Raw genomic sequence first — 115343 nt, 5'->3', positions numbered from 1 at the left:
TAAAACTGAAGATTGCTGTGTTATTAAAAAAGCCAAGAACCATTGCTCTACGCATTTTTCAAAGTGCGGTACCCCGACTTTCTTTCGTGGTGGCTGCCTTTATCATTGCTTCTGCAGCGACTGTCTCAGTAACAGCTGCGCATACCGTCCTCCCCGCGCTACCAGAGCCAGTTTCAAACAATGCCGTAGCTTCTGTAACCATAGACGACACACAATATGTATTTAGTTTTATGGGGCTGGGCAAAGGCAAGACCCATAAAGACGTGCACAATCGTGCTTGGCAGCTTCCTATTGATAGCAAAGATAAACCTTTGCAGTGGCAAGCCCTTCCCCCAGTTCCATCCAGCCTTGCACTAAAAGGTCGTTTGGCTTCCGTAGCAGTGGGCGTTAATGACAGCGTTTATATTTTTGGCGGTTACACGGTTGATGAAGATCACAATGAAATTAGTACGCCAGATGTTTATAAATACGCTCCTGTAACAGGGGAATATACGCTATTAACGCCTATGCCCGTGCCTGTTGATGATGCAACTGCTTTAGTTTACCAAGACCGTTACGTTTACTTAGTTTCAGGCTGGCACAACGATGGCAACGTAAACCTTGTGCAGGTTTACGATACGCAAACCGGCCAATGGCAACAGGCGAGCCCTTTTCTTGGCAATCCAGTATTCGGGCAAGCTGGCGGCATCGTTAATAACACTATGGTAATTTGTGACGGCGTTTCTGTAACACCTCACAGCGATAAACGCCGTAGCTTTGCTGCAGAAACTGCCTGCTTTAAAGGCGTAATTGATAAGCAAAACCCTTTTAAGATTGATTGGCGCACGCTTGACCATCCAACGGGTGCTGCGCGCTATCGCATGGCGGCAGCGGGCAATGAAGCCACCAATAAAATCTATTTTGTTGGCGGCTCAACTAATCCGTACAACTATAATGGCATTGGCTATAACGGCGAGCCTTCAACTGCAGATGACGCCATATGGACCTTTGATATTGCCGAAGGCACTTGGGTTATCTCGAAAACAGAAGCTGAAGCGCCTACGATGGATCATCGCGGATTAATTAACGTTAACGGTTCTTGGGTTACTATTGGCGGTATGCTTGGCGTACAGCTCGTGACCAGTAAAGTAACATCGCACTTTTCAACACCTGCAGAAGTGTACTGTCCATCTAGAAGCCAGGCTAGCTCTGGCGTTTCAAAACAAGCATCGGATGGGCAAGCTGTTGAAGTAGTGAAAACTGCCTCCACTTCAAAGTGCCAACACAACAACGACATAAACGGAGAAAAATAAACAGTGAAATCTAAGCATGCACAGGTTCATTTTAATGAGAGCGGTACGCCTGTCGCCGACCATTTTGACGACGTTTATTTTTCTAACGACAGCGGAATTGATGAAACCCAACACGTTTTTGTTGCAGGCAACGACCTTGCTGAGCGCTGGCAACAGTGGCGCAACCCTACTTTTGTCATCGCCGAAACAGGTTTTGGAACTGGGCTGAACTTTTTGGTCGCCATGCGTGCCTTTAACGAATTTAGAGCAGCGAACCCTGATCATCCGTTAAAGCGCCTGTATTTTATTACCACGGAAAAGTTTCCACTGCCTCAACAGGATATGCAGCGTGCGCTAGAAGCTTTTCCTGCTCTTAAAGACGAAGCGCAAGCACTCGCCTCACTTTACCCCATGGGCCTAGAAGGTTGTCATCGCCTTCATTTTGATAACCATTCAACCACACTCGACTTGTGGATTGGTGATGTTCACGAACTTCTACCTCAGTGGCATTCCCCTGTAAATGGCCTCATCGATGCCTGGTTTTTAGATGGTTTTGCACCAAGCAAAAACCCTGATATGTGGACCGATGCTCTGTTTAGCCAAATGGCTCGCTTGTCAAAAACAGGTACAACCTTTGGAACCTTTACCGCCGCAGGCATCGTAAAACGTGGGCTAGCTGGTGTGGGTTTTACCATTAAAAAACGCAACGGTTTTGGCCGTAAGCGCGACATGCTGACCGGCGTTTTTAACCAAGACAATGAGAATGTGCAGCATAAACTTCGCCTACCTGCAGGCCCCTATTACAGGTACGCGAACGACAGTTTAGATAAAACAAGTAAAGTCGCAGTGGTAGGCTCCGGCCTTGCAGCAGCTACGGCATGCCTGGCTTTAGTAAAACGCGGCATTAACACTACTTTGTATTTTAATGGTGACACCCTTGCAAGCGGCGCTTCTGGCAACCCGCAAGGCGGCTTTTACCCGCAGCTCCATAGCGAAGCAAGTATTGCCAGCCGCATTCAGGCGCATAGTTTTTTGTATGCTAGACAAGCCTACGACCACACTATTGAACATGTAAAAGCCTGTGGCCTAGCCGACGTTGCCCATGATTTCTGTGGTGTTATTCAACTAAACTTTAACGACAAGGTAGCAGAACGCCAAAATAAACTGGCAGCAGCCGACGTTTGGCCTGAAACTTTAATTAAGCCCGTAGACAGCAAAGAAGTGAGCGATATCGCTAACCTGCCCCTTCCCTATTCAGGCTTATACATTGGCCTTGGTGGTTGGCTTTCTCCTCCACAGCTAGTTACTGCCATGATTGAAGAAGCACTTCAAAGTGGCAAACTCACGCTGAAACCCAACCATACCTATGTGTCTCATGAGGCAGTTGAGACAACAAAGCAGCGGGTGCAGATTCGTTTTAACTTAGATAGCGCTGAGAATGAAGAAGTTATTACTGCCGATCACCTTATCCTTGCCCTTGGTGCAGGTGCGGTAAACGCTAGCGATTTTGACAGTCTGTCCCTTCGCCCTGTTCGCGGACAGGTTGAAGCTATTCCCACCCAAATGCCAATTGAACAGCTTAACACTGTGTTGTGTCACAAAGGCTATATGACACCTGTATTCGAAGGCCGGCATGCGTTAGGTTCAACCTACGTTAAAAACGACTTAAATACCGATGTACGAGGCGGTGAAACTGAAATGAACCTCGCCACCCACGAACAGGCGCTGGCAAACACCGACATCGTGCAAGCATTACAACATGACGGTAAAGCCAGAGCGGCTACGCGTTTAGGTTCACCCGACCACCAGCCTGTTGTCGGTGCACTACATAATTTTGACTCATTAAAAGAACACTACACTATGCTAAGCGTGGGCAAACCGTTGACTAGCGCGCCAGTGTTGCCAAGCAGCGTAGTTTCCACCCTTACTTGCTTAGGGTCACGAGGGTTAACCACAGCGCCTTTAATGGCAGAGGTCTTGGTGAGCAGTCTATGTAAGGAGCCGCTACCTTTAAGCAATGAACTGCTTAATGCTGTAAACACAAGCCGCTTTATGACTCGCGAAGCGATTAGAAGCCAGGGTTAATAAACGGAGAGATCTTTGTGAAAATTCTACTGTGCCTAGACACAAAAGATCGGACGTTTAGAGGATTTAAAGCGAACATGAAAGGAATTCGCTTTGAAAAAGCAGAGCGCAATAGAAGTAAATGGCTAGTTTACACTAGCCATTTTATTTAAGTCCATCACGATAAACGCAGGAATGTATACGTTGGCGCTTGCCACCACTTGTTTATTTTCCAGCGACACGATACGGGCGTTTACGCGGACGCCTCTGTCATCTTCAATGATGGTGCCAGTTACAACATGGTCCATCTCAACCTGTTTAGCGAGTGCAGTACCATCTCGAGTAAGTACGAAATCGCCGACTGGCGTTACGGTAATTCCACCTGCAAGCTTAAAGTCGACAACCGCTAACCCAAAGTCTTGTAGCTCGGCTATTAGATACTCTGAAAGCTGATTGCCTAACACGGTGCTGTCGCTCAACGACTGATTAAGCCTCACAAAACTCGCCACACCCACCATATCTTGCTGCGTAAGACGGGTTGCATTGTCCATTAACTCCATCGCAAGTTGCGAGGCGTAATCATTTAAGCGCTTATGCGTTTGTGAAGGTGAATAGCCATGGTGTAGTGGGTCTTTATAGCCGGGTTCGACTTCCACGTGCTGTTGATATTGTCTATCGCGAGAATCTGGTGTGTACTCCAGCCCTGAACGGCTTGGTACAGGCACTGGCTCGGCGTGATGAGTAATTTCACCGTCTTCACCTAACCAAAATGAGCCAATAGACTCTGTGCTAGTGCACCCTGTCATACATACACTCAGCATTACGCCAACGGCTGCCCAACTGCTTGACATAAGCTTCTTTGTAAACACCATGCTGAAACTCCTAGCCGCGACTTAGCTTAACGCCATCGCGCATACCGTTTTGCTGGCTACCGTCACTTGGAATAAGTGCATCTACTACGTAGAACGGCACTAACATTTGCGCAGTTGCCACAACTGCGCGCGACTCCATGCCTAAAATACGGGCGTTAACTAACACGCCACCTTGGTGCTTGGTCATTGTTCCGGTTAACACATATTCAATAGGAAGGCTGCTGCTCAATTCCAAATAGTCTCGGCTTAATACAAAATCGCCATCGTCAGTAATACGAATATACTCGGTGGCTTTGAAGTCGATAACCGGCACGCGGAATTTATGCAGTTCGTGAACAAAAGATTCCGCCATCTGACGACCAAGCAAATCTGTTTTCTGCAAGTCAGTATCTAGTAGTGCGAAATGGGTTACACCAATAGGTGTCTTGTTATTCACATATTCCATATTAGCAATTAAGTCTTGCGCCATGTTCTTCACATAGTCGCCAATATGCTTGGTTAGAGGTCGACCCTTATACGCGCCCTGTACGCTCGAATACAAAGGAGGTTGACCGATAGCGCCGTACGCATCCATACCCTGAGACTGGGTATCACTGGTATTTTCAACTGGCTTTGAGGGAGCGCGGTCGGCGGCAGTAATATCAATCACGTTCATGGCCGGGCGCTGAGGCGCTTGTTCGGCTACCTCTTCTTCCCCCATCATCATAGAGCACCCGCTGACGCTTAGTAGTGAAGCACAAAGCGAAAGCGCCGCGTATTGATTTCGTCTTTTCATGGGGTTACCTCGTACCTTCAGTTCTGTATAACTTGCCGTTTCTGGTGGTTACTTGTTCTTCGCGCCAAAACAGTTCGGCAGGGAAAAAGCGTGTTGCTGCAGCGACAATGTTTTTATTTCTAGCGTTGATAATTCGAGCGTTAACCACCGCGCCAGACTCTTGATACACCATAGTGCCGGTTATATAAAAATCGACGCGCTCAATGTTGGAAAGCTGGCCGATATCGCGGGTTAATACTCTGTCGCTTTCGTCACTAACAATTATATCGTTCGAAAGCTTAAATTCTTGAGTAGAAAAGCCTCTTTTCGTGGCCTCAGTAATCATTCCCTGTTCAAGTTGATGGCCCAACAACATTAGCGGATGTTGATGATCAGCACTGTATTTCATAGTATCGGCAGGTACAAAGCCAACTACCGCATAGCGAGACTGACGTGATGGACCCACATCAGCAAAAAGTTCGTTTGCCAACATATAGGTATGGTATTCCACATTCCCCAATGCAGATACGTCGCTGGCATCGGTTTGCGCAAATTGACTCTTAGGTTCGTCAGATGAAGAGCAACCAGAGAGTAAGCCCAAGATAAGCGCGGTATATGCCAAGGCTTTCGCGACTAAGCGACCATTTTCTGTCAGCAAAGCGTGAGAGACAGGTTTTGTCATACTTTTCATTACACGTGTCCAGTGAAAAACGTCAAATTTCTATCGGAAAGAAGCAAAAACTCATCGAAAAACAGTGATCAGCTACTACGCAAACCGACATTTTCAGTGTCTTTAAACAGGCTGCTGCAAAATTCACACCAAAGAGAGGCTACAAGCAGCATTGACCGTTACATTGGAGGTTACATTGAAAAAAATTGCTGATAACCAAGTGACGTAAAGAGCCTAGTTTCAGGAGATATACCTTTCTCAGTGTTAAAAGAACTTGATGTTTATCGTCAGGCCGTGCATGAAAAGCGGAGGCGACTTGCCGCCTTAGGACAGAAAGCTGCCGATAATTAAATAGGCAATGATCACAATGCCAAGTGATTAAAAAACGTGAGAACTCCCGGGACTCTCATGCCACGTTAATGACCAATTAGCTAAATAAACCTGCACATGCCTAAACCTAAACTTTCACCATCACGAGGTTCAAAACCGAATTTAAGATAAAAACTTTCCTTACCATGCGCAGCCAACAGGCCAATGGTTGCGCCAGGTGCGCAGCAAGACTCCAAATGTGCAATCAACGTGTTCATTATTTTCGATCCCAAGCCTTTATTCTGATGTTCTGGATGAATAATGACGTCTTGAATATAAAAATACATTGCGCCATCGCCAATCACCCGACCACAGCCTACAAGGTTGTTGTCGAGGTAAATTGTTGCCCAAAACAACGAGGCATTAATACTTTTTTGAACAACCGATAAACACGGGTTACTCCATCCAATCAATTTTCTTAAATTGGCAAAGTCTTCAACTGACGGAGGGCTTTCTTTAATGGTGTAATTCGTATGCATCATTCGTCATTCCGCCCTTCGTTCTCGCAAAAGCTAGCTACCTAATTCGGTAATGTGAAGTAGTTCGCCCGACGGGCCCCATAGATAGAAAACACTTCCCCAATGTTGTTGCTCAATTGATGAAATTTTCGTTTTATGTAATGAGCGTGAGCACAGATCAAAAGCGTCCTGAATGTCTGCTACACATATTTGTAGCATAAAGTTATTCGCCAATTCAGGATTATAAAAGCGCTGAAGAAAGAAGAGACAATCACCATTTTCAAACAGTGTTAGGTCTTCATTTACGTATTCTGCATTAAATCCAATCTCAGAATAAAATGCTTTAGAAATGTCGTAGTTTTTGCTTGGAATAAAAGTCTTAATATCTATGACGTCCATATCTTGAGATCCCTCGCATTTCGCTGCTTTAAATTTAAGTCGTGGCTAAATGGCAATAACAGCAAGCATGTCTTCGCCATCTTCATCTAACCCCACCTCTTCGAAACCAAAGCTTGAATAGAAGGCTTTGGCGACAGGATTATTGGGGTTATAGCATATCTCTATCTGTTTGAGCTCAGAAGTTTGCTTTATAAGCGTGATAGCTTGAGATAAAGCAACTCTGCCAATTCCATTATTCTGATGGCTCTCATCAATCATAAAGCGCCAAATGGACACTTTGGTTGGCGTTTCCTGAACCCACATCAAGAACCCTACGGGCTGGTCATTGCAATAAATGGCTTTGCAGGTATGGTTCTCGTTGTAGAAAGACTCAACCAACGACCACATATTGCACGCTACAAACGCTTGTTGATCATCCGCCACATCCAAGTCACAAACCTGCTCATAGTTAGATTTGTTTATTTCTTCCAGTGAAATTTTCATCCTGTCTTCTTTTTCCGGTTAATTATTAAGAACAAATAAATAATTGTGGCTGTTTTGGTATTTTAAACTTTCTTATCAGCAATTGAGGTAAGTAATTTCGTTATTCATTGTGATATGTTGTTCTTGGTTCGTGTTTTAATCTTTATAAAATAGTGACACGCTTTATAGGAACTGTTGGTTAAGAGCATAAGGAATAGCGCTTTTTGACAGAAGTAATCTTCCCCACAACAAGCACAATCTCTTTCAGTTATTGAAATAAGGATATTTATATTGAAAAAACTCTCTTTTGTTTTGACCGTAGTATTGTTCACTACCGTGGGTTACTTTATCGGTTCGTTAACCAGTGAGCCACGTATTCAGAAGAAAGACCAAGCAACTAACCTGAACAATACAGCAGTTCCCCACGCGGATAAGTCAGATTCAACTTCGTCCCAAGAACACACTTCAGCGGAAGAACTTATCGTGACGAAAATTGGTACTGACGCTGAGCTAAAAAATGAAAAGCTAACTAGTAATGAAACCAATGTTCATCCTCTAATTGAACCAGAAGAACCCATTGACGATACAAGTCACATTTTGCAGGTCAATAACGACATTGCCATATTGGATACTAAGCGCTTAGGCTCTTTAACTATTACAGAATTAAGAGGACTCGTAGAGACAATAAAGTTCGCTCCCAAAACTAGTGAGACCCTTTTAATAGAAAGCGATCTGCAAGATTCACTTATCGACAAATTAAATGAGCGAGACGCAGCACTGTATCAAAAGGCCGTTTGCAATAATGACCTTTGTGCAATAGAGGTGGCGTCAGATGACGCTGAAATATTAAATAGTCTAGTAGACGACTTAATGTTTGATGCAGAAATTTCCTCCAGTATGCAAGGAGGCTTTGTTAGGCTATACAGTGAAGATAATCAACACTTTGCTACATTTCTTGGCGTCAGAAAAGGTAAGGCATCAACCGTAAGAATCGCCAACTAAATGCTCTCTAATTGCTTATTCTACGAATCAACGCCTCACTGTTGTCAGGCTCTGTCTAGCATTCTGCAGCTTTCACTTTTATTCATCGCTCGATCAATTCAATAGTTCTAATGACAAGACGAGCTTTAGTATCATAGCTGAAAGGTACAGCCCAACGCCAAATACGACGTGATTAATAATACTGTGTAACCGAGCGGTATTAGGGTTAGGCGTTTTCGATGCGGCAACACCAGCGCCCATACCTGGCTGCAATATAAAGAACGGTGCAACGACCGTAGCGATACCGAGCGCCACTGCTGGACCTAGCGTCGGTTCGAACAACCAGGATTCTCCGCATATGAAAATAAGCATTGCTGCATAGGCAATTCCAATTAGGTAATGGGCTGTCCACCCAATAGTACTTTCCCCGTGAACAGCATGGGCACTTGAAATAGAAGTATGACGAAACTGCCCTTTTCTCATGTGCCCTATCCAGCGCCCCACCATGCCCCAATTAGTAGGGGCAATACCAAACAATTGCTTTCTCAACAAGGCCCATAAATCCATCACTAAAGTAGCTCCAATACCTATCAGCAAGATAAAAACAATACTTTCCATATTCACTCTCAATAACTAGTTTCAATTAACATGAGATGCTAGCCTACAACTTCAAGTTAACTTTAAGTCAAGTGCCTTTATGGGTAACAAGTATGGAAATATCTCGAGTAGCAAAAAAGTCAGGAGTGTCGGCATCAACACTGCGCTTTTATGAAGAAAAAGGCCTTATCAAATCTATTGGTCGACAAGGTATACGTCGCGTATTTAGCTCAAACGTTTTAGAGCGCCTTGAATTAATCGCACTAGGCCGCGCAGCTGGTTTTTCACTGGAAGAAATTGCAGGAATATTAGGAACCGATGCAAAGCCTGATATAGACCGCGCTCTGCTACTTAAAAAAGCGGACGAATTAGATGAAACAATTAAAAAATTAGGAGCAATGCGTGATGGTCTGCAGCATGCAGCTGCTTGCACAGCACCGAGTCATTTGGAATGTCCGAGGTTTCGTCGATTGATGAACCTTGCAGCCGCAGGGGTGATTGAAGGCGTTGCCGCGAATAAGGCAGCAAAATAAATATCCGTATCAATGGAAACCACTCAACGCTTTGCGGGTACTAAAGTCACCATCGCAGAGCTACCTCAAAATGGCAAAAATATGGCTATCGTAAAACCGTCCATTTTTAAAAATGGCGCGTTGCAATATCGCTTCTTGCTTAAACCCTGCATCTAACAGCAGCTTTTGCGAAGCAAGATTGGATGAAAATACGCAGGCAAAAATGCGCTCTATACTTGTGTTTGAGAAAGTAAGGGCGATAATTTGGCGCAGCGCGTCACGCATAATTCCTTTTCGCCAATGTGATGAACAAAGCCAGTATCCGACCTCTCCGGCTCTTTCATATTCAAAGTTTCCTGGGTTAACACCAATACACCCTACTAACTCGCCATCGTACTCTACAGCTCTTATAAAACCCTCTTTGCTCCCCTCTTGAATCCACCATGTGGCATCTTCTTTTGTATAAGGGCTGGGAATTTTTGTCGACAGAAATTGCGTGACCGACGGTTGATTCAAAATATCTACCAGTCTACCTACATCGCTCATTTTAAAATCTCTGAGTGTTATCACGCGCGTTACTTCCCACCCGCTAAATCAATAAACGACCCTGTAACATATGAAGACTGAGGTGATAGAAGCCAGGCTATCGCCTGTGCGACTTCATCTGCTGTACCGCCCCGCTGCATAGGAATTTGTGAGCTTAACCGTTCTACTCTGCCAGGTTCACCACCATCGGCATGAATGTCTGTTTTAATAAAACCAGGCCGGACGCTGTTTACACGAATGTTCTTCGTAGCAAGTTCTAATGAAAGCCCTTTGGTGAATGAATCCATTGCCCCTTTCGACGTCGCATAGTCGACGTATTCAAAAGGAGCACCAGTACGAGAGGCAATGGACGAAACATTAACGATTGCGCCCCCTGCAACGTTTTGTTTTACAAAAGCCTTTGAACACAAGAATGCGCTAAGCACATTGGTATTAAGTACTTTGGTGAAGCGCTCTGCACTGACGTTAATTAACTCAGTTTTGGTAAATAAAACACCCACATTGTTAACCAAATGCGTTACCTCGCCCCACTGTTCCCTTACATATTCGAACATGTCCAGTACTTGCGCTTCATCGGAAACATCGGCTTTATGAGCAAATGCAACGCCACCGTTGTCAGCTATCGACGCGCACACCCTACCCGCAGCATTTTTATCTGATAGGTAATTAACGCAAACCTTATAATCGTTACTTCCCAACAATTTAGCAGTTGCGGCACCAATACCACGACTAGCACCTGTGACAATAACTACCTTGCCCACAATTTGATTCCCTAAACTGGCCATTGAACGTGGCGCTAACTTTATAAGACTAACTTACCAGCTAGTTCTGGCTTCAGAAAGTCTTATTCACCATTGACACGTAATCAGAAAACTTCACAATGGTTCTACTTTATATTCACTCGCGATCATTAATGCTGTACCTTTCTGAATTTCAAATAAAGCTTCCTAATCAATACATTACTCCTGCATTTTCGCTAGCGCTCTGTACTGAAAGTGCGCCGTCGCACTTCCTTATCGCAGGTAGAAACAGTAGCGGAAAGTCACTCTTAATTTCCGCGCTTGCCGGTAATGGGAAGGTAGCAAGCGGTAGTCGTGAATGTAGTTCGGTTGTTGCAGAGGTATCGGTTTTTAAACAGCAAGCGATAATTGAAGAAGAAAAACAAAAAGACAGTGCAGATATTTTAGACGTAATAGCTGAGCCAACACAGGTTCGCGAACTATTCGCACAGACTAGTGAGGATTATCAAAACCACCCTTATTACGACGAACTCGCCTCTGCGCTTAGAATTGAGCATTTGCTAGATAATGGGTTTCTTTCACTTTCAACAGGTGAAACCCGCAAGATTATTATCATGTTGGCATGGTTAAGTAATGCCTCTATTATTTTGCTTGATGAACCCTTCGAAGGTTTAGATGTTGAAGCGATAAGCGCATTTAGTCGCTTTCTTGTCTCTCAGCAGCAAGCTTCTTTAGTACTTACCGCCAACAAACTCGCAGATATTCCCAAGAATATGCAAGCCCAGTTGATTGTCATGGATGACTTGGCCATTACGTGGAAATCTGAAGATAAACTTAACTATGACGGTTTGCGCTCAGAACTAAGCACCTGGTTTGCACTAGAGTCTGATGATATCGATGTTCCCTCAGCCCTTAACGCTAAGGACAAACACGGCGATGACCCCAATCGCAATAACCGAAACCTCAATGATCAAAACAGTGAGTTAGATTCACTACCTCATACCTTAATTCAGCTTAAAGATGGATTCGTGCGCTTCGATGAGCGAACCGTATTTGAAAAGCTTAACTTTACGCTTAACAAAAATGAGCATTGGCAGATCACTGGTCCAAATGGGTCAGGCAAAACCTGTTTGCTTCAAATGTTTACCGGTGATAATTCCCATTGTTATACCAACGATTTAACAATGTTTGGCATAAAACGTGGCACAGGCGAAAGCATATGGGACATTAAAAAGCACATTGGAATTATGTCGAATGCGCTCCACATGCAGTACAAAGTGAATGCAAGTGTTGAGCACGTTATCATTTCAGGCTTTCACGACAGTATTGGTCTGTACACTCGCCCCACGCTAGCGGAACGCATGGTGGCAGAGCAGTGGCTTGAAGTACTGGGTTTGAAACAGAAAAAGAACTCGCCGTTTCAGTCACTGTCTTTTGGTGACCAGCGATTAGTACTTATTGCACGTTCTATGGTTAAGCACCCCGCCGTGCTTATTTTGGATGAACCTTGCAATGGTTTAGACGACTTCAACCGCCAAAAAGCGCTTAAGCTTATTGATATATTGGCTAAAGCAGGCACAAGTACACTGCTGTATGTAAATCACCATGCAGAAGAACGCATTCCTAGCATTCACAATACGTTAAATATGAAAGACTATAATGTTTAAGGGTATATATTGAAAACCTTGGCTTTTCAAGTTTTCGCTAAAAAGGTGTGGCACTTGCCTGTAAGACAACTCGCCTTAACGCTGGAAGCTTAAAAGCGGATATTTAAGAAGATTAGAGAGGCTAGGTACCGAAAGAGAAAAAAGCGCTATCACAAGGGAAAACTCATGGAAAAAGTGATAGCGCCGAAGTAACCGAACGTGAGGTACAATGAGTACTTAAAAACTACATGGGATCCAGGGTAAGCAGCACGCGATGAGTACCAGGGATGACTTTGCAGGACCGATGCACGGCGGCAAATTCTTCATGGCCCTGCCACGACTTACCTTTAAGTAAACCCACATCGAACGCGTTCATTTGCCTAACGCTGCTCTCTCGATAGTGCTGGCCCAACCTATTCTTAGTAAGCCCTTGTGTATTCGCGTCGTTGAGACCAATCATTGGGCGTGTAACCACACTTTCTTTCGGCAGCCACTCTGTACCTTCGCCTAAATAAGTATTCACCAACCGAACAGGAATATTGTCCACATGAAAGCTTGGGCACATTGCTGATGAAAGGGGCACTAACCTTACGCCCACACTGTCACAGTCAAATAACGTGGTGAGCATGTCAGACAGCAAATAAATATCGTCGATGGCAGCCTGCTTCCCGGCACTATTTCTTCCATCAGGTAAAAGCATTGCGATTTCCTCTTTCAGTGATGTTAAAGAGAAAACACCGCGAATCCCCATTCCTAATGATTTAAAAATGTCGTCATAATATTGCGAGATGAGTGGCGTTTCGGGCCTTGTCCAGATGGCAACGCTGACCCCTTTATCAAAGATATCGCCCAACACCATAGCATCGGCGCTTGAACGCCAAGAGACGCTGTGTTCAAAGGAAGTAATGTGGTCTTGTAACGCCTGCATACTAGTGCTCCCACGCAGGAAATGGGTCAGGCATTTCAGCCCAAACATGATGGCCTTGAATAAGCTGATCGTCTGTTAACAAGCAACGATCTAACCGCTCTATAATGTCGTTTTTATTAAGCCCTTGTCCAATGAAGACCAGTTCTTGACGCATGTCACCGAAGGGCTCCATCCATTGTTCTTCAATCGCTTTAAGGTATTCAGGGTCTTCAGGCCACTGCTCTTTGGGTACGGCTTTCCAAAACAGCCCAGCAGCCCCGTATCTCGCCATACCGCCAGCTTGACTCCAGCTGCCAGCTAATTGAGGGCGTGTTGCCAGCCAGAAGAAGCCTTTTGAACGAATTAACTTACCTGCAATGTCTTTACTATGAATAAAATCATAAAACTTCTGCGGATCGAACGGACGTCGCGCTTCGTACGAAAAGCTGCTTATACCAAACTCTTCAGTCTCTGGTACGTGCTCGCCACGCATTTCTTTCAGCCAACCGGGCGACTGCTGAGCACGCTCGAAGCTAAACCGCCCTGTGTTCAGCACTTTGTCGAGGGGCACTTTTCCATGCTCGATAGGAATTTGAATAGCCTCGGTATTAAGGGTTTGCAGAATACTTTTAAGGCGCGCCAACTCTTGTTCAGAGACTAAGTCAGTCTTGCTTATTAGCAATATATCAGCAAATTCCACTTGTTCGACCAACAAGTCTGCCACGCTTCGCTCGTCTTCCTCCCCCAAGCTCTCACCCACTTCGTTGAGAAACTTAGCTTCGTCATAGTCTTTAAGAAAATTCAATGCATCGACAACGGTAACCATCGAATCGAGGCGTGATATTTCCGACAAGCTTTTACCGTCTTCATCGGCAAACGTGAAGGTCTCAGCTACAGGCAAAGGCTCCGAAATACCTGTAGACTCTATTACCAGATAATCGTATTTACCTTCATGCGCTAAACGCTCTATCTCTTCAAGCAAATCTTCTCGCAACGTGCAACAAATACAGCCATTGCTCATTTCAACTAGCTTTTCGTCGGCTCGATTAAAGCTAATTTCATTTTTCACCGTTGCAGCATCGATATTGATTTCACTCATATCGTTAACAATAACGGCTACTCTTAATCCATCACGATTATTCAGAATATGATTTAGAACCGTGGTCTTACCGGCGCCTAGAAAGCCCGAAAGTACGGTAACGGGAAGCTGAGTTTGAATTGACATAACGACTCGCTAAGTTTCATTTTAGATCTCGAATTTAACAAATGTTATAACATAACAATTAAAATGAAAATAACGATATGATTAATTTATTGCAAAACGCTTGCGGTATTCCACCGGACTAAGCCCATACTCTTTACGGAATATCTTCCTAAACGCATTGACGTTTTGATAGCCCACGTTGAATGCAATATCAGCAATGCTACGCGTAGATACTTCAATTTGCTGACAAGCATGATGAAGTCTCAGCTTCTGCAGATAGTCGATGACTGACATACCTAACGCTTGCGTAAATCTTCGCTGTAAGGTTCGCTGACTAACGAAAGTGTGGCTGGCTAAATCGCTAAGAGAAATTGGCTGACTGTAATGATTTGCCAAGTAATTTTGCGCTTTAACAACGAGAGCATCACCATGATCTTTTTTGGGTGAAAACTGGTGATAAAAGCCTTGCTCCCTGTAACCTGTATCCACCACCATCTCTTTAGAAAGACTCAAGGCAATGGTGGGTGAACTCAAGGTCGATATGATTTCAAACACAAGATCAATCCACGCCATTCTTCCACCAGCTGTTATTACACCCTCCCCGTTTACCACGATAGCCTTAGCATCTAGCTTTGCAGTGGGAAAGGTTGCCATGAAGTGATCGGCAATTCGCCAGTGTGTAGTACACACTTTGTTATCTAAAAAGCCCCCTTTGCCAAGAATAAATGCACCTACGCAAGCAGATGCGAGCAATGCACCTTGGGACTGCATGACTTCCATATAGTTGATAAGTGATGTGAAGTCATGCTCAAAAAATGTTTCACTCATGCTTGGCGGCAAGATGACGACATCAACCAGTGCATTTGAATTCAACTGTTCCGCTTTGTAAATACTCGCGCTAAATGCCACATCAGCGTTGATTTGCTCACACACCGTATTTGCTAACTCTAACATCTCAACTATGCCGTAAAGCGCAGATTGGCTTGCGGTTGGATAGTTTATTACTGCTATTTTTATTTCTTTCATCGTTTCATTGTCGTTCTGTGAACGCTGTCGCATTTGGCGCGCTTTTTGTCATTATCGTCACTCTCTATTACACGTGAAAACCCGCAAAATAGTCAATATCGAGTAAGCACAACTTAAACCGTGCTAGAGACTATTTCTTGGAAAAAGAGGGTAAGACCGTGGTTAAACAAGCACTTATTGTTATAGATATTCAAAACGATTACTTTCCTGAAGGGAAGTATCCTTTACACAAACCAGAGCTTGCGATGCAAGAAACACTTAAAGCGATGGCTATTGCAAAGGAAAAGAGCATTCCGATTATTCACATACAGCACCTTGTGCCTGTTGAGGCCGGAGAAGGGTTGTTTTTCTATGAAGGATCTCATGGCGCTGAAATTCATAAAGAAGTGATAGCCGCTGCCCCGGATGCGCCCATCATCACAAAGCAACACGCCGATTGTTTTGAAAACACCAATTTAGACGAAACCTTACAGTCATTGGGCGTGGATGAAATTCTTCTTGCAGGTATGATGACCCACAACTGCGTAACTCACACAGCATTATCACCAGCTGCTGCCAAGTATTCCCCCAAAGTCATTGAACCTTGCACCTGCACGCGTGACGCCATTGGTCATCTATTGGCGCTGGATTCTATGCAAGTGCGCGGTATTGACATTGTATCGATTGAAACCGCATTCGCTTAGCTTCGACTTGTTTCGCTCATCACGTTGTTCGACTACTTGATGAGCGCTAACACTTCTCGGAACTTTGGATGTTGGCATGATTTTAAAAGGCCAAAAAGTGTCATCTCAAAACTGCTGATCCGTGCGCCCTGCTCACGCATATTTTGGATGGCGAGCACAGCATTTGAAGACTCTCTTGAAGAAATGCAGTCCTGTATTACTTCCACAGTGTGATTATTTTCCAATAAACCCGTTACCGTTTGATAAACGCATACGTGCGCTTCAATTCCCACAACCAGCCATCGACTTAATTCCATTTCACCAATGTACGCCAGTATTTCGGACGAGCACTGGTCAGTACCCGCTACTGCGTTAAAAGTAAATTTCTTAAAGTGAGGATCGCTTGCGACATGACTTTCAATTTCAGGGACCGTTTTCCCCAAGCCATCAGGATTTTGCTCAAGTACAACTACGGGAATATTGAGCAATTTACAACACTGTATTAGCTTTACTGTTTTGCAGATCATTGTCTGGCTATCATTGACTTTTCGAGCCAGCGCGCCCTGAACATCTACGATCAACAATCCTACCTTTTCTTCATCTAAATGCATCATTCACACCGCTTGTATTTAAGTTGTGGCTTCACATTCGGCTCTTTTCGCTTTGTTTTACGGCATTAAATTGCTCTCGAAATCCTCACACAAACCGCAATACCAAGGAAATAATGACACCGGTTACGATAAGCTGAACTAAGCAAAAGCCCATAATGTCTTTGGCTTTCAGGCCAGCTATGGCAAGTACGGGTAGCGCCCAAAATGGCTGAATCAAATTGGTCCACGCATCACCCCACGCTACCGCCATGGCAACTCTATTTATTTCGGCTCCAAGTTCAGCGGCAGCAGGCAAGATTACTGGGGCTTGCACTGCCCACTGCCCTCCACCCGACGGCACAAAGATATTAACAATGCCTGCGCTAATAAAACTCCATACTGGCAGCGATTCTGCAGATGCAAAGCTAATCAGCCATTCTGACATGGTTTGGGCCAACCCTGATTGAACCATTACCGCCATGATCCCCGCATAAAATGGGAACTGTATAACAATACCACTACCGCCCTGAACGGCTTGCTGCAGGCTGTGCAGTACATTGCGTGGTGTACCGTGAAGGACAATAGCGAGAAAGAGAAATAGCGTATTAACGATATTGAGATTAAGCCCGCCCCCTGAAACAAAGTAGTTGGTGAGATAAGCAAGCCCTGCAAAGCCTACGAGTAATCCAAGCACCTTGCTGTTTTCAAGTTTGTCGGCGGGCCGCTCGTTCGTTGCCGACGGCAAAGCGTCGTCGTCTTGTAGCTTGGCGCTATCGACAATAATGCTTTCAGATTCAGGCGGTAACATTAAACGATTAACAAGAGGAATAATCACGAACATGATTGCCAATAACAGCAAATTAAACCCACTGAAAATAGTCTCTCCAGTGCCAACTACGCCAATTTGTGCTTCTGAAAAATGACCCGGCGTTGCAATAGTTAAGGGCACAGAGCCCGCTAAACCGCCATGCCATACAATAAAGCCTGAGTACGCGCTTGCCACCAATAACCGATAATCAACCGACACTTTTCTTGCTAAGGCTTTAGCAAACAACGCGCCTACAACAAGACCAAAGCCCCAGTTTATCCAGCTTGCGATAAGCGACACCAACGTGACCAGCACAATGGCGCTCCCAGGGCTTTTTGCTAAGCTCGCAAGCCTTTCAAGTAAGGCTTTTACTAATGGCGTGCATGCCAACATAAACCCAGTGACTAGCACCAAGAGCATTTGCATTGAAAATGTGAGCAGCCCCCAAAATCCGTCACCCCACTGTCGAATAGTTGTAAGTGGAGACTGATTTTGAATGACCACTGCAAACGCAAACGTAATTAGGGTGAGTAATAAAACGAAAATGTAGGGGTCAGGAAGATATCGTTCGACGAGTTTGACGAAGGGTTTTGATGCTCGGTTTAGCATTAACGCTCTCACAACATGTTAAAAACTTGTTGCATATTAACGCGTTTATTTCCCCGTTGGCGAGGGTCTAATTAACTTTGTTGAGCCAGTGCTGTAATGTTGAAGTTACTTTATTGTGCTCTATGGGTTTGGTGAGGAAATCATCCATACCGGCTTTCATACACATATCTTTGTCGCCCTGCATAGCATTCGCCGTCATCGCTATGATGGGTACACGTTTGTAAACTTCGCCGGCTGCACCATAGCGAATAAGCTTGGTTGCTTCGAACCCGTCCATTTCCGGCATTTGGCAATCCATGACAATTGCGCTGTAATGCGCCTTAAGCTTGCTGCTTTTTAACAGTTCTAACGCTTCTACACCGTTGTTTGCAACGTCAACCACATACCCTTCGCTTTCTAGAACATTGGTGGCCACTATTTGATTAATGGCATTGTCTTCTACTAACAAGATTCGATAAGCATTATCATCAGAGGTGGACTTTGCGTTTTCTTCAGGTGATTGAACGTGCTGAGTGTTGCCTTCGATAATATGAACCGGATCATCCTCCCGTTTTTTAAAGCGTGGTTTAGCTTCATAGTCAGATGTATTTACTGATTCCTCTACAATTCGAATTAAATCTGAAGAGGTCAGTGGCTTAGGAAGACTCTCATCAACGTCTACTCCGCCATAGACAACAGAGCTCTCCATGTCGCTTAGCTGTGTCATTAATACCAAACGCGTATGTTTTGTTCTGGGGTTATTTAAAAGTATCTGGCCGAAGTGTTGTGAAAACTCCTCCTCTTCTGCTTTCTCCAGAAATACAACATCAATGGGTATTGCCGGTATCTCTTGCTCGCTGTCTTTCAAATATAAGCTAATCGCTTCCTCAATCGAAGATGCGGTCAGCGTAAGCAGTCCCCAAAGTTTCAGCTGGCTTTGCATGGCACGTCTTGTTGAAGCATTGTCGTCAATAATCAGGCAACACATGTCTTGTTTAGCAAGCTGAGGGCGCACAGCGTTGCGTTGCTCGGCGTAGCGAATTTCGCATGTCACATCAAAACGGCTGCCTTTGCCAAGCTCGGTGGTAACACTTATGTCTCCTCCTAACAATTGGCATAGCTTTTTGGTAATGCTCAACCCAAGCCCTGTTCCGCCATAGCGTCTAGTTGTAGAAGCGTCGACCTGTGTAAACGCATCGAACAAGTGAGGTAGTTTTGACGCGGGAATACCAATGCCCGTATCTGCCACCGCAATGTGCATAAGCGCAGTATTCTGATTGTTAGTAGGAAGCAATTCTGCCGTGACAGAGAGCTCTCCCTGCTCGGTAAATTTAACGGCGTTACTTAAAAGGTTTGTGAGGATTTGTTGAATTCGGCTGGGATCTGAGTTTATTTTCGACTCACTGACCTTTGACAAATCTACAACAACATCCAGCCCTTTTTCTTGCGCTAAATGCGCGACCGATTGAGCAATGCTCTCAATCAATTCCCTTACATCAAATTCAACGGACTCAATCTCGAGCTTATCCGCTTCTATTTTAGAGAAATCCAAAATATCATTAATCAGGGCCAGTAGAGAATTAGCGCTTGAGCTTGCGATGTTGACGCGCTGTGATTGCTCAGTAGTTAGGTTGCTTTTCTTAAGCAGACCCAGCATCCCTATCACGCCGTTCATTGGCGTTCTAATTTCATGGCTCATATTTGCAAGGAATTCAGACTTCAACTTTGTTGCTTCTTCGGCTTGTTCCAGCGCTTTTTTCAAATCGTTGGCCTGAGCTTTCAACGAGGCTGTTTTTTCTGAAACTTGTTGCTCTAACGCCTGAACAAAGCGCTTCTGCTTGGTAATTTCTGTTTGCTGTAAGTGGGTTCTTAAGTAAATGATCAACAGAACAATGCCGAGTAAAAACGCAATGTAAATGCTGTATGCCCACCATGTTTTCCAAGGAGCTGCTGCTACATGCAAATTAACCGACATGACTTCGCTGCCCCATTCACCATTGGGCTTCATTGCTTTGACCAGCAATGTATAGGTGCCGCCATTTAGGTTAGTAAATGAAACGTTGTTGTGATTTCCGATATCAATCCACTGTTCATCGTACCCTTCTAATTTGTAGGAAAAATGAGAACGCTTGGGATCAGAGAAGTCTAGAAGAGCAAAGTCTAATGAGAAGAAATAGTCTTCGTAGGAAAGATTAATATCCGTAACGTAGGATAGTGGCTTATCAAGGCTTACTGCTTCGCCCATTTTGTTGAAGCCAGTTAGCACAATTTTAGAATCGACCAACTCAGACTGTCCTGGCACATACTCAAAGTATTCAATACCTCGCTGGCTACTGGTAAAGAACGTGTTGTTAGTGGCTCTAAGTAAACTGTTTGAATAGAAATTCTGACTTACAGCCCCGGCAGTGCTAGTGTAATTAATGGCACTTTCAGTAGCCGGATTAAAAAGAAAGATCCCTTTATTCGTGGTAAGCCAGAGCTGGCCCTCGTCGCCGTCTGCAATCGCTCTTACTAAGGTAGCGGGCAACCCTTTCTGCTCCCCAAACCACTCGAAGGATTTCGATTCGGGCTTATAAAGGTTCAACCCCCGTTGGGTTGCAATCCAAATTTGGCCGTTTTTGGTCTCATGAATATCTTCGACAATGCTGCCCAACAGACCTGCATTGTGATCTTTATTGTATTCAATCTGAGTGAAAGTATTGTCCTGAATGGACCATAAATTTACGCCGCTTCCAGTGCCAATCCACATATTTCCTTGAGAGTCATTAACAATGGCGTGAATCTCTGGGTGAGCTAAGCCGTCAGTCGTTGAAAGATGCTCAAAGGCGCCAGATTGCACGTTGTATATATAAACACCATGCTTGTAGGTACCTATCCATACATTGCCTTCGTTATCTAGCGCTAACGCTCTGAATTCTCTGAACTGGCGATATTTGCTGTTTTCTCTGGGATATTCTAAGCGACTTACATTTCCATTCTTTCTGTTAACACGTGCAATAAAGTTGTCTTGTGCCACCCAAATATTGCCGTGTTTATCGGGAACAATAATAGGTCGTTCTATAACTCCCCTATTTGAATATTCACTTTCTTCTTTAAATACCGAGTCGAATTCCTTTTGGAGTATTTGCTCTTTCACTTTCCATGTATAAATTTCAGCATTTGCTGTAGCAATCAATACATCGCCACTATTTTTGAAGGTATCTAGCTCAATGCCACTGGGTGAAACCAATGAGTCACTATTGATCTGCTTGATTTTACGGCGAGGAGATAGTTTAAATATGCCGTGAACTTCACTGGTTACCCATTTTGTTTTAGTGTGGTCTTCATATATTATGCGAAGTCCGTTGTCATAGCCGAAGTCCATCTTCTCTACGTAATTTCCCTCACCTGTATGTCTATAAAGACCCGTGGTGGTCACAAACCAAATGCACCCTTCGTGATCTTCAATCATTGAGTTCACTTGGCCTAATGCTTTGCCGTCTCGCGTAGTTTGTGCAAGGAACACGCCTGAACTTGGAAAGAAAAGAAAAGGGCCTTCCTGAGTCGCCACATAGAATTGGCTTGACGACGTACGCAGCAAGCTACGTATTTCATTGGCTCCTGTTGCAGTACGATTATCAGGGTCGGGAAAGAAGTGTTTGGTGGCGAGAGTTCTTTTGTCTAGCAAGTTCAAGCCAAAACTGGTGGCTACCCACAGACTGTTGTCATTATTATCCATAATGTCCCAAATGCGATTATGAGACAGACTGTGGTCCTCATTGCTTTTCTTCTGAACCCTTTCGAATTCCCCATTTCCTAGAAAACGATTTAAACCTTGATCATACGAACCTAGCCAAATTTGGCCCGTTTTATCGTGGAAGAGTGATTGGATTCGGTTTGAAGATATGGAGCGAGGGTCGTCTGGATCATTCAAGTAACGAGAATAGCGACCTGTTGTTGGGTCGTACTTGTTAACTCCACCTCCCCACGTTCCAATCCATATATTGCCCTCTGCATCCAACATCAAATTGCCAGCGTCGTTGTGTGATAGCCCTTGGCTAGGATCGCTGTCAGACTCAAACAACGTAACTCTACGACCGTCGTAACGCATTACACCGTTTTCGGCAGTACCAAACCACAAAAAGCCTTGGCGATCTTGGATAATGGAATAAATCTCTGATGAGACGAAGCCATCTTCGGCAGTTAAAAGCTCAACCGAATACTCATTCATCAGCTTGTCTGCATTAGATGGATAAACACAGGGAATATAAAACAGGCAGAGAAGAGCTATTGCAAACAAGCGCACTGGTGCAAGTATAGGATTTGTTATGCTCGCAAAGAAGGCATTCTTCAAAGTGGAATCAAGACATTAAATTAAACTTTCTTAACCATAAATCATCTATTGAACGCAATCTATTCTACAAAAGACGCATTTGTCACATAAAAAAGGGCCGAAAATGATATCGGCCCTTTTTCTCTTGGTTAATTATTTACCAACTACAGTGAATTCATGCTTTGCACGCTAACGGGCCCGAGCTGAGCCGCTTCAACTTCTGCTTTAATCTTCTCGGCATCTCCGATGATTATCCAGGTTAATTTCTCTGGGTGCAGCACTTCTTTCGCCGCGTTACTCAAATCGTCTAAAGACAAGCTGTTGTATTTCTCGACCAAAGACTCTGGGTAGCTATATTGTCTGTTAAATCTTTCACTCGACAGTAAGCTATACAATACCGCGTTAGCCGTCTCAAATTGACCTGGCAAAGAGCGAACTTCGTCTAACCGCGCCCTTTCAAGTTCATTCGCCATTGGCGGCTTTTCACCTAAGTAAGCGTTAAGCTCTTTCTTAAGCTCAAGCAGTGATGGACCTGTTTTATCGGTTTGCACCGGCGCATAAACCATAAACGGGCGCTGTCCCCTAGCATCTTGCAGGAAGGTGTACGCGCCATAAGACCAGCTTTTATCTTCACGCAGGTTCATATTAACGCGAGCAGTAAAAGCACCACCTAAGGTTAAATTCATGGCATTAATTGCAATATTGTTGTCAGCCCCTGTTGGTGGCGCTAAATGTGCAGCCAGAATAAGTGACTGTTGTGCACCAGGGCGGTCGATAATAATCGCTTGGCCTTGCTCAGGCATTGACGCTTCAGCAATTTGCTTCGCACCTTTGCTACCTTCTACCTTCCATTTGCCAAACTCTTTCTCAAGCATGGGTTTAATGGCACCTAACGTGGTGTCGCCAACAACAAAAATTGTCGCATTGTCTGGGCGTAGCCACGTATTTTTAAAGTTAACAAGGTCATCTCGCGTAATCGCTTGTACGTCTTGTTCAGTTCCGGTACCGGTAAACGGAATACCGTACGCATGGCCTTCACCATAAATAAGAGGCGGAAGTAACGTAAGCGCAATACTTACAGGGCGCGTTTTTTGCTGTGCAATATTACTTAATATAAGCGCTCGTTGACGTTCAATCTCTTCCTCTTTGAACGTTGGTGATTTCAAGATATCCCCCATCAGCGCCAAAGAAGGCTCCATGTTTTCTGTTAACATTGACATGGTAACTGTGGTGGTATCTAGGTTTGAGCCGGCGTTTAAATCAGTACCCAACTGCTCAAGCTCTGCCGCAAGCTCCAGCGCGTCATATTTTCCCGCGCCTTCGTCAAGCATCTGTGTGGTGAAGCTCGCAAGTCCTAACTTGCCACCCGCATCAGCAGCGTAACCTGCGTCGAATTGCACCGCAACATTCACCAATGGAACCGTAGAGCGTTTTGCAAATACTACCTTTACACCGTTAGAAAGCGTAGTTTCTGTCACCTCAGGAAAGCTCAGTTGAGTCTCTGCATCGATTGAAGGCAAGCCAGAGCTGCGGTCAACGCCTTCGGTAGATGCTGTGTGCTCAATAAATGGAACAACCGTGATTTGATGCCACCCTTCTTTTAGCCATTTATTCGCAGCCGCTTTAACCCCTTTAGGAGTAGCCTGTCCTAGCTCACTCAATTCAGTTTTGAAGTAGTTAGGGTCGCCAGCAATGAACTCACCACTAGCAAGCGTATCGGCTTTACCGCCAAAGCCCCCAACCTCTTCAAGCCCGCGAATAATTGAAGCACGTCGCTTAGTCGACACCAATTTAACTTCATCTTTGCTTGGACCTTTACGCAAAAACTCGCTAATGACTTTATCTATTTCTTTTTCCACTCTCGCAACGTCAACGCCGTCTTTTACGTCAACCGTCACACCAAAAATGGACGCCATTTGTAGCTCGTAGTTAAACACCGATGCATTGGTAGCAATTTGTTGGTCGTACACCAATTCTTTGTAAAGGCGTGAGTTTTTACCATCGCCCATGACACTCGCGGCAATGAACAAGTCTGTTGCGGTTGAAGAGGTATTTTCAGGTGAAACCCAAAGGCGGTAAATGCGCGATTGAGGTACTTTGTCTTGAATCACTTCGCGGGTGTTTGCGCTACGCTTTGGTACCCACGCTTCCCACTTAGACAGTGCTGGGCCCGGCTCAATGTCAGCGAAATATTTGTTAACCAGAGGTTTGGCTTCTTCTGCGTTAATATCGCCGCTTAGCACCAGTATTGCGTTATTCGGTCCGTAATATTGGTTAAACCAGCCCTTAACGTCATCTAACGAGGCGGAGTTAAGATCTTCCATCGAGCCAATCACCGTATGATGGTAAGGATGCCCTATGGGAAATAAGCCTTCAAAAATATGCGTGAATACGCTTCCGTAAGGCTGGTCTTCGCCCTGACGTTTTTCATTTTGTACAACGCCACGCTGTTCGTCTAATTTCTCTTGTGTCACCGCACCTAACAAGTGCCCCATGCGATCAGATTCCATCCAGAGAATACGATCTAGTGCAGGTGTCGGAACGGTTTGGAAATAGTTAGTACGGTCAAAGTTTGTGGTACCGTTTAATCCTGTTGCCCCAGCTTCTTGTAACGGCCCAAACCATTCATCGTCATAGTTCTCCGTGCCGTTAAACATTAAGTGTTCAAATAGGTGCGCAAACCCTGATTTGCCGTTTGGTTCGTCTTTTGAACCCACCTTATACCAAACCGCAACGGCAACCACTGGGGCCTTGCGGTCTTCATGAACAATTACGGTTAACCCATTATCGGTAGTGAACTTTTCGTAGTCGATATTGATATCGTTTTTAGCAAACGCTGAGCCAACCAGCGTACTACTTACTGCCAGCACACCTACACTTACTTTTAAGCGCTTGGTGAGATGCTTAAGTACAGTCATTTCGTCATCCTTAATCTTATTATCTGTGCTGAACACCAAAATGTGCCAGGCACCACAAAACGGCTTTACGCCAGTACTAAACATAAATCAATTTGGTAGTTTATAAAGAGTTACGATGCAGAAAACTGTAACGGATTGTAAAAGAGAGGATAAACGACGAACGAAGAAATATTGCTAGGGGAAAAGTAGAGAAGAAAGTCGCAATTATATTGCGACTAGCCGTGCCCAAAGCGCTTTAACTTGTTTAGCGTCTTCACTTTCTAATTCGTTGTTGGCGAATGCGCTATTAAGGCTCTCGAGCATTTTATCATTAAGCATCGCAACCGTAGCATCTTCTTGCATTTCTAACTGGCGAGCCTCTACTGCAAAGTGACCTTGCAAGTAGCTGGCTATAAACAATTCGTCATCACTACCGTGATTTACCACGTCATCAAGCGATGCCTCAATATCTGCGATGGCGTTAACGACACTTTCTGGTGCTGCAGCAGGTGGTAACACGTCTTACTCCTTCCTGTTTTTCAATATCAAATCTTAGTTCGAGATAAATTCTTTTTTATGGCTATACATGTGCCGTGTTATATCAAACTACGTCTTTAAATAGCTTGGCAAAGCACTTTATCTTTATACCCAGTGATAACCGTGAACGCGCCTGCGAGTTCAGCGTCTAGCGTTGCATCGCTTGAGTCTAAGCGAAGCGGCTTACCGTTTAATGCCTGTAGTTTTTGTTTAGTGGCAACAACGAGCATATTCTGCTTGCCAATTTGACGGATAAAAGCAGGGCTAAGCTGCTGATTTCCGCGACCTAATATGTGTCCCTGACCACCGATCACCGTCAAAATGACTTTGGTGGGCTTGTCATGAGTCAGCGCAATCAATTCGCTCGCAGTAACGTCACTTGCGATTAGCTCACCTTGTTTAACCACATCCACACCTAACAAGGTATTTTCTAGGCCAAGAAAGTCCATGACCGCACCTACGGTGGAGCCGGATCCCATGACAAAATAGGTATCAGGCTCATCGTCAATAATTTCACCAACGCAAGCGGCAATGTCGTCAAGCACTAAGGCCTCGTCTTCTTTCCCGCCCATTTTTACTGCTTGAACGTAAGTGAGCTCTGCGGGTACGCGCATTTCACCATAGTGTTTGGCAATAACTTTGCCCTCGCGAAACGCGTTTTCGTCAATATCACGTACTTCGGCGTCCATTTCACTCACAAGCTCGCCTGCGATCATCTGACTTACTACCTGCCCTGCCGCTGACGGCGACACGCAGTAAACGCCAGAGTGAATTTTGCAACCTGCAGGCACACCTAGCACGGGCACCTGTGTGCCAACTACGCTACAGATATTACGGGCTGTGCCGTCGCCACCGGCAAAAAGCAGTAAGTCGACGTTGGCGTCCACCATTGCTTTAGCTGCACGCTCTGAATCTTCGCCCTCGGTTTGCACGGCATCAGCCGTGTAGATTACCTCATAAGGAATACCCAGAGATTCACAGATTGTTTCACCCATATCGCCCGATGCTGTCACGACGGTAAATTGCCCAGATAAGGCTTCTAGAATACTGAGCGCTTTCGCCATTTTTTCGTTGGCTTTTTTCTCTGCTCCCATAGCCAGTGCTTTTTCGCGAATTTCTGCACCGTCGCTGCCTTTAAGCGCGAGTGCTCCGCCTATGCCGGCAAAGGGGTTTACCACAACACCCAGTTTGAATTTGGGTTTGTTATCAAACGTCGATTGGTTAAGATCAGTTTGATTCATTCGGCATCTACTCCTATCCCGTCACCTAATTTGCTGTTAGCGTATTTTTTGACGTGTCTGTAACCGTGCTATTTATTATGCTGCTACATGAACCAGACGACTTACCTTTACCAAACGCAGATGACAGCGCATTAACAAATTGTTCAGCCCGAGGCGGAAAGCCCTCAGATTTATAGCGTTCAAGCTGAGCGGCTACGTTTCGCGTAAAACCTTCTCTGTCGGGCTCAGCGCCGTTTAAGTTATCCGTGCTTACCTGAAACTTTCTTCCTGCTGCTTCTGTAAACGCCCACTCGATGGCCTGGGGCTTAATTTCTACTTTTTCGAAGTCAGCTTGCTGTGATGCATCGCGGCCATCTGGGCAATACCAGTAACCGTAATCTTCTAATAGTCGACGCTTTTCACCCGCAATACACCAGTGCGCAATTTCATGCAAAGCGCTTGAAAAAAATCCATGAGCAAACACGACTTGATGATAAGGTGTTGCGCTGTCTGCTGGGATGTAAATGGGTTCGTCATCACCTAAAACCAAGCGCGTATTAAAATCTTCAAATGTCGAATTAAACAACGCGATTAACACAGGTACATCAACGTCTGCTTCTGAGTGATCCGACCCCGTAGTCGTTTCTCGGTGCATGCCCAGATATTCACTTTTTAGGCTTTCAACGTTTGAGCCTTTAGTATCGGTATTTTTAGTTCCAGTCTTGGCAAACAATGCGTGATGACTTGCGATGTTCATGGCGGCTAATAAATTCTACACAACAGAGCTATTTCAATGGCGGTGGAGTATACCAGTAAAACTTTGTCTTCTCACTTGAAAGGCTCGCTTGCTTAGGTCAATCTAGGTTTACAACAACGAATTAGCCACACTATCTCAACAGGGAGTTTGTCATTTGGCGCAAGAGATAATTAAACATATTCATCGGGTCAATGCCCTTCGTGACTTAGCCAATCAGTTGGGTGTAATGCCTATCATTCATCAATTGCAACACTGGCAATGCGAACGCTTACTGGTCACCCACGACGATTTAGCACAGCAAAAACGTTACCAAAAAGCCATGGCTTTTTTTGTAGATGAATTGTACGGGCCAAAAGATTTTAGCCAACGGGACGCTGATTTAGTGCGAGTCATTCCAAAACTCGCAAAAGTACTGCCCGATAAAGCCATGAACGCCATGGATGATGCATTATCGTTAAACGCATTGTCGTTTGATTTAGATATGGCGATGGCACAGTATCTCCAAACCCACTTTCCTGGAGAACCTATCAATCGGGACAACTACGCCGTTGCTTATCGAAGTGTGGGCAGAATTGAGGATAGAAAGCATCAAATCGACATAATTTCCCATTTGGGCGATCAACTCGCCGACGTTATAAAAATTCGTGGTATAGGTATGTTAATTTCACTGTCCCGTCGTCCAGCTAAATTAGCAGGATTACTCGCATTGCATGAATTTTTGGAACGAGGGTTTGATGCGTTTAAAGCGATAGGTGACGTGCAGAGCTTTATTGACCCCGTATTGGTGAGAGAAAAAGCGATAATGCAATTATTGTTAAGCGATGATTTAACGTTACCTGAAGATAATCCCCTGCCTGTGGTATGAGGCACAATGCCTGAACGTGAAGAAGCAGAGTAGATCAAAGCAAAAATATGAGTAAGGAAAAGATTTGAGCACCCCAACGCTTAATTGGATGTTAGACGCCCCCTATGTGCAGCAGTGGCATATTGATGAAACGCACATCGACCACTATCAGCACGTTAATAATGTGGCATACCTGTCGCAGTTAGAAAGCCTAGCATGGGCCCATTCAAACGCGCTTGGCTTGCAGTTTGCCGATTATCAATCGCTTAACCGTGGCATGGTCATTAAGCGCCACGAGCTAAACTACCACCTGCCAACACATCTTGGAGATACGTTAGAATGCGCTACCTGGATAGTGCATTGCGACAGCAAACTTACTTTGAAACGCCAGTTTCAATTTATCTGCCCAAAGCGAGGCAAAACCGTATTTGATGCTATGACCACATTCGTGTGTGTTAGCCTTGATACTGGTGCCCCAAAGCGAATGCCTAAACAATTTGTGGACATATACGGCAAGGCGTGTGTGGCACAATGAAAACGTGGCTAGCGATAGTGCTTTCGCTCTTCCTTATTGTGTCGCTAGGCATAAACGTTTACCTATGGCTTAGTTTAAAGCAGCACAATGATAAAGCTTATGCACTAGAGGCCAGTTATGAACACCGTTTAGATAGTGACAAGCAGCTAGAAACCCAAGCACAGTTGGTGGATGAAACTCAGGTAAACGAAAAAGCTGAGCCCTTCAACAATGAACGCTCTCCCGCCAACTTTTCACCTATGACAGGCACTAACACGGCACCCAACGCACTTGACGATCTACGCACCTCTTCACCACTCGTTAATCAAGAGCAATTAGAGTCACTGACTACCCTACTCAATAACGAACAATACGCGTTGCTCGCCACTGAATTAACAAACCTTTTAAAATATGACCCGCTCAACGAATCTCTGTTGTTGCTAGAGGGTGAACTGATTGAGTTAACCAAGCCTCTCTCAACGGCCATAGTGCACTACTACGACTTGGCCGAACTGCCTCTTCCAACTGAAACTCTCTCATTTATTGACGCAAAAATTGCTACTTTGTATCAACAGGCGCAGACGCAGTTAAGTCAAGACGAACAATGGGAATTGGTTGCCAGATTAAATGAGCCACTGTATCAACGCATACCTGACGCTAGGCACTACACCCTTAATTTAGCTGAAGCTTACGCTTATCAGCAAAAGCTTACGTTAATGGAAGACGTGCTTGCTGCCCTTCCATTAAACGACAGAGACGCTAATATCATTCGCAATAAAGCCTATGAAATGCGCGGTATTGCCAACGCAGACGCTACGCCGAACAAGAGTGAAATAGAGCCAACAGGCGCTGAAGCCGCACGTTATCAAACCCGTGTAGCCTTAGAGCGCATTGGCGATCAATATCGCCTTGATGTAAAGGCGCTTAACCAAAAAGCCACCATGATTTTAGATACGGGTGCCAGTACCACCGCAATATCATCGCGACTCTTTGCGCGTTTAGGCCGTATGCGAAACCTCACGTTCATTGGTAACTTCAACATTAGAACCGCGTCAGGAACCATTGAAGCCCCTCTGGTACAAATACCCCGATTTTACTTTGCTGGCTACGAGTTCAACGATGTTTCTGCCATCGTGCTGCCCGAAGACGCTCTACCCGATGCCGACGGATTGTTGGGAATGAACGTTCTAGGTCAGTTTGACTTTGCAATAATGCCCCAGTCTAGTGAGTTGATTTTGACAGAGCGTGATGAGTAACACTCTAATCAATGAAAGCGTGCAATATAAAAACTAATATTGTGATAAAATATTAGCTGTAATCGAAAGTCATGGATGTAGTAGTGTCGCGGTTGTTCTCACTCTTCGTTTTATTAACGCTAACAACAAATATCTTTGTTGTTGCACAAGCACAAGAAGCAGCAAATTGCGTAAACTGCCACAAAGAGCAAGTTGTACAGTGGAAAATATCTGACCATGCCAAAGCGATGGACCATGCTACCGACTCGTCAGTACTTGGTAACTTTGAAAAAGCGACCATCACACACTTCACACAAACCTCGTACTTCTTCAAAAACGGTGGCGATTTCTTCGCAAAATTAACTGAAGCCGGTGTTACAACAACCTACCCCATCACCTATGTCTTTGGGCACTATCCGCTGCAGCAATATCTAGTAGAAACACAGAACGGGCAATTTCAGGTTTTTCCTTTCGCATGGGATGCACGTGACGAGAAAGAAGGCGGTCAACGCTGGTATCCCAATTATTCATCAGAAGATATAGCGCCCAACGACAGGTTGCATTGGAAACAACCATTGCAAAACTGGAACGGTATGTGTGCTGACTGCCATTCTAGCGGCTTAACGCGTAATTTTGATACAGACTCCCTCTCATTTAATAGCCAGTTTGATGAAATCAACGTCTCATGTAAATCTTGCCACGGCGAGATGTTGTCACACGTTGACGTTAAAAACAGTGAATTTGAGAAAAACAAGGGGAACCACTACCGCTTAAGTGAACCTGCTGATGAATTTCACAAAAGTTCAGGTACCACGCTTGCCAATACTTCTCCCACGTTATCCCGAAATGAGCAAAAGTCGCTAGGAAAATGGCTGTTAAAAGAAGGAAGTCGTATTGCGACATGGCATGAAGAAAAAGATGGCGAATTTGTTCCAGCTTCCCGGGACAATTCGTTTATGGATACCTGTTTCGCCTGTCATTCACTTCGCAGTGCACTTACTGATGGTATCGAGCCACAGCAGCCTTTCTTAGACCAGTTTTCCCCTTCGCTGCTGCTTTCCCCTCTTTACTTTGCTGACGGCCAGATTCGAGAAGAGGTGTATGTTTATGGCTCGTTTTTGCAAAGTCGGATGTATGAGGCAGGCGTTAACTGCAATGACTGCCACAATCCCCATTCTATGAAGCTTAAAATAGAAGGTAACGGCTTATGCTTGCAATGCCACTCAGTCGCCACGTATCAAGGTAAAATCCACAGTAGACATGCTGAAAGTGAAGGTGCTAATCAGTGCATAAACTGCCATATGCCTAGCCGCACTTATATGGGGGTTGATGCTAGACGAGATCATAGCTTCAGTATTCCAACTCCGCAGGTTTCTGCTATAACAGGTTCACCCAATGCATGTTTGAATTGCCATAACAAAGACAACGCGTGGGTATCGAAGCAGCTAACAAAATGGTACGGAAGAGATTCTACGCTAAGTAGTATTGAAGAAGATTACGTGTCACTTATGCACGGCGATAGTTTTAGCAATCAAGCTATATTACGTATTGCACATTCAGCATCGTTGCCTGTAATAAAGCGAGCAACGGCGATAACCATGCTCCCTTTAACAAATCAGCCGCTCAGTAACAAAGATTTACGACATTTCATTCAAAGTAATGAACCGCTAATTAGATTAGCAGCAGCGCAAGCCGGCCGAGCTCTTCCACTTCATGAACGGATGAAATCGTATGTCAAACTGCTTGATGACCAATATAGAGCCATTCGCATTGCGGCGGCAAACAACCTAATTGGCTCCGATAAAAAAAGTAAAAGCTTTAAGAGCGCACTGTCGGAACTTACGCTGTCAAATAAGGTAAATCAATGGCGTGGTGAAGGTAGCCTGAATCAAAGTTTAGTTGAATACCAACTAGGAAATGTTGGTCAGACAGAAGTATTATTAAAACAAGGTGTCAGAGTAGACCCATACTTTGAAGCCAACTATATAAATCTTGCAGAGCTTTACCGTACTCAACACAAAACACAGTTGGAAAAGCAGATCTTACTAAATGGGACAGAAAATATGCCCGAAAGCGATCTATTTAATTACGCTCTCGGGATGTTTTATATTCGAAATCAAGAAAAGCCAACTGCGATTACTTACTTTAAGAAAGCCACAGAACTTGCACCGGATAATCCACAAAACTGGTATATCTATGCACTTGCACTTGATAGTATCGGAGAAACTGAAACTGGGATTAGTATTTTGAAAAATGTCATTATCACAACCCCAGACAGCTCTCTTGTTAAACTAGGCTTGTCGTTGTCACGGAAACTCGGCGATGATGCCTCAACCCTCTTTTTTCAATCAAAAATGAGACAATAGCCTGCTCCCTCAGTTTGACTGTGAGGGAAACTAGCGGCCGAGCTATACTAGATTCAACCACTACATAGCAGGAGTTGGTACCAAAGGAAACGTCTCAAACACCACCCCTTCATGCCCCGTTTTCATAAAATTGCGGATATTAGCGTGATCGCTACCGTTCGGATTATTGAGCACGTCTTCTCGATAAAAACGCCCAAATAAGGCTAGGGTTTGCGCTTTGTTTAGGTTTAAATGCTGACCGAGTGCGAGCAGTTTGCAAGAGCCATTGTTCTGATTGGCTTCGTTTTTCACGTCACCATTAGTGAAAGCGGTGGGCGTGAAAACAAACGCGCTATCAACGAGCGTGATAACGTCGTTAAATTCGATAGTATCTGGGGAATTAGTGACTGCTTGAACTAAGTCTTGGGTGCTGCTGTATGCCATGTTTATCTCAAAAAAAGAAAACGATAATAACAGGTCTATGTCTTTACAAAAGGCCACAACAGGTTCACTTTTGATATAAACAGAAAAAAGCGCCTCTTCATGAGGCGCTTATAATGCTAACAAGGTTGGGTTTACTAGCTCGTTAAACCTCAGCGCACACGCGCGTTCCCTGATCGATGGCCCGTTTAGCATCTAGTTCTAGTGCTTCGTCTGCACCACCAATCAAGTGGTAAGGCATGTTTAAGCCTTCAACGATATCACGCATCGGCTCTTGGCCTGCACAGATGATAATGTTGTCTACCGGCAATACTTGGCTGTTACCATCAACCGTAATATGTAGCCCTTCGTCATCAATTTTATCGTAGCTTACACCTGGGATCATGGTCACGCCTTTGGCAAGCAGGCCTACTCTGTGCGCCCACCCCGTTGTTTTACCTAAACCTGCGCCAACTTTGGTTGTCTTGCGCTGCAATAGGAAAATCTCTCTTGGCGATGGCTCAGGCTGTGGCTTAACGCCTTCAATGCCTGCGCGAGCAGAGAAGGTCATATCAATACCCCACTCTTTCATAAATGCAGGAATATCTTGGCTTGGCGTTTCTTTGCCATGAGACAAGTACTCAGCGGTATCAAAACCAATACCACCAGCACCGATAATAGCCACTTTATTGCCAACGGGTTTCTTTTCTTTCAATACTTCGATATAGGTCAGCACTTTTTCGTGCTCAATGCCTTCAATCGCTGGCGTACGCGGCTTTATCCCCGTCGCAATAATCACTTCATCGAAACCTTCGTCGTTTAGCGCAGCCGCATCAACATAAGTATTCAATTTAAGGGTAATGTTTTTATGAAGCTCGATTTGGCGTTTGAAATAACGTAGCGTTTCGTAAAACTCTTCTTTGCCCGGAATTTGTTTGGCAATATTAAATTGCCCTCCAATTTCACTAGAAGCATCGTAAATCACAACATCGTGGCCGCGCTTGGCTGAAGTCACTGCCGCTGCTAATCCCGCTGGGCCTGCGCCTACCACTGCAACACGCTTTTTGGTTTCTGCTGGTTTTACGTTAATTTCAAGCTCGTGACAGGCACGAGGGTTTACCAAACAGCTAGTCATTTTGCCGTTGAAAACATGGTCAAGGCATGCTTGGTTGCAGCCAATACAGGTATTAATTTCGTCGGCCTTATTTTGCTGGGCTTTGCGCACAAAATCAGGGTCTGCCAAGAATGGACGTGCCATAGACACCATATCAGCATCGCCGCGAGACAGCACTTCTTCAGCAACTTCAGGCGTATTGATACGGTTCGATGTAATAACAGGAATTGATAGCGCTTCTCGGAATTTAGCGGTCACCCACGTAAATGCCGCTCGCGGTACTTTAGTGGCAATGGTTGGAATACGCGCTTCGTGCCAACCAATGCCGGTGTTAATGATAGTTGCACCGGCTTTTTCAATTTCTTTGCCAAGCTGCACAACTTCATCATAAGTAGAGCCACCTTCCACTAGGTCTAGCATCGATAAGCGATAAATAATGATGAAGTTCTTACCTACCGCCTCGCGCACGCGGCGTACCACTTCAATAGGCAGACGGATACGGTTCTCGTATTCGCCCCCCCACTGATCGTCACGGTGGTTTGTGCGCTTTGCAATAAACTGATTAAGGAAATAGCCCTCAGACCCCATGATCTCAACGCCATCGTAACCCGCGCGCTGGGCTTGAGTTGCGGCAGTAATGAAATCTTTAACTTGCTTCTCAATCTCGTCAGCTTCAAGTGCCTTGGGCTTAAACGGATTAATAGGCGCTTGTACCGCAGAAGGTGCAACAAGCTTAGGGCTATACGCATAGCGCCCCGTGTGCAGAATTTGCATACAGATTTTACCGCCAGCAATGTGCACCGCGTCAGTCACTTCTTTGTGATTTTTCACTGCTTCGTCTGTATCTAAACGAAACGTTGACGGATGGGTAGCACCCTCTTCGTTTGGTCCTATACCACCTGTAACGATAAGCCCTACGCCACCTCTGGCACGTTCACCATAAAATGCCGCCATACGCTTATGGCCGTCGGGTAATTCCTCTAAGCCTGTATGCATAGAGCCCATTAGCACGCGGTTTTTAAGGGTGGTGAAACCTAAATCTAACGGACGAAATAAATGAGGGTAAACGGGATGATCGGTAACGGTCTGATTCATGATACATTCCTGAAAGTCGTTTTGGCTTGGTAAAAGCCGTTAAAAAGCCTGTTTAAATATTCTTATCTAATGCGCTCTTTCTCTGAAGGCGCTATGTAATTCAAAGAATTACATAAACTTACGAATTCATTTTCTTGATGGCTGGGTGCAATGGCGGATATTCTGGCAGCGTTTTGGTTTTCTGTGCTTCCATGGCTTTAAACACATCTTCCATTTGGAACATGCCCGCTTGCCATGTGGCCATATAGGTCAAGCTCTCTGCCACCGTGTGTTCTACCGCGTAGTTAATCATAGTCTTAGTGCCTGAAACTGCTAACGGCGAATTCATTGCAATCTGCTGAGCTATTTTCATTACCGCGTCTAGCATGGCAGTTTGGTCATCGAATACCTGATTCACAAAGCCAAGCTGCTGCGCTTCTGCTGCACCAAAATTGCGACCTGTATAAGCCAGTTCTTTAACTATGCCAATGGGAATGAGTTTTGGAAGTCGCTGAAGCGTGCCGACATCGGCTGTCATGCCTAATTGGGTTTCTTTAATAGTAAAAAAAGCATCTTGTGTGCAATAGCGCATGTCACATGCACTAAGCAAATCTACTGCACCACCAATTGCCCCGCCCTGCACGGCACCAATAACCGGCATACGTGCCTGCTCTATGGCGGTAAAGCTATCTTGAAGCAACATCACCATACGGCGCATACGCTCTGCTCTGCGCGACGGGTCGCCCTTAAAGTCTTCTTTCATATTCAGGAACACCGATAAGTCCATACCGGCAGAGAAATGCTTACCCGTTGATGAAATAACAATGACACGGGCGTTACCTTCATCGTCTATTTCACGAATAGCTGCTGGCAATTCGGTCCAGAACTCTGGGATCATGCTATTCATTGCGTCGGGGCGGTTTAGTACTACGTGGGCAATATGACCCTCTTGTTTTACTTCTAATGTAGAGTACTTCATGGTTTGCGCTGTCTCCTTGGGCTGTTCCTGTTAACAAATTTGCAAACTAGACAGCGTCAAGATAAAAGGCTATGTTGACAGTGTCAAGATAAAACGTTATCTATTCGTCTCAATTTTGAAAATGGAAACATCGGGTTTATGGCTAATGCAGTACAAAGCTACCATCACGGCGACTTGCGCAGCGCACTGATAGAGGCGGCAACGGCGCGTCTGTCTGAATACGGCGTTGATAGTTTATCTCTCAGAAAGCTGGCAGAAGATGCCGGAGTGTCACGTACTGCGCCCTATCACCACTTTAAAGACAAGAGTGCGCTTTTAAGCGCCATTGCAGCCAAAGGCTTTAGCGATTGGCATACCGCAGCTAAACGAATCTTCGAACAAGAAGACAAAACACCGCAGGCACGTTTCCGCGAATTTGTGCACGAATACATTGGCTACGCTGCCGACAACCCAGAGATGTACGAATTGATGTTTGGTCGCACTATTTGGCAAAACCAAGCGGCGACCAACGATCTGAAAGAGGTTGCATTTCCCTGCTTTCAGTTTCAGGTGACGATGACGCGCTATTGGCAAGATAAAGGGCTTCTCCCAAATAATCAGGATGCGCTGAGACTCGCACAGGTTACCTGGGGCACGTTACACGGGATTGCACGATTGCTCATTGATGGTATCTACGCTGACAGCAGTCATATCGAGGAAATGTGTGATTGTGCAGCAGATTTGTTTATGCAAAAGCAAATGGATGCTTAGAACGGATGAATTGCCAGAGCGAGACAAAGACTCGCTCTGGCACTTTTTAGTTACGCCGATTCCGCTTTAGCCATAGATACTGGCTGACCTTCGTGCGTCGCTTTAATAAACTCAGCAGCACGTTCAGCAATCATGACGGTGGGCGCATTGGTATTGCCGCCAATTAGGCTGGGCATCACCGAAGCGTCTACCACTCTAAGACCTGTTATACCTCTTACCCGCAATTGAGTATCAACCACGGCCATCTCATCGTCATCACTGCCCATTTTACAGGTACCAATTGGGTGATAGATGGTTTCAGCACGCTCACGTAAAAACTCTAATATTTCTTCATCTGTTTGTGCTTCTACCCCAGGATATAGTTCACTGCCTTGGAACTTGTCGAAGTCTGGTGCAGATAGCAGCTTACGGGCAATGCGCACACCTTCAATCATGACCTGCTGATCTTCCTCTGCAGTCAAATAATTAGGGTCAATAAGGGCTTGATCAGCAGGGTGGTTGCTTTGAAGCGAAATAGTGCCGCGGCTTTTGGGGTATAGACAGCATACGTGAAGGCCATAACCGTAACCAAAAGCTAACTGCCTTCCATGGTCGTTTAAAATTGCCGGTAGAAAGTGAAACTGAATGTCTGGGCCTTGTGTCGCTAAGCTTGAGCTAACAAAGCCACCTGCTTCGGCTATGTTGGACGAGAAAATCCCTTTGCGCCTAAACGCATAGTCTGCGGTGGCTTTTACGTAGGAAGGTAATGCCCCTAACGCCACGGCATAGCCCTCTCTCGCTTTACAGGTATACTGTACAATTGCATCAAGATGGTCTTGTAAGTTCTGGCCCACACCAGGCAAATCTTGCTGAACAAAAATCCCCTTTTCTTCTAGCTCTGCTCTGGGTCCTATACCTGAAAGCATCAGAAGTTGTGGTGAATTAATCGCGCCGCCACACAGGATAACTTCGCTTTTAGCAAAATAGCGATTTACTACGCCTTTCTCACGTACCTGAACGCCAATTGCACGCCCCTCTTTTAACAGCACTTTTTCGGCTGCGACTCTAGTAAGTACATTTAAATTGTTGCGATGCTTGGCCTGCGTTAAATACCCCTTCGCCGTTGAACAGCGTTGCCCGTTGGCCTGTGTAACATGGTAGTAGCCTAACCCTTCCCTGTCGTCTCGGTTAAAGTCGTCCAGCTGTTGATAGCCTGCAATCGACGCTGAGTTCACAAATGCGTCTGACAGCACGCTGGTATGCCTAAGCTTGCTAACATTGAGTGGGCCGCCTGTGCCATGGTATTCATCAGCACCTTCTTCAAAGTTCTCAGAGCGTTTGAAATAAGGCAGTACATCATCAAACGACCAACCTTCAGCCCCTTCTTCGTTGGCCCAGCGGTCGTAGTCTTCTTTTTGCCCGCGAATATAACACATCGCATTAACCGAACTGCTGCCGCCCAAGGTTTTACCGCGGGGCCAGAACAGTTCTCTGTCATACATCTCTTTTTGGGGTGCTGTGTGATAACCCCAGCCAATCCCCTCAAATCTACTGAGTAAAGACAACCCAAACGGGATATGAATAAGCGGATTAGTGTCCTTTGAGCCAGCCTCTAATAGCAAAATATCTAACGCGGGGTTTTCTGATAAACGGGTGGCAAGCACCGCGCCCGCAGAACCGCCGCCTACAATAATGTAATCGTATTTGCTCAGTACTTCGCTCATTTCGCCAACTCCTTGAGGGCAAGACTATTAAATGTTAAAAAAACGTTGTGGTACGACCAGATTACCAAACAACACTTCGCCAAGAAAAGACTTTAATTGTAAGATTTAAAAAATCTAATAATCCTGATAACTTAAGTACTATATCGAAGTAGCCCCTGCTCTGAAAAAACTAACAACAAGCCACCGCCTAGTAGATTTAGGCTAAGAATGAACGTTGACCAAAAACCTATCGTTTAAAGACAAATGTAAAGTCTACCTTGCACAATGGCTTGTGAAATGGGGCAAGCTGACGCACGACGACTTCACGAAATCAGAGCTTCATGACCTCGTAAAAGGCAGCTTTCCTTACTCATTCACTTTCGATATCCCCATGGGAACTGGAACGGTTACCGTGCTTGAAGGAAATATCACGCTAGATAGTGAAAGCAACCGTATTGGTCTGCAGTGCCTCGCTGCGCTTAACATTGTGGTTGCCACCACGACTATTTATCGCGCTCATGTTGTATTTACCGTGTCAGCTTCACCCTATTACGACAAAAATATGAGTACACTCTATTTGACAGGCGTCGCCACTGACAACGTCACCTTAGTTAACGATGATTACGCGTTGATTAAAGACACGCAATTTCTGATGTCGCGACTCTTCCCCAAAAGCGTTAATTCTTTGCTTGGTGGCTCTTTAAAATCAGCGTTATCACTGTTTAGCGCCGGCACATCCGATATGGCTGCAGACTATCTAAAGGTCTATTTATCTGGCTCGAAACAAGCAGTGTTGGACTACCACATCCCTCTCATTAACAACGCCATTAAAAAGCAAATTAAGCAGGAAGACTTAAGCCATACCATGCGTAACGATCATTGGCGCGAGGTTCTGTTCTCAAAAGCTGGCCAAAACGTGCGTGTAGAAGACGACGTACTGCGCTTTTACCTCATTGAATGACAACGCTTACTGTTTGGAACAATGCACGCTAGTGATCTGACACAATAGAAACAGGGACGGTATCCACCTGTTCACCAATATCGTCGATGTTTAACCTAGGATCGTCCACACTTGCTTCAAGCATATCGAACGCCTCTTTGACGTAGCGCGCTAACGGCTGTAGCGATTCAATATTCTTATTGCAGCACACTAATCCCACATTTGCCGTGCCTGCATATGTCATAAGCGTAATATTTACCCCGCCACCAGGCGTCATGGTAGAAATGGGGTAACAAGCCAGAAGCTCTGCATCTTTTAGATACCGCGTATCTTTTGGCCCAGGTACATTTGAGATCAAGATGTTGGCAATGGGTTTGACTACGCTAGATAGCCTTAACCACTCAAAGACCAGCGCAAGCGATTGAATAACAATAGTATAGCCGCTAAATGCTGCGGGCCGCGCGTGCTGCGCTGCATGTTTTACAATGCGGTGATTCACTACAATTTGGCGCAAACGTAAATAAGGATCGGTTTCGCCGTGAGCAAGCTGCACCGGCACAATAGCTATCTTATTGCCTGTGGTTTTCTCGCCGGGTTTACGCAAGTTAATTGGCATATTGGTGAACAAGGCTTTTTTAAATACTTGCCCGTGGTCTTGCAGCAGTTTATGTACGCCAATATCGAAGGCACATAGCAACACCTCGTTTGCCGTAGAGCGCGTTCGCCTTGCCAGGGCTTTCACACGCTTAAAGTCTAAGTCCATGGTAGCCACAGCCCTTCCCGCTTTCACTTGTCCAGTCAGCACTGTTTTCGTACCAGTGAAAGGAATAGGCATATAATGTGGGTTCACTCGCAGCACTTTCATGAATATACGAATAAAGATAATTAGCAAATCGAGCGCGGTTTTAAGCGCGTAACCCACTCCCACTAAGCGCTTGTAAAAGCTCACAGGCTCTCTGCGCTTATGGCGCAGTCGTTTTACTGCCCATACTGGTGTGAACTTAGTCTCATGAGAGTTTGATACATATCCCGCTTGGAACCAGCGCACTAAGGTTGCCCCATCGCCATACATATGATGAACCCGCGCATAAATAGCAAACGTCTCGCTGTTGTCATCAAAGACGAAATGGTATTGCCAAAGGGGCTTGTCGGGATCTAACCGCGAAGCATGTAATCTTGCTACAAACGCATCGAGTGCTTCGCGGTTTGTAACATCAGCCACACGATGAATTTGAACGTGATAATCCATGTTGAGCTTTTTTACCGGCGCAAACCCCACTGGGTACCCCAATACCGTTTTTACCGCACAGTTGAAGGGAGAAGTAGCACGGGCAAAGCTTCTTATTTCTTGGAATAATTGAGGGACATATTCGGTACCTTTTGCCCCTTTAGGTATGGCAAGTAGCTGCAAGCAAGCTACGTGTTTTGGATTCTCGTCTGATTCGGTTATCCAAAATGACTTATCTAAGAAACTGAGCGTTTTTGCCATTACTATTCCTTTACGCGAAGTCGAGGGGTGACGGGGTTGAGGCATCTCTCATAAAGTCATGAGAGTCGAGCATCTGTTCTAACTGCTGTTTTTGTTCATCGGACAGTGCCAATCTTGGCAATACGCTTACCATCATTAGCGACAAGGCATGATAGCGCTGCAGCGTACTATCCATATGGCTGTTTAATTCATCAAATTGACAAGACTGTGTGATGATTAAGGACATTAAATCCACCATAAGTGCCCTGTCTGCCCTTGAGGCAATAAGAATGTCGCGTTTCGATAGTGACTCAAAAAGAAACGCTAATTGCTTATTTAAGCTAGACAATATGTGCTGTCTAGGACGCACGATACTAGGATATTTTTCTGCTAAGTCAGCCGGGCTACGGTAGAAAAAGCGAAACACATGAATACTGTCTATAAGCAAGTAGAGGTAATACATAATTTCTTCAGGATGAAGTGTATCAAGCTTTTCTCGGCTTAGTATCTTCTGCATCTGCTGTTCATGCATTTTCATCAACGCGTTAACCAGGCTGTCCTTGCCTTTAAAGTGGTAGTAGAGATTCCCCGGACTAATATCCAGCTCAATGGCGATATCAACACTGGTAACGGTGTTTTCGCCGTGCTCATTAAATAAGGTTAGCGCGGTGAGTAGTATTTTCTGCGCGGTTTTCATAATTTAGTTCAATCCTTTGCCAACCCAGTGCGTTAATTTTTTTATTCGTGAAACACGCTACATAAACACCAGATAGAGTTGAGCAATACCAGCTACCATACCTAGAATAGCGCCGGTTACGATGAGCTTCCACTCATCCTGTTGATACGCTGGGCGCAAAACGCCTTCAAATTCTTCAACACTTAACGCCTGCATGCGCTCACTTAAATCGTGCCCAATCTGCATAGCATTATTAGCGTAATCAAACGCATAAAGCAGATACTTATCAGAATTATCAAATATCTGACGCACCGCTAGTGCCTTCATTTTATGGTAATTTTCTGACCCCACACCCAACGCAAAATACGGTTGCGCTATAGCAACATAGCGTTCAATAGCGTCGTTGACATGAAGCTCAATGAGTTCTAAAAGCTGGGCTGAGCCTGAACCATGCAAGATTACATGGGTGATGTTTTTAGGCGTTATAAGCTTTTCTTCAATAATGTTTGAATAGACTTCGGACACTTCTTTTTGGCGCTTTAAAAACATACCTTGAATAGTAATAGGCCCCAGTTTTCTTGGGCGTTTGGGTTCGAATATGATTTTGATAGCAATCCAATTAGTGGCATAACCCACAAGCAGCCCACCTAACGGCAGAATCCACCATGCTTGGTAGAAATACCAAAGTAGCATGGTGGGCAAACCAAATAAAAAGCCAAAATAGAAGCCAGAACGCACAATAAACGGAAACTCTTTGCTGCCTGCCGTTAAGAAAATTTCATTAACGAGCTCGGGCGCATTCACCAGCTGCTCTACCACCAGCTCTTTAATATCTAAAATTTCTGAAACATTGTGCTGAAAGTCGTCCACCATTTTATGAACCACATTAGGAATGTCGTTTTCGATACGTTGATAGACTAAATTTTTGCCCTGTACAGGTAACGCAGCCCAAAGTTGAGGCGCAGATTCTGCCATTACATCGTTAACGACTTTGCGAATGACTTGACTCAAACGCCGCTCAATTGCTTTAGTGAGCTCGTCCGCGTCTAAACGCTGTGCTAACTCTTCAACACTAAGCAGTTTGCCTAGCACTAGCTCAACCTCAATCTCGGCCATTTGGCGGCGCTTCGCAGGAATGAGTCCCTGCCACCCTAAGAAAGGCTTAATACCAACAAACTCAATGGGGTAAAACATCATTTTTACCGCCAGATAGTTGGTTAGCCATCCAACAATAGCGCTAATTAAAGGAATTGATAGCAGACTTAGCGTTTCAAAGTTCCATTCCATACTACGAACATGTGGTCCAATTTGTTATTTTCTCTCTCAGGCTACTGAGTGCTTATGAAATGGTCAATGTAAAAAGTGAAATTACTGCTAATTGTTGATTGAAAACAGCTAAATGAAAGTCTAAAAGTTAGAATGTTTGACCTTGTGTGATTCACCTAAAGTGCATCAGTTTTCTCAACAACAAGTGATTAGGTAGTGAATTCTAAATTTACGCCATACACTCAAAATAGTGTATGAACCGCTGTTCTCATGCCCTTGCTTTGAGTCTTCGTTATATGGACATTTAAAGACCTGTAATTTTTGAGAACTGCGTTCTAAGTGAAAACTATCGTTTTGCTGGTGTTTTTCGGGTCAGTGTACTTTTTCAAATGAGTAGAAAGCACAGCCCTCATCAATCAAAAATAGGTACTCGTCATGGCAGTATTCGACTTGCGGTTAAAAAAGCTTGAACATGAAATCGAGCATGCAGGTAATTATGATGAATATGAGGCCGCGTGCTTAGCGCACGATGCATTGTCTGGTGCTGAGGAATGGAAAGCCGAAGACGCTAGCGATGACTACGACTACAAACTAATTCGCAAACGGGTTCAGCGCCTACAGCTTGCCAGAGGCAAAGGCGATTTACATGCGCTTATGTCGATTCTGCACGAGGGGCTACACGGCAATTTAGGCAACATTGCCAACCCCGTATTACTTACCCAGTGTAAAATAGGCACTAAATATCTTATTGAACAGTTTATTGACGAAGTGATATTGGCGTTAGAGCAAATTTATCACGCCGATGAACAAGATGTAGACTTTTACGAGAAACTGTCGTTTTTTGAAGAGACTGCACACGCCTTCGGGCGCAGCTGCCTTATGCTTTCAGGTGGCGCAGGCTTAGGCTTCTTCCATGCTGGCGTGGTTAAGTCATTAAACGAAAAGAATTTGTTACCTACCGTAGTGTCTGGCTCTAGCGCTGGTTCTATCATCGCAGCCATGTTGGGTACACGAACTCACGACCAGTTATTAGAAGCACTCAGCGCCGACTTTATTTACGAGACTTTTAAACACTGGCGAAGCTTTGCCGGTCTTGGAAAGAAAGGGCTATTTGATAGTTCCGTGCTCGAAAATGCGCTGATTGAACTTTTCGACCTCACCACTTTTGAGGAAGCTTTTAAGAAAACAGGTCGACACATTACTGTGACGGTATCCCCTGCCGACCTCCATCAACATTCGCGCTTGTTAAATGCTAAAACCTCACCGAATGCAATTATTACTCAAGCGGTACGTGCATCCTGTGCAGTTCCCATCATTTTTAGCCCTGTACAGTTAAGAGCGAAAACGCCCTCAGGCGAGATTGTGCCTTATATTCCTAACCGTCGTTTTGCCGATGGCTCATTAATGGCCGACCTTCCCTTCGAGCGCTTAGCGAGGCTATATGGCGTAAATCACAGTATCGTGAGCCAAACAAACCCGTTGGCAGTGCCATTCATTTCCGCAAACCGCATTGACCCCAACTCGCTGTGGGACATGTCTGCGCGCCATCTTGGCCAACTAGCGAAAACTAACAGTATTTTCGCCATTGATATCATTGAAAGGTTAACCGGTAATAAAAGTGCCAAATTGGCTATTCATAAAGTTCGTTCTATCATTGATCAGCAATACGTAGGTAACATCAATATTTTACCCAAGCGCCAAATTAGAAATTTATCGCAGGTGTTGTCTAATCCAACGCGCGAAAGCATCAATCAGTTGATTGTCAGTGGCGAACGGGCATCATGGCCGCAACTTCATGTTATTAAAAGAAATACCAAAATTAGCGAAAATTTACGGTATCATTTAGGCCAATTGAAAAAACGTGAGGCAGTAGAGCTTGGGCACGAAGTAAGATAGCGTGTGCGTCGCTTGACCTGTCTTGAATTGCCAATAGCAAAGTAATGGCAATTCGCAGCATCTTTTGAAAGGAAAACGGTGAGCGCACAAAGCCAAAGCCCCGACAGCATTTACACGCAGCAAGTAAAACAACTAATCAATATGATTTATCCTCAAGAAACGGGCTACGGTTCGGTGTTCGAGGATGCGAGTCACTATTTTTCGCTTACCCCCTCTCTTGAGCAGCACATTGAAGACTTGAAAGCTCAGCTTAAGAAAATTGAGGGAAATAAAAACAAAGAGGTGCTTGCAGAGCAACTGACCAAGCAAATAACAAACAGCACTGAAAAGCTTGAAGAAGAGCGTCTGGCAAGGATAGAGCGGCTTGACGCTGTAAGCACCAAAATTATTGAGCTTTGTGAGGGCGACAACTGGCAAGAAACACAACAGCTCAGCGCTAAGTTGCTTGGTACACTTATGCTGCTCACACGAGGACCAGAGGGCAACTTTGCACGTGTGCACATGCGCTTCAAACCGCTCTACAAAGCGGTGCTTACACTGCGCTTAGTCGATAGACTGTTAGAGCACGACACGATTGCTCACAAATATCTCTCGAAGTATCGCGAAGCTGCATCCCGGTTTCGTGGGAACCGCTATTGGCGCGATAAATGGAAAACTGAGCTTGGACGACCGCTAATTACCGCAGCGTTACTTCAAGATATTGGCCTGCAAAGCCCTGCCGCACTCACTATCTTGAAAGGGGAAAATGGCGATCTAGACGAATTTCGTTTGCTGGAAGAGTCGCAGCGAAAGGATCTTCTGAAGCTAAACTATCACTTCACTTTAAAGTACTTGTCTGAGGGGTTAGGCCTACCTAAGTATGTAGGAAACAACAAAGAAGACAGGGATCGCTTTGTTCAAACTCACAAAGAAGCCAATGAATTTTTGCAGCAGCTGGTAAAAGATGCATTTGTGTCGAAAACGGGGCTGGGAGAGATTGTAAAGATCCCTCAAATTTATGTTTCGATTGTGCTTTCAACTAAGTCTGACTACTCACGTATGAGCTTGCCTAAAGGCTACATGCTCATTGAACAATTAGCGAAAAAAGGCGGCTTAAATAAGCAGTTAGCGCAGGACTTTGTTGAGCTTGTGGGGTATTTCCCACAAGGGTTCGGCATTACCTACATACCGATGAATGAGAAAGGTCATGAAAAGGACCAGTACGAATGTGCAATAGTGATTGGCCTCAACCCTGCAAATCCAGCTGAGCCTTTATGTAAAGTGGTAACAAGAAATCAGAAGTACATTACCAGCGGTACGCAAGAAATCATTCCCAAAGGAAGAAACCTTTATTTCCCAGCTAACCGCAAGAAACTCATGCGCGTAGGGAAAGACAGATTAAGTGAAATTATGAGTCAATTGTCGAGCAACTTCACTCCAGACGCACTTGACGATTTAGTACCGAGTTTCTGGGAACCCTATGACTTCTTCGGTTTTAAAAAGCATCAGAATTTGTGGGCGAAAAATAAATAGTGGGCTTAGTTACGTGAAGTTTGTGATGGAAAAATTGAAGTTTCACTTCAATAAAAGCTCATAGTACAACTTCTACAAAACACCTCTCAAGAAAATGTAAAACTAAACTTAGCTACAGCTATCACTATGTCTATCTAAAGCGTTTCTGGACGAAGCTGCGCCAATTAACCACATATGTAGTTAATTGGCGCTCATGCCGAAAGCGAGGTTTATCTTTAGGAAGTGCTTTTATTCGTCGTTCTTGGTTGTATCAGTCGCGCTCTTGGTCGACGTTGCTTCTGCACTAGCCGCTTTCTTTTGTGCCGCACTCTTAGTAGTTGTCGATTTGGCCGCAGTACGCTTATTAGTTGTTCCCGCAGAAGCTTTTTTAGTCGTACTTGATGATGCAGATGCCGATTTGGTTGTATTGGCTTTGCGAGCACGAGAAGTTGAAGAAGCGGTCGAAGACGACTTTGTCGATGTACTCCTCGTTGCTTGCGGAGACTTTGGTGAGGTATTCTTGGGCGCTGCAGTCTTGCTAGCAGCGCTTTTAGCCTCGGCTTTTTTAGCAGCCTCTTTTGCTGCTAAAAGGGCTACCTGCTCTACAAGCAAGTCAACTTTTGCGCTTAATAGTTCAAGCTGCTGCTCTTTTTGCTGGCGCTTCTGGCCGCCTGAGAATGCAGAAAAAAGCGGCGTTGACGCCACTAATTTCTGAGCAGCATCAACCAAGGCAAAGGGGTTAAGTGTTCGTCTTAACTCGCTTTCAACCTCAAGCCCTTTCGCCTGCATCGAATTTATGGTTTCTTGCGTGTCATCAATTTTCTGACTAACAACGCCTGCAGCGTGGTCTAATTTCGCCGATAACAAATCTGAGCCAGCGTAAAGCCAACCAAATAGAGGTGACGATTTAAGAGGTGAAGTAGCAGTACCGTTAAGTACTGATGAATCTTGATCGACTGTCGACACAGATTCTGTAGATGGAATTTTTTTGTTGCTCATAACGCCTCCAATACGGAGATTTACTAAGCATGACAGCATAAAACGGTTTCTACAGTCATTGAACTTTGTAAAAATGCTTCGCTGTCACTCAATTGCAGCTTTTAAAACGCGCTTTCAGCACTGAAAAGCTTATGAAAACTGCATGGAGGGCACCACAAAATGGTGCCCGGAAGGAAAACCGTTTTACTTGCTGGCAGCTAGCTTTGCAACCGCTTCAGTCAAGGCATCGATTTTTGCTGAAAGCTCTTCGATGCGCTGATCAGCTGGCTCTGAATCAAGGCCAAGCTTCTTGCGCACGTCTGCAACGCGATTTTCAACATCGTTAGTCGTAGATTTGAACTTACTTTTTGCGTCTTCTTCTAGCGTTTCGCCCTTTGTCACTAGCTCGTCAAACATTTTGTTCGCTTCTTCGCTTAGCTTCTCGTAGCGCCCCTGCGCTTCTTCAACGCTCTTACCATAAGCGCCTAGGCCTGCTAACCAAATTTTACGTGCCATTTCTTCGGCTTCGTTGATTTTACCTTTAATTGTGTCAGTAGTAGTCATGTTCAGCTCCTATGAATGCTAAATGAGAGTGTATTTCAACACCATGGCTTTACTTTACGATTAACAATTAGAATCCGCATACTAAAAACACAAAAAATAAAAATGCCCGAAAAAGCGCTAACTTGTTCGGGCGAAATACCAGAGGAGACTGGTTTAAAAAGGTGGGTGTAGAGTTAGAGTGGAACACCTGCAAGATGCAATACAAACGCATATTCAAGCGCGGTAGACTCGAATCGTTTGAAACGTCCTGAAGCTCCACCGTGACCCGCTTCCATGTCGGTTTTGAATAGCAGTAAATTATCGTCTGTTTTGTATTCTCTTAGCTTCGCCACCCACTTCATTGGCTCAAAGTACTGCACTTGTGAGTCGTGTAGTCCGGTTGTAACCAACATATGTGGATAGTCTTTTGCTTCAATCTGATCGTAAGGCGAGTAGGAAAGCATATAGTCAAACTCAGCTTTGTTGGCTGGGTTACCCCACTCGGTATATTCGCCGGTAGTCAGCGGAATAGACGCATCGCTCATTGTGGTCACTACATCAACAAATGGAACGTGCGCGCTCACACCTTGATAGAGTTCAGGTGCCATATTTACGATTGCGCCCATTAATAAGCCACCCGCGCTGCCGCCCATAGCAAAGACGCGGTCTTTGTCTGCGTACTGCTTTGCCACAAGTCCTTTTGAAACGTCAATAAAGTCAGTAAAGGTATTTATCTTCTGATGCATTTTGCCGTCTTCATACCACTCGCGCCCCAACATTTGACCTCCGCGAATGTGTGCGATCGCGACAACAAAGCCTCTGTCTATCAAAGACAACCAGCTGCTTCTAAACGTTGGGTCTACAGTCGAACCGTATGAGCCATAGGCGTATTGATATAATGGATTGGTGCCGTCTTTCTTAAACTTATCTTTGCGATAAACCAACGAAACGGGAACTGACGTACCGTCTCTCGCTTCAATCATCACGCGCTCAGAGGCATAGAGAGAGGAGTCAAAAGTGTCAGATACACGGGTTTGTTTCATCACCTCGCTTTCAAGGGTATCTAAGTTGATATCAATGATAGAACCAGGCGTAGTCAACGAGCTGTAATAAATTCTAAGCTTATTGGTATCCATTTCAGGGTTTGCATTAAAATACGCACCGTAAATTGGGTCTTGAGTTGGAATAACTTTCTCTTCGTTTGACGTTAGATTGTGAACGACCAAGCGCAGCATGCCGTTTTCTTTTTCTTTAACCACTAAGTGGTTGTTCATTACTTCAATACTTTGAAGGAAAACGTCTGGACGATGTGCAATCACTTCTTGCCATTTCGACACATCGTTAGTGGCGCCTAATGGTGCTTTCATCACTCTAAAATTCTTCGCACCAATATTGGTCAACACAAAATAACCGTCACTCGCTTTTGCTACACTGTATTCTTGTCCGTCTTCAATGGGCAAGAATACTTTTGTTTGAGACGTTGGGTTATTCGCATCAATCAAAGTCACACCTGTTTTTTCGGTGTTGTCATGGTGAATGTATATGACACTATCGTCTTTACTTTTACTGATATAGGTATAAAAGGTAGGGTCGCTCTCTTCATAAACTAAAACATCTTCGCTTTGAGACGTGCCCAATTTATGGCGATAGACTTGGTATCCTAAAAGAGTCTGCGGGTCTTTCTTCACGTAAAAGAGGTGGGTATTATCGTTCGCCCAAACTACACTTCCAGACGTACCTTCTAAAACGTCATCAAGCTTTTCTTCACTCTCTAGGCTTTTGACATACACAGTGTAGATGCGTCGGCTAAGCGTATCTTCAGAATATGCAAGCAATTTGTTGTTGCTGCTCACCGCGTAACTGCCAATACTGAAATAATCATGCCCTTCAGACATTCGGTTTGCATCAAGCAATACTTGCGGTTCAGCGTCAAGTGAAGGTTTTCTTAAATAAATAGGATACTCGTTTTCACCTGAGTAGCTGGTGTAGTACCAGTAACCATTGTCGAGAACTGGCACGGTTGAGTCGTCCTTCTCAATCCGAGACACGAGCTCCTCATAAAGCGCTTCTCGGTTTTTCTTAAGAGGAGCCAAAACAGTCTCAACATAGCTGTTTTCTTGCTCTAAATGGGACAATATCTCTTCGTCGGTGCGGGAGTCATCACGCATCCAATAGTAATTGTCATTACGGGTGACACCATGCGCGGTCATTTCATGCGGCACTTTTTTCGCCACAGGCGCACTCACTTTGGTATTTAACATAACGGATGGCGCTGCAGTTTCAGCTACTTGTTGAGGATTTTCAGTTTTATTTTCGACGCCACAGCCTGCTACCAAGCCACCTGCGGCAAGTGCTATCCATAGATATTTCATTATTATTCCTGTTGTGCACTTTTATTTGCGCTTTGTTTACCGCCAAACGATTGAAGACAATCGACTTATGGTGATTGAAAATATAGGGAGGCAACTAAACTAAGCGGAACTTATAAGTAGACTGAGTATATATAAATACGATTTAGGGTCTAGCGATAGTTAACGCGAATGAGTTTAATTAAAGGTTAAAATGTTACAAGATATGTAAAGCTGTATTTCATCGCTGTAAATTCACCAACGAATATTAGTAGAAAGCGATAAAAAAACGCCGCATATTCAGAAATAATGCGGCGCTTTTGTTGTGTACTGTAGAAGCCGTCGTATTAAAAACAACAGTCTTTGGCAGCTAGAGTTTAATCGACCAAATCTTTAGGCATGTCATCACGAATAGCAAGCCACACCTTTCCACTCTCTATACCGTACTTTCTTACCACTACAGGCACACGGTCGTATTCGCCTTTCTCAGCAACATCAAGCAAGTCTGCGTAATACTTGTTTGCCACGTCGCGTGCTTGTTGGTGCGAGAAGAAATAGCCACCAATACGCGAGTACAAGCCACGGAAGCCGTTCATCATCAAAACAAATACGTTATTGTTAGATGCTAACGCCAAGTCATGAGACATTTGATAGTCGAACTGGGCAAAAGCTAAACCTTCTTGCTCCACGTTTTTATAACGGGCAATAATTTCAGCAGACTCTTGAGGGTTGTTTCGAATTGCGCCTCGAATGAAAACCGCACTTAAATTAGTGCGCGCTGCTAATAAATTATCAACCAGTTCTGGGATCCCTTCTTGGTCTAAACGAGCAAGTGTTTCTAAAATGTTTAACCCACACGTTTCCCAGAAATTGTTAACCTTGGTCGGCTTGCCGTGTTGAATTGTTAACCAACCATCACGAGCTAGACGCTGAAGTACTTCACGCAGTGTAGTACGCGTTACACCAATTAACTCAGAAAGCTCTCTTTCTGCAGGCAAAATGGTGCCAGGTGGAAACCTTCCACTCCAAATAGATTCAACAATATATTCTTCGGCGAATCCAGCTGGACTCTGTGCCTTATAAATCATAACTAATCGCCTGCACGTTATTGTTATTTTGCAACTGATTGTACCAGATGCTGTTTTATTATCACAATGAATTATGCCTCGTCCACTAAAGCTTTTAACAACTTGTTAAAATTAAAGTGTTATTTCAAACACCATTAAACACTGCTTGTACATTTTATGTTCGAAATATTACGTATTTTCAAATTCAATGATAACTATCATAAAAAAAGTGATAAATATTCAGTGACTTTCACATGGTGGGGTCTGTGAATTGCTTTCTCAAGACGTTAATATCATGTACGCTTAATTTCCGACTATAATGACAGCAGCAAAACCGCGGTAAGGCGAAATAAATCGCATAGCGCCAGCAGTTTATGTATGCAATAACCGGAACTACACAGTATAAAGATGCGCAAAAATGCGTGCTTTGTTGTAAAAGGAACAGGAACTCATGCAAACCTCAATGATCGCGGCGATCTATAAGAATTTCCTGGGACATGCGCCCGACTGGTATAAAAAAACCATTATTGCCTTTCTCATTGTTAATCCCTTCATCTTTATGGTGGACCCATATGTAGCTGGCTGGACGCTTGTAATCCAATTCATCTTTACCTTAGCGATGGCATTGAAATGTTACCCGCTTCAACCAGGCGGCCTGTTGCTCATCGAAGCGATGTTTATAGGCATGACATCGCCTGGCCATATGATGCATGAGATTGAAGTTAACTTAGAAGTGCTATTGCTACTGGTATTCATGGTAGCGGGCATTTACTTCATGAAAGACCTGCTTATGTACTTGTTCACCAAATTAGTGATTAAGGTTCGCAACAAGTTAATTTTATCCCTATCGTTTATTTTTGCATCTGCATTTCTATCGGCGTTTCTCGACGCATTAACGGTTGTTGCAGTAATAATCAGTGTAGGTCTGGGCTTTTACTCTATCTATCATAAAGTAGCGTCGGGCAAGGAGTTTCATTCTGATCACGACCACACAAGCGACGACGAGCTGGGAAGCCACGACTTAGAAGACTTCAGAGCTTTCCTACGCAACCTTATGATGCACTCAGCGGTAGGTACTGCCCTTGGTGGTGTTATGACCATGGTAGGTGAACCACAAAACCTGATTATTGCAGACAAGGCCGGCTGGGACTTCGTTGAATTTTTCATCCGTATGGCACCTGTTACTATCCCAGTATTCGTATTTGGACTACTTACCACCGTAATTCTGGAAAAAACCGGTATGTTTTCATACGGCGCAAAATTACCTGCAGCGGTAAGACAGATTTTGGTCGACTATAACGACCATATGGACAAGGGCCGCAGTAAGCGTGAAACTGCTAAGCTGGTAGTACAAGCACTAATAGGTGTTTGGTTAATCATTGGTCTTGCTACGCACATGGCGTCAGTGGGTCTTATTGGTCTGTCAGTTATTGTGCTTGCTACTTCTATGAGCGGTGTTATCGAAGAACACGCACTTGGAAAAGCGTTCGAGGAAGCACTGCCATTTACCGCATTACTTTGCGTATTCTTTGGTGTAGTAGCCGTTATCATTGACCAAGGCCTTTTCCAGCCGGTAATCCATTGGGTACTGTCGTTTGAAGGCGAAACGCAAATGGTTATGTTCTATCTTGCTAACGGTGTGCTTTCGATGGTGAGTGACAACGTGTTTGTGGGCTCTGTTTATATCACTGAAGTCACAGCGGCTCTACAGGCCGGTCAAATCACACGTGACCAGTACGATATGCTTGCTGTAGCAATCAATACGGGAACCAACTTACCAAGCGTGGCAACACCAAACGGTCAAGCTGCTTTCCTATTCTTGCTAACCTCAGCCATCGCGCCACTGCTTCGTTTGTCGTACGGCCGTATGGTTATGATGGCATTGCCATATACCATCGTGCTGACCATCGTTGGTTTGTTAGCAACTTACATTGGACTTGCTGATGCTACTCAGGTGCTTTACGACATGCACCTCATTGAACACCACACCGCTGCTGAAGCGGGTGCTCAAGCGGTAGGTCACTAGTCTATGCGCGGAATCATTCACAGCATTAGCCAATGGGCAGAGCACAAGTCTTCATGGCTTGTGCTTTTCGCCACGTCATTGGCATTAGAAATTGCTGCGCTTTACTTTCAGTATGGCATGGGTTTAAAGCCGTGCATTATGTGCATTTATCAACGAACCGCCATGTACGGTATTGTGTTGTCAGCACTTATTGTCGTTATTAAAAACAATGGCTTTACACGCATGCTTGGTTTCGCTGGTTGGGCTGTGTCTGCAGGATGGGGGTTCTTAATTGCCAAAGAACACGTTGGCATTCTCAATGCTGCGAACCCATTTTTTGCCAGCTGCGAAATTGTGCCAAACTTCCCTTCGTGGTTACAACTTCACGAGTGGCTACCCGCTGTATTTGCTGCTGAAGGTGACTGTTTAGAAGATTCGTGGCAGTTTTTGTCTATGGGAATGGCTGAGTGGATGCAAACTATTTTTGCTGCCTACTTTGCTGTGTTCGCTATTGTGTTTGCATGTCGATTATTGGATAAGAAACCCTTTTGATCGACTTATCCATTCTACCGTCTCGCCTACCTCCGATACATACGGAACAAGGCCCCATTTCCATTCAGCGCATTGCAGAGAAACACTGCTATGCGCTATGTGAGGCTGGGCAACAGTCTATCCATCACGTAAAACCTTGGTTTGGTTCAGCGGTTTGTCCTGTTACGCCTGCACTGTCCAAGCAGTGCATCACCAACATGGAAAAGGCACGAGATACAGGATATGGGCTTACCTACTTACTAATGCACGAAGAAAAATGCTTAGGTATGGGCATTATCAACCATATTCATCACACGCACCTTACCGCTAACCTTGGCTACTGGCTCAGACCAGACGCATGCGGAAAAGGTTTAGCTACCGCGATTTGTGAAGCCTTGAAGAAGCTTGCGTTCTCTCAAATGAATTTGCATCGATTAGAGTGCTTTATAGAGCCTAACAACAAGGCAAGTATACGTGTAGCAGAGCGAATTGGTGGTACAAAAGAAGGGCTTTGTCGCAAACGCGTATTCGGGCGCGATGCGTTGCTTTATGCGATTGTTAATGGCGATTAACGCGCGTTCTGCGCGTTAATCTAAGTCTTCTAAAGGCCAAATGGCTATATAGTCTTCAAAATTATTTAAATCCACGTCGGTTTCAAAAACGGTCTTATTGCGTACCGACATTCCCTTTGCGTGCATCACGTGTTTCTTCCCCTTGTTTAACAATGGGTGCCACGATGGTATGCCCCTTCCCTCATAAAGACGGCGATAGGTGCAGCTATTAGGCATAAAAAAGATATCCTTCAGATTCTCTTTTGTCAGCTTCACGCAATCAGGCACCAGCTCTGTTCGCCTTTCATATTGGGTACATTCACATTTTTTTGTGTTCAAATACGTACACACAATATTGGTATAGTGAATCTTCTCATTATCGTTAATATGATCGGTGACTTCGTATTCTTCTACCGCGTCATCATCGATAAATTTTTGCAGACAACATTTACCACATCCATCACAAAGTGATTCCCATTCCTTTTGGGTCATCTCTTCTAAAGATTTGGTTTCCCAAAACGCGGCTGTCATTCTGCTATTACCTCGGTTTCCACGGTTAAATGATTGTCTAGCGTTGCAACAATCGTATCTTGCGAGCAAAGCTTACCTACCCCTTTGGGCGTGCCTGTAAGAATCACGTCGCCGCTGTCTAACGTAAATATAGATGACATATGAGCGATAAGTGGGATGATTTTGTGCAGCATCAGCTCGGTATGTCCCTGCTGTCTAACCACCCCGTTTATGGTTAAGGTAAAACGCAGGTCTTCCAAGTTTTCTATTTCACTTAACGGCACAAAGCCTGACAGCGGTGCACTGTTATCAAAAGACTTCGCTCTTTCCCAAGGCTGGCTTTGCTTTTTAAGCTCGGCTTGAACCTCGCGAAGGGTTAAATCGAGACCAAGTCCAATACCCCATATCGCGGCTTTTACGTCATCTACACTCGCATTCTTCAATGATGATTTTAGCAGCACAGCGACTTCAAGCTCGTTGTGACACTCGCCTTTGTCGGTAGGAATGGCAATAGGCTTCTGCATATAACATAAGGCAGCCTTTGGCTTCATAAACAGCAAGGGTGCTTCAGATACGGTAGAATTCATTTCTTGAATGTGGTCGAGGTAATTTCTACCTATACACACTACTTTACTAACGGGTAGTGATATTTCATTGCCTTGAGAATCGATGTGACGATAAGCCATTAGTAACCTCGTTTTATCCGCTCTGATAAATACCCAACCGAAACGCCAAAGTAAGACGAGCGGTTCCACTTCATCAGTGTGTGAAAATTGTTATACACCAAGTAAATTCGACCTTGCTCACCATCTGGCATAATAAGCGATGCACTGATTTCTGCATTGGGGAGTTCATTTCCGTTGTAGCGCTTGACGCCATTCTGCTGCCAAAAGGCCAAGGGCTTCATGTTAGATTTCGCTAACCCTGAAAAAGGTACTGGTTGGGTTAGTATTACTTGGCGTCCCCACGTCCCTTCACTATCCCAACCTTCAGATGATAGGTAGTTGGCGATTGACGCAAATACGTCTGCCTTGGTCCCCCAAATATCCTTCCTGCCGTCGCCGTCATAGTCCACTGCGTAATTTAGAAAGGATATGGGCATAAACTGTGTTTGTCCCATCGCACCGGCCCAAGAGCCTTTAAGCGCCTCTACAGAGATATGCCCTTCATCTAGGATCTGAAGTGCCGCAAAAAAATTGTCTTTAAACAGCTTTTCTCGTCGCCCTTCATAAGCCAAAGATGCCAGTGCAGACAGCACACTAAAGTTGCCCTGAATTTTACCAAAGTTAGACTCGTTACCCCACAGCGCAACAATAAAGCGTGCCTGAACCCCGTATTTTTGAGCAATTTCGTCAAGCAGTACTTTGTGTTCATTGTACTGCTCAACCGCCTGCTTCACTTTCCAGTCGGGTACTCGCGTTGCTAGATAGTCATCTAACGTTATTTTTTTCTCTGGCTGGCTTTTGTCAGACTTGACGACCGTAGGCCTGAAAGTAATGTCAGCAAACGCCAAGTCTAACTTAGTCTTATCTATACCCTTTTCGGCCGCTTCTTTTTTCAGTTGAGCAACGTAGCTTTTGAAACCCGTCTCGCTAAGGCCACTGTCATTACTTGGCTGATTTTCGGCATGAGCTGCCAGTGAAAAGCTTAAGGTTATACTCGATAAAACTAGGGCAATATTGCGCGGTTGAGTAAATAAGCTACGATTTTTACGCTTAGCTTTATAGGCAATTCGGCTAACTAAGCGGTTTAGAGTCTTTAATAACATGGATATTTAAAACTTCTTATCGGGCGTTTTTGAAAGCCCTAGAGATTCACGGTGTTGCTCTAGCAAATTATCTTCTTTTGGCGGCATTTGAAGGTAAAAGCCTTTTTCATTAAGTTCGTTAATAAGTTTTTGCTTGTCTACCAGGCCAAGTTTCTCGCGCTTTTCTAGGGCGATGATAGTCACTAGCTCTGGACGACCAAACTTTGCCATAAGCGGCTCTGGCACGTCTTCAAAATGGTCTTTCTTTGGCACGTACAAATACATGCCGTCTTTCTTTCGCGTTTTATAAACTGCGCATAACATAGAATTTTTGCTCTTTCTTAATTCGTTTGTTTAGTTCTTTTGGGGTCACTATGCAGATTTAATTGGCCAGACAGCATACACCTCTCGCCAATACTGCTCACCCATATTGCTTTTAAAGCACTATTGGGCCGGAGCGTCGCCAAGTAAACGGGTTACGTGAGAGCGAAACAATGGCTCTCTCCACGTTGACAGTACATCGGGCATTAGTCCCTGCACGCGGGTCTCATCAACCGAAAACCAGTACCATTTTAACAGTTGATTCAGCTGTTTTTTAGAGGCAATAACGTCACTATTTACAGCATTGTCTTTCGCTATCTGGTCGCTGATAACTTTAAGCTCGGCCAGCGTTTTTTTGTACTTGGCGATATCAATTAACCGCAGCACAACCGGAAGTCTGAGCTTTTCTGGCGTTTGCGCGTACTTTGCTCTTGCCTCTTCGATTAGCGTGATGATGGTGTCGCCGTAGCGGCGTACCGACTGATGATTCACGCCATTAATGCGAGAAAGGCCAGATTTACTATCGATAAGCCGCTGCGCCGCTTCAAACAAATGTCCTTCCTTGAACACGAAATTTAGGGCCAGATCTTTTTTGCGCGCGGTATTTAAACGCCATGCCGCTAGTGCCTGTAATACAGTGAGCTGTTCGCTGTTTAATCGCCAGTTATTCTTAATGCTTAAGTACGCAAAATCTTCAGGCATTTGAGCGCGCTTCTTATCAACTAGCAAAGCGATCTCTTGGTAAATCCAGTGCACTTTCCCCGCCTCTTGTACTTTACTGGCTAACTGTTGGTAGCAAGGCAGTAAATACAGCACATCATTCGCTGCGTAGCTCAGCTGCGCTTCACGTAGTGGTCTGGCTAACCAATCGGTTCGCGACTCCCCTTTGTCCAAAGTGATATCACACAGCAACTCTACAAGCTTTGCATAGCCAAGTGACGGACCCATGTCCAAAATACTTCCCGCAAGCTGCGTGTCGAACACAGGCGTTGGAACGGTATCAAAGGCAGTAAGAAAAGCCTCTATGTCTTCAGAACACGAGTGCAGTACTTTCACGACTTCGGTATTTTCCATGAGGTCGATAAACGGCTGCATATTGTCTATGACAAGCGGATCGATGAGTACCAGCTGATGGCCATCGTAAAGCTGTATTAGGCCTAGATGCGGAGTAAGGGTTTTCGTTCTTACGAATTCGGTGTCTAAGGCTACCGCCTCTTGACGCTGTGCGGCAGTGCACACTTTTTCGAGTTGTTCAGATGTTGTAATTAATTGATATTGCATATTTTTGCACAGTAATAAAAAAGCCGGCTTACGCCGGCTTTCACAAAACTATTTCAACGAAATTAGTCTCGAAGCTCCCGACGCAGTATTTTACCTACATTGGTTTTTGGTAAGTCGTCTTTGAAAACAACTTGCTTAGGCACTTTGTAACCCGTTAAGTGATTACGGCAATGCGCGATAACGTCTTTTTCAGTAAGTGAGTCGCTGTTTCGAACTACAAACAATTTCACAACTTCACCACTGACTTCATGAGGAACCCCAACCGCAGCTGCTTCAACAATGTTTTCATGCATTGCAGCCACTTCTTCAATTTCGTTAGGAAACACGTTAAAGCCTGAAACTAGGATCATATCCTTTTTACGGTCAACAATATAGAAGTAACCTTCATCATCTACCGTTGCGATGTCACCTGTGGCTAACCAACCGTCTTTTAGAATTTCTTCTGTTGCTTCTGGTCGGTTCAAATATCCTTTCATTACCTGAGGGCCTTTCACCCACATTTCACCAGGCTCACCTTTTTCAACAGGATTACCGTCGTCATCAAGAAGCTTAATGTCTGTAGAAGGAACAGGCATACCGATTGCGCCTTTATAAGCTTCAATCTGTGGTGGGTTAACCGCTACCACAGGCGAACACTCTGTTAGCCCATAGCCTTCAAGAAGCACAGTACCGGTTACCTTTTCCCACTTTTCTGCTACAGGGCGCTGAACAGCCATACCGCCGCCTAAACCAAACTTAAACTTGCTGAAATCAAGTTCGCTGAATCCAGGCGTATTTAACAGGCCATTAAACAAGGTATTTACACCAGGTAAAATGGTGAACGGATATTTGCTAAGTTCGTTTACAAAAGCCGGCATGTCACGCGGGTTGGTGATAAGCAAGTTACGGCAGCCGTATTTAACGAACATCAAGCAGTTCGCCAGTAGCGCAAAGATATGGTAAAGCGGAAGCGCGGTAACAACAAAGTCTTCGCCTTCTACAATCACTGTTTCTAAGATACCTGACACTTGCTCTAAATTCGCTACCATATTGCGATGAGTAAGCATGGCACCTTTAGAAACACCCGTTGTGCCACCTGTGTATTGAAGAAACGCTAAATCGCCGCTATCGATATCTGGGCGTTTATATTCAAGAGATTGCCCTTTTTTAACCGCAGACATAAACGATGTCGTTTCAGGTAGATTGAACGAAGGCACCATCTTTTTAACGTACTTCACTACTGCGTTCACGATCCAGCGCTTAGGTGCCGGAAGCATATCGCCTAAAGCAGTCAGAAAGACTTCTTGTAGATTTGTATCTGCGATGACTTCTTCTAGAGTACACGCAAAGTTTTCAACAATAACGATGGCTTTTGCATTAGCATCATTTAGTTGGTGCTTTAACTCACGAGCTGTATAGAGAGGATTTACATTAACCACAACCATCCCTGCGCGCAGAATACCAAACATAGCAACAGGGTATTGAAGAAGGTTGGGCATCATAATTGCCACAGCATCACCGCGTTTTAGTCCGCTTGCTTGCAAATAAGCGGCAAACTGAGCTGATAAAGTATCTAACTCTTCAAACGTGATTGAATGCCCCATATTAATGAAGGCTTCTTTGTTTTTAAACTTCTTTACCGACTGCTCGAAAATGTCTACTACAGATGCGTAACGATCGGCATCAATTTCTGCGGAAACGCGAGGGTCGTAATGCTTAAGCCAGGTTTTTTCCACCAAAACCTCCTCTACTTTATTCTTATACTATTTTATAAGCGCATGGGGAGCTGCACTTATATAACTGGTCTGATAACTTGCGAATAGTATAGGATGTGTAAAAAAAAATAAACGGCACAATTTACAATTGCTCAACAAAATGACGAATTAATACCCCTACATCGTCAGTATTTTCCATGTGAATATGGTGGCCGCCTACTAATTGTTCGTATTGCGCATTTAAAAACCACCCCTTGCGATTGGGGAAAACAGTCTCAAGGTTTTTAAAACTGTTAGATGCACCAATAAAAAGAATTGGGCATACAATAGCACGCATTAGCGATTCTGCCTGCTTTTCTGTGAGTCTTAGTGTAGATTTTGTACGAAGCTTCGGGTCGCTCGACCAGAAGCAATGCCCCCCTGCATCTTGGGTCAAATTTCTCGATAAAATAGAACGCGCGTGTTCGGCAGGAATATCTGATACCTTGCACCTGGCTTTAACTGCGTCGTCTAAATCAACGATTCGCAGTTTATTTCGCGACTTCGCGTGACGACTCATTATTGCGTCACGCATTTGTGCTGCGGTTGTTTCTTCAGTTTCGGTAAGCGGCCCACAAGCATCAATACTTATTACAGCAGTGACTTTTTCCGGAAAAAGTGCAGCGAAAAGGCTCGCTAGTATTCCGCCGAGAGAGTGTCCTAATAAAATGACTTCTTCCCACTCTTGAGATTCTATTAGCGCATAAAGGTCTTGCAGGTAATCAGCTTGATTGTAATGTGCGCCTAGTGCACGGTGACCAGAACGACCATGACCAGCTAGGTCTAGCGCAATAAAGCGGTGAGTTTGTAGGTAGGGTGCTAACAGCCGTAAACTCTCTGCGTTATCTAAGTAGCCGTGTAAACCAAGTACGACTTTTCCGGCACCTTGATTATCTAACGCAGCTAAATGTAATGCCCCAATGTTAAATTCTGTCTCAATCATCTTTCACCCCTCATGGCAAAATATTGCCGCTCGCGCTCCGTGTTTGTCTTACAAACAAAAAAAGGCGGCAATAACATGCCGCCCTTCTCATTAATTGTTTATTTCTCTTTATTTAACTTTGCTGGCTGTATAGTGGGTTTCATGTTGCTTTTTGTCCGACTCGACTTAGAGGGAAGCGTAGCCTTGCTTGGTGCGTTTTTATAGCGAATTACGCGCGAGTGATTAAATTGGGGATACATCCAAGGGCCATTGAAGCGATAAAAAGGTGAATACCAACCAGTGTGATAATTAAAGAAGTAAGTATTTACATCATAAACTTCTTGTTTTCTCCACATATGATAGTCATCAACAGTGATTGTTGGGTAAATATAGGGTTGCTCACCCACCATGCCTGCGGTTGGCGCAGTAATAGTGCCTAGAAACGTTGCCGCGCGACCTTCTTCAAAAACTATTGGGTCTACGAAGCCATCAATTTGTACCTTGAATCGACCCGACGTCTCTCCATTTGTTGTAGGCTTGCCGTAGTGATTCAGCGGAAAATGAGCGAGCTCGATCAGAGTTTTGTTAGGCTTATTTTCAACACCAACAATCATGCCTCCCCAACGGGCTCTTTGACCTTGCGCGTTTGCACCAGACGTAACCGCCTTAGAATAGCTAACTAGCTGCGTACCCTCAGGCACATCTATACTGTCTGGAACTAATGTACATCCCGCAAATAAAAAGACTGAGAGTAAAACCAAATACCGATACATTAAACTGCTCCTTTATATCCTAGAAAATATGCTACGCCTGATCGCAATTTAACCTGCAAGCGTTGATTTGTTCAAAACAAGAACTGCGGAATCACGATTACAAATCCGTTTTTATCTTCATGTATCTCTTTATGCTAAAAAGAAAAACCGCACGTCAGCAATTAAACAGTAGCACTAATACGTATGTACAACCACTGCCGTTCAATCGCTATGTCGCTTAAATCAGATAGATCATCCCAAGCAACACTCTTTAGAGTGTCTAGGGTAGGCTTTTGTTCTATATACACCACGAGTTTTAACAATTTGTTAGAAAATGTAAGTGATTGTGAATGAGACTGGACTACGCGTAGATGTCCACGCCGAACATAGATTGAATAGACTCGCGTTGCTGCTGCTTTTCAAAGCTTGTGTATGACGCTATGGCATTTTGAGAATACGTGTTGCCATCTTCACGAATAAATTGTTGGTACGCTTTGGCGTTATCCGTTCCCTGTTCGTCGGGCGCAACAACAATCGCCCTAGCAGACGATTCGCTTTGCCCTTTACTTTGCTGTTCAGGGTCTTTGTTAATTTTAGCGACGCGGCCTTGCGAAGGTTCGGAAGACGGTACGGCGAAATTATTATTGATAATCATACGAAATTAACTGAAGCAAGAATCATACCATTGGGAGGCGAGCATTAACCTTAAGACTCGCCCCTCTTTTCCCCGTTGCTCGATTTATCTTATTGTTAATAATGGGCGCCCAATATTTGGCGGCGTGTCGCTACTCTCTGCCTGGTAATTTTTTCCACGTAACTTTATCGCGCAGATATACAGGTTCTACATTCACAGCGTCAGATACTTCGCCTTTACTATGTGCATCTATTGCAAGTTTAAGCATGTATTGCGCGTTTGGAAGTGTGATGTCAGACGCTACCTCACCACATACTTCAGACTTCCAGTTATCAAGCTCCTCGTAGGCAGACCAGCCGGTGCCAGCTGCAATTACAGTCGCGCCGTTTTCTTCTCTAAGTACTTTTAGCTGTTCAATAGCCAATTCGGGCGGACAAACTTGCTCTTCAGTGCAAAGTACAAGCCCATTTTGCGACTGAGAGTAAACCGCGAAGTACACTTCACCCATACGCGCATCAGACGCGACGGCAATCAATGCATCTTTATGCTGAGTTTTAGACGCTACTTCAAACGCCATAGCTTCAAGCGTACTCACGCCCGCTACTTTTAAGCCTGTCCCTAACGCTAAACCTTGAATCATTCCCGTCGCTATGCGAACACCGGTAAAGCTGCCTGGGCCTCGACCAAAAGCCAATAAATCTAGGTCGCCTAGCGAAACCTCAGCTTCCTTTAACACTTCATCAACCATGGGGAGAAGACGCTGACTATGCTGCTGAGGGCATATCTCAAAACGCGTAATCACAGCGTCTTTGTATTGAAGTGCCACCGAACAAGCTTCGGTTGCCGTGTCTATAGCTAAAATGTTCATGTTTATCTCTTATTTCATATAAGCTGAAAATGGGGCTAATGGCGTAAATACGCTTACCGCTTTTTCAGTGCTTTAACTTAGGCTTCATCAATGCCGGCTAAAAATTTTTCTACTTCGTCCAAGCTTCTTGTTCGCTTCATATCCGGTAAGCTACCGACGAAGGTTTTGGCATAAGGTTTTGTCACAAGTCGATTGTCACATATTACCAATACGCCTTTATCTGATGGGTCTCGGATGAGTCGTCCTGCGCCCTGCTTTAACGTAATAACAGCTTGGGGAATTTGAATAACACCAAACGGGTTCGCTCCACGTTTTTTTACATCTTCCATACGGGCTTGAAGCAGCGGGTCATCAGGTGACGCAAAGGGCAGCTTATCAATCATCACGCAAACCAAGTCGTTGCCGCGTACGTCTACTCCTTCCCAAAAAGCGCCTGTGCCCATTAATACCGCTTTTTCATCTGCAAGGTACGCATCCAGCAATGCTTGCTTGGTGGTAGTCCCTTGCACTAGTAGCGGATTATCTATCTCATCTTCTAGCTTCTGGGCAATTTCTCTAAGCATAGCGTGACTAGTAAACAACAAGAAACATCTCCCGCGACTTGCTTTGATTAGCCGTTTGGCTGTTTCTAGCAAAGTTTCGCGCATAGCGTAGCTGTTTGGTTCTGGTAAATAGCGGGGCACGCACAGCATGGCCTGTTCGGGGTAATTAAACGGGCTATCTAATCCTAACGTTTCTGCGTCTTCTAAGCCCATACGGCGCTGAAAGTGATCAAAACCGCCGTTTACCATTAAGGTTGCTGAGGTAAAAATCCACCCGCGCGGCGGCGATGATACGAAACGTCTGAATTTAGCGGCAATTGATAAGGGCGTTAAATGCATAATGAGGTGGCGCTGAGTAGTTTCATACCACAAACTTACATTTTCTTGCTTATTGTCGCTTAACGCATCTAACTGCTCTCTTGCGGCCACAACACGTTCGTACATGTTGTCTAAATCTTTATCGCGGCCAATATGGAGTTTACACACTTCATGCAGTACACCTAGCGCTTCGGCCAGCTTGCCCACCTGCATGCGCACGTCGTCACGGTCTAACGCCTCAGCCCAGTTGCCGCGTTCAGCCGTATCCGGGAACAATAACCGTAAATCAGAGGCAATCATCCTGCATTTGTCAGCCGCTTTATCTAGCTGCCCAGCATCTTTTAGCACTGTTCTGAACAACAGCGTGATATCTTTCGCAATATCGTGAATTTGTCTTGTCGAAAGTGACTCGCCAAAGTAATCGCTGGCAATATCGGGAATTTGATGAGCCTCATCAAAAATAATCGCATCAGCTTCTGGGATAAGTTCGCCAAACCCTGTGTCTTTCAGTGCCATATCAGCAAAGAAAAGGTGGTGGTTTACCACAATAATATCAGCATCCAGCGCCTTTCTGCGCGCTTTTACCAAGTAGCAATCTTCATAATCTGGGCAATCGCGGCCCAAGCAATTATCCACTGTAGAGGTAACCAGCGGTAAAACACGGGCATCTTCGGGAAGGGTCTTAAGCTCCCCCATGTCACCTGTTTTCGTAGTACTAGACCAACGTTTCACTTCTGAAAGCTGACCCAATACATCTTTTTCAACCAGCGTAGAGTTGCCGCTGTGCTGCGCTACACGGTGTAGACAAAGATAGTTTGAACGGCCTTTTAACAGTGCAGTTTTTCGCTTGCTGCCTAAGGCCTTTTTTACCAGCGGTAAGTCGCGGTGAAATAGCTGCTCTTGTAAGTTTTTAGTCCCTGTAGAAACAATGGCTTTTCCGTCGCTCAACAATGCCGGAGCGAGATAAGCGAAAGTTTTTCCCGTTCCTGTACCGGCCTCTACTATTAAACTACCTGTGGTATCAATAGCGCGCTTAACCGCCTTTGCCATTTCAGTTTGAGCTTCGCGAGGTACAAACCCCTTGATAGCACCTGCAAGGAGGCCATCTGAAGAGAATACGTTATTTATTGTGGGCATGGTTTAAGCGCTGTCATTACTTTTCTACTTTAGGCCGCGCATTATGCCAAAAAGCCTATGGAATGCCCATTAAAGGTTTGCATTTTAGCGTCAGCATTTGCTACCTGACGCCTTTTAGAGTCAAAACAATTGTTAAATTTTTGATGAAAAGAATTTGTCTTCTAGAACAAAAAAATTAGCTTTTTAATCTTAACACTTAGGCGCAATATCCAGCTCGTAAATGTTTATACTCAACTATTAAACGAGGTAATTATGAAAGGTTTACGCTTTATAGGTTTAGGCTTAGTAGGTTTAAGCGCAATGGCGTTCTCTGTAATTGCAGCTGCGTCAGAAGAAGCACCTGCAGAGCTGGTAGCGGAATTAACCCAGTTCTGTAAAGAAATCGCTGAAGAAGAAGGTACAAAAGGCAAGTCGGAAGACGTATTTGTATTAGAGTGCGTAAATGATGAGCTAGAAGCTGAAGGTTACCAGAAACTGAAATCTTTAAACTGATCTATTAAGGTGAGTTACTGATTCACTTTAACTGAATGAATGATAAAGCCTCGCCAGAAATGGCGGGGCTTTTTTGTGCTCTGCTTTTGAAGTGCCTTTTCGAGTTCCCTAGCATTGTATATAGCAATGCATGCGAAGGTGGCTTTAGTTAAGCGCATCAGCGTTCGAAAAATGCATCAACCAAATCGGCGAGCGACTCCTCTAGCTCTTCTTCGAAAGCATCGATATCAATACCAAAGCTATCCATATACTTAGCCGCATTGTCACGGGAAAGTACGGCATTTTTTATCTGGAACTCAAGCTCAGGCAGTGTCTTGTCGTAGCGGGGCTTAATGGTCCATCGCAAACAATGACCATGGTTGTCTTTTAGCTTTTTTTTGGCAAATACACAAAACTCCTCGACGTAGTCAGCACCTTGCGGCCCAAGACATCCCGGTTCTATGCGGTACATTACCAGCAGCTTTTTATATAGCGGAAGTCGCGTTTCCATCACATCTTCAATTTGCTTAAAGAGTTGATTATCGGAAAGTTTGGAGGATTTTGCCAGCCAAGTAAGGGGAGAATGCGAGAAATTTCACACTCCCCCGTATCATTACTCTGCAAGCTCAGGATCTTTTATGAACAAGATGTCCATGATGATTGCAGGATCCCACTCGCGCATTTCTGCTTCGCATTTCAGTCGAATTTCGTCTAACTCACTGATCGTTGCAATCGAGAATGCGTCATCCACGATAATATGGACTAACAGATAGACATCCCTACCCCGCTTACTAATTCTCACTTCCACATGTTCGTATGGGACGTCAGCCAACGTTTTTTTGAATTTTTTCTCGATTACCGCCGAGATAGCTTCAGGCGGCGCTTTGTTAATTACTTCATTAAGGCTTTCACGCAAAATCTTAAAAGGCACCGGCAACATTGCCGAACCAAGAATAATCAATAAAACAGGATCAACGTACGGCGACAGTGTTCTATATTCCGTCAACTCTAACGCGTAGGCCAAAATAAAAGCGAACAAGATGGATGCACTTAGCACGCCGTCTATCATCCAAGTGTGAGAATCCACTTTTACTAAATCAGACAGTAAATGCTTACCTTTTACTCGCATGTACAGAGAGATACTAAAACAGCCAACCGTTGCCACAACACCGTAGACCATACCAATACCATACTCAGCTGCGTGCCCACCTGCTAATAAACTCTGAACAGAGCTCGCGACGGCATACACACACGTGGCAATGATAATAAGCGACTTAAACATGTTTAGCGTAGGTTCAATTGCCGTGTAACCAAAGTGAAACCGGTCATCGTCAGGGCGTTGAACCAAATTGGCCACTTTAAGCGTTAGCATTGACATAACAAAAGCGATTAACGAGTACGCGGCATCAAATAAAATAGCGCCTGAGCTCGTTAAAATGGCAAAACCAAGCGCAATAATGACAAATGCGCCGGCAATATAAAAAGAAAGCGTTAATAGACGCTTCTCTTCAAGGTGATGGAAGCCAATGTCCATGAAAATCACTTCGAAATTAAGGTGCGCGGATTCTACTCCTATATTTTAAAAAAAATAGTGCTTTAAATAAAATATTGCTATTTTTTTAAGCAATTCAGTGATACATAGCGCCTATATTATTTCGACTCAACGCACTGCGTTTTTAGCACCCGTTTTAAACTATGAAAATCGTTACCCATCCTTCTATAAAAAGTTACTTTGATGCTGATGAAAGCCGGCAGGAAGTCGAGCAGGCATTCTCTCGAGGGCTTGCTTATGCGGGCCATTCCCTAATGGTGCCAGAGAAGTTTAGCTATCAAGTACTGCCTCACTTTAACGACCGTTATGCGTTGTTTAATCAAGGTGAGAATTATGCACTTATATCCAATGTTTGCTTACATCGACAAGCTCAACTTCTTGAAGGGCAAGGCCGGGCACGCAGCATAGTTTGTAAACTCCACTGCTGGGGCTATGACAATACAGGCCAGCTTAAAGGTGCGCCCCACTTTAAGGATGCCCCTAGCGGTCAGTTGAAAAAGGAATCACTGTCAGTGTGGAACGGTCTTCTATTTCGAGGGCGATCTCCTAATATGGACTTATCTGCCCTTGGGCTTGAGGACTATCTCGACTTTACCGATTACTTTTACGCCGGTTCTGAAACCACGGAATATCAATTTAACTGGAAGACATTCATCGAAATCTATCTAGAGAACTATCACGTGTACTCCATGCACCCTGGGCTTCGCCAGTTTGTTAAACCCGATGATTTAGAATGGTCGTTTGGCGATGATTTTTCAGTTCAAAAAGTTGGGCTAGGCGACCAGCTTACTAAGCGCACAACACCGCGTTACAGAGAGTTCCAAGACGCATTATTGGCACGATTTGGGCAAACACTTCCTCGCTTTGGCGCAATATGGTGCTTTTTGTACCCTAATATTATGATTGAGTGGTACCCAGATATTATTGTCGTCAGCACGATTTACCCCAAGGGCGCCGGCGCATGTGTAAACCACGTTGAATTTTATTATCCCGAAGCACTTTATAAAGATATGCCAGACTACTTTACAGCGGAAAAAGCGGCCTATATGGAAACAGCGGTAGAAGATGAAGAAGCCTGCCTATTGCTAGAAAAAGGTCGACGTGCACTTTATTTATCAGGCGAAGAAGAACACGGGTTCATAGAACCGTTTTTAGAAGCGGGCGTGGCGCACTTTTACGATTGGCTTGCTAAACAGTAGCAGTCTTAGTGCTCTAAATAGTGGTATTTCACAAAAAAGGAGTTTTGATGAACAATTACAAAGGGTCTTGTTTGTGCGGGTCGGTAACTTTTAAAATTGAGGGTGATTTTGACAGTTTTTATCTGTGCCACTGCAAACACTGTCAAAAGGATACAGGTTCGGCCTTCGCAGCCAACCTGTTTTCAAGTTCGGCTATGTTAACTTGGGCATCGGGTGTTGACGCTGTAGTCAACTTCACGCTAGAAAACACGCGTCATAGCAAAAGTTTCTGTAAAATTTGCGGTTCAGCCCTTCCTTGTACTCAACTCGGTGACATTCTAGCCGTACCCGCTGGATGTCTGGATACAAAACTACTGATTAAACCTACTGCACATATCTTCGGCGTAAGCAAAGCTGCGTGGGAAGAAAACTTAGAAACCATCACAAAATTTGAACGTTTACCGTAACAAACATTGAATACTCATTCGAAACCTAATGGCTTTATACTAAACAAAATTCGCTGCTTGAATAACGGCAGGTCGATTGTTGCTCGCATTCACAACATTCTCCGCTTAACGTGTTCCGTTTTTGTCAAAAATAGCGAGTAACTTTTTCAGAAAATTCTATAGATCTCACAATTCCGCCTGTCGTCCCCCAACCTTTCAAAAAACATAAACCAATGATCTAAAAACACTTTATTGAAATGGCATATGCTATGAATAACTCCATGTGAATACTCTCCTCCGTTTTTAAGCAGTATGGAGGCCGAAAAACCAAGGAGTTAGATATGAAAAAATTAACAATTGCTACACTAATCAGCGCCGCACTTTCGACTGCCGCGTTTGCCGGCAATGGTATCGAAAAAATAGACACCACATTTGCCGATTTGGATAACGATGACAACGGCTATATTTCACGAGAAGAAGCTGACGACGATGAGATTTATGCGCACTTTTCCAAAATTGATACCAATTCAGACATGCAGCTTTCAATTAAAGAGTTCAATGCTCATGTAACGAAGCACCCTCAACATTTCGATGACGACGTGCTTGCAACGGCAAAATCGATGAAAGAGAGTATGGGTACAGAAGGTACAATGGAAACGGAAGTTAAAGTTGATACTGATGTCGATGAAGTGGTTGCCGCGACGAAAGACAAAAGGCTGACTCACGAACTACGAGCTAAGACTGAGTTGAAGGCTAACGGAAACTTAGAAAAGACAAACGTTGACAAAGTGGCTGAAGATACTGTTGTTCACGATAATACGGTTATCGCAGATGAAGCGGTCATTGCGCGCAGTAAATTTGAGATGATGGACGCTAACAGCGACGGTAAGCTTACTAAAGCTGAAGCCTCGAGAAGTGGTGTAACACGTGATTTTGATAATATTGACGCAAATGACGATGAATTAATTACGCGTACGGAATTTAAGCGTTATCAGAGTAAGTCTGAAAGTAACTCAAGTGATAGTTCTGAAGAGTAATGACTAAGTTGTACTAGCTCAGATTAGATCTGAGCTAGATTCTTTAGCATCTAACTTTCGGGTGTGGACTTAATCACTTCCTCGATTTCACTGTTACCACTCAAGCGTGCGAGATCGATAAGATAACCTTTTTCTAGCTTATCCAAAGTGTGTCCTTCAAGTCGCGCTTTTACCTCTTCAACATCACCATTGGCAATAGAAGTTTTAAGCGCTGCATGATTATTTAACGAGCGGTCTTCTGTTTTTTCAGCTGAATCATTCACAGTCATCGTTCATCCTTAATTTTCACTTAGTAAAAAAGTATTAAAGTTCTTTACCTTTAGTAGTTGGAGATAACACTAAACGATCACACGGTTAAGCAATCCATATCTCGAACTGCCAAGGCGTGAGTTTACACACTGAATCAGCTCCGAAGATTTTCTTTTCGTCGCGCTCCCAGTGCGCATACTCACCTTCAAACAATGGTTCTTCAAACGTTACATCAAGCTGCTCATTTGAGAAATTAATCACAACGAACACTTTTTCATTTTCACTACAACGTACAAAACTAAAAACCTTATCCATCTTAGAGTTTGGCACCTGTATCATTCTTGCCCCGTACTCTCCGTTCCCTAGCACGGCTTTGGACTTTTTAATAGCAATTAGCTTGCGGTACAAGTTGCCTATTTCATGTTCTTGCCAGTGTATTGGATCGCGCTCAAAGAACGCTAAACGCTTGGTTTCCCCAGCTTCTTGCCCGTTGTGAATGAGCGGCATACCTTCACCTACCACAGACAACGCAATGCAGGCTTCAAGCGCATCGCCAAATTGTTCGCGCTGAGTGCCATCCCAAGCATTTTTGTCATGATTACTAACGAAGGTCATTCTGTAAGCGGAGTGAGGCCAGCTGCGTTCGTTCCACGAATAATACTTGCGCAACCTATCCAGCGAACATTGTCCGTGTGCGAGTTCGTATAGCGTCTCGTTCCAACTCCATGCGTATGTCATATTGAACGCATTTTCGTGAAGATCTCGATTCTCCCATTCAGCCAACATGAAGACTGGTCTGATTGCGCTTAGCGTTTGCACTGCTTGCTGCCAAAAATCGTTGGGGACATAGCCCGCTACATCACAGCGAAACCCATCAATGTCGAACTTTTCAACCCAATAACACAACGCGTTAATCATGTATTTGCGAAGGCCAACATGTTCATAATCAAACTCTATGATATCGCTCCAATCCCACCACGGAGATGGACGAAAATCTCCTTTGTAGTCTTTGGCGTACCACTCGGGGTGCTGTTCAACCAAAGGATTATCCCACGCACTGTGATTTGGCACCCAGTCTATGATGACTTTTAGCGAAAGCTTGTGCGCTTCATCCACCAGCGCTTTGAAATCTTCTTCGCTACCAAATTCTGGGTTTATGGCCCGATAGTCTTTTACCGCATAGGGGCTACCAAGCTCCCCTTTCCTGTTTTTTTCCCCAATAGGATGTACAGGCATTAGCCAAACAATATCCGCGCCGAGTGACTTAATGTGAGCTAACCCTTTTCTCACTCCTTCAAAATTACCTTGCTCTGAAAACTGTCGAGTGTTGACCTGATAAATAACAGCGTGAGATGACCATTCTGGCTGAAGTACGTTATATCGTTTCTTAGGAACAGGATTGATATCCATATTATCTTTCCTTATCGAGATTAGCGTTTAGAAGAAGAATCTGGTTCTGCGTCGCGTTACTTTAGGCTTCAAATTGCAGCGAGCTGGGCTTTTAACTGCCGTAAGCTCGTGGCTTAAAGAATAGGTAAACTTGTAACACCTAAAATTAGTACCCAAATACCGAAAAAAAGTTTTAGACGCTGAACGGAAAAAGCCAAAACTACATATTTGGCAATCATTCCACCGACTATTGCGCCCGCACCAGCAAACAAAACAACCTGCCATACCACAGACTCGCTTATAAAAGCGTGATACGGCAATGCAGACCACACAGTAAAAGCCGACAAGATAACCGCGCTGGCAATAGACAAAGTTACATTAAACCCTCGAATTATGAGGTAAACAGCGACTAACTCTCCCACTCCTACCGAAAGCCACGCGGTGATAATGCCGCCTAAAAAACCAATGAAAGGTAAAAGCAAAAGATCTTTCGTATGTAAGTCTTTTTTGAAATGGGTACGCTTCATTAGCGGAATAGAAGCAAATATTGCGATTGCTAATAGAATAGAAAAACTACCAAAAGCGATGTGAAGGTTATTGGCCCCACCCCACAAATGCTCTAGAAGCCTTGTACTTTGTGAAGAATACTGAGCGAATCCTATGCCGCATATTGACGAGGGAACCGTTAACATCAGTACACTGGGTAATGCCTTCCAATACTGATCATACTTGTGTTGGTGTTTATAATACGCGGCCCAAGTTAGTGCCCCCGCGGTCATACCACAGCATTGGATGGCGAAACTCGTTGCCACAACGCTTTGCGCAGAAAATGACAGGTAGTTAAAAAACGGAACGAAAACCACGCCACCGCCAGCTCCAGTGGCATTCGCAAATATAGCACCAATAACGCCAAGAACGCTGAAAAGCCCGAACTCTTTAACAAGCTCAATAGGGGCTGGTTGCGCTAGCAAACTGCCGATCCATAAAAATAAAAGTACTATCAACGCTGTTTTACCAGCGTTTTGCTTGATGAGAGAAATCACATACGTCCTTAAGGCAGAAAATACGGCAAGTTACACAGCATGACTTTTCTAAGTACGCAGCCAACTAGCACCTGTACAATTTTCAAACTATTGTTATCCCACTACGTATAAGGTTTTACTTACACAGATATCATATACAGCATTTTAAAAAACATGGTTGAAGTATCTACATTTGAGCACCAGGTGCAACTGCATCTTTCGCCAAACCGCTCAGCAACATGGCAACAGACAAAGCACCTTATTGCAGCTTTTGCCCTTTTTATCAGCTCGATAGCTATTGCTTGGTCACTGGCCGGTGCGTGGGTCATATTACCTTTTGCAGGATTGGAGGTCGGGTTACTGGCACTGATTATGTATTTGGTTTCTAAAGCAACATACCGCTGGGAGACGCTCTTAATTTCATCAAACAGCATTCAAGTCACTAGCTCGAACGGTATCAGCATAGAATTCTTCCGCCCTGATACGTCCTTGTACTATAAAAAAGACTTGAGCTTAAAATGTGCGCCACAGCTTGTGCTACAAGCCCCTCTGCAGCAATTTGAAGTGGGATCATTTTTAAATTTAGAAGACAAAGAGCGTGTTCATGAATGTATGCAAAAGGCGGGGATCGCAGTATGTTCGAATAAGTGGTGGTAATTCGTGTTGCTTTGAAATGCAACCAATGCGTAAGGCTCCTTATCGTGCATGACACAAAATTAATGATCATTGTGGCTATTTTCGACTAATTAGATATAAGACGCAGCTAAAACGAGTTGCGACCTAATGAGGGTTACACTATGAACTTATACATTGAGTCACTAGAAGGCGGCAATTACCTCGCATCAACCGGTATGGGCGCCTCACGCACCTTGGTTCGCGACAACAAGTCACAACCTAAAACGTTTCACTGTTTGAACGAGATTAGGGAGCATTTTGACTCTCAAGCCTTTGAGAAAGTTTGGCTCCGTCAAAGTACACCGTATGAAGAAATGGTTGGTCAAACCGATCATCCCGGTGCGTTAGAGCTTGAAATTGAGTGGTAGCGACTTGCAGGTGTACTAGCAAGTAAGACCAATAGTTTTCAATGTTCCATGCACCACTTAGCACGTTTTTTGCGTACATCTAATGTGACGTAAATTAAAACGGTATTTTATTGAATTAGAAACAGTAAGAATGGTCTTCTTCTGTAGTTAATAAAATACCTACATGCTAAGGAGAATTGCATGAAAATAAGTAAGTTAGCTATAAAATCTGTGTTTGTGGCTGCCGTGTTAGCCTTGACGGCGTGCGCTTCGATGGGCGACGGAACTGTTGCTGAAAAGCGACAAGCTATTTTAGATATGCAAGATAACGCGCTCGCCCGCCTTTATTCTGAAAAGCCCGATACGCGCTCTCAGGTAAAAGACGCTGCCGGCTACGCCGTATTTACCAATGCTAACATCAACGTATTCTTTGTGGCGGCGGGCACAGGCTACGGTGTTGTAAACAATAATGTAACCGGCGCAAAAACATATATGAATATGGCCGAAGGTGGTGTAGGCCTTGGCTTAGGCGCAAAAGATTACCGAATTGTTATGGTTTTCCACACACATAAAGCGATGAATCACTTTATTGAAAATGGATGGACCGTAGGTGGTAACGCGGATGTAGCAGCGAAAGCCGGTAACAAAGGTGCATCTGCAGAAGGCGAAGGCTACTTGGGTAACGTCACAGTGTATACTATGACTGAAAGCGGCCTTACATTACAGGCCACTGTTAAAGGCACGAAATTTTGGGTAGATAAAGAACTAAACTAATTCTGCCCTAACTATTCCTAACCATATTAGCGATTAGCGCTCCAACACACCGAAGGCCTCTTGAATGCAAGAGGCCTTTTTATTTTTTCTGCACAACTGCCCGCTACCGCTCTAAATCTTTAGGCTGTTTGAATCACAGTAATAAGCAGTGTCGTGTTCCCCATAGCATTTCTTACCACCGCCGTGTATACGAAAGTCTAAATTTAGGGGGAACCCCTCATAACTGAATTGAACACTCGTGACTACGCTTTACTTGTAAAAGGCTCGCTTAGCAGCACGCTAAGCCATAAACGAGGGTTTCATCATGCAACCACAAAACAACAAAGTGATAAGAGCAGTAGTAAGAACACTATTAACAAGCGCATTGTTCGCTTCGGCGACGGTAGGCTTTTCAACTAACGCGGCAATAATAGGCAGCAGTTATGGGAATGCAGTCCATGTCGATCTTTCCATTACAAGTAATGTAGGAGGTATGGTCTCTGCAATCGCTAACTCAACTATCAACTTAGCTCATACCAGCGGTAGTGCTCCTGAAAATTATTCTCAGATTGACACTATCATTGGCGCAAGCGCAGATGCTTCGGGTACGTTGGGCAGCCCCATCGACGTTACAGAGTTTGATGGCGCGCTATCCACCGCCATTATTGAAGGCGAATCTCAATCGTCTTTAACGAGTGTTGTTCCGGCAAGCTTTTTTACGTCAGGCCGCGGAACCATAAACGACCTTAATCTTGACTTATTTTCAGACTTACTTGGAATAAGTGGCTTTTTAACGCTAAGTGCTGATGTACTTTCCACAGTCTCGCAAATTGACGGAAACGCCACGACCGGCTCAAACGTGAATCTATCTACAGCAGGTTCATCAGACATCGTGGATGTGGAAGTGAATCTTTGGGGAAATACCGTAACGGCTACTGCACTTGAAAATCAGTCTCTCTTTGCGGGTTTGAATATCGCTGACTTTGGCTTGGGAATATTTGTTAATGAAGTCGAAAAGTCGTGTTCCAACACTTCTTGCACAGAATCACGCAACGCGGTTAGAGTATCTTTCGATGATTTCTCACTAAATGCATTTTACGATGCGCTATTCCCTGCTGGCGGGCCGTTAACCGGGCCTGTGTTTAACTTGACCAACAACCCGATTGTCAACGGCGAGATCATTTTAGCTAGCTCGTTTGCTACAACCTCTTCTTCAACTGAGGTAAGTGCACCCTCTACGTTTGCAATTTTTATTTTCGCAGTAGGTTTATTGAGTGCAAGAAGATTTAATAAGCACAAAATGCTACAGAAATAACGTTTGAAAATCTCAAGGCAGAAGGAGCAAGTCTACGGTTTCTCTCTTTCTTGCCTTGAGAATCATATCGCTCACATTTTACTGAGCACGGTTTTCCTCAATCTGCATCCACTGTGCTCTTGTACAATTCTCGAGAAGCTCAAATGCTTCAACAACCACATCTTCTCCTTGTATAAATGGATGTGCCTGATTATCTTTCCTATCCGTTAACGCCTTAAGCTTATCTCTTGTTCCGTCTCTTCCAGGGTGATTTGACAAAAATACATCAATATTTTGTTCTTTCACCAACGCTTTCATTGCATTGGCCGAGTTTGTATAAGACTTTATTCTTGCGACATCCGGACCATAATTGAGCCCTGTCCCGCCCCATAATACAGCGCGATGCCGTTCATCTCCATCGATCACAGGGAGAACGATAGTAAGCGTACCCGGTGTATGTCCAGGCGTTACATAAAACGCTAACTCAGTGCCATTTACGTTGAGTACATCCCCATCTTCAATCAGTAAATCTTTTTCAGGTTTTGCTCCCCAGCGATAGCTTGCAAACGCGTCGTTTTCTAACACGTGCCACTCAATTTCACTCATCACAATACGTGGACTATAAACTGATTTAATCAGCCCAAAACCACCGTAATGATCGCCGTGTCCATGAGATATGATTAGATGGGAAACAGGCTTATCTCCCAAACCCAGTGCCGAAAGTCCATTAAGAATATACTGTTGAGCTTGTTGATCATTATTTAGCGCGTCTACTAAAACTATACTTTCGCCTGTATCTATTGCCCAACTCGCCACGTTTCCAGCGCCGACATAATAAAGGTTATCGAAGACCTGTTGAGGTGGAATTTGACGACGGACTTTAGCATTTCCTTTTACTTCGCTATCACCATTACTGCGCTTGGATCTCTCGCGCCGATTTTCGTTAATAACGAACATATCCCGCGGCTCTTGACTAATATCGCAAAGACTCGCCAATCCAGAAAAATGCCTAGCACTTTTCAATCCTTTATCCGCGTAATATTGCGCAGTGTATACATCGGCTGAGTAAGTATTATTGGACATCCAAACCGCCAGAAGCAATATTGCAAGCCGCCATACAGACTTTTTTATATTAACCATAACGCTTTCCATTCTAGGTGTATAAAACCACGTTGTTTTGCGGTGTTGATTTTTTCACTGTTTGGGACAACTGTATTCAGTTTGCATTAAACCACAAACAATATTTTGCATAAGGACTTTTAATTGGGCATATTTTAAACACAACTGACAAAGGGATTTCTTATGATAATCGTGGTGTTTAATCAAAAAGGTGGCGTAGGCAAATCGACCATTAGCACCAATTTAGCTGCGCAAAGCGCTAAGCTGGGTCATAAGACCTTATTGGTAGACTTAGACGCTCAGGGAAATAGTACTCACTACGTGGGATTTAACGCCAGAGAACAAAGCCTTACCGTGGCCGATATGTTCAAACAAGTAGTTGGCATTTTCAGAACAGCCAAGAAGCCTAACGCGTTCGTGCATGCAACGCCTTATGAAAACCTCTTCGTTATGCCTTCTTCTTCTGCGTTGGCGGAAGTCGAGCGAGAGCTCGAGTCACGATACAAAATTTTTAAACTTAAAGACGCGTTAAAGGAGTTAAAAGACGAATTCGACAACATTTTTATCGACACGCCTCCTAATTTTAATTTTTATTCTAAAGCGGCACTTATTGCTGCTGATGGCTTTTGCGTCCCCTTTGATTGCGACGACTTCTCGGCACAGGCGATTGAGCGTTTACTTGAAAATGCAATGGAACTAAAAGAAGACCACAACCCTGAACTGCGTTTGTTGGGTATTGTTGTTAATCAATTCAATAGCCAAGCAAAGCTTCCAAGAGAGTTAATTGAGACACTTAAGCAGCAAGATTTGCCAGTGTTAGAAAGTTATATAAGTGCCACGGTAAAAGTGAAAGAGTCTCACTCTAAGCGAATGCCGCTGCCTTTTTACTTACCTAAGCACAAAGTGACGAATCAAATTGCGGCTTTATTTGAAGAACTCAATGCGAGCAAAACCTAACGCTAACAAGTTTCGCTAAACATCAATATCAATATGCTTAAGCCCACCCTCGCTGTTACCTCGCTCTTTATCTTTCGAGTTTTCAGCTGATTTTTCGATAATCTCAGTCCGCTTCACGTCTTGAAACTGATCGCGCTCTTCTTCACTGAAATGCTCGGACTTTTTGGTCTTTTGCACTTTCTTCACGCGGTCGTCCGTCTCAATCGGCACTTTTGTGTTGCGAGGCAAAATGGGAAACAGTAGATCGTTGCTCATACGCCCTCCAGAAGTTTGCATTTGTCTCTATAACTTATCGGCAACGAGTTGCCTAAAATTACGGTTCAAAACTAATTCATAACGAATTGTTTTATTATATACACATTAAATTAGAGTTAATGTGCCAAAAGAGTTCACTTTAACCTTGCAAATCCTAATTCAAAACGCTAATGTTTCAGCCGTTCGAAATTAGGAATTAAAATTTTCAAAATGATTAACTGCGCGACGAAACATCACCATCACCACAAAGCATAACCTTTCAGGTTCGTGCTGGAAGGTCTATGTATCCTTCCAGTGGCGCAGATAAAACAAATTCTCGACCCTCGGAAGGAAACTTCCGGGGTTTTTTCGTTTTAGGCGCAATCAAAAGTTAAAACACAACGTGTAAGGAACGTTTCAATGAGTAACAGCAAAAGACTTCGAATTGCCGTACAGAAATCAGGTCGATTGAGCGATGACAGCATTGCCCTACTGAAAGCTATAGGCATTAAACTCAATATTCGTGATCGCCTGCTGATTGCGCATTCTACGAACCAGCCTATTGATTTGCTTCGCGTGCGTGACGACGATATTCCAGGTCTTGTTATGGATGGTGTAGTAGACCTAGGCTTTATTGGCGAAAATGAGCTAGAAGAGAAAATGCTAGAGCGTAAAGCTGCGGGCAAGCCATTCGAATATGAAGTATTGCGTCGTCTAGACTACGGCGGCTGCCGCCTGTCTATTGCGGTACCTAATGAGATGGATTATCAAGGAATCCAGTCGCTAGAAGGCAAAAAAGTAGCAACAACTTACCCCTACCTACTTGAGCGCTACTTCAAAGAACAGGGCATAAATGCAAAGGCTGTAATGCTACAAGGTTCTGTGGAAGTGGCCCCACGAGCAGGTGTAGCTGACGCTATCTGTGACCTTGTATCTACCGGTGCAACCCTTGAAGCTAACGGTCTTGTTGAAAAAGACGTTATTTTCCGCAGTAAAGCGGTACTTATAAAGCGCGCTGATGGCGAGCTTAGCGACGAGAAAGAAACACTGGTTAACCGACTAATGCCACGTGTTGATGGCGTATTACTAGCAAAAGAAAGCAAGTACATCATGCTACACGCACCAAAAGCGTATTTAGAGCAGGTGAAAAGCCTACTTCCAGGTGCTGAAAATCCTACGGTTCTACCACTTGCTGGAAATGAAGAACAAGTTGCTATCCACGTTGTTTCTACAGAGACCTTGTTCTGGGAAACCATGGAGAAACTTAAAGCCCTTGGTTGTAGCTCTATTCTTGTAATGCCAATCGAAAAAATGATGGGCTAAAAGGCAGGCAATTATGATTACTTGGTCATCTCTTTCGGTAAATGAGAAAAAACAGGCGCTAGCCCGCCCGGCTATGGCCAATAGCCAACAGTTAAAGCAGACCGTGGGCGACATTATCGCCCGCGTTGAAAAAGAAGGCGATGAGGCAGTACTTGATTACACACGTAAATTTGACTGCCCAGACTTAACTAGCCTTGTACTTTCACAAGAAAACATTGATGCTCTTGCTGCGAAGGTAACGCCAGAGGTAGCAAGTGCTATCGATACTGCGTTCAACAACATAAAAATGTTTCACGAAGCGCAAATGCCAAGTGACATCGCATTAACCACTACGCCAGGTGTAAAATGTGAGCTGCGCTTCACCGCCCTTGATGCAGTGGGTCTATACATTCCAGGTGGCAGTGCTCCACTTCCATCAACCGTATTGATGCTAGGCGTACCTGCATTGGTGGCAGGTTGTGAAAATAAACTGCTTTGCACACCGCCAAACAAAGAGCAGCTAATTGCGCCTGAAATTGCATATGCGGCCAGAAAATGCGGCATCGACAAGATCTTCTTGTGTGGTGGTGCCCAAGCAATCGCCGCTATGGCCTTGGGAACAGACAGCGTTCCTCAAGTAGATAAGATTTTTGGCCCGGGTAACAGCTTTGTGACTGAAGCTAAACAGCAAGTAAGCCAACGTGCTGATGGTGCAGCTATTGATATGCCGGCCGGCCCATCAGAAGTGTTGGTACTTGCTGATGAGTTCGCAAACCCTGAGTTTGTAGCGGCCGACCTGCTTTCCCAAGCCGAGCACGGTCCAGACTCGCAGGCTATTTTGGTGTCTAACAGCGCTACACTTATTGAAGAAGCAAAAGCCGCGGTTGAACGTCAATTAGCAACCCTATCTCGCGCTGAGATTGCACGCCCTGCTATGGAAAATGCGCGTTATATTTTGGCCGATTCCATTGAGCAAGCCATAGAAGCAAGTAACGCCTACGCTGCTGAGCACTTAATTGTACAAATAGAGAATGCCCGTGATTATTTGCCAAAAATTAAATACGCAGGCTCTATATTCCTAGGCCCGTGGTCACCAGAATCTGCAGGTGATTACGCGTCGGGCACTAACCACGTACTGCCAACCTATGGCTATGCTAAGAATTACTCTAGTCTTGGATTATTAGACTTTATGCGTCGCTACACTATTCAAGAGCTAAGCGCAGACGGCATGCGTAATTTAGGCCCTGCGATTATGGCACTGGCAGCTGCCGAGGGCTTAGATGCACACGAACAGGCCGTTGCACTTCGCATGCAGGCACTTAAGCAAGGAGACGCCTAATGTCGGCACTTATCGATAACCTAATTAACGAAAATTTAGTGCCGCTAAAGCCGTATGAATCGGCTCGTCGCTTGTTTTCAGGCGGTCAAGACTGGCTTAATGCCAACGAGTCACCTTATGCCAACGAATACAGCGTAGATAGCAGTAACTTTAACCGCTATCCGTCATGTCAGCCCGAAGCGGTAGTGAGTGGTTACGCTAACTACGCCGGGTTAGACAAATCGCAGCTTATAGTTACCCGCGGCGCAGATGAAGGCATTGAGTTGCTTATTCGCACCTTCTGCACGCCGGGTAAAGACAGCATTCTGATATGCCCGCCTACCTACGGTATGTACGCAATCAGTGCTGAAACCTGTGATGTGGGCATTAAGAAAGTGCCGCTTAACGACGACTTTAGCCTTAACGTGAATGCTGTATGCGCTGAAGATGACGTTAACGTGATTTTCATCTGTGCGCCCAACAATCCAACCGGTACGCCAGTTGCTCGTGAAGATATTAAAACCGTGCTCAATCACTTTGCCGATAAAGCACTGGTTGTTGTAGATGAAGCGTATATTGAGTTCGATGCCGACAATACGTGGGCAAATGAGATTAACAACTATCGAAACTTGGTGGTACTTCGTACGCTGTCTAAAGCGTTTGCTCTTGCCGGTCTTCGCTGTGGTTTTACACTTGCTCAGGCACCCGTCATCCAGGCACTACTTAAAGTGATAGCGCCCTATCCCATTCCAGAGCCAGTAGCGCAGATTGCTGCACAAGCTTTGTCGGCTGAATCGCTAACGTTACTTGAGCTTCAGGTGGCTACCATTAACCGGGAAAAAGAGGCCCTAGCCGAAGCGCTGGAATCTATCGAAGGCTTTGAATTAGTGGGTGATAGACGAGCAAACTTTATCTTATTCCGCTACGCAAAAGCGCAAGCCCTAATGCAGTACTTGGTAAGCCAAGGCATGCTTATTCGCGATCAATCAAAACAGCTTAACTTACAAAACTGTTTACGCGTAAGCATAGGCACTGAAGAGCAAAACCAGCGTTTAATGCAGCTAATTAACGAATTTAAAAATAATGAGGACGCGGCATGAGTCAGCAAGCCATTTTATTTATTGACCGCGACGGTACACTCGTAGAAGAGCCGCCAGTAGATAAGCAATTAGATAGTTTAGAGAAGCTTGTTTTCGAGCCAAACGTTATTCCTGTGCTACTTAAACTTAAGGCAGCTGGGTTTAAACTCGTGATGGTAAGTAACCAAGACGGCTTGGGTACAGACAGTTTCCCGCAAGAAGACTTCGACAAGCCACACAATGCCATGATGGCCATTTTCGAAAGCCAGGGTGTAGTGTTTGACGACGTGCTTATTTGCCCGCACTTCGATGCTGATAACTGCACATGCCGCAAACCAAAGCTTGGCTTAGTACAAGAATACCTACAGCAAGGCAAAGTGGACTTCACTCGTTCGTTTGTTATTGGTGACAGAATTACCGATGTACAGCTTGCTGAAAACATGGGTATTCGCAGCTTTCAGTACAACCGTGAAAGCTTAAACTGGAACGATATTCAGAAAAGCTTGTTAGCGTCTTCACGTATTGCTGAGGTGGTACGTACCACCTCTGAAACCGACATTCGCGTGCGTGTAGATCTTGATTCGCAGGCTAAGTCAACAATTCAAACCGGCATGGGCTTTTTTGACCACATGCTTGACCAAATTGCGACCCACGGTGGCTTCGAGCTAAATCTTACTACCAATGGCGATTTACACATTGACGACCACCACAGTGTAGAAGACACCGCCCTTGCATTAGGTGAGGCGCTCAAAAAAGCTTTGGGCGATAAACGGGGCATTGGTCGCTTTGGGTTTGCGTTGCCAATGGATGAGTGTCGTGCGGAATGTATCATGGATATTTCTAACCGCCCTCACCTTAAATTTGATGCTGAATTTAGCCGCGACCAAGTAGGTGAAATGGCCACAGAAATGGTGCCGCACTTCTTCTATTCACTTGCACAAAGCATGGGGCTATCGCTACACCTTTCCACCAGCGAAGGTAATGCTCACCACCAAGTAGAAAGCCTGTTTAAAGTATTTGGCCGTGCGCTACGTCAAGCCATTACGCGCCAAGGCGATGCACTACCAAGTAGTAAAGGAGCCCTGTAATGTCAGTGGTAAACCCCAGCCAGCGACAAAAAATAGTCATAGTAAATACCGGCTGCGCGAACATTTCATCAGTACGCTTTGCCCTTGAGCGCTTAGGCGTTGAAGTGGACGTATCTGACGATGTAAACGTGATAAAAAACGCTGATAAAGTGTTTTTACCCGGCGTAGGAACAGCGGCAGCAGCGATGGCAAGCATTAAGCAAAAAGCGCTAGTGGAAACCCTGCAGTCGCTTACCCAACCTGTGCTAGGCGTATGTTTAGGCATGCAACTTATGGTTGAAACCAGCGCTGAAGGTGGTTTTCAAGGTACAGGCAACATCGACTGTTTAAACCTAATGCCAGGTCATGTGGCTCGCATGGAATCAAAAGGCGTGCGCTTACCTCATATGGGTTGGAACACAGTCTCTCATAAAGAAGAAAGTTTATTTAAGGGCATCCCACAAGATACCTACTTTTACTTTGTGCACAGTTTTGCCGTTCCTGAATACGAGCACACGCTTGCAAGCTGCACTTATGGTAATACGTTTTCAGCAGCTATAAATAAAGACAACTTTTACGGGGTGCAATTTCACCCAGAGCGTTCTGGCGAGGCCGGAGTACAATTACTGACTAACTTTGTGAACCTATAATGATTATTCCAGCGATTGATCTTATTGACGGACGCGTAGTACGCCTTTATCAAGGCGACTACGAGCAGAAAACCCAATACGAACTGGACCCAGTAGACGTGGTTCACGACTATGCCGACCAAGGTGCAACCTGGCTGCACATTGTTGACCTAACAGGCGCTAAAGACACCAGTAAACGTCAGCTTTCACTAATTAAGTCTATGGTGGACACCAAGCGCATGCAGTTTCAAGCAGGCGGCGGTATCCGTAGTGAAGAAGAAGTGGCACAATTACTAGAAACGGGCGTAAGCCGCGTAGTTATTGGTTCTTTGGCGGTAAAACAACCCGAGCTTGTGAAGTCTTGGGTAGAAAAATACGGCCCAGAGCACATTGTATTGGCCCTTGATATCAATATTAGCGACAGCGGTGAAAAGCTTATTGCTACCCACGGCTGGCAAGAGAATTCTGGCGTAGCCCTTGAAGGCTTGCTTGAAGACTTCGCTACAGTAGGCGCAAAGCATGTGCTGTGTACCGACATTAGCCGCGACGGCACGCTACAAGGTGCGAACACTGAGCTGTATCAAGAAATGGCAGCCCGTTTCCCACACGTTAGCTGGCAAGCGTCTGGCGGTATTGGCAGCATCGCTGATATCGAAGCGCTAAAACCCACAAACGTTGGTGGCGTAATTTTAGGCCGCGCACTACTTGAAGGTAAATTCACGGTGAAGGAGGCTATTGCATGCTGGCAAAGCGCATAATTCCCTGTTTGGATGTACGCGACGGCAAAGTCGTTAAAGGCGTTCAGTTTAGAAATCATGAAATTATTGGTGATATTGTGCCTCTTGCCGAGCAATACGCGAAAGCGGGAGCCGACGAGTTGGTATTTTACGATATCACCGCAAGTTCTGATGCCCGCGTGGTAGACAAAAGCTGGGTAAGCCGTATAGCACAGGTTATTGATATCCCGTTTTGCGTAGCGGGCGGCATTAAGAGCATTGAAGACGCCGGGCGCATTTTGGAAATGGGTGCAGATAAGATTTCGATTAACTCCCCTGCCCTTAATAACCCAGATCTAATTAACCAGCTACACGACGTATACGGTCAACAGTGCGTCGTGATTGGTATCGACAGCTTTTATAACGAAGCAACCGACCAATACGAAGTGTACAAATTCACTGGTGATGAAGCGCGAACGCAAAAAAGCCAGTGGCAAACCATCGATTGGATTAAAGAAGTTCAGTCGCGCGGTGCGGGTGAAATTGTACTGAACTGCATGAACCAAGACGGCGTGCGCAAAGGCTACGATGTGAAGCAGCTGAAAGCTGTGCGCGATGTCTGTGAAGTGCCGCTAATTGCGTCGGGTGGCGCAGGTGAAATTGCCCACTTTACGGATGTGTTTCAACAGGCTGACGTAGATGGCGCGCTTGCAGCATCAGTATTTCACAAGGGCATCATCAATATTGATGAGTTAAAAGCAGAGTTAACCAGCAATGGCGTTGCCATGCGTAAGCGTCACGGATTAACGGCGCAAGCAGAAGGAGTAAACCCGTGATCATTACTAACGAAAACAGCAATAAATTAGCTTGGGACAAAATGGACAACCTACTACCCGCCATTGTGCAAGACGCACTGTCTGGCAAGGTATTAATGCAGGGCTACATGGACCAAGACGCATTGGCGAAAACCCTTGAAACGGGCAAAGTGACATTCTTCAGCCGTTCAAAACAGCGTCTTTGGACCAAGGGTGAAACATCTGGTAACACGCTAGATTTAGTGAGCGTTGCTTGTGACTGCGATCAAGATTCACTGTTGGTACTTGCCAACCCTAACGGCCCGACATGCCACACTGGTGTTGAAAGCTGTTGGTTCGACGGCAACACACCAGCCTTTACGTTTCTTGCAGATTTAGAGCGTGTATTGGCTGCCCGTAAAGACGCCGATCCTAAAAGTAGCTATACCGCTAGCCTCTACAACAAAGGCATTAAGCGCATAGCGCAGAAGGTGGGCGAAGAAGGTGTAGAAACCGCATTGGCGGCTACTGTGCACGACAAAGAAGAGCTTAAAAACGAAGCCGCTGACTTGTTGTACCACTTAACGGTACTGCTTCAAGCTAGCGATATGTCGCTAAACGATGCACTTGATGTGTTGCGTGAGCGCCACAAGTAATCCGTTGTAAAACTCGTTTATTATTCAAAATGCCCTTCTCGTTTTCTACGCGAAGGGCATTTTTGTATCACGCTTCTCTATTTCTCGATTTCCCTTACCACTTGGCCATAAGCCAGCAGCGCGAACAGTCCCGTTCCGCCCACAATATTTCCTAGTAATGTTGCACCAATTAGTGAGAGTGTTTCAAGAACGCTTATTTTATTTTGCAGTGCTAACAAGAAAAGTTCTGTTGAACCGGCTATCACGTGCGTAAAATTTCCTATAGCAATTAAATAAGTAAAAATAACTATCATCAATATTTGAGAATGCTTAACCGAAGGCTTCATCCATACAATAGCGGCAATGATAAACCCGGACGTAATGCCGTATGAGAAAGCGTCTGATGGTGATAGCTTGGCATAATGTTCAGAAATAGCGGTCATTCCTTCAACCAGCTCTGGTGGAACAGATTGCAGCGAAAAGCTGAAAAACGCAGCCAAAAAGGTGCCGAACATATTGGCGGAGAAAACGATGAGCCACAGGCGCGCAATGCAAAAGCCCATATTGAACGAAGGTTTACTCAACAAGGGTAGAATGACCGAAAGCGTATTTTCGGTGAACAATTGAAGTCGACCAACAATCACCAGCACGAAACCAACCGTATAGCCCAGGTTTTCAATGACAAACTGATTGGGAGAATTTGCAAAGAGGTGATGCAGAATTCCTTCAGCCAGAATTGAAATCGAGATTCCAATGCCTGCCGCCACACCAGACCACCACAATGACATCATAGGACGCTGGAGTTCTTCTAAACCTTCCCTGTGGACAATGGCATACAAAGAAACAGAATTTAAGCTCTGATTATCTCGTACATCTTTTTCTTCAGTATGACTAAGGGCAACGTCTTGCTCCCTATGCCCAGACTCCTTCACTTTTTCTGTCACTCATGCCTCCTGCAACTCTTTGCTTAACTAGGACGTTTGCCTCAATTACATAGTATTTGGTCCACGACACAGTTATTTAACAGGCACTAACAGACCACCCTATTCGGTTACGTTGATTAAGCACGTTTTTGGTCACAATAATTTTGCCTATTTCAGATATAGCACTCATTTTAATGAAATAGCCCGCATGAACACTGTTCACACGGGCTTTGGTTTTATTGACGGTCGTTATAATGCTCGCAAAACGTAAAACATGAACTAAGGGTTCAACAAGGTTGGTTGCCCTAACCCAAGCGCTTGTAAACGCTCAAACTGGGTATCTTTGTCCCCTACTATCAAATAAATCATTCTATCAGGATGTACATATTTACCGTAAAGGCGCTTTATCTCACCCACGGTTAACGCTTTTACCTCAGCTTCTTGCTGTAAAACGTAATCATTGGGCAAGCCAAAGTCGCTAATTTCGCTAACCATATTCAATTTAGCGCCTAACGTTTCAAACGCCCTAGCGCCAGATTTAAGTGTAAACCCTTTCGTAACGCCTAAATCTTCATCTGAATAGTTTGTGCCAAACGCTGCTAATATATCCATGATAGCTTGCGTTGCTTCTAAGGTAACATTCGACCTTACAGCGCTTCGTATGGTGAATTCACCCGTGTATTGATCGCTAGAAAACGACGAACGAATGCCATAGGTGTAGCCTTTGCTTTCACGTAGTTCCTGCATAAGCTGTGAGGCGAAACCGCCCCCGCCTAAACGATAATTCATCACACTGACTTTATAAGCATCATCATGAGTAACATTCGGGGCGGAATGGCCGAAATAAAGCACTGACTGTTTAGCCCCAGGCACGTCATAGAAAAAGAGTTGGGCGCTTTCTGGCAGCTTGGGCTCTGGTACCTTCGCAAAGGTAACATCTTTTGGTAACCATCGCGCATTAAGTGGCGCTAGGCTTTTTACAACGTCCTGTTGTTTGATGTCTCCCACAACATGGAACTTTGCCAATGACGGTGTGAAGTATTTCTCGTAATACTTCTTAACATCTTCGAGCGTTGTGTCATCTACAGTTTGCTTATCTCCAAGAACCGTTTGAGCAAACGGATGCGCCTCTCCGTAAAGCAGTGTTTTAAACTCAACCGATGCAATGGCATTAGGGTTCGCTTTTATTTGTTCAATCTGGTTGATTGTATCGTCTTTAGCTAATTCAAACTCTTGTTCATCAAAGCGAGGAGAAAGTATCACTTCAGTGACGAGCTGCATTAAGTCACTGTAGTGCTTAGACAATACCGTTCCGCTAATAGTAATGTCAGTTTCAGAAGCACTGGCCTCCAGAGAAGCGCCTAAAAGCTCAATTTCCTGTTCCAACTGCTCGGGTGTTTTTTCCGCCGTACCTTTAAGCAAGGCTGCGGCAAGTAAATTGGCGGTTCCTGTTTTACCTTCTGAGTCTAGAAGCATGCCACCATCTAGCTTTAACTCAAACGCGACCAATGGCACTTCGTCATTAGCAATACCCGTTATTTTGATGCCAGACGACAGTGTATTTTGCCAAACCTTAGGTGGTGTAATTTCTATTGATTCACCATAAGCAGGCTCTTTCGTGCGATCAAACGATGACGGAGTACGTTCGTATTCAGCCGCAACTGACGCATCAAAGCTCTCTTCCGCCCCCGCGACAATTTGCTCCTCCACTACATTAGCTTCAGTAGAGCCGCTTAACACCAACTCTTGCTGTCCCTTAGGTACAAAGCTAGTGGCGACAAACGGCTTACCCTTGATATAGGTGCTATAAACACGCATTACATCTTGTTGTGAAACGCCCAGAATTTTCTGAACATCTTGGCTGATAAATTCAGCCCCGCCCGCAAAGATTTCGTATTGCGCCAATTGAAAACCTTTACCTAAGACGCTTGAAAGTCCTTGATAAAATTCTGTTTCTTGACCTGCTTTTATGCGCGCCAAATCCTTGGAAGAAATCCCGTCTTTCTCAAAGCGGGCGAACGCTTCGTTAACTCCATCTGCAACAGTGTTTAAGTTCACGCCATTAAATGCCATAACCTGCAGCTGTAGCTGTCCAGCGATCTCAGCATCATAGCCATAAAGATAAACATCACTGGTGAGCTTCTTCTCGTCAACAAGCACCTTGTTCAGCGGAGCATTTTTGCCTTGGCTTAAGTACTGAGAAAGTACTTGAAGTGGATAATAGTCATCGTGATATTCAGGTACGGTTGGCCACACCATAGTTAAAAGTGGCGCTTGTGCAAAATTATCTATATGGAATCGTTTTTTAGTCTCATTGAGCTTCGCAGGTTGAGGCGGTAATTTATTGATTTGCTCTCCCGCAGGAATTTCATCGAAATACTTTTTAACCCACGCTTTAGTTTGATTTACGTCAATATCACCCGCGATGGTAAGCACCACATTATTAGGTACATACCATTTTTTGAAAAACTCTTTCACGTCAGCAAGCGTTGCGTTTTGCAGATCATCTAACGACCCAATCACTTGCCAACTATAAGGATGCCCTTCAGGGTAAAGGTTTTTATCAATCACATATTGATTGTGACCATAAGGACGATTATCCACACTCTGGCGCTTTTCGTTTTTCACCACCTGCTTTTCTTTGGCGAGCACAGGGTCTGTTACGGTATTAATGAAAAATCCCAACTTATCGGCTTCAGCCCAGATCATTTTTTCTAAAGCATCAATGGGTACAGTTTGGAAGTAGTTGGTACTGTCACGACTCGTCGAGCCATTTGCACCTGAGCCGCCAATTTTCGCGCTGAGTTTATCAAGACCGCCTTTTCCCAAATTCTCTGATTCGAGAAAAAGTAAGTGTTCAAACAAGTGCGCAAAGCCTGTTCGCCCTTCTTTTTCTCTGGCTGAACCCACATGCGCAGTGAGGGCGACAGCAGCAACGGGATCAGACCTGTCAACGTGCAGTACAACGGTAAGCCCGTTATCAAGAGTAAAACGCTCGTAGTCCACGTTGAACGATGGCGTATTTAGGGAAGCAGTACTATTATCTGCATTAGCAGTTGTTTCGCTGGTTATATCGGAAGCAGTTCGTACATTTTGTGGATCATTGGTGTTATGTGTACACCCTGTCGAAACTGCACTTAGTGTTATTACAGCAATTGCAGTGTACATTCTTGTTCGTTTGAATGTTTCAAGCATTATGTATGTTCTTTGCCAATCAAAAACGTAACAAGTACCACAAGTGCACCACCAGTGCCATGACATTCCTTTTTCGGTCATTTTTAGCATGCCTAAAGAGGCAGCGTTCACTTTTTACAGAGATAAAAATAAACACCTGATTTTTATGTGTTTTATTGCTTTTTATCAACGTTCAATACCCTGTAGCTAGAGCAAACTTAATTAGCTACCGACATAGTTCGTTACATTTTCCACACCTCAATTTTGAACAAATTAGGTAATTTACAATCTACATCTATTACACAAGTCATGTCGTGATAAAACTTTGATCTAACGAGCAATCTACGAAAAGTGAGAACCGAAGCCGTGTTAAATCTAAAACAGAGCGTTAAGAACAACCTGCCTTTCATTTTATTTATGGTTTTGCTTTTCTCGTTTCGAAGCAGTGTTGCTGATTGGTATTATGTCCCTACAGGCTCTATGGAGCCCACCATTCAAGTAGGCGACCGCGTAGTGGTTGATAAATCAGCCTACACGCTAGAATTGCCGTTCACAGACGTTGTTGTCGCGAAAACTGGTAACATCAATCGCGGTGACATTGTAATTATTGACAGTAATGCAGCTGATACCAGACTCATTAAACGTGTGGTTGCCATTGAAGGTGACAAGGTCAAATTAGAAAACAACGTTCTTTTTATCAATGGTGAAAAAGCAACGGTAAGCGCCAAAGATCACAATCTTTATTCCGAGCAGATTTTAGGCCAAACACGAACCATAGCGCTTAACCCATTACCTAGCCCTGCGAAAAACTTTAACTTGATCACTGTGCCTAGAGATCACGTGCTGGCAATGGGGGATAATAGGAACAATAGCGTTGATTCTCGTTATTATGGCTTCATTCCAATTGAAGAAATCCAGGGCAAAGCCAACTCTGTTGCATTTTCGTTAGACACAGAGAATATGTATCTACCTCGAAAAGAAAGGTTTTTCACTTCTCTTTATTAGATGTCGAGGATAAATTCTCTTTACATTAGCGCAAATAGACCTTTACCTACGCTCAATTTTCAAACACTCGGTTGCTGGTCAGATCAGCTGCGTTTGCCATCAAAAGTTATCTATACGAAAAAGTAGGCACTATTTTTAATACCTAAAATACGACCATTTGTGCGTTTATGTTTCTTGTCAGAACGCACGGGTTTTATTCCACTTTTTTATTTAGTCTTGTCGTAGAAGCATTGTCCCAAGGCTTTTACGCTTCGCAATAATGCCCTATTCCCTCATTTCAAATTCACATTAGTAATACTCGGTTTACACACTTTGTAACCAAGTGTCACATCTTTCGCATTTTACGCTATTGCAACATAAGCATCAGGAGTGCTATTCATAAATCTGCAACAACGTAATGTTGCAGACACACACAACAAGTAAAATGGACATAAGGAAATAACAATGAAACAAGGTCGTAAAGTAAGTGCAATTGCAGTGGGATTAGCACTTACAGGATTAACTTCTCTATCTCCTGCGTATGCACAGCAAGCTGACGAAGAAGCAGCCAACCTTGAACGAATTGCAGTCACCGGTTCTCGTATCAAACGTACAGATATGGAAGGCCCTTCACCTATTCAATCAATAGATGCAACAATGATTGAAGGCATGGGCTATGAAAACCTTCAACAACTACTCGAGCGTATGCCGGCCACAGGTGCGGGTACCTTCTCGACACGTAATAACAGCCAAGATTCAACAGCCAATGGCGCGGCAGCGGTATCCCTCAGAGGTATGGGGCCAGATGCAACGCTTGTTCTAATAAACGGACGTCGCGTGGCAATTAGTGCCTTTGCTGAAAGTATCACTAACTCATTTGTTGATATTAACTCTATTCCTGTATCCGCTATCGAACGTATCGATATCTTAAAAGACGGCGCCTCTGCGATTTACGGCTCAGACGCAGTTGCAGGTGTAGTAAACGTAGTACTAAAGAAAGACTACGAAGGTTTAGAGATTAATGCAGGTTATGGTAGTACAACAGGCCCAAGCTATGATGAGACCACCGCCAGTATTCTATGGGGCTCTCAAAGCGAAAAAAGCAGTGCTACAGTTATCATCGACTATTTCAACAACAGCACGCTTGGCGCTGACGAAATGGGTCGTTACGGTACAGCCAACCAATCTCCTTATGGCGGTATGGACTTCCGTTCGTCGCGAGGTTACCCAGGCTACTTCTATGTGGATGGTGTTAAAACTATCGACCCTGACTGTCCTGAAGATAGCGCAACGGCATCTGGTAGCTGCTTGTTCGATTATGGCCCATTCGGTTTAACCATACCGGCATCTGAACGCGTTGGCTTTATTGGTCAGTTCGACTATAAAGTTGGCGATGAAACCACAGCATTTATGGAAGTTGCAATGCAGCACAATACGTCTGAAGCAGGCGGTGCAGCAACACCTCTTGATGAAGATGCCGGTTTAACCGTTCCGGGTACTCATCCTGATAACCCGTTTGGACAAGACATTGAAATTGGTCGCTACCGCCCTGTTGATGCAGGTGCCCGTCGCTGGGATATCGAATCTGACACCCTTCGTTTAGTCGCTGGCCTTCGTGGTACATTCAATGATTATGACTGGGAAGCGTCTGTACAAAAAGGCCGCAGCCGTTCAGAGCAAAGCGGTGATCAATCACAAGGGTGGGTTCGCGTTGACTGGCTTCAGGAACAAATTAACCTTGGTAACTACAACCCGTTTGGTGGCGTTACTAACCCACAAAGTGTAATTGATGACATTACTACTAGCCTTGTGCGCCGTGGTGAGTCTCGAATGACCAGCGTTGACGCCCACATTACCGGTGAAGCATTCAGCTTCGGCGACGATGTTGTCATGATGGCAGCAGGTGTTGAATATCGCGAAGAGCAAGTATCTGACGTTCCTGATGTTCAGTTCCAGCGCGGATTAATCTTCGGTACTGAATCGGTTTCAGCCTCAGCTGAACGCGACCAGTATGCAGCATACTTAGAGCTTTCTATACCTTTAGCTGAACAGCTTGAGCTTCAACTAGCTGGTCGTTACGACCATTACAGCGACTTTGGTAGCACAACTAATCCTAAAATCGCATTACGTTGGGCGCCAAGTGATGAAGTAACCGTGCGCGGTTCATGGGCTCAGGGCTTTAGAGCGCCGTCTCTTGCACAAGTTGGCCTTGGTCCGTCACAGAAAAGTGTCTTCTTCGTAGACAAATATCGCTGTGATGCAACAGGTCAAGATTGTGAATCGTTGGATTACAATATCGAGTTTGCGGGTAACCCTAACTTAGATGCAGAAGAGTCAGAATCTTGGAACGTAGGTGTTATCTACGCACCTATTCAAGAATTAGGCCTGAGCATTGATGTGTGGAGTATTACGCAGGATAATAAGATTGATGAGCAGCAATTCGGCTTGGTTTACGACGCAGAATGTAATAACCAAGACAGCACGATTTGTGTACGCTTAGATCCACAGTCAGGCGAATCGCTAGGTGTAATTCAGAAGATTTTCAACACTTACCAAAACGTATCATCTCAAGAAGCGTCTGGTGTTGACTTCAGCGCTAACTATCGCATGGAACTGCAAGAGTTCGGTAACGTACGCTTCAATCTTGATTGGTCTTACATGAACGAATTCGAAAAAGACGGCCTTGAGTACACTGGCGAATACGGCTATCCAGAAAATCGTTGGTTGTTCGGTACAACGTGGTCTAAAGGCGCGTTCGATGCCAACTTGAACATTAGCTTTATTGGCGAATTTGAAGACACGCCTGACATTGATTTCGACGGTGTATTGGATTTTGAAGAAAATACCTCTAGAACGGTTGATTCTCAAATGTTGGTAGACTTGCAGTTTGGTTACAACTACAGCGACAACCTTCGCCTTGTAATTGGTTCAAACAACTTGCTTGACGAAGAGCCTCCATTTGCTATTGGAGATGGTGATGGTGACTTATACGGTTATGTAGGCGGCGTTCACAACCCGCGTGGCCGCTTCGTATACTCTAAACTAACTTACCGCTTCTAAAAGCCTGTAAGACGAAAAAGCGCTCAACGGCATTGCTTCACAATAGCATGCCTTGAGCGCTTTTTAAGTTTCGATTCAACGTTTTCTAAAAGAACAAATATTCAATAAGAACCGTAGTGAGCCATGCGAGAGTCACAGGCAATACAATCATCACATAGACCATAACCTCAGACCCAACCTTTTCGGCGCGCCATGCCTCCATCATCTTCACTTTAAACCTACGCTTCAGCAAGTAGGTGTAAAAAACTAGAAATACCAAAATTATAAGAATCTTTAGCATTTAGACTCCAACCGAATTGGTTAAACGGCCAAACAGGACAAACTCTTTGGTGGCAAAAGTTCCGTCAAGTCGATTCGTTGCGTTTATTCCTCTGTAGTATCGACATATTGGGAATCAACTGCGTTGCCAATTGCGCCACCAGCCACTCCTAAGCCTATTGAACCTGCTAACCGCCCCACACTACCTACTGGATTAAAAAAGCCTGTGCTCGCTCCGACCAATCCTGCTGACCATAAAGACTTAGAGCTTGCACCTCCACCAGCCGCAATGGCGGCGCCGTAAACACCTCCTACCGCACCTGCGAATGCTCCCATTATGTTGACTACCCAAGCACCACTAACTTGTTCGAGTTCATCTCTAGATAATTCACTTGCGTGTAACTCTACATTTCTTTGCATAACATTTTCCTTTGCGTATGTATCTTTAAATAAGCCAGCAAAGTAAATACAACGAGAGAATACCCAGCTGACACAAATACTATACCTTCGCAGCACACACAGCGAACCTGTCCTCAATATCTGAATTAGCTCAACCTGATTGGAAATGAGGTAAAAAAAATGCCAGCTAAGCTGGCATTTTTCTGTATGTATTCACTTCTTTTGCAACGCTTACAATCCGAAATGAATGAGCACCAAATTACCTATTGCTGCACACAGCATAGCAAGGAAAGTCAGGATCATACCCGCGAAGCGCTGCCAGCTAACACCTGAGTGACGACCTAAGCCATAGGCATGTAATACACGGCCAAATAACAGTGCGCTCCCCAATGCGTGAACAGCCCACACTTGGCCAGTATTGGCTTCAAAACACGCTATCATAATAAGGGTGATGGGTACGTACTCGCTAAAGTTGCCATGTGCTCTAGTCAAACGACTCAGGTCTTCGTGACCGCCATCGCCAATTCCCACTTGGTGGCGACGTCTGGCGCCAATGACTAAAAACGACAAATACAGGTAGCAAATACCCAGTAAGCTGGCGTAAAACGCCGTGATTGGCAAAACCATGGTCTACTCCACATGTTCTAGTTATATCGCGCTGTATTAATCAGCGCTTAATTCAACATTCATGGTTGTCATTAAACGTTATCCGCTACTAAGTTACAAGCAACAAAAAAGGCCGCCTAAGCGACCTTTTGTTGACGTTGTTGGCAATTAACCTAAACGTTCAGCAAGTTCAGCACTCACTTCTTCAACTGGGCGCGTACCGTCAAGCTTGTGGTACTCACAGTTTCCAGCATCCGCTTCAGCGCTGTAGTAGTTCACAAGCGGCTTTGTTTGCTCATGGTAAATCGCAAGACGCTTGCGCACTGTTTCTTCTTTGTCGTCATCACGAACGATTAGGTCATCGCCTGTTTCATTGTCTTTACCTTCCACCTTTGGTGGGTTGTAAACAACGTGGTAAACGCGACCTGATGCAGGGTGTACACGACGGCCACCCATACGTTCTACGATTACATCATCAGGAACGTCAAATTCGATGCAATGATCAACAGTGACACCTGCTTCTTTCATTGCATCAGCCTGAGGAATAGTGCGAGGGAAACCGTCTAACAAGAAACCGTCTTTACAGTCATCTTGTGCAATACGCTCTTTTACTAGGCCAATGATAATCTCATCAGATACTAGTTTGCCTTCATCCATTACACGCTTTGCTTCAAGTCCTAGCTCTGTACCTGCTTTAATTGCAGCACGAAGCATGTCGCCCGTTGAAATTTGTGGAATGCCATATTTGCCCATTAAAAACTGAGCTTGTGTGCCCTTACCCGCGCCAGGAGCGCCGAGAAGAATGATTCGCATGAGTGCGTTCTCCGCTTATGATTTTTAAACTTTTTACTTCGGGCACTTTACACATTCAACACTGGGGTGACAAGTGTAAGCAGTACCGTAAAGTTAATCTTAAGACTAATGGCGAATATATGTTCAGCTTATAGGCACTTTTGTAAATTTGCGCCTACACCCATTCAGCAACTCATCCTATTTAAGATGAATAAGCTAACTCTTAATATGATTAACTTGAAATTTTAGACCGCCAAAATATAGCACAATAAAATGGCTAAACTTACTTTTGTTAGTCGTAGAAATAAAAAAACGGGCATTACGCCCGTTTTTAAATGTAAACCTAATGGTTTATTGCTTTATTTAGCTAACTTCATTAGAAGCGTGTTCAAGTTCTGTACAAAACTAGATGGGTCTTTCAAGCTACCCTGTTCTGACAATGCAGCTTGATCAAACAATACGCCTACCCACTGATTAAACAGCTCTTCATCTTGGGTATCTGCCAGCAGCTTCACCAAGCTATGCTCAGGGTTAAGTTCAAAGTGATACTTCACGTCTGGCACGGTCTGCCCTGCTGCCTGCATAAGCTTCATCATTTGCGTAGTCATGCCATTGTCATCTGCTACGATGACCGCAGGTGAATCTGTTAAGCGATGGGTAAATTTAACGTCTACAACCTTATCGCCAAGTGCAGTTTTAGCTCGCTCAAGAACACCTTCAACTTGCTTTTCTGCTTCTTCTTGCGCCTTCTTAGACTCTTCGTCTTCTAAGTCGCCTAAATCTAAGTTTCCTTTCGCAATTGAGACAAACTGCTTCTCGTTAAACTCAGTAAGGTGAGACATTAACCATTCGTCAATGCGCTCGCCCATCAATAGCACTTCAATTCCTTTTTTGCGGAAAATCTCAAGGTGAGGACTAGACTTGGCAGCTTGCAAGCTATCTGCTGTCACATAATAAATCTTATCCTGACCTTCTTTCATTCGCTCAATATAGTCAGCTAATGATACGGTTTGTGCATCAGACTCACCGTGTGTAGAAGAGAAGCGTAGCAAGCCAGCAATTTTCTCGCGGTTACTGAAATCTTCAGCCGGCCCTTCTTTTAACACGTTGCCGAATTCATTCCAGAACGACTGATATTTTTCATTGTCGTTCTTCGCCATTTTTTCAAGCATCTGTAATACGCGCTTAGTACAACCTTGGCGTAGCGCTTGCGTTATCTTATTGTCCTGTAGAATTTCACGAGACACGTTAAGCGGAAGATCATTGCTGTCTAGCAAACCTTTAACAAAACGTAGATAAGTAGGCATGAACTGTTCGGCGTCGTCCATAATGAAAACGCGTTGAACGTAAAGCTTAAGACCATGACTTTGGTCGCGATTCCACATATCAAACGGCGCTTTAGAAGGGATATACAATAAACTTGTATATTCTGTTTTACCCTCTACTTTGTTATGCGCCCATGCAAGCGGATCAGCAAAGTCATGAGAGATATGCTTGTAGAATTCGTTATACTCGTCATCAGAAATCTCAGACTTTTCGCGAGTCCAAAGCGCGGTGGCTTTGTTTACAACTTCCCATTCACCAGGCTGGCCTTCAATTTTTTCGCCATCAGGGCCTTCACTTTCAGGCACTTCATCTTTCCACATCTGCACAGGAATACTGATGTGATCAGAATACTTACTTACGATAGAGCGTAAACGCCATGCATCAGCAAATTCTTTTTCGTCTTCGCGTAGGTGAAGCGTAATCTCGGTGCCGCGTGTAGGCTTGTTGATTTCGGCAATAGTGAATTCACCTTCACCGTCTGAAATCCACTCAACACCTTGCGATGCATCTGCACCAGCAGCACGAGTTCGCACCGTTACTTTGTCAGCTACGATGAACGCAGAGTAAAAGCCAACACCAAACTGGCCAATGAGTTGTGAGTCTTTAGCGCTATCGCCAGAAAGTTTGCTAAAGAAGTCTTTAGTGCCTGACTTAGCAATTGTACCCAAGTTCGCAATGACTTCATCGCGAGTCATACCAATACCGTTATCGGTAATGGTGACGGTATTTGCTTCTTTATCGACGCTAAGCTTTACGTTTAACTCGCCATCGTTTTCGTAAAGACTGTCATTTTCTAGCGCACGAAAGCGTAACTTATCCGCAGCATCTGCCGCGTTTGACACTAACTCACGTAGAAAAATTTCTTTGTTTGAATACAAAGAGTGAATCATCAGATGAAGAAGCTGTTTTACTTCTGTTTGAAAACCGTGGGTTTCTTTGTGGGCTGCTTCAGCCATAATCCAATATCTCCTCGTTGAATGGATCACGTTTGATGTTAAACAGGTAAGGTCGCTCAACGCACTTTTCAACGTTTAGAACGAAAATTTATTTTTTATAAGGAGATTTTTCTTCAATAAAGTTTGATGTTGAATATTTTGTGGGCGAGCGATAAGAGAGAACGTGACGTAGGCCCGCCAGATGCGGACCCACGTTGAGTGTTTTAATTACTAAGAATGGGTATACCCTAATTTACAGTACTATAGTTTGCGGCGACCCGAAAATGCGTGGGTGAGAGTATTACCATCAATATACTCGAGCTCTCCCCCAACCGGCACGCCGTGGGCAATTCTAGACGCATCAACGTTATGACTCGCACAAAGTTGAGCGATATAATGTGCCGTGGCCTCCCCCTCTACTGTCGGGTTTGTGGCGAGGATAACTTCATTTATCCCACCTGCGGCAAGACGAGCTTCAAGCTCAGTAAGACCAATTTCTTCTGGCCCAACGCCGTCAATAGGAGACAAATGACCCATAAGCACAAAATACTGCCCCTTGTAACTTAAGGTTTGTTCGATTGCTAGTACGTCTTGTGGGCTTTCAACAATACATAACAAGCCACTTGCTTCTCTTTCAGGGTGACGACAAATGTCACATAGCTCGTCTTCAGTAAATGTTCTGCAGCGCTTACAATGATGAATATGCTCCATGGCGTTGTGTAATACGTTGCTTAAATCAATTGCTCCAGTGCGATTGCGCTCTAATAGGTGGAATGCCATACGCTGAGCGCTCTTGTTGCCAACGCCGGGAAGACACGTTAGCGCCTGAATTAATTCTGAGAGTAGCGGACTGAACTTCATAGTATTTACTGCTTTGGTGCTTTTTCTTTTTGATTCGAGCTTTCGCGGTATTTAATCACGTTCCGCTTTGCTTGGTCGAGCTTAACTTCATAAATGTTGCCCCCAAATAACCCCTTGTACTCTTCATCGGTGAAAACCAGCGTGTTGTCGTCATAAAACGTCACTGCCTCTTTTTGTGTGACTACGCCTAAATCAATACGCGACACATCGCCACTGAAGAAGTTATCGCCTTCAAAATTTTCAAATAACCACAGGCTTGTTGAATCTAACAGCACCAGTTTAGTCCTATCAGGGCTTATTGCAGCCGATGTGATCCAGCATAACTTTTCAAGGGTGGTACAGGTTTTAAATTCGCCGATGAGCTGTGCGTCAAAGTTAGCGGCATGGTCCCCCACCTTATACAACTTGGTGATGCCATCGAAGGGTTTTGTTCTATTTTTTGTAAACAGGTAGAGGTTACGCTTGTACTCTACGAACGCTTCCAAATCGTAGTTCTTGTCTTTCGGTTTTACTTTTCCTTTTCCCATTTCTGGGTAAGTAAACTTAATGATTTCTGCTTCTGTGGTATCGGTTTTTATGTCAATGGGGTTTTCAATTTTGTAAATCGTTAACCAGCGTCGCTTGTTGTCATTGTTGCCGAAGTCTCCCAAAAAGAAATGACCGAAACTGTTTTGTGTCATGTCTTCCCAGTCGACGTTTTTGGCATTTGTAACTGTAACTTCCCTCTCAATAGTTCCATCTTTATTGAGCATATAAAGGATAGGTCCATCGCCACTGTCGTTAATGGCCCAAAGCCTTTTGTATTTATCGTATTCTATACCTGAAATTTCCTTAAGCTTCGGGTCGACCGTTACTATTTTCATTTTAAACAGGTCGTGAATACTCATAAAAAACAACACGGTTGCGATGGGTAGTAAAATAACCGTGGTGATAACTAAGCCTTTCCTTAGCACTACTAAAACCTCTATTTTAACGAGTTAACTTTCACGATTAGCGGTTAACTGAACACGTTAAGTTTTCTGAAAGATAAAAAACGCAATGATACAACGATCATTCAACTATTTGGGACACTTTTTCTACGGAACAACGGTTAAATGAGATTTTACTGTTAATGTCGATGAGTTGGGCATGCGCTCAATATTTGTAAGCTGTGTATCAGCCCATAATTATCAACGTATCATGCTGAAAACAAGCCTAACCTTTATCAGTAAGTAGACGTTGACGTCCATCTTTATTGAATACAGTTTCATCGTGATTTATGAATTGTTCAATGATTGACTGCTCATGGTCAGTAAATGCAGTTTCAAAATTTTGATGACCAACGCTCACTGTAGCTTTTTGCCCATTTGCTAACTTTTCGTTAGCCAGCGCTAACTGACTAATGAAATCATTTAACGATATCCGATTGTATGTAAAGATCCCGGGCTTACTCAATGATGCAGGTGTGAGTAAGTCATCATGTTCAAGCATAAAGGGGTGTTTGAAAATTGCTTGAGAGTTTGTGAAGCAGGCAGTAGGGCTGCGCAGAGTAGCAGCTTCTGGAAGCGCTTTAATACGGATGCTCTGACCATTGTCTGCGGTTTGCCAAGTTACACCACACACACTAACACTAAATGCATCTACCTGATTAGCAGTTTCCTTTCGCGCTAGCGTTGAGACGGTATCCAATGCTTGAAGCTCAGCAAGAACTTGAGGTAAAGACGCCATTGAGAGCTTTTCAATTGTTATCTTTCCCGCGTTGGACTGATAAGTAAGCTTCAGCGTGTTCTCTAGATAGTAGACTTGGCCTGTGTCCTTCCAAAGGGATACAGCGGTATTATTGATAGACGGGTTTTCGACGGCACAATCACGTTGGGCCTGAAAGCGTTTTAACATTTTTGCTAACACAGCATCCTCCCTCATTTCGAACTGCCACATTCTATTATTTGTGTTCCTTTGCCATGCGCAAGCTAAATGACTGAATGTGACAGTGTTTTAATGTTACGGAAGAAAGGCCTGGTTGAACTATTGCTAAAAATACTTATTTAAAACTGATAGCACGTTAGATTTTACGTGCGTATACCGACACCACAAACGTTAATGATAACTATTATCATATTGTAAAGTGTGCGAGAATGGCAGCATGGCTTGATGACTAAGTAAGTAGGAAAACGAATGCGAAATCTTATAAACGCAACCGTAACCCAAGTTCACCATTGGAATGACACTCTGTTTAGTTTCAAAACAACGAGAGAATCATCTTTTCGTTTTGAAAGTGGTCAATTCGTTATGATTGGTCTTGAAGTAGATGGTAGGCCACTGATGAGGGCCTACAGCATCGCAAGCCCAAATTATGATGAGGAATTGGAATTTTTTAGTATTAAAGTGCCAGATGGTGCGCTTACTTCTCGCCTTCAAAATATTGAACCTGGTGACCAGGTAATGATTAATATTAGGCCTACAGGTACGCTCGTGCCTGGTTTCTTGTTACCCGGAAAACATCTTTATTTGCTCAGCACTGGTACAGGTCTAGCACCATTTATGAGTATTATCAGAGATCCTTTCATTTATGAAAGCTTTGAAAAAATCATATTAGTTCACGGAACGCGTTGGCGCTCTGAACTTGCCTATCAAAACGAAATTGAGCACCAACTTCCTAACAACCCTTATTTCGGTGACGAAGTGCGTGAGAAACTCATTTACTATCCTACTGTTACGAGAGAAAGTTATGAGAAAAACGGTATCGCTCACGAAGGACGGATAACGAAGCTAATTGAAAGCGGAAAGTTGCTGGATGATATAGGTATGCCTGAATTAGACACTGAAAATGACAGATTCATGCTATGTGGCAACGACAACATGCTACAAGACCTTATGTCTATGCTAGACGACAAGGGCTTCTCGAAAGCTAACTCGCGTCGTCAGGGGCATTATGTAATTGAACAAGCATTTATAGAAAAGTAATGCGCAACGCATTTGCCTGACCATCGGCAACATTTTAAGTTTTCAATAAAAATCGCCGGCGTGTTGCCGGCGACTTTCTATGATTTCACTCGCAAAATACTTGCAAGCTGTATCGCTTCTAGCTTTACATAATTATTTAAAACGGCATTTTGAAGCCAGGAGGTAATGGCATTCCGCCAGTTACATCACCCATCTTCTCTTTGCTAGTTTCTTGAACTCGACGTACCGCGTCGTTAAATGCTGCAGCAACCAAATCTTCAACCATATCTTTGTCGTCGTCCATCAATGACTCATCAATGTCTACACGACGCACGTTGTGGTTGCACGTCATGGTTACTTTAACCATGCCTGCACCCGCTTCACCTGTTACTTCAATTTTGGCTAGGTCGTCTTGTGCTTTTTGCATGCGCTCTTGCATTTGCTGCGCCTGCTTCATGATATTGCCCATTCCACCTTTAAACATAATTTTTGTCTCGCTTCGTTTTGGTGTTAATAATTCTGCTATCGCGCTTTAACCGAATCGGTTAGCACTGACGCATCGAAAGTCGATAGCAATGCTTGAATTGTATCGTCGGTTTTAATCACCGAGTGTGCATGCGCATGGCGCATGGCATGAATCTCTTGTTGTAACGCAAAAGGTGTAGATGCTGGTTCGCCTAACGTGATATTTACTTCAACGTTTTCACCCAACCCATGATGGATTGCATCAACCAATTGCTTTTTCGCACTATCATTTAATAGATGCGTCTGACTATGGTCAATTTCAAGGGACACTTGATTGCCCGCTCGAGAAAATGATGCGTGCAGGACCAATTGTTTGAGTAGACCAGCAACTGGCATTTGCTCAACTAGATTGCTCCACTCGTCAATTTGGCTAGCGTGAGTTAATTTGCTTCCGTCATTTAAATACGCCTTTAACTGCCCGTCATAGGTACTGCTCAGCGGCGTATCAAAATTTAGAGCATCCCGCGCAAAAGACCGATCTCCCGCACTTTCCATCTGCTCAGGGGCACTGTCGTAATTCGAACTGCTATCAGAGGGCGCTTCAACATAATCTGCACCTTCAACCTGTTGAGGCGGTTGATTATCGTAATCAGTAGCCCAAGGCGGCATATCCTCAACCGGTGTTTCCGAGTTTGATTGCGCCTCAGATTCGTCATTTGAAAAAGGCATATCCTCTTCAAATTCATCAAGCAAGAAGTCGCTCGTGTTGTTTGAGCTAGAATGACTCTTTTCTGACTCGCTAGTATGCATAGTGTTAGAAGAATGCGCGTGAGTATTACCTAAAGACGAGCCTGAATTTGTACTTTCCAGTTGAGGAGTGTCTCCGCGCGCAACACTATTATCTTTATGTTCTGAGCCGCTATCTATACGCTCCGGGCTGTTCTCTCTAAGCTCTGGGCTATTATTTAGAGGCTTAGGGCTACTATTTAGAAGCTCAGGGCTATGGTCTTGCAGCTCACGGCTGTTTTCATGCCCAACGGGGTTTAAATCGCCCCTCTTGATTTCGTTATCAGCGCTAGCCTGCCCTGCACTATTATCGCTACCCTTGTTAACTCCATGTGCAGTTTGTGCAGTACTCAAAGCCTCGGCTTTACTTCTGGTAAAGCGCGCTTGAATATCACTTGCACTTTCGGTCTTAGCATTTGCTGCGCTGGTACTTTTTGACTCTGCGTCTTGTGCTTTTCTTTGCTTTAACTTTTGACGAAGTGCCAACATATCAGCCGTAGAGGTAAGCTGCTCTTCGGCCGTTAATGAGGACGGTTCGTTCTCGTGCGCCAACGACTCGCTGTTTTTATCAGAGCCTTTGGCGTTATGAGAGCCCTCAGCGTTATGAAAACCTTCAGCGTCATAAGAGCCCTCAGCGTTATGAAAACCCTCAGCGCTTTGAAAACCTTCAAAACCTAAGGAACCATCATCTTCTGACGGAGGTGGCATATCGTCCATGTACGCATCTAACGGAGGTCCATCGAAATATTGCGCTGCTTCGTTATGGGGCGCACTGACTTCACTTGGCGTTGGTTCAAGCTCTGCAGCAACGCTTTCTGTTTGTACCGCTTGTACCGCGGTGTTTTCTACGGGTAGTTCTTCAAAAGACGAAGTTGGAGCTGGCTTTACGGATTCATCATCATGTGAAGCATCACGCTCAAGTGCTGTAGTTTGAGTTGTCGTTGCACCTGACTCTGCATGAGGTAGCGCCGACAGAGTATCACTTCCACTCAACTCGCTTTCATCAGCGGCTGCATGTTCCTGCTCTTGCTGTGATTCAAATGGAGACGTAGATTGTTCTTGCTGCTCTTTTTCGATTATTGATGTAGCAAGTGAGTCTGGGGTAGATGGCGCACTTTCTAACGACTGTTCAGAGGTAGATTCAACCGATAGATGTGAAGGCGTCTCCTCCTGCACATTGGTTGCAGAAGTTTCGCTTAACGGCGCTTCCTCCTGCTTACCGACGTTTCCCGGGCCACCACTGGAAGAAGCATGATCTACAGGTAAACTATGCTCACTCCTCCCGTTTTCAATTTCACTTGCCGTGTCGTCGATGGGGGTATTTGGAGCAAACGACATCATTCGCATCAATGTCATTTCAAACGCACTTTTTCCATCCGCAGCAAACGGTAAGTCTTTTCTTCCTTGCAGTGCAATCTGATAAAGCAGCTGCACTTGCTCTGCTGGAATAGTTTTCGCTAATTGAAATATCGCTTTAGCCGATGTGGTTTCTAGCTTACATGCTTCAGGCACCCATTGCGTTAATGCTATTTGGTGCAGCAGGCTAGCCAATTCGCTGTGTACGTTGTCATAATCGGGGGCTTGCTCTGCGATGTCATTGACCAACTGCAATACAGCAGCAGGACTTTTACTTACCACAGCATGAACCACTTTAAGCAACTGGTTCTTGTCCATCAGCCCTAGCATATCGGTTACCACCGATGCCAGCACTTGATTTCCACCCTGTGCAATCGCTTGGTCAGTTAAACTCAGCGCATCACGCATACTGCCTTGGGCGGCTCTTGCCAAAAGCGCTAGCGCTTGTGGCTCAAAAGGCAGCTGTTCATGCTCTAAAATATGCTGCAGCTGTCCAACAATCTGCTCCCGAGACATGGCTTTCAAGTTAAACTGCAAGCAACGGGATAAGATGGTTATCGGAAGCTTTTGAGGATCAGTGGTCGCCAGTAAGAACTTAACGTGTGGCGGTGGCTCTTCCAGCGTTTTTAACAGCGCATTAAAGCTATGTTTTGAAAGCATGTGTACCTCATCGATAAGGTACACTTTGTAACGCCCGCGAGTGGGTTTGTATTGCACGTTATCAAGAAGCTCGCGAGTATCCTCAACTTTGGTTCTTGATGCAGCGTCAATCTCTAACAAATCAACGTAGTTCCCCTGCTCTATCTCTTTACAGGTGTTACATTGACCGCAAGGGTTTGCCCCTTGTCCTTCTTCGCAGTTAAGGCTTTTCGAAAAAATACGTGCAATGGTAGTTTTACCTACGCCTCGCGTACCTGTAAACAGATAAGCGTGGTGTAGACGATCGTTATCCAAAGCATTTGAAATGGCAGAGACAACATGTTCCTGACCCACAAGTTCACTGAACTTGCCCGGTCGCCACTTCCTTGCTAGTACCTGATAACTCATTATTACGTATTTCGCCTTTTGCTAGTTATGCTTTATAGCGATTATTCGCCTTCAAACTCACAAATAGAGTAGCTTTCTATATCAAGCGTACTCAATTTCTTCTCGCCACCTAGGTCCGGTAAGTTAATAACAAAACCTGCATGGTTTACTTCACCGCCTAGTGAACGAATTAGTTTCGCAGAAGCGGCTATCGTTCCACCAGTTGCAAGTAAATCGTCAATAAGAAGGACTTTATCACCTGGCTCAATGGCATCTTTATGGATTTCCAATGTATCCATGCCATATTCAAGCTCGTAGCTCTCGCTAACTACTTCACGAGGAAGTTTGTTGGGTTTTCTCACTGGAACAAAACCAATGCCCATTTCGATGGCCAATGGCGCACCAAAAAGGAACCCGCGTGCTTCAGTACCTGCTATCTTGGTAAATCCCATACCTTGATACTTTTCTACAAGTAACGAGATACAGCTACTAAATGCTTTGTGATCTTCTAAAACGCTGGTCACATCTCTAAATAAAATACCTGGCTTTGGATAGTCGGGTACGGTTTTCACTACTGATTTAATATATTCTGCAGTCACAATTATGCCTTGAATGTCTGCGTTATAACCAGAAGGTGAACCAGCCGGCGATGATATGCATCAACGGGAACGCGATTAGAGTTACTAGCGATGCTAGAAAGTACCACTTGTTATAGACTTCTTTGAAATCTGAATTGTCAGCCATTTGCACTACCTAAACAATTTTGTGAACAAAAAAATGGTGCTAAATGTTAATCGAAAGCAAGCCCGATTGACAGCGCTAATATGATCGATCGCTCACTTTCAGACCAGATCCTGGCGAAAGTTTAATATAAAGCAGGTAAATAGTAATGGTTACTTAGGATACTGGAAGCAGTATTCCTTTTTGTAACATGTCAGTGAGGGTCTGGTTCATACCATTTATAAGCACGTTTGAAGGAATTTGGGGAAGTTGTTGGCACAACGACTCAGCTAATTGTTCTATTTCCATTCCCAGTTCATTTTGTTCCAGCGTGTTGACTAAAATAGCCGTCACCGGATTAACATGAGCAAATTGAACGTCAAACTCACGGTCTCTGTAAACAACGTAGAACTGCTGTTCTTCGGCAGGTTGTTCGGGAATGTAGTCCTCGCCTATTAGGTGAACTTCAAATTGGTACGCTGCCAAAGATGCGTACGGTGATACCCTAATTGCGGTGATATTGTCTTCTTTTTGATAGAATTCAACGTTGTCTTCGTTTTTTCTAATACTGACGTCAAGCTCTAGCCACTCATAGTGAGCGAGTTCTGCTGCAAAATCAGGAAGAGTAATATCGAAGGTTGGCTCTGTTGAAAGGTACTCAACGAACTCTTTACTTATTTCAGCAAAATAAGGAGAGCGGCATTCGTGCTCAATAAAAAATTGACGCACAATACTCTCCCAGCCTTTTTCACCATACTGTTTTACCACAATAGATTTTAAAACGGGAAAACCGGTACTGACGAAATTATCGATGTTGTTAAAAAACAGGGATTGATAGATTTTCATACGACGAATGTGATCAGCGTCGGTATCACAAAATGTCTGTGGGTCTTTGATCGCATCAACGAACGTTTTTTGAGTGGTTTGAAATGACTGAGTCACGCGACACTTCCTTTAACGTTTGATGCTTGAACAGCTTCGCATTTTGCTTGAATTTGCTTAATTTTCTTCACTTCCGATAATAATTCGCTTAACGGGGGAATATTAAAATCACGCTCTAGCAAAGTCGGAAATACGCCGTGAGTAAGGTAAGCATGCTCCAACAGCGCCCAAACTGGCTCAATGACATCAGCCCCGTGAGTATCAACTTTCAAATCCTCTGCTTCATCATAATGACCAGCAATATGGCCATACACAATTTTGTCTGAGGGCAAGCCGTTAATGAACGCTTTCGCATCGTATTTATGGTTGATACTGTTAACGTAAACATTGTTTACGTCGAGAAGCATTTTGCAACCCGATTCATTTAGTATGCTCTTGGTAAATTCAAGTTCATCCATCTCTTGGCCTGGCGCAATGTAATAAGAGACATTTTCTAAGACCAGCGGTCGTTCGATGATATCTTGAACTTGAACAATTCGAGATACTACGTGCTTAATCGCGTCTTCAGTAAAAGGAATTGGCATCAGATCGTACATATGCCCGTTGCCAGAACAAAAGCTTAAGTGCTCGCTATACAATGCAATATTGTTTGCATCTAAAAATCGCTTAACGGTTTTTACAAACTCGACATCTAGTTTGTCGCTACTTCCGATAGACAAAGATAAACCATGAGTTGTAAAGGGAGCTTGCGAAGACGCTTGCTGAAATTGTTCTTGGTACTTCCCACCAAGTGGGATCCAATTTTCAGGGGCTACTTCCCAAAAATCGACTTCAGATGGCAATGTAGGTAAAAGCGCTTTTAGCATTTCCCGACGAAACCCAAGACCTGCGCCACAGATGTTTTTCATATCTTCCCCTTTACCGCATGGGATTGCACAATAGTAACGTAAGTTACTAGACAAAAAAGGCCATCATTCGACAGCCATTTTTTGCTAAGCGTAACTCGTGTAGCCTTCATCATTCTTTTTCAAGCTACACGATGTTTTTTGAATGGCGGTTACATGCTACCGCATTTGCCTTCGCCGCACTTGCCTTCTTTACCAGCTTTCTTGTCGCCGCCACATTTACCTTCGCCGCACTTGCCTTCTTTGTCAGCTTTCTTGTCGCCGCCACATTTGCCTTCGCCGCACTTGCCTTCTTTGTCAGCTTTCTTGTCTCCGCCGCACTTACCTTCGCCACACTTGCCTTCTTTTTCAGCTTTCTTGTCGCCGCCACACTTACCTTCGCCGCACTTGCCTTCTTTCTCTGCTTTGTCGCCGCCACATTTACCTTCGCCACACTTGCCTTCCGCAGCGAATTGGCTGTAACCAGATTCTAATGCTTGCATACCAAATGGATTTACATCTGCTACTGCAACCGTTGACGCCAAAGAGCCAATTACAACTGCACCCAACGCTGTCGCTACTGATGATTTTTTGATTTGTTTCATTGATGTACCCTCAATAATATTAGTCATGTTTGACGTACAGTAAGCACGTGTACTTTAAAAGACCCTGTGGGCTTAAAGGATATTTCACAAAAATTAATTTTTTTACAATTAATTTTTATGACATTGATATTAAAAGGTTTTATATTAACAAAAGTGCATCTGCATACTTTTACAATAAGTTAACAGAAAAAGTTAAGTACAGTACCTACAAAAAGTACAGGGTAAACGCGGTGAAGCAACAATTTTATCTAGGTCAATGGCAAGTCGATGTAACCAGCAATACTCTATCTCTCGGCAAGCTTAAGAGGACTCTAGAGCCGAAAACCATGGATGTTCTGCTGCTGTTGTGTCAGCAAAAAGGAGAAGTAGTATCCTCTGACGAGATCGTTGCTCAGTGCTGGCCTAGATCTGTGGTTGGAGACAACCCTGTACACAAAGCTATTACCAATTTGCGACGTGCATTAGGAGATAAAGCTTCAGCACCTGAATATATTGAAACTATCAGGAAACGAGGATATCGGATTGTTGCTGAGGTTCATTTTATAGGTGATGAGCAGGCACGAGCTTCTGAAACTAAATGGCGAGATGCTTCGCCGTATGTTGGACTGAATGCATTTTCTGCCAACGAAAGCCAAGTCTACTTTGGCAGAGATGCACTAATCCGTGATTTAGTTTCTCGCAGTTCAGAACTTTTCAATCGTAAACGACCTCTTTTGATGGTGCTTGGCCCAAGTGGTTCTGGCAAAAGTTCGCTGATCCATGCCGGATTTTTACCTAGGTTACTCGAAAAACAAGGAGTAAATGGGTTGCATGCACATGATTACTTGAGCGTTGACCTTGCCGATATAAACCCTAACGGCAATCCATCTGCAATCATAGACGAGATAGCGGCTCACATGTTGGATTGGGGCAATGACGAAAAAGCGGTTTTTGAAGGTTATAGTGCATCGCTTCTTGCCGACAAACTGTTTACTTCTCCGCAATCAATTGTTGATATTGTTGAGCGTTATTGCGAAGAGCACGAGCATCATACAAAAAGCTCCTACTCTTTTTACGCAATCATTTTAGACCGATTAGAAGTTTTTCTCTCCGACACGCAAATAGAGCACAAAGACAAGCAGGCTGTATTCACACTTTTAGAGACACTAAGTCAAAGCAACCTTTTTCTTGTCGTTTTAATTAGCAGAAACGACTTCTACCCGCTTATTTCTAATTTCGAAGTATTGATGAAAAATAAGTCTCGGGGAGCGCATGTAGATATAGCGCCGCCTTCGTTAAGTGAGCTTGGTCAAATAATCAAACTTCCCGCTCTGGCAGCAGAATTGCAATGGGAGCGCGACGGGACAACAAACGCCACTCTCGACGATGTTATTCTTTCTGATGCAAGCTTAGAACCGAATTGCCTTCCTCTTCTACAATACACACTCCAAGAGCTTTACTTACAACGCGACGGTAATTTACTTAAACGGGATACCTACTACGCGCTAGGAAAAATCGATGGGGCCATCGGCCACAAAGCCGAATCAACCTACTCCCAAATGCCTGCATCAGTGCAAAATGGGTTAAACACAGTACTTCCTCTTATTGTTAACTTGTCTGGTATGGACAATACGATGACAAGTAAAACAGCGAGTTGGGATGAGCTAAAAGGCAATGATGAGCGTCGGTTCGTCGAGCTCATGGTAGAACAGCGCCTTTTCGTTTCATTTTTAAATCAAGGGCAAGCCAGCTTCAAAGTTGCTCACGAGGCAGTATTAAGAAAATGGGAGCGGGTTCAGCAATGGATAGCACAGCACCAAAATACACTTTCAATTAAGGCAGCCCTTTATGAACAGGCAAAAACATGGGCAGAGAATGACAAAGATGACGCCTATCTTCTTCAATCAGGAAAGCCGCTTCTAGATGCCTCTACACTTCTTGATGCGAAATACATTCGACTATCGAATGAAGAGCGGGAGCTTATTCATCAAAGTCAGCGTAAATTCAGAAGGAAAAGCCTCTTTAAAGCGTTTACTGCTGCACTGTTGGCCGCACTATCTGTTATTTCCTTTGCGGCTATGCTGCACAGTAACCATTCTCAAGCTTTAGCTGAACGAAAGCGATTGGAAGCCGAAAATCTGATGGGGTTTATGATTGGCGATTTTGCCGATAAGCTTCGAAGCGTAAAACGAATGGATTTGCTAGAAGGTATTAGTGAACAGGCGCTTAAATACGTCACCCAAGCCCAAGAAATTCAAACGGGATGGATTGGATCGTCAACGCCGAAGCCTAGTTTTGAACTTCGCTTCCAACATGCTCTGTCTTTGCAAGCAATGGCTGAAGTGCGATTTTATCGCGATGATGCCGATACTGCCCAGCAATTGTATAAAGAAGCCGATAAGCGATTGGGCGCATTACTTGAGGAGCAGCCCGACAACTTCAAACTATTATTAGCGGCAGGCGCTAATGCATTCTGGTTAGGAGACATTGAATTAAGAAACTACAATTTTGCGCTGGCAGATGAGCAGTTTAATCGTTATTTGCGCTTTAGCGAGGAGATGCTGAAGGTATCCCCCAACAATTCGGATGCTTTGCTAGAGCTGAGTTATGCAACTAACTCGATTGGTAGTGTCGCGTTTCGTCGACAAGATTTTGACAAAGCTCTTTCGTTCTTCGAATCATCTCTGGCTTATAAGCAAAAACTTTTTGAAAAGTCAGAGTCACCTATTATTACCGCAACCGCAGTTGCAGATACTTATTCTTGGATCGCGTCTACACACATTCACAAGGGCCGTATTAACGAAGCACAATTAACCTTTGCGAAAGCAGAAGCTATTTTAGAGAAAAGTCTATCTACCTACTCAGGGAATGCAGAGATAATCGAAACACTTAGTTTGATTAAAATGAATGCCGCAAAGAGTAGCCAATTTACTGAAGACCTTAATACTTCCATTGAACTTTTAAATGATGCTAAAAAATTGTTGATTCAATTACTTGAGCAGGACCCTGCAAACAGTTCATGGCAGTCGTACTATAAACATGCCAGGACGTTACTGGACTACCACAGATCACTAAACCCAATCTCTGCATTACACAATCAAAATGTAAAACAAGATATCACTATTGATGAACTGTTAAGAGATGGATCACGCCTCTCTTCCAAAATTTATGCAGCTCTCTCTTACCAATATCGTCACGAATGGAAAATCAGTAGAAATTTGTTAGCTCAAATAAATATAGAGCACGCCATTGAAGAGAATTTAAAAAAGAATATTAAGGCAGAATTCATAAATGTTAGGGAATTAGAAAACTATGTCCTATACCAAATCGCGAGTATTCGCCAAGCGCTCAACGATGAGGGAAAAAATATAGATATAGTTCAAAAGGAATGTGAAACACTGTTTTCTCTTACAAACTCGGTAATCAACACAAGTAAACACCCTTTATTCTTACAAGCCCATGTATTCGCGGGATACTGTTTAAATAAACAAACAGCAGTAGCCAAAGTTCGAAGGCAACTCACACTTATGAACGTACCAATGCCACTTTATTTTACCAACATCAATAAGGAACTGAACAATGACAACACCACCGAATTATGACTACAGCGTTTCCGTTGACGCAGAGGGAGTTTTTACCATTGTACCGGAGGACGGTGCGCCGGAGTCGCCCATTACCGTTACTGTGCCGAATACAACTATAACTTATACTCTTACCTCAGATACCCCAGCTGCCATGGTGTTTTTAGCCCCCGAAATAACGAATGATCCTGAAGGGGATTTAACTTGGGAAATTAAGGATTCGGGTAGGTGCATTGTTATTACTGATTCAGACGCTGACGAAGAAGACGCGATTTGCGTAAAACTAGTTACCGGATTTATTAGCCCAGACCCTCAAGTAAAAAACGAGCCTGTTTAAATAGGTAGATTCTGGGGTACCTATCAAAGTGATTTTTACTCCACAAGATATGACGTCTAGGTATTTTTTTCGGCGCGCTTATCTTTATCTGAAAAAGCACGTAGCAAGTACATTTTCACGAACAGCTCGTGCTTGCCACTATCGTTCAGACTCTCCCTCTCACGCACTAACTAAACGCTCAACATCAACTTCATGCCTAAAAATGAGTGTTTTTTCTGATAGGATTTTCGTCTTGAATACTTGCGACATGTAATAACTTAGCTGCATTCATATTTAAGCTTTGAGCACACCATCCGCATCAAAAAACCATTGGCTTTACCTATCGCGCTTGAGCTTGATAGCCGTTTGATTCAGAGCTGAAATAGACAAATTCAAACCTTAAAGCTATGAGAAGCCTCTAACAACCAGTGGCAACGCAACAAGTCCAAATGATTTTAAATTCGTGAGTATCTTAGTTTAATCGATGCTAACTGAGGCTGGAATACTGCGTTATGCATCATGGGCTCGGCATTGAACTATTAATAATCAACACTCACGTTTTTATGCAATTTGTGTTTTAACAGTCAATTATAAATATCCTAGCTCACCAGCCTCTGCGTAGAGCAATGCGTTTTTTATATTAGTAACTAGCACCATCACTTAAATCTAGAGGAAGCATATTTGGTCCCTTCCACGAGATTTCGCTTGATACAAAAGCGTATCGGCCGCCTGCAATAGCGATGTTGTGTTCTCATAGCGTTGATTTTCATTCGTTGCCACCCCCATACTAACAGTGAGCTTTTTATTCGATGCCAGTACGAAGTGCCTGGCGCTCAGCTGGGCAAGGTGACGCTTTATTCGTATAGCCAATAATTGGGCGGTTTGTGAAGCGCAATTGGGTAAAATAATTGCAAACTCTTCCCCACCATAACGTGCCGCCAGGGTGTCACGGTTAGGCATACTTAAACTCAGAAGTTCACCAATACGTTTCAAACAACGATCTCCAGCTAAATGACCATACTCGTCGTTAAAAGTTTTAAAGTGGTCTATGTCGATTAAAATGACGCTTAACGGGAGACCCTCACTACTACATTTAACCCATTGGCCGCTCAAGTAGTCCGAGAATTTGTGACGATTTGCTAACCCTGTTAAAAAATCAGTTTCAGCCTTTCTTTTCAAAGCTGCGTACTCAGCTTTATGCAGCGTCAGGTCACGTAGAATGCAGAAGAATAACGAGTTATTAGACGATAGCTCTTTTGGCAACGATGAAACTGAGATTTCTATACTAATATCTCGGTGCGACTGACTTCTTTGCTTAAGAGAAACTTCGAAGGGTGGCGTTTCTAGAGCATTCTGCGCAGCGTTACCTAAACACTGAATGACATGGCTTTGTATTTGACCCGTTTCATCATTTATGAAATTAAGTAAATTTTCACTTAAAAGTTCATCACGAGACAAGCCCAAGAGTGAAGAGGCATTGGTATTAACCATTTCCATTGTGCCATTGCTATCTACGACGACTATTGCCTCATTGATAAAATTTATCATTCTTGCAAGAGAACTGTTTTTGTAGAAATTGAACAGTTCAAGGTGGGATGTTGTCGATTTGTTTTTACTTAACATTGATGTACGCATTCCAATATGCCGCCCTATAGGCCCTGAATTGCATACAAGATTACGTTGATATTATTAAACGTACCTTCCGAACACCTTCCACTTTAAACTACTGTTTTTAAATGATTTATTAAATTTAGGAAGCAAAAGGAAAGAGTTATTTATTCGCACTTCGATAGGATTCTAATATTGTAGAGTCACTTATATGTGTAGTAACCAGATTCAAACTATCAACAAGTTCATCTTTGTATCTGCTGTGATTTGAAACTGCAAAATAGGAAGGTACGGTCAATTTGTCTGAAATACTTACCTCAACCAATCGACTACCTAAGGACTCTGTATAAAATTGATAGGGTTGTTTGTAGCTAATTAGATAAGACGTTCTTCCAACATCAAAAAGGTGAATCGCGTCGCTACTTGTCGGCATATCAAAAAATTCAAAACCTTCTTGCTGAAGTGCCTGTCGAATTCCTAAATAGTCATAGCCGCGAATTGCCGAAATTGACTTATCATCCGCAAGTTGTCCGTTATGTAGAAGTACAATAGATAAGTAAACAAATGGAGTGTCTATAAATGTAGCGTTCTGATCTAACGCTGAAGTACCTCTGACATTAATTGTGACATCGACCTTCCCGGTCTTCACACGTTCAAACAAACGGGCCGGAGGCATGCATTCAACTAACACGTGATAATTCATTTTAGTCAATATAGCTACAGTTGCATCTATCGCTACACCATGACAACGCGAAGAGTCGGGTTCTTTAATCACTAATGGTGGGAACTCAACGACACCAAGCGTAATAGACTTTTCTGTTTTTAAATTTTCTTCAGAGCTTGCGCAATACGCCCAAGAAATAAGAATTAAGCAGTAACCTAAAAGAACCTTACGTTTCACATTTTTACCGATTTATTCACTGATAAATTATTTATATAGTATTTTGTGAATAAGTTATAGGAAGGAGATGTTATTACTAGATCTCTCCCAGTCAAAATATGCTTACAGCACAAGCACACAAGAAATGGGGTCAGAGTACATTTCTCTGATTTAACTGCACTGGGGGTAAGGGAATGACTATGTTCTGATGTTTAAAGTAATAAAGTACTCTGACCCCATTATTTTTCTTCCAAACGCAAAAAACCCGCCGTTAGGCGGGTTCTTCTTAATGGGACCTGGCAGTGTCCTACTCTCACATGGGGAAGCCCCACACTACCATCGGCGCTAATACGTTTCACTTCTGAGTTCGGAATGGAGTCAGGTGGTACCGTATCGCTATGGCTGCCAGGAAAAACTGGTA

Annotated in this window: 105 protein-coding genes, 1 rRNA gene and 1 other annotated feature; of the genes, 39 read left to right on the top strand and 67 right to left on the bottom strand. The window is 44.2% G+C overall.

Annotation, left to right across the window (positions count from 1 at the left end; genetic code table 11):
- Positions 1–17 precede the first annotated feature (17 nt).
- Together BZA03_RS09535 and mnmC are read left to right on the top strand one after the other, a co-directional pair.
- Positions 18–1292 carry a galactose oxidase gene (locus BZA03_RS09535; protein ID WP_110288628.1) on the top strand — a complete coding sequence of 425 codons (1275 nt, stop codon included), beginning with the start codon at positions 18–20 and terminating at the stop codon, positions 1290–1292.
- Positions 1293–1295: 3 nt separating this feature from the next.
- Positions 1296–3356, top strand: a complete 2061-nt coding sequence (mnmC, locus tag BZA03_RS09530) for a bifunctional tRNA (5-methylaminomethyl-2-thiouridine)(34)-methyltransferase MnmD/FAD-dependent 5-carboxymethylaminomethyl-2-thiouridine(34) oxidoreductase MnmC (protein ID WP_110288627.1) — start codon at positions 1296–1298, stop codon at positions 3354–3356.
- A 125-nt stretch (positions 3357–3481) separates the two neighbouring features.
- On the opposite strand, the gene BZA03_RS09525 is transcribed toward mnmC, so the two are convergent.
- The 6 genes from BZA03_RS09525 to BZA03_RS09500 form a co-directional block, all read right to left on the bottom strand.
- On the bottom strand, positions 3482–4207 hold the full coding sequence (locus BZA03_RS09525) for a FlgO family outer membrane protein (RefSeq protein ID WP_110288626.1): 726 nt from the start codon (positions 4205–4207) through the stop codon (positions 3482–3484).
- Positions 4208–4217: 10 nt separating this feature from the next.
- Positions 4218–4982, bottom strand: coding sequence for a FlgO family outer membrane protein (locus BZA03_RS09520; protein WP_014949957.1), 765 nt, complete (start codon positions 4980–4982; stop codon positions 4218–4220).
- Between the two features lie 4 nt (positions 4983–4986).
- A complete protein-coding gene (locus BZA03_RS09515; protein ID WP_110288625.1) occupies positions 4987–5652 on the bottom strand; it encodes a FlgO family outer membrane protein in 666 nt (221 codons plus the stop codon).
- A gap of 410 nt (positions 5653–6062) precedes the next feature.
- Positions 6063–6482 (bottom strand): GNAT family N-acetyltransferase, encoded by a 420-nt coding sequence (locus BZA03_RS09510; RefSeq protein ID WP_110288624.1) that lies wholly within the window; start codon positions 6480–6482, stop codon positions 6063–6065.
- Positions 6483–6512: 30 nt separating this feature from the next.
- Complete coding sequence (locus tag BZA03_RS09505) at positions 6513–6857, bottom strand: lactoylglutathione lyase (RefSeq protein ID WP_039225261.1); 345 nt, start codon at positions 6855–6857, stop codon at positions 6513–6515.
- Positions 6858–6902: 45 nt separating this feature from the next.
- Positions 6903–7340, bottom strand: coding sequence for a GNAT family N-acetyltransferase (locus BZA03_RS09500; RefSeq protein WP_110288623.1), 438 nt, complete (start codon positions 7338–7340; stop codon positions 6903–6905).
- A gap of 270 nt (positions 7341–7610) precedes the next feature.
- On the opposite strand from BZA03_RS09500, the gene BZA03_RS09495 reads away from it, so the two are divergent.
- The gene (locus BZA03_RS09495) at positions 7611–8321 is read left to right on the top strand and encodes a hypothetical protein (protein WP_110288622.1); all 711 of its coding nucleotides are present in this window, start codon (positions 7611–7613) and stop codon (positions 8319–8321) included.
- Between the two features lie 93 nt (positions 8322–8414).
- Here the strand turns inward: BZA03_RS09495 and BZA03_RS09490 are convergent, their stop codons facing one another.
- Positions 8415–8918 (bottom strand): DUF2938 domain-containing protein, encoded by a 504-nt coding sequence (locus BZA03_RS09490; protein ID WP_110288621.1) that lies wholly within the window; start codon positions 8916–8918, stop codon positions 8415–8417.
- Positions 8919–9010: 92 nt separating this feature from the next.
- On the opposite strand from BZA03_RS09490, the gene BZA03_RS09485 reads away from it, so the two are divergent.
- Complete coding sequence (locus tag BZA03_RS09485; RefSeq protein WP_110288807.1) at positions 9011–9430, top strand: helix-turn-helix domain-containing protein; 420 nt, start codon at positions 9011–9013, stop codon at positions 9428–9430.
- Between the two features lie 60 nt (positions 9431–9490).
- Here the strand turns inward: BZA03_RS09485 and BZA03_RS09480 are convergent, their stop codons facing one another.
- Together BZA03_RS09480 and BZA03_RS09475 are read right to left on the bottom strand one after the other, a co-directional pair.
- Positions 9491–9979 (bottom strand): GNAT family N-acetyltransferase, encoded by a 489-nt coding sequence (locus BZA03_RS09480; RefSeq protein ID WP_075177498.1) that lies wholly within the window; start codon positions 9977–9979, stop codon positions 9491–9493.
- A 5-nt stretch (positions 9980–9984) separates the two neighbouring features.
- Positions 9985–10716, bottom strand: coding sequence for an SDR family oxidoreductase (locus tag BZA03_RS09475; RefSeq protein WP_110288806.1), 732 nt, complete (start codon positions 10714–10716; stop codon positions 9985–9987).
- A 119-nt stretch (positions 10717–10835) separates the two neighbouring features.
- Here BZA03_RS09475 and BZA03_RS09470 point away from each other — a divergent pair, with 119 nt between their 5' ends.
- The gene (locus BZA03_RS09470; protein ID WP_110288620.1) at positions 10836–12362 is read left to right on the top strand and encodes an ATP-binding cassette domain-containing protein; all 1527 of its coding nucleotides are present in this window, start codon (positions 10836–10838) and stop codon (positions 12360–12362) included.
- Positions 12363–12585: 223 nt separating this feature from the next.
- On the opposite strand, the gene BZA03_RS09465 is transcribed toward BZA03_RS09470, so the two are convergent.
- The 3 genes from BZA03_RS09465 to BZA03_RS09455 all read right to left on the bottom strand — a co-directional run bounded on the left by BZA03_RS09465 (position 12586) and on the right by BZA03_RS09455 (position 15511).
- The gene (locus BZA03_RS09465; protein ID WP_110288619.1) at positions 12586–13269 is read right to left on the bottom strand and encodes a DUF1826 domain-containing protein; all 684 of its coding nucleotides are present in this window, start codon (positions 13267–13269) and stop codon (positions 12586–12588) included.
- Position 13270: 1 nt separating this feature from the next.
- A complete protein-coding gene (zigA, locus tag BZA03_RS09460) occupies positions 13271–14473 on the bottom strand; it encodes a zinc metallochaperone GTPase ZigA (RefSeq protein WP_110288618.1) in 1203 nt (400 codons plus the stop codon).
- An 81-nt stretch (positions 14474–14554) separates the two neighbouring features.
- Positions 14555–15511, bottom strand: a complete 957-nt coding sequence (locus BZA03_RS09455) for a GlxA family transcriptional regulator (RefSeq protein WP_110288617.1) — start codon at positions 15509–15511, stop codon at positions 14555–14557.
- A 125-nt stretch (positions 15512–15636) separates the two neighbouring features.
- On the opposite strand from BZA03_RS09455, the gene BZA03_RS09450 reads away from it, so the two are divergent.
- A complete protein-coding gene (locus BZA03_RS09450; RefSeq protein WP_039225252.1) occupies positions 15637–16161 on the top strand; it encodes a cysteine hydrolase family protein in 525 nt (174 codons plus the stop codon).
- Positions 16162–16193: 32 nt separating this feature from the next.
- On the opposite strand, the gene BZA03_RS09445 is transcribed toward BZA03_RS09450, so the two are convergent.
- The 7 genes from BZA03_RS09445 to BZA03_RS09415 all read right to left on the bottom strand — a co-directional run bounded on the left by BZA03_RS09445 (position 16194) and on the right by BZA03_RS09415 (position 27849).
- Complete coding sequence (locus BZA03_RS09445; protein ID WP_258364623.1) at positions 16194–16754, bottom strand: isochorismatase family protein; 561 nt, start codon at positions 16752–16754, stop codon at positions 16194–16196.
- Between the two features lie 82 nt (positions 16755–16836).
- On the bottom strand, positions 16837–18147 hold the full coding sequence (locus tag BZA03_RS09440) for a short-chain fatty acid transporter (RefSeq protein WP_110288616.1): 1311 nt from the start codon (positions 18145–18147) through the stop codon (positions 16837–16839).
- A gap of 67 nt (positions 18148–18214) precedes the next feature.
- Positions 18215–22336 (bottom strand): hybrid sensor histidine kinase/response regulator, encoded by a 4122-nt coding sequence (locus BZA03_RS09435; protein ID WP_110288615.1) that lies wholly within the window; start codon positions 22334–22336, stop codon positions 18215–18217.
- A 266-nt stretch (positions 22337–22602) separates the two neighbouring features.
- The gene (locus BZA03_RS09430) at positions 22603–25356 is read right to left on the bottom strand and encodes a pitrilysin family protein (RefSeq protein WP_110288804.1); all 2754 of its coding nucleotides are present in this window, start codon (positions 25354–25356) and stop codon (positions 22603–22605) included.
- Positions 25357–25560: 204 nt separating this feature from the next.
- Positions 25561–25854, bottom strand: a complete 294-nt coding sequence (locus tag BZA03_RS09425) for a YfcL family protein (RefSeq protein ID WP_014949976.1) — start codon at positions 25852–25854, stop codon at positions 25561–25563.
- Between the two features lie 95 nt (positions 25855–25949).
- On the bottom strand, positions 25950–27113 hold the full coding sequence (locus BZA03_RS09420) for an ATP-NAD kinase family protein (RefSeq protein ID WP_075177506.1): 1164 nt from the start codon (positions 27111–27113) through the stop codon (positions 25950–25952).
- Positions 27114–27138: 25 nt separating this feature from the next.
- Positions 27139–27849, bottom strand: coding sequence for an elongation factor P hydroxylase (locus BZA03_RS09415; RefSeq protein WP_110288614.1), 711 nt, complete (start codon positions 27847–27849; stop codon positions 27139–27141).
- A 154-nt stretch (positions 27850–28003) separates the two neighbouring features.
- Here BZA03_RS09415 and BZA03_RS09410 point away from each other — a divergent pair, with 154 nt between their 5' ends.
- The 4 genes from BZA03_RS09410 (at position 28004) to BZA03_RS09395 (ending at position 32808) form a co-directional block, all read left to right on the top strand.
- On the top strand, positions 28004–28714 hold the full coding sequence (locus tag BZA03_RS09410; protein ID WP_110288613.1) for a hypothetical protein: 711 nt from the start codon (positions 28004–28006) through the stop codon (positions 28712–28714).
- A gap of 64 nt (positions 28715–28778) precedes the next feature.
- Positions 28779–29228: a thioesterase family protein gene (locus BZA03_RS09405; protein WP_083605970.1), complete on the top strand. Its 450-nt coding sequence runs from the start codon at positions 28779–28781 to the stop codon at positions 29226–29228.
- Entirely contained in the window at positions 29225–30463 is a 1239-nt protein-coding gene (locus tag BZA03_RS09400) for a TIGR02281 family clan AA aspartic protease (RefSeq protein ID WP_110288612.1), read from the top strand. Before BZA03_RS09405 ends, BZA03_RS09400 begins: the two co-directional genes overlap by 4 nt.
- Positions 30464–30546: 83 nt before the next feature.
- Positions 30547–32808: a multiheme c-type cytochrome gene (locus tag BZA03_RS09395; protein ID WP_220018910.1), complete on the top strand. Its 2262-nt coding sequence runs from the start codon at positions 30547–30549 to the stop codon at positions 32806–32808.
- Between the two features lie 60 nt (positions 32809–32868).
- Here BZA03_RS09395 and BZA03_RS09390 read toward each other — a convergent pair whose 3' ends face one another.
- The 3 genes from BZA03_RS09390 to BZA03_RS09380 all read right to left on the bottom strand — a co-directional run bounded on the left by BZA03_RS09390 (position 32869) and on the right by BZA03_RS09380 (position 36374).
- Positions 32869–33231 carry a HopJ type III effector protein gene (locus BZA03_RS09390; protein WP_110288803.1) on the bottom strand — a complete coding sequence of 121 codons (363 nt, stop codon included), beginning with the start codon at positions 33229–33231 and terminating at the stop codon, positions 32869–32871.
- 142 nt (positions 33232–33373) lie between these two features.
- Positions 33374–35416: an NADPH-dependent 2,4-dienoyl-CoA reductase gene (locus BZA03_RS09385; protein WP_110288610.1), complete on the bottom strand. Its 2043-nt coding sequence runs from the start codon at positions 35414–35416 to the stop codon at positions 33374–33376.
- Positions 35417–35534: 118 nt separating this feature from the next.
- A complete protein-coding gene (locus BZA03_RS09380; RefSeq protein WP_110288609.1) occupies positions 35535–36374 on the bottom strand; it encodes a crotonase/enoyl-CoA hydratase family protein in 840 nt (279 codons plus the stop codon).
- 138 nt (positions 36375–36512) lie between these two features.
- Here BZA03_RS09380 and BZA03_RS09375 point away from each other — a divergent pair, with 138 nt between their 5' ends.
- A complete protein-coding gene (locus BZA03_RS09375) occupies positions 36513–37124 on the top strand; it encodes a TetR/AcrR family transcriptional regulator (protein WP_039225239.1) in 612 nt (203 codons plus the stop codon).
- 50 nt (positions 37125–37174) lie between these two features.
- Here BZA03_RS09375 and BZA03_RS09370 read toward each other — a convergent pair whose 3' ends face one another.
- Positions 37175–38827, bottom strand: coding sequence for a GMC family oxidoreductase (locus tag BZA03_RS09370; RefSeq protein ID WP_110288608.1), 1653 nt, complete (start codon positions 38825–38827; stop codon positions 37175–37177).
- A gap of 214 nt (positions 38828–39041) precedes the next feature.
- On the opposite strand from BZA03_RS09370, the gene BZA03_RS09365 reads away from it, so the two are divergent.
- A complete protein-coding gene (locus tag BZA03_RS09365) occupies positions 39042–39767 on the top strand; it encodes a DUF1439 domain-containing protein (RefSeq protein ID WP_075177514.1) in 726 nt (241 codons plus the stop codon).
- A 28-nt stretch (positions 39768–39795) separates the two neighbouring features.
- Here the strand turns inward: BZA03_RS09365 and BZA03_RS09360 are convergent, their stop codons facing one another.
- The 3 genes from BZA03_RS09360 to BZA03_RS09350 are packed head-to-tail and all read right to left on the bottom strand — an operon-like array spanning position 39796 to position 43177.
- Entirely contained in the window at positions 39796–41235 is a 1440-nt protein-coding gene (locus BZA03_RS09360) for a wax ester/triacylglycerol synthase domain-containing protein (RefSeq protein WP_110288607.1), read from the bottom strand.
- Positions 41236–41245: 10 nt separating this feature from the next.
- The gene (locus tag BZA03_RS09355; RefSeq protein ID WP_110288606.1) at positions 41246–41911 is read right to left on the bottom strand and encodes a TetR/AcrR family transcriptional regulator; all 666 of its coding nucleotides are present in this window, start codon (positions 41909–41911) and stop codon (positions 41246–41248) included.
- Positions 41912–41968: 57 nt separating this feature from the next.
- A complete protein-coding gene (locus BZA03_RS09350) occupies positions 41969–43177 on the bottom strand; it encodes a DUF445 domain-containing protein (protein ID WP_014976916.1) in 1209 nt (402 codons plus the stop codon).
- Between the two features lie 414 nt (positions 43178–43591).
- Here BZA03_RS09350 and BZA03_RS09345 point away from each other — a divergent pair, with 414 nt between their 5' ends.
- Positions 43592–45052, top strand: coding sequence for a DUF3336 domain-containing protein (locus BZA03_RS09345; protein ID WP_075177517.1), 1461 nt, complete (start codon positions 43592–43594; stop codon positions 45050–45052).
- Between the two features lie 78 nt (positions 45053–45130).
- The gene (locus BZA03_RS09340) at positions 45131–46564 is read left to right on the top strand and encodes a hypothetical protein (RefSeq protein WP_110288605.1); all 1434 of its coding nucleotides are present in this window, start codon (positions 45131–45133) and stop codon (positions 46562–46564) included.
- A gap of 228 nt (positions 46565–46792) precedes the next feature.
- Here BZA03_RS09340 and BZA03_RS09335 read toward each other — a convergent pair whose 3' ends face one another.
- The 4 genes from BZA03_RS09335 to fadR form a co-directional block, all read right to left on the bottom strand.
- Positions 46793–47542, bottom strand: coding sequence for a hypothetical protein (locus BZA03_RS09335; protein ID WP_110288604.1), 750 nt, complete (start codon positions 47540–47542; stop codon positions 46793–46795).
- Between the two features lie 183 nt (positions 47543–47725).
- The gene (locus tag BZA03_RS09330) at positions 47726–48085 is read right to left on the bottom strand and encodes a phasin family protein (RefSeq protein WP_014949994.1); all 360 of its coding nucleotides are present in this window, start codon (positions 48083–48085) and stop codon (positions 47726–47728) included.
- A gap of 173 nt (positions 48086–48258) precedes the next feature.
- Positions 48259–50436 (bottom strand): S9 family peptidase, encoded by a 2178-nt coding sequence (locus BZA03_RS09325; RefSeq protein WP_110288603.1) that lies wholly within the window; start codon positions 50434–50436, stop codon positions 48259–48261.
- Between the two features lie 353 nt (positions 50437–50789).
- Positions 50790–51500: a fatty acid metabolism transcriptional regulator FadR gene (fadR, locus tag BZA03_RS09320; protein ID WP_014949996.1), complete on the bottom strand. Its 711-nt coding sequence runs from the start codon at positions 51498–51500 to the stop codon at positions 50790–50792.
- Between the two features lie 430 nt (positions 51501–51930).
- Here fadR and nhaB point away from each other — a divergent pair, with 430 nt between their 5' ends.
- The 3 genes from nhaB to BZA03_RS09305 are packed head-to-tail and all read left to right on the top strand — an operon-like array spanning position 51931 to position 54587.
- Positions 51931–53505, top strand: coding sequence for a sodium/proton antiporter NhaB (nhaB, locus tag BZA03_RS09315; RefSeq protein ID WP_014949997.1), 1575 nt, complete (start codon positions 51931–51933; stop codon positions 53503–53505).
- A 3-nt stretch (positions 53506–53508) separates the two neighbouring features.
- Positions 53509–54036 (top strand): disulfide bond formation protein DsbB, encoded by a 528-nt coding sequence (gene dsbB / locus BZA03_RS09310; RefSeq protein WP_110288602.1) that lies wholly within the window; start codon positions 53509–53511, stop codon positions 54034–54036.
- On the top strand, positions 54033–54587 hold the full coding sequence (locus BZA03_RS09305; protein ID WP_101565138.1) for a GNAT family N-acetyltransferase: 555 nt from the start codon (positions 54033–54035) through the stop codon (positions 54585–54587). The genes dsbB and BZA03_RS09305 overlap by 4 nt, the downstream gene beginning before the upstream one ends.
- 15 nt (positions 54588–54602) lie before the next feature.
- On the opposite strand, the gene BZA03_RS09300 is transcribed toward BZA03_RS09305, so the two are convergent.
- The 11 genes from BZA03_RS09300 to BZA03_RS09250 form a co-directional block, all read right to left on the bottom strand.
- Positions 54603–55097 carry a YcgN family cysteine cluster protein gene (locus tag BZA03_RS09300; protein ID WP_014950000.1) on the bottom strand — a complete coding sequence of 165 codons (495 nt, stop codon included), beginning with the start codon at positions 55095–55097 and terminating at the stop codon, positions 54603–54605.
- Positions 55094–55762 carry a fumarylacetoacetate hydrolase family protein gene (locus tag BZA03_RS09295; protein WP_110288601.1) on the bottom strand — a complete coding sequence of 223 codons (669 nt, stop codon included), beginning with the start codon at positions 55760–55762 and terminating at the stop codon, positions 55094–55096. Before BZA03_RS09295 ends, BZA03_RS09300 begins: the two co-directional genes overlap by 4 nt.
- On the bottom strand, positions 55762–56844 hold the full coding sequence (locus tag BZA03_RS09290; protein ID WP_110288600.1) for a lytic transglycosylase domain-containing protein: 1083 nt from the start codon (positions 56842–56844) through the stop codon (positions 55762–55764). Before BZA03_RS09290 ends, BZA03_RS09295 begins: the two co-directional genes overlap by 1 nt.
- A gap of 6 nt (positions 56845–56850) precedes the next feature.
- The gene (locus tag BZA03_RS09285) at positions 56851–57147 is read right to left on the bottom strand and encodes a YcgL domain-containing protein (RefSeq protein WP_110288599.1); all 297 of its coding nucleotides are present in this window, start codon (positions 57145–57147) and stop codon (positions 56851–56853) included.
- A 120-nt stretch (positions 57148–57267) separates the two neighbouring features.
- Complete coding sequence (gene rnd / locus BZA03_RS09280) at positions 57268–58425, bottom strand: ribonuclease D (RefSeq protein WP_110288598.1); 1158 nt, start codon at positions 58423–58425, stop codon at positions 57268–57270.
- Positions 58426–58487: 62 nt separating this feature from the next.
- Entirely contained in the window at positions 58488–60140 is a 1653-nt protein-coding gene (fadD, locus tag BZA03_RS09275; RefSeq protein ID WP_110288597.1) for a long-chain-fatty-acid--CoA ligase FadD, read from the bottom strand.
- 121 nt (positions 60141–60261) lie between these two features.
- Positions 60262–61101, bottom strand: coding sequence for an alpha/beta fold hydrolase (locus tag BZA03_RS09270; protein WP_014976929.1), 840 nt, complete (start codon positions 61099–61101; stop codon positions 60262–60264).
- 98 nt (positions 61102–61199) lie between these two features.
- Complete coding sequence (locus BZA03_RS09265) at positions 61200–61853, bottom strand: Slp family lipoprotein (RefSeq protein ID WP_014979719.1); 654 nt, start codon at positions 61851–61853, stop codon at positions 61200–61202.
- 340 nt (positions 61854–62193) lie between these two features.
- Positions 62194–62487, bottom strand: coding sequence for a hypothetical protein (locus BZA03_RS09260; protein WP_014950008.1), 294 nt, complete (start codon positions 62485–62487; stop codon positions 62194–62196).
- Between the two features lie 130 nt (positions 62488–62617).
- Entirely contained in the window at positions 62618–63334 is a 717-nt protein-coding gene (gene tsaB, locus BZA03_RS09255; RefSeq protein WP_110288596.1) for a tRNA (adenosine(37)-N6)-threonylcarbamoyltransferase complex dimerization subunit type 1 TsaB, read from the bottom strand.
- Positions 63335–63411: 77 nt separating this feature from the next.
- Positions 63412–65331 (bottom strand): ATP-dependent DNA helicase, encoded by a 1920-nt coding sequence (locus tag BZA03_RS09250; RefSeq protein WP_110288595.1) that lies wholly within the window; start codon positions 65329–65331, stop codon positions 63412–63414.
- A 252-nt stretch (positions 65332–65583) separates the two neighbouring features.
- On the opposite strand from BZA03_RS09250, the gene BZA03_RS09245 reads away from it, so the two are divergent.
- A complete protein-coding gene (locus BZA03_RS09245; protein WP_039236345.1) occupies positions 65584–65823 on the top strand; it encodes a hypothetical protein in 240 nt (79 codons plus the stop codon).
- 157 nt (positions 65824–65980) lie between these two features.
- On the opposite strand, the gene BZA03_RS09240 is transcribed toward BZA03_RS09245, so the two are convergent.
- Together BZA03_RS09240 and BZA03_RS09235 are read right to left on the bottom strand one after the other, a co-directional pair.
- Complete coding sequence (locus BZA03_RS09240) at positions 65981–66313, bottom strand: hypothetical protein (protein ID WP_014976933.1); 333 nt, start codon at positions 66311–66313, stop codon at positions 65981–65983.
- Positions 66314–66415: 102 nt separating this feature from the next.
- Entirely contained in the window at positions 66416–67336 is a 921-nt protein-coding gene (locus BZA03_RS09235; protein ID WP_014950013.1) for a cation diffusion facilitator family transporter, read from the bottom strand.
- Between the two features lie 161 nt (positions 67337–67497).
- On the opposite strand from BZA03_RS09235, the gene BZA03_RS09230 reads away from it, so the two are divergent.
- From BZA03_RS09230 to BZA03_RS09220, 3 genes are all read left to right on the top strand, one after another.
- Positions 67498–68553 (top strand): aromatic ring-hydroxylating dioxygenase subunit alpha, encoded by a 1056-nt coding sequence (locus tag BZA03_RS09230; protein WP_110288594.1) that lies wholly within the window; start codon positions 67498–67500, stop codon positions 68551–68553.
- 47 nt (positions 68554–68600) lie between these two features.
- A complete protein-coding gene (locus tag BZA03_RS09225) occupies positions 68601–68999 on the top strand; it encodes a GFA family protein (protein WP_014950015.1) in 399 nt (132 codons plus the stop codon).
- A 320-nt stretch (positions 69000–69319) separates the two neighbouring features.
- Entirely contained in the window at positions 69320–70015 is a 696-nt protein-coding gene (locus BZA03_RS09220; protein WP_110288593.1) for a calcium-binding protein, read from the top strand.
- A gap of 50 nt (positions 70016–70065) precedes the next feature.
- Here the strand turns inward: BZA03_RS09220 and BZA03_RS09215 are convergent, their stop codons facing one another.
- From BZA03_RS09215 to BZA03_RS09205, 3 genes are all read right to left on the bottom strand, one after another.
- Positions 70066–70284: a hypothetical protein gene (locus BZA03_RS09215; RefSeq protein WP_110288592.1), complete on the bottom strand. Its 219-nt coding sequence runs from the start codon at positions 70282–70284 to the stop codon at positions 70066–70068.
- Between the two features lie 85 nt (positions 70285–70369).
- Positions 70370–71674, bottom strand: a complete 1305-nt coding sequence (locus BZA03_RS09210) for an alpha-amylase family glycosyl hydrolase (protein ID WP_110288591.1) — start codon at positions 71672–71674, stop codon at positions 70370–70372.
- A 113-nt stretch (positions 71675–71787) separates the two neighbouring features.
- Positions 71788–72696: a sulfite exporter TauE/SafE family protein gene (locus tag BZA03_RS09205; RefSeq protein ID WP_110288590.1), complete on the bottom strand. Its 909-nt coding sequence runs from the start codon at positions 72694–72696 to the stop codon at positions 71788–71790.
- A gap of 153 nt (positions 72697–72849) precedes the next feature.
- Between BZA03_RS09205 and BZA03_RS09200 the strand changes: the two genes are divergently transcribed.
- The 4 genes from BZA03_RS09200 (at position 72850) to BZA03_RS09185 (ending at position 75765) form a co-directional block, all read left to right on the top strand.
- Positions 72850–73332 (top strand): DUF2244 domain-containing protein, encoded by a 483-nt coding sequence (locus tag BZA03_RS09200; RefSeq protein WP_014950020.1) that lies wholly within the window; start codon positions 72850–72852, stop codon positions 73330–73332.
- 116 nt (positions 73333–73448) lie between these two features.
- A complete protein-coding gene (locus BZA03_RS09195) occupies positions 73449–73718 on the top strand; it encodes a DUF6482 family protein (protein ID WP_257721543.1) in 270 nt (89 codons plus the stop codon).
- A 180-nt stretch (positions 73719–73898) separates the two neighbouring features.
- Positions 73899–74471: a YSC84-related protein gene (locus tag BZA03_RS09190; RefSeq protein ID WP_110288589.1), complete on the top strand. Its 573-nt coding sequence runs from the start codon at positions 73899–73901 to the stop codon at positions 74469–74471.
- 304 nt (positions 74472–74775) lie between these two features.
- Positions 74776–75765, top strand: a complete 990-nt coding sequence (locus BZA03_RS09185) for a hypothetical protein (RefSeq protein ID WP_249922661.1) — start codon at positions 74776–74778, stop codon at positions 75763–75765.
- A gap of 78 nt (positions 75766–75843) precedes the next feature.
- Here the strand turns inward: BZA03_RS09185 and BZA03_RS09180 are convergent, their stop codons facing one another.
- Entirely contained in the window at positions 75844–76827 is a 984-nt protein-coding gene (locus BZA03_RS09180) for an MBL fold metallo-hydrolase (protein ID WP_258364622.1), read from the bottom strand.
- A 219-nt stretch (positions 76828–77046) separates the two neighbouring features.
- Between BZA03_RS09180 and BZA03_RS09175 the strand changes: the two genes are divergently transcribed.
- Entirely contained in the window at positions 77047–77820 is a 774-nt protein-coding gene (locus tag BZA03_RS09175) for a ParA family protein (protein ID WP_014976946.1), read from the top strand.
- Positions 77821–77835: 15 nt separating this feature from the next.
- On the opposite strand, the gene BZA03_RS09170 is transcribed toward BZA03_RS09175, so the two are convergent.
- Positions 77836–78075, bottom strand: a complete 240-nt coding sequence (locus BZA03_RS09170) for a hypothetical protein (protein ID WP_014950026.1) — start codon at positions 78073–78075, stop codon at positions 77836–77838.
- Positions 78076–78305: 230 nt separating this feature from the next.
- Positions 78306–78424: a sequence feature (His leader region), on the top strand.
- 50 nt (positions 78425–78474) lie between these two features.
- Between BZA03_RS09170 and hisG the strand changes: the two genes are divergently transcribed.
- From hisG to hisIE, 8 genes are read left to right on the top strand one after another with little or no spacing between them, the layout of a single operon-like run.
- Positions 78475–79377, top strand: a complete 903-nt coding sequence (hisG, locus tag BZA03_RS09165; protein WP_014950027.1) for an ATP phosphoribosyltransferase — start codon at positions 78475–78477, stop codon at positions 79375–79377.
- A gap of 13 nt (positions 79378–79390) precedes the next feature.
- Complete coding sequence (hisD, locus tag BZA03_RS09160) at positions 79391–80695, top strand: histidinol dehydrogenase (RefSeq protein ID WP_014950028.1); 1305 nt, start codon at positions 79391–79393, stop codon at positions 80693–80695.
- Positions 80695–81774, top strand: a complete 1080-nt coding sequence (gene hisC / locus BZA03_RS09155) for a histidinol-phosphate transaminase (RefSeq protein WP_110288587.1) — start codon at positions 80695–80697, stop codon at positions 81772–81774. Before hisD ends, hisC begins: the two co-directional genes overlap by 1 nt.
- A complete protein-coding gene (gene hisB / locus BZA03_RS09150; RefSeq protein ID WP_110288586.1) occupies positions 81771–82841 on the top strand; it encodes a bifunctional histidinol-phosphatase/imidazoleglycerol-phosphate dehydratase HisB in 1071 nt (356 codons plus the stop codon). Before hisC ends, hisB begins: the two co-directional genes overlap by 4 nt.
- Positions 82841–83470, top strand: a complete 630-nt coding sequence (gene hisH, locus BZA03_RS09145) for an imidazole glycerol phosphate synthase subunit HisH (protein WP_110288585.1) — start codon at positions 82841–82843, stop codon at positions 83468–83470. The genes hisB and hisH overlap by 1 nt, the downstream gene beginning before the upstream one ends.
- Positions 83470–84207, top strand: coding sequence for a 1-(5-phosphoribosyl)-5-[(5-phosphoribosylamino)methylideneamino]imidazole-4-carboxamide isomerase (hisA, locus tag BZA03_RS09140; protein WP_039222817.1), 738 nt, complete (start codon positions 83470–83472; stop codon positions 84205–84207). The genes hisH and hisA overlap by 1 nt, the downstream gene beginning before the upstream one ends.
- On the top strand, positions 84189–85001 hold the full coding sequence (gene hisF, locus BZA03_RS09135; protein WP_014950033.1) for an imidazole glycerol phosphate synthase subunit HisF: 813 nt from the start codon (positions 84189–84191) through the stop codon (positions 84999–85001). The genes hisA and hisF overlap by 19 nt, the downstream gene beginning before the upstream one ends.
- Positions 84998–85615 (top strand): bifunctional phosphoribosyl-AMP cyclohydrolase/phosphoribosyl-ATP diphosphatase HisIE, encoded by a 618-nt coding sequence (hisIE, locus tag BZA03_RS09130; RefSeq protein WP_015067587.1) that lies wholly within the window; start codon positions 84998–85000, stop codon positions 85613–85615. The genes hisF and hisIE overlap by 4 nt, the downstream gene beginning before the upstream one ends.
- A gap of 77 nt (positions 85616–85692) precedes the next feature.
- Here the strand turns inward: hisIE and BZA03_RS09125 are convergent, their stop codons facing one another.
- Both BZA03_RS09125 and BZA03_RS09120 read right to left on the bottom strand, forming a co-directional pair.
- On the bottom strand, positions 85693–86538 hold the full coding sequence (locus BZA03_RS09125) for a formate/nitrite transporter family protein (RefSeq protein ID WP_110288584.1): 846 nt from the start codon (positions 86536–86538) through the stop codon (positions 85693–85695).
- Between the two features lie 258 nt (positions 86539–86796).
- Positions 86797–89712, bottom strand: a complete 2916-nt coding sequence (locus tag BZA03_RS09120) for a pitrilysin family protein (RefSeq protein ID WP_110288583.1) — start codon at positions 89710–89712, stop codon at positions 86797–86799.
- A 330-nt stretch (positions 89713–90042) separates the two neighbouring features.
- Here BZA03_RS09120 and lepB point away from each other — a divergent pair, with 330 nt between their 5' ends.
- Positions 90043–90696 (top strand): signal peptidase I, encoded by a 654-nt coding sequence (gene lepB, locus BZA03_RS09115; RefSeq protein ID WP_110288582.1) that lies wholly within the window; start codon positions 90043–90045, stop codon positions 90694–90696.
- Positions 90697–91140: 444 nt separating this feature from the next.
- Positions 91141–93735, top strand: coding sequence for a TonB-dependent receptor (locus BZA03_RS09110; RefSeq protein ID WP_110288581.1), 2595 nt, complete (start codon positions 91141–91143; stop codon positions 93733–93735).
- Between the two features lie 363 nt (positions 93736–94098).
- On the opposite strand, the gene BZA03_RS09100 is transcribed toward BZA03_RS09110, so the two are convergent.
- The 7 genes from BZA03_RS09100 to BZA03_RS09070 form a co-directional block, all read right to left on the bottom strand.
- On the bottom strand, positions 94099–94413 hold the full coding sequence (locus BZA03_RS09100; RefSeq protein ID WP_110288580.1) for a hypothetical protein: 315 nt from the start codon (positions 94411–94413) through the stop codon (positions 94099–94101).
- 210 nt (positions 94414–94623) lie between these two features.
- Positions 94624–95019: an MAPEG family protein gene (locus BZA03_RS09095; RefSeq protein WP_014976958.1), complete on the bottom strand. Its 396-nt coding sequence runs from the start codon at positions 95017–95019 to the stop codon at positions 94624–94626.
- Between the two features lie 147 nt (positions 95020–95166).
- Entirely contained in the window at positions 95167–95811 is a 645-nt protein-coding gene (gene adk, locus BZA03_RS09090) for an adenylate kinase (protein WP_110288579.1), read from the bottom strand.
- Positions 95812–96149: 338 nt separating this feature from the next.
- Entirely contained in the window at positions 96150–98072 is a 1923-nt protein-coding gene (gene htpG, locus BZA03_RS09085; RefSeq protein WP_101565182.1) for a molecular chaperone HtpG, read from the bottom strand.
- A gap of 240 nt (positions 98073–98312) precedes the next feature.
- Positions 98313–98912 (bottom strand): recombination mediator RecR, encoded by a 600-nt coding sequence (gene recR / locus BZA03_RS09080; protein WP_014950045.1) that lies wholly within the window; start codon positions 98910–98912, stop codon positions 98313–98315.
- A gap of 5 nt (positions 98913–98917) precedes the next feature.
- On the bottom strand, positions 98918–99865 hold the full coding sequence (locus tag BZA03_RS09075) for a hypothetical protein (protein WP_110288578.1): 948 nt from the start codon (positions 99863–99865) through the stop codon (positions 98918–98920).
- 241 nt (positions 99866–100106) lie between these two features.
- The gene (locus BZA03_RS09070; protein WP_258364620.1) at positions 100107–100799 is read right to left on the bottom strand and encodes a hypothetical protein; all 693 of its coding nucleotides are present in this window, start codon (positions 100797–100799) and stop codon (positions 100107–100109) included.
- A gap of 267 nt (positions 100800–101066) precedes the next feature.
- Here BZA03_RS09070 and BZA03_RS09065 point away from each other — a divergent pair, with 267 nt between their 5' ends.
- Positions 101067–101855 (top strand): ferredoxin--NADP reductase, encoded by a 789-nt coding sequence (locus BZA03_RS09065; RefSeq protein WP_110288576.1) that lies wholly within the window; start codon positions 101067–101069, stop codon positions 101853–101855.
- A 136-nt stretch (positions 101856–101991) separates the two neighbouring features.
- Here the strand turns inward: BZA03_RS09065 and BZA03_RS09060 are convergent, their stop codons facing one another.
- The 7 genes from BZA03_RS09060 to BZA03_RS09035 all read right to left on the bottom strand — a co-directional run bounded on the left by BZA03_RS09060 (position 101992) and on the right by BZA03_RS09035 (position 108558).
- Positions 101992–102318, bottom strand: coding sequence for a YbaB/EbfC family nucleoid-associated protein (locus BZA03_RS09060; RefSeq protein WP_014950049.1), 327 nt, complete (start codon positions 102316–102318; stop codon positions 101992–101994).
- A 38-nt stretch (positions 102319–102356) separates the two neighbouring features.
- Entirely contained in the window at positions 102357–105488 is a 3132-nt protein-coding gene (dnaX, locus tag BZA03_RS09055) for a DNA polymerase III subunit gamma/tau (protein WP_110288575.1), read from the bottom strand.
- A gap of 41 nt (positions 105489–105529) precedes the next feature.
- Positions 105530–106066 carry an adenine phosphoribosyltransferase gene (apt, locus tag BZA03_RS09050; RefSeq protein ID WP_014950051.1) on the bottom strand — a complete coding sequence of 179 codons (537 nt, stop codon included), beginning with the start codon at positions 106064–106066 and terminating at the stop codon, positions 105530–105532.
- Between the two features lie 22 nt (positions 106067–106088).
- On the bottom strand, positions 106089–106211 hold the full coding sequence (locus tag BZA03_RS20575; protein WP_256253717.1) for a hypothetical protein: 123 nt from the start codon (positions 106209–106211) through the stop codon (positions 106089–106091).
- A gap of 153 nt (positions 106212–106364) precedes the next feature.
- Positions 106365–107129 carry a DUF2063 domain-containing protein gene (locus tag BZA03_RS09045; protein ID WP_110288574.1) on the bottom strand — a complete coding sequence of 255 codons (765 nt, stop codon included), beginning with the start codon at positions 107127–107129 and terminating at the stop codon, positions 106365–106367.
- On the bottom strand, positions 107126–107977 hold the full coding sequence (locus tag BZA03_RS09040; protein WP_110288573.1) for a DUF692 domain-containing protein: 852 nt from the start codon (positions 107975–107977) through the stop codon (positions 107126–107128). Before BZA03_RS09040 ends, BZA03_RS09045 begins: the two co-directional genes overlap by 4 nt.
- Before the next feature lie 149 nt (positions 107978–108126).
- Positions 108127–108558, bottom strand: coding sequence for a hypothetical protein (locus tag BZA03_RS09035; RefSeq protein ID WP_014976963.1), 432 nt, complete (start codon positions 108556–108558; stop codon positions 108127–108129).
- 230 nt (positions 108559–108788) lie between these two features.
- Between BZA03_RS09035 and BZA03_RS09030 the strand changes: the two genes are divergently transcribed.
- Positions 108789–112139 (top strand): winged helix-turn-helix domain-containing protein, encoded by a 3351-nt coding sequence (locus BZA03_RS09030; protein ID WP_258364619.1) that lies wholly within the window; start codon positions 108789–108791, stop codon positions 112137–112139.
- Entirely contained in the window at positions 112117–112455 is a 339-nt protein-coding gene (locus BZA03_RS09025; RefSeq protein ID WP_110288571.1) for a DP-EP family protein, read from the top strand. The genes BZA03_RS09030 and BZA03_RS09025 overlap by 23 nt, the downstream gene beginning before the upstream one ends.
- A gap of 645 nt (positions 112456–113100) precedes the next feature.
- On the opposite strand, the gene BZA03_RS09020 is transcribed toward BZA03_RS09025, so the two are convergent.
- The 3 genes from BZA03_RS09020 to rrf all read right to left on the bottom strand — a co-directional run bounded on the left by BZA03_RS09020 (position 113101) and on the right by rrf (position 115332).
- Positions 113101–114057: a diguanylate cyclase domain-containing protein gene (locus tag BZA03_RS09020; protein ID WP_258364618.1), complete on the bottom strand. Its 957-nt coding sequence runs from the start codon at positions 114055–114057 to the stop codon at positions 113101–113103.
- A gap of 148 nt (positions 114058–114205) precedes the next feature.
- The gene (locus BZA03_RS09015) at positions 114206–114943 is read right to left on the bottom strand and encodes an ABC transporter substrate-binding protein (protein ID WP_110288569.1); all 738 of its coding nucleotides are present in this window, start codon (positions 114941–114943) and stop codon (positions 114206–114208) included.
- Between the two features lie 273 nt (positions 114944–115216).
- Positions 115217–115332: ribosomal RNA gene (gene rrf, locus BZA03_RS09010) — 5S ribosomal RNA — on the bottom strand.
- Between the last annotated feature and the right edge of the window lie 11 nt (positions 115333–115343).

It is taken from the genome of Alteromonas sp. I10 (genome assembly GCF_003201515.1).
GTDB lineage: Bacteria > Pseudomonadota > Gammaproteobacteria > Enterobacterales > Alteromonadaceae > Alteromonas > Alteromonas macleodii.
Note: the sequence above shows the minus strand (reverse complement) of the source record. Positions and strands in the feature narration are given on the sequence as shown.

Bases quoted from the DNA above. Each gene is read 5' to 3' on its own strand.
- BZA03_RS09525 (WP_110288626.1), bottom strand. From the start codon at position 4,207: ATGGTGTTTACAAAGAAGCTTATGTCAAGCAGTTGGGCAGCCGTTGGC.
- BZA03_RS09520 (WP_014949957.1), bottom strand. From the start codon at position 4,982: ATGAAAAGACGAAATCAATACGCGGCGCTTTCGCTTTGTGCTTCACTA.
- BZA03_RS09515 (WP_110288625.1), bottom strand. From the start codon at position 5,652: ATGAAAAGTATGACAAAACCTGTCTCTCACGCTTTGCTGACAGAAAAT.
- BZA03_RS09510 (WP_110288624.1), bottom strand. From the start codon at position 6,482: ATGATGCATACGAATTACACCATTAAAGAAAGCCCTCCGTCAGTTGAA.
- BZA03_RS09505 (WP_039225261.1), bottom strand. From the start codon at position 6,857: ATGGACGTCATAGATATTAAGACTTTTATTCCAAGCAAAAACTACGAC.
- BZA03_RS09500 (WP_110288623.1), bottom strand. From the start codon at position 7,340: ATGAAAATTTCACTGGAAGAAATAAACAAATCTAACTATGAGCAGGTT.
- BZA03_RS09490 (WP_110288621.1), bottom strand. From the start codon at position 8,918: ATGGAAAGTATTGTTTTTATCTTGCTGATAGGTATTGGAGCTACTTTA.
- BZA03_RS09485 (WP_110288807.1), top strand. From the start codon at position 9,011: ATGGAAATATCTCGAGTAGCAAAAAAGTCAGGAGTGTCGGCATCAACA.
- BZA03_RS09470 (WP_110288620.1), top strand. From the start codon at position 10,836: ATGGTTCTACTTTATATTCACTCGCGATCATTAATGCTGTACCTTTCT.
- BZA03_RS09465 (WP_110288619.1), bottom strand. From the start codon at position 13,269: ATGCAGGCGTTACAAGACCACATTACTTCCTTTGAACACAGCGTCTCT.
- zigA (WP_110288618.1), bottom strand. From the start codon at position 14,473: ATGTCAATTCAAACTCAGCTTCCCGTTACCGTACTTTCGGGCTTTCTA.
- BZA03_RS09455 (WP_110288617.1), bottom strand. From the start codon at position 15,511: ATGCGACAGCGTTCACAGAACGACAATGAAACGATGAAAGAAATAAAA.
- BZA03_RS09445 (WP_258364623.1), bottom strand. From the start codon at position 16,754: ATGATGCATTTAGATGAAGAAAAGGTAGGATTGTTGATCGTAGATGTT.
- BZA03_RS09440 (WP_110288616.1), bottom strand. From the start codon at position 18,147: ATGCTAAACCGAGCATCAAAACCCTTCGTCAAACTCGTCGAACGATAT.
- BZA03_RS09435 (WP_110288615.1), bottom strand. From the start codon at position 22,336: ATGAATGAGTATTCGGTTGAGCTTTTAACTGCCGAAGATGGCTTCGTC.
- BZA03_RS09430 (WP_110288804.1), bottom strand. From the start codon at position 25,356: ATGACTGTACTTAAGCATCTCACCAAGCGCTTAAAAGTAAGTGTAGGT.
- BZA03_RS09420 (WP_075177506.1), bottom strand. From the start codon at position 27,113: ATGAATCAAACTGATCTTAACCAATCGACGTTTGATAACAAACCCAAA.
- BZA03_RS09415 (WP_110288614.1), bottom strand. From the start codon at position 27,849: ATGAACATCGCAAGTCATCACGCATTGTTTGCCAAGACTGGAACTAAA.
- BZA03_RS09400 (WP_110288612.1), top strand. From the start codon at position 29,225: ATGAAAACGTGGCTAGCGATAGTGCTTTCGCTCTTCCTTATTGTGTCG.
- BZA03_RS09390 (WP_110288803.1), bottom strand. From the start codon at position 33,231: ATGGCATACAGCAGCACCCAAGACTTAGTTCAAGCAGTCACTAATTCC.
- BZA03_RS09385 (WP_110288610.1), bottom strand. From the start codon at position 35,416: ATGAATCAGACCGTTACCGATCATCCCGTTTACCCTCATTTATTTCGT.
- BZA03_RS09380 (WP_110288609.1), bottom strand. From the start codon at position 36,374: ATGAAGTACTCTACATTAGAAGTAAAACAAGAGGGTCATATTGCCCAC.
- BZA03_RS09375 (WP_039225239.1), top strand. From the start codon at position 36,513: ATGGCTAATGCAGTACAAAGCTACCATCACGGCGACTTGCGCAGCGCA.
- BZA03_RS09370 (WP_110288608.1), bottom strand. From the start codon at position 38,827: ATGAGCGAAGTACTGAGCAAATACGATTACATTATTGTAGGCGGCGGT.
- BZA03_RS09360 (WP_110288607.1), bottom strand. From the start codon at position 41,235: ATGGCAAAAACGCTCAGTTTCTTAGATAAGTCATTTTGGATAACCGAA.
- BZA03_RS09355 (WP_110288606.1), bottom strand. From the start codon at position 41,911: ATGAAAACCGCGCAGAAAATACTACTCACCGCGCTAACCTTATTTAAT.
- BZA03_RS09350 (WP_014976916.1), bottom strand. From the start codon at position 43,177: ATGGAATGGAACTTTGAAACGCTAAGTCTGCTATCAATTCCTTTAATT.
- BZA03_RS09345 (WP_075177517.1), top strand. From the start codon at position 43,592: ATGGCAGTATTCGACTTGCGGTTAAAAAAGCTTGAACATGAAATCGAG.
- BZA03_RS09335 (WP_110288604.1), bottom strand. From the start codon at position 47,542: ATGAGCAACAAAAAAATTCCATCTACAGAATCTGTGTCGACAGTCGAT.
- BZA03_RS09330 (WP_014949994.1), bottom strand. From the start codon at position 48,085: ATGACTACTACTGACACAATTAAAGGTAAAATCAACGAAGCCGAAGAA.
- BZA03_RS09325 (WP_110288603.1), bottom strand. From the start codon at position 50,436: ATGAAATATCTATGGATAGCACTTGCCGCAGGTGGCTTGGTAGCAGGC.
- fadR (WP_014949996.1), bottom strand. From the start codon at position 51,500: ATGATTTATAAGGCACAGAGTCCAGCTGGATTCGCCGAAGAATATATT.
- nhaB (WP_014949997.1), top strand. From the start codon at position 51,931: ATGCAAACCTCAATGATCGCGGCGATCTATAAGAATTTCCTGGGACAT.
- dsbB (WP_110288602.1), top strand. From the start codon at position 53,509: ATGCGCGGAATCATTCACAGCATTAGCCAATGGGCAGAGCACAAGTCT.
- BZA03_RS09300 (WP_014950000.1), bottom strand. From the start codon at position 55,097: ATGACAGCCGCGTTTTGGGAAACCAAATCTTTAGAAGAGATGACCCAA.
- BZA03_RS09295 (WP_110288601.1), bottom strand. From the start codon at position 55,762: ATGGCTTATCGTCACATCGATTCTCAAGGCAATGAAATATCACTACCC.
- BZA03_RS09290 (WP_110288600.1), bottom strand. From the start codon at position 56,844: ATGTTATTAAAGACTCTAAACCGCTTAGTTAGCCGAATTGCCTATAAA.
- BZA03_RS09285 (WP_110288599.1), bottom strand. From the start codon at position 57,147: ATGTTATGCGCAGTTTATAAAACGCGAAAGAAAGACGGCATGTATTTG.
- rnd (WP_110288598.1), bottom strand. From the start codon at position 58,425: ATGCAATATCAATTAATTACAACATCTGAACAACTCGAAAAAGTGTGC.
- BZA03_RS09270 (WP_014976929.1), bottom strand. From the start codon at position 61,101: ATGATTGAGACAGAATTTAACATTGGGGCATTACATTTAGCTGCGTTA.
- BZA03_RS09265 (WP_014979719.1), bottom strand. From the start codon at position 61,853: ATGTATCGGTATTTGGTTTTACTCTCAGTCTTTTTATTTGCGGGATGT.
- BZA03_RS09260 (WP_014950008.1), bottom strand. From the start codon at position 62,487: ATGATTATCAATAATAATTTCGCCGTACCGTCTTCCGAACCTTCGCAA.
- tsaB (WP_110288596.1), bottom strand. From the start codon at position 63,334: ATGAACATTTTAGCTATAGACACGGCAACCGAAGCTTGTTCGGTGGCA.
- BZA03_RS09250 (WP_110288595.1), bottom strand. From the start codon at position 65,331: ATGCCCACAATAAATAACGTATTCTCTTCAGATGGCCTCCTTGCAGGT.
- BZA03_RS09245 (WP_039236345.1), top strand. From the start codon at position 65,584: ATGAAAGGTTTACGCTTTATAGGTTTAGGCTTAGTAGGTTTAAGCGCA.
- BZA03_RS09240 (WP_014976933.1), bottom strand. From the start codon at position 66,313: ATGGAAACGCGACTTCCGCTATATAAAAAGCTGCTGGTAATGTACCGC.
- BZA03_RS09235 (WP_014950013.1), bottom strand. From the start codon at position 67,336: ATGGACATTGGCTTCCATCACCTTGAAGAGAAGCGTCTATTAACGCTT.
- BZA03_RS09230 (WP_110288594.1), top strand. From the start codon at position 67,498: ATGAAAATCGTTACCCATCCTTCTATAAAAAGTTACTTTGATGCTGAT.
- BZA03_RS09225 (WP_014950015.1), top strand. From the start codon at position 68,601: ATGAACAATTACAAAGGGTCTTGTTTGTGCGGGTCGGTAACTTTTAAA.
- BZA03_RS09220 (WP_110288593.1), top strand. From the start codon at position 69,320: ATGAAAAAATTAACAATTGCTACACTAATCAGCGCCGCACTTTCGACT.
- BZA03_RS09215 (WP_110288592.1), bottom strand. From the start codon at position 70,284: ATGACTGTGAATGATTCAGCTGAAAAAACAGAAGACCGCTCGTTAAAT.
- BZA03_RS09210 (WP_110288591.1), bottom strand. From the start codon at position 71,674: ATGGATATCAATCCTGTTCCTAAGAAACGATATAACGTACTTCAGCCA.
- BZA03_RS09200 (WP_014950020.1), top strand. From the start codon at position 72,850: ATGGTTGAAGTATCTACATTTGAGCACCAGGTGCAACTGCATCTTTCG.
- BZA03_RS09190 (WP_110288589.1), top strand. From the start codon at position 73,899: ATGAAAATAAGTAAGTTAGCTATAAAATCTGTGTTTGTGGCTGCCGTG.
- BZA03_RS09185 (WP_249922661.1), top strand. From the start codon at position 74,776: ATGCAACCACAAAACAACAAAGTGATAAGAGCAGTAGTAAGAACACTA.
- BZA03_RS09180 (WP_258364622.1), bottom strand. From the start codon at position 76,827: ATGTCCAATAATACTTACTCAGCCGATGTATACACTGCGCAATATTAC.
- BZA03_RS09175 (WP_014976946.1), top strand. From the start codon at position 77,047: ATGATAATCGTGGTGTTTAATCAAAAAGGTGGCGTAGGCAAATCGACC.
- BZA03_RS09170 (WP_014950026.1), bottom strand. From the start codon at position 78,075: ATGAGCAACGATCTACTGTTTCCCATTTTGCCTCGCAACACAAAAGTG.
- hisG (WP_014950027.1), top strand. From the start codon at position 78,475: ATGAGTAACAGCAAAAGACTTCGAATTGCCGTACAGAAATCAGGTCGA.
- hisD (WP_014950028.1), top strand. From the start codon at position 79,391: ATGATTACTTGGTCATCTCTTTCGGTAAATGAGAAAAAACAGGCGCTA.
- hisC (WP_110288587.1), top strand. From the start codon at position 80,695: ATGTCGGCACTTATCGATAACCTAATTAACGAAAATTTAGTGCCGCTA.
- hisB (WP_110288586.1), top strand. From the start codon at position 81,771: ATGAGTCAGCAAGCCATTTTATTTATTGACCGCGACGGTACACTCGTA.
- hisH (WP_110288585.1), top strand. From the start codon at position 82,841: ATGTCAGTGGTAAACCCCAGCCAGCGACAAAAAATAGTCATAGTAAAT.
- hisA (WP_039222817.1), top strand. From the start codon at position 83,470: ATGATTATTCCAGCGATTGATCTTATTGACGGACGCGTAGTACGCCTT.
- hisF (WP_014950033.1), top strand. From the start codon at position 84,189: ATGCTGGCAAAGCGCATAATTCCCTGTTTGGATGTACGCGACGGCAAA.
- BZA03_RS09120 (WP_110288583.1), bottom strand. From the start codon at position 89,712: ATGCTTGAAACATTCAAACGAACAAGAATGTACACTGCAATTGCTGTA.
- BZA03_RS09110 (WP_110288581.1), top strand. From the start codon at position 91,141: ATGAAACAAGGTCGTAAAGTAAGTGCAATTGCAGTGGGATTAGCACTT.
- BZA03_RS09100 (WP_110288580.1), bottom strand. From the start codon at position 94,413: ATGCAAAGAAATGTAGAGTTACACGCAAGTGAATTATCTAGAGATGAA.
- BZA03_RS09095 (WP_014976958.1), bottom strand. From the start codon at position 95,019: ATGGTTTTGCCAATCACGGCGTTTTACGCCAGCTTACTGGGTATTTGC.
- adk (WP_110288579.1), bottom strand. From the start codon at position 95,811: ATGCGAATCATTCTTCTCGGCGCTCCTGGCGCGGGTAAGGGCACACAA.
- htpG (WP_101565182.1), bottom strand. From the start codon at position 98,072: ATGGCTGAAGCAGCCCACAAAGAAACCCACGGTTTTCAAACAGAAGTA.
- recR (WP_014950045.1), bottom strand. From the start codon at position 98,912: ATGAAGTTCAGTCCGCTACTCTCAGAATTAATTCAGGCGCTAACGTGT.
- BZA03_RS09065 (WP_110288576.1), top strand. From the start codon at position 101,067: ATGCGAAATCTTATAAACGCAACCGTAACCCAAGTTCACCATTGGAAT.
- BZA03_RS09060 (WP_014950049.1), bottom strand. From the start codon at position 102,318: ATGTTTAAAGGTGGAATGGGCAATATCATGAAGCAGGCGCAGCAAATG.
- dnaX (WP_110288575.1), bottom strand. From the start codon at position 105,488: ATGAGTTATCAGGTACTAGCAAGGAAGTGGCGACCGGGCAAGTTCAGT.
- BZA03_RS20575 (WP_256253717.1), bottom strand. From the start codon at position 106,211: ATGGCTGACAATTCAGATTTCAAAGAAGTCTATAACAAGTGGTACTTT.
- BZA03_RS09040 (WP_110288573.1), bottom strand. From the start codon at position 107,977: ATGAAAAACATCTGTGGCGCAGGTCTTGGGTTTCGTCGGGAAATGCTA.
- BZA03_RS09035 (WP_014976963.1), bottom strand. From the start codon at position 108,558: ATGAAACAAATCAAAAAATCATCAGTAGCGACAGCGTTGGGTGCAGTT.
- BZA03_RS09025 (WP_110288571.1), top strand. From the start codon at position 112,117: ATGACAACACCACCGAATTATGACTACAGCGTTTCCGTTGACGCAGAG.
- BZA03_RS09020 (WP_258364618.1), bottom strand. From the start codon at position 114,057: ATGTTAAGTAAAAACAAATCGACAACATCCCACCTTGAACTGTTCAAT.